The following is a 115343-nucleotide window of genomic DNA, read 5'->3' as shown; positions in this document are numbered from 1 at the left end:
CGCCGAGCAGCACCACCAACGTGACCCCGCCCGCCAGCAGGACCCCGATCGGGTTGATCTCACCGGTTCCGAGACGAGGCAGCTTCGCAGCGACGTGTGAACGCAACGGCAACCCTCGGCCTCGCACCACGACGACCCCGATGATGACGATGAACGCTGCGAGCCGGTTCAGCCCGGTGATCGTTTCCTGGTGCAACAGGTCCTTGATGTCGGCGCCGTAGAGCGTGGCCATCGACTCACCGACGCCGATGACCAGCCCGCCGACCAGCGTGAGCGGGAACGAGTGGAACCCGCCGAGCAGCGCGGCGCCGAGGCCGGCGAGGGTGACCACGATGGTGAAGGTGATGGCCGACAGCCCGGTGAGCGGCGCGGCCAGCACTGCTGCGAGCCCACCGACCATGCCGCCGATCGTCCAGGTGATCGCACCGAGGCGCGCCGGGGACCAGCCGAGGGTCTGCACGAGTCGTTCGTTCTCGGCGCTTGCGCTGATCGCCAGGCCGGTTCGGGTGTAGCGGGTCCATGCCCACAGTCCGAAGGTCACGACGATGGTGATGGCGACGATGTAGACGCGCTCTTCCTGGATGACGAGGTCGCCCACCCGGAACACGTCGTGGGGAAGGAACGCCTCGACGGGCCGGTTTCCGCTTCCGTATCGCTTGGCGACGATCGCTTGAAGCAGTCCGAGCATGCCGATCGTGGAGATCACCCGCACGATGGGCGCCGCATCACGTAGCGCCCGCAGGACGATGGCGTGAAATGCGAACGAGACCAGGCCGGCGACGGCGATGGCGACGAGGATCGCCGGTAGCACCGGCCAGGCGCTTTCGGCTTGAAGGTCGACGAACGCGACGTACGCGGCGAGGGTGCCCACCGCCCCCTGCGCGAAGTTCACCAGACCCGAACCTCGGTAGATCACCACCGCGCCCTGAGCGAAGAGCGCGTAGGTCGCCCCCGAGCCCAGGCCGATGATCAGAAACTGTAGGAACGAACGCACATTTTCCCCCTGTTTGCGTCCCGATCGACGATCGAACGTCACGCTGTTGCCTGGCCGCCGCGCGCACCCCACGCGGTAAACGCTCACTTAGTTATGCTGCAGCGTAATGGGCGCACCTGCCGCAACGTCGGCATGATTGTAGTCTTCGCGAAAAAAGAGAACCTGGATTACGTTTTCGCCAACACCGCCTCGCGAAATGCGGTAGACCTAGTGCGACACTTGTCACACGATCGGTCGAGACCCCGGCCGATCGCAACGAAGGAAGGGTTCGCATGACACGACGACTCCGAAGCGGAATCGCGCTCGGCCTGGCCGCATCGCTGATACTGAGCGCCTGTGGCGGCGATGACAACGCAGACAACGACACCGGGGGAACCACCGGCGGAGGCAGCTCCACCGACACGCCCGCCGACCTCGACTACGCCGCGCTCGGCCTCTGGGACGACGGTGCGTGCGACGAATCCAAGCCCCCACTTATCGTCGGGACCCAGACGGTGTTCGAATCGCCGGTCATCTCCCTCGGCGACGTCGCCGTTGCGCTCGAAGCCGCTGGTGAGGCGTTCAACAAGCGCGGCGGTGTCAACGGCTCGTGCATTCAGGTCATCACCTGCGACGACAAGGCGAACCTCGACGCCGCGGTGAACTGTGCACGCGACCTCGACGACAAGGGCGTTCAGGTCGTGGTCAACGACCTGGTGACCGCCGGGGCCTCCGAGGTCGCCGGTGTCTTGTCCGGCGCCGGCATTCCACGTGTCGCCACCAACCTCACCCCCGGCAACTACGACGACGACATGGCCTTCCCGCTGAACGCGTCGAGTTCCGGTGCGGTGTTCCTGCTGCCGAAGGGTCTGGTCGAGTCGGGCATCAACAAGATCGGCATCCTGCGCCCGGATCTGTCGGAATCGGCGATCATGCAGTCGCTGTTCGAGCAGGTCTACGGCGCAGATGGTGCGGAGTTCGTTTCGGATGCTCCGGTCGCCTCCGGCACCACCGACTACACCCAGTACATCCTGTCGGCCTCCGATGCCGGCGCCGAAGGCGTGGTCATCGCAACCGGCGAGCAGGAAGCGGTGCAGTTGGTGAAGGCCGGCCAGCAGTTGGCGACCGACCTCAAGTTCGGCATCAGCCTCGGCACGTTCTCCCACAAGAACGTCACCGACCTCGGCGACACCGCCGAACAGATGGTCTTCGTCGGGGCCTTCCCGCCCGCCACGATGGACGTGCCGGTCTACGAGGTTCTTCGCGCCGATCTTGCGGCCTCTGGCGACGACCGCCTGCAACCCGACACCCTCAAGACGTCTGCCCAGCAGTCATGGATCGGGTTGTATGCGACCATCAAGATGCTTCGCGACGCCAACGTCACCGACTCCTCCCGGGAGAACGTGACCGCCGCGATCCGTGCAGCGAAGGACGTTCCGATGCTCGGCATTTTCGGTGACGAGACCTGGACCCCGGATGTGCAGATCGAGGGCCTCTTCGCCCGACCCGGCATTCCGACCTGGGGCATCTACAGCTGGAACCCCGACGCCGAAGCGCCCGACGGACTCTCAGGCAACTTCGAAGAGACCACCACGGTCGACTTCGTCGACATCTTGTGTGGCACCCCGCTGGGGGCTCCTGCAGAAACCTGCTGAGCCAGCCTCCCGACTCGTTCTGAGTCAGCCACCCGGCTCGTTCTCCGATAACCAGTGGTCGTGATCACGACCACTGGTTATCGGAGAACGGCCTTTTTGGCAGGGTCCTCAGCGTCGGCACCGGCATCGGCATCGGCGGTAACGGCGGGCTTGTCCTCGTCGCGCAACTGCTCGTAGACCGACTCATAGGCCGCATCGGGCCAGGTCAGCAGAGCGTCCACGAACACCGACTTGGCGATGTCGCGGGCGGTCACCACGAAATAGGTCGCCCAAGCCGACACGCCGAGGAATTTGGCGCCGTCTTCGACCACGTTCATCGCGTCGCCCGGAAGGGGCGCCCAGATCGCATCGACCGCGTAGCTCATCGCCATGCCCGCAGCGGCAGCGACCAGAAGGTGCGTGTGCGTACGGCGAATTTCGGTGCGCCCGGCCCACGCCCAACCCAGCAACGCCAGCCCGATGAGGGCCTGACCGACCGGCTTCGGGATCGCAAACTCTGACGGCAACAGCACGGCGTGCAGCATGAACAGGTCGTCGAACAACAACACCGCCCCGACGACTCCGCCGCGTCGCAGGAACCGTCCGGCACTATGGCGGCCACCGAGTTCACAGATCCAGGAACCTGCGAACGCCGCCACCACCGCCACCGTCCACGCCAACACGCCCAGGTTCGACACGAGGCCCGTGTACCACTTGGCCCCGATGGTGAACGCCGGATCCATGAGGAGTTCCGAGGCGCGAGCGGACGGTTGACTGGCGACGGCGGCAATCACCAACACCCCGACGCTCCAAGCGATGAGCAACGGAACCGCGACGTTCGCGCGTTCCTTCAGGGATCGTTGTTGACGACGTTCATGGGTGGCCATGAGGTCCCATCGGCAGATCCACCCGCGAAATCAAGGGGTTCCGCGAGATTTTCTGGGCCGAATGGCCCGCTGGCGCCAGCGGCCGCGCCGAGTCTCAGTCTTCGCCGGGTCGACGGTCGCTCTCGTGCTCAAGATCGTCGTCGAGGGAACCCGATTTCGAAGCTCGCCGAATCTCCTCCGGGGTCGGCTCGCGCCATTCTCGGGCCGCCGCCGGCAACTGCCGCATGATCGCAGCCATGATGCGTTCGGTGTCGTCTTCGAGCGACTTGTGGGCCAGTTCCACCGGCGGGCCAACGCGGATCGACACGGTCGGCGGATGCAGAACGTTGGTGACGTTGGGCAGCTTCGACGACCGCGGCCACACCTGTTCTGTGCCCCACAGCCCGACGGGGATGACCGGAACCCCCGTCGCCTGGGCGAGTCGAGCGGCCCCGTATCGCCCTTTGAGGACCGGGTCGAAGAACGCTCGGCCCCGCGGAATGGTTCCCTGTGGCATCAGGGCCACGAGATCGCCGGCCTCGAGCGCCTCCTCGGCGGCGCGCAGCGGTGCATCCGAGCCGGTGCCCCGATCGACTCGAATCCCACCCATCGCCCGAGCGACGTCGCCGACGAGGGGGGCGTCGAACACCTCCTTCTTGCCGAGGAACCGCACCTGGCGCCCACGTTTCGACAACACGACGGCGATCGCCAACGGGTCGAAGTAGCTGCGGTGGTTCCCGACGATGATCGCCGGGCCCGCCTCGGGGATCCGTCGGGTGCCATAGGTGCGAAACGACACGAACGGCAACAACTCCGGTCGGGCCAGCTGCAAGGCGAGCTGTTGGGGTTCGTACCCGGCGAAACTCGGCACCCCGGGTGGGGTGGCCAGCGACCGTATCGGCCAGCGCCGCAACAGCGCCACCGCCGCGAGGCGGGCGTCGGGGTTGACCGCATGGGGGTGGCCGACCATCGACAACAACGGCAGGTCGAAGTAGCTGTCGCTGTAGGCATAGGAGTCGGCGAGGTCGATTCCGGCCTCATGCGCCCAGGCATGGACAACCTCAGCCTTACCCTTGCCCCACACGTAGGTCCCCTCGACGGTGCCGTCGAACACGACCATGCCGTCGTCGCGGGCCTCGTCTCCGTAGCGGGTGGCGAGCACGACGTCGACGCCGAGACGCTCCGCGAGCGGCGCCACAAGGTGATGCGGGGTGGTGGTCGCCATCACGATCGCTCGGCCGGCGGCTCGGTGTTGGGCGATTTCGGTGATGGCGTAGGGCAGGATCTTCGACATCAACTCGTCGGTCGCATCGAGTGCTGCCGCTTCGACCGCGGCGCGGTTCCATCCCTTGGCGAGGCGCACTCCCTGTTTGGTCAGCAGCATCGTCGGGCGGTTCTCGCCGAACAGGTCGAACATTTTGAACAGCGCCGGCTCGATCGGAAGTTTCGGCGAATTGATGACCCCGTGGCGTCGAAGGGCGTCGCTGAACACCGGACCGCTTGCTCCTGCAAGCAACGTTCGGTCGAGGTCGAAGATCGCTGCGCTGGAGAACTTCGGAGTCCGTGCCCGGCGTGGCGGGCGCTTCTTCGCTGGACGTGATGCTGATGCTGAGTCGGCCACGCCCCGACGCTATCCGTTGAACCCCGCCTCCACACGGGGTTCTTCGCGCAATATGCGAGGACCCGACCCATCCGGGCAAAACAGCCGAAGGACCGGAGGGGGGATCCGGTCCTTCGGGGTTGGTCTTCCGCAGAGGGGGGATTCTGTCGGAGACCGGCGGCCCGGCTCGGAGGGGGGTCCGTTCGCCTTGGCCGCTCTTGTGAGGTTCAGTATAAACAGCTGCAAGCAATCTTTCCAGCAGTTGTTGTCGATAGTTGTGATCGCTTTTAGAGATATTGCGGGGTACGATCGGCACCATGGACCAACGACAGCTCCGAGCATTGCTCGCTGTCGGGGAACACCGCAGCTTCTCCGCCGCAGCGAAGGCCCTCAACACCGTTCAATCCAACGTGAGCACCCACGTCGCCCGGCTCGAACGAGAACTCGGTGTGACGCTGATCGATCGGGCGGTCAACGAACTCACCGCCGAGGGTCGGGTCGTGGCCGAACGCGCCCGCCGCATCGACCACGAATACGAGGCGCTCGCCTCCGACGTCGCGGCGATGCGAGACGTGGTGACCGGATCCGTGCGCATCGGAATCATCGGAACGACGGCCCGATGGATCGTGCCCGGGTTTCTGACCCGGCTGAAAGCGCACTACCCCCAGGTTCGCGTCGTCATTCTCGATGCGACCACCTCCTCGCTGGTGTTGCATCTCGCCGGCGGGCAACTCGACCTCGCCATCGTGAACACCCCGGTCGAAGACCCCGAACTCAGCTCCGAGGACCTCTTTGTCGAACAACGCATTCTGGTGGTGCCACTCGAACATCCGCTCGCGGACCGCGACAGCGTCACCCTCGCCGAGGTCGCCAAACACGAGGTGTTGATCTCCGCGGTCGGAACGAGCTTTCGTAGCGAACTCGACGAGGCGGCCGAACGGGTCGGCGTGCGATTCATCTCGAAGGCGGAGATCGACGGGATGCGACTGCTGGCATCGCTGGCGTTCAGCGGCTACGGCGCCGCGGTGCTTCCCGCGTCGGCGGTGCCGGGAACACTCGATGGCGCCTGGCGTCGAGTGATGATCTCCGACATCAGCACCCGTTCGGTCGGGTTGGCGCGGCGCCGTCGGGGACTGCTGAGCCCGGCCGAACGCGCCGTTGCCGAGGTGATCCGCGAGGTGGTTGCCGACGAGGTACCCCAGCAACCGGGTCTCGCCCTCACCGGCACCCCCTGACCTGCCTGTTCTCCGATAACCAGTGGTCGTGATCACGACCACTGGTTATCGGAGAACGGCAGGTGGGGATCGCCCACGAATGCGGCGGGCGCGAGGTCACGAGCAGATGAACACTTCGTGCGCTGCACGCAGGTGGCCCCGAGGCCGCCGCCCGGGACGTAAGATGAGGCACGTGTCAGATTCCATAACGATCACCGACAACCGCACTGGGGAACAGGTCGAGGTCCCCATCGTCAACGGAGCCGTCGACGCGAAGGCCTGGGCGAAGCTTCTTCCGGGGATCTGGTTCCTCGACCCGTCCTTCGGAGCGACGGCGGCCACCGAGAGTGCAGTCACCGAACTCGACGGCGAGGCGGGCATCCTCCGCTACCGGGGCTACCCGATCGAACAGCTCGCCGAACATTCGAGCTATCTCGAGGTCGCCTACCTGTTGATCTACGGCGAACTGCCCACCGCAGAGCAGTTCGAGAAGTGGCGCTACGACATCGTGCACCACACCTACATCCACGAAAATGTGCGCAAGCGGTTCATGGAGGGCTTCCACTACGACGCCCACCCGATGGGCATGTTGGTGTCCTCGGCCGCAGCGCTGTCGACCTTTTATCCAGAGGCGAAGAACATCGAAGACCCGGCGAATCTCGATCGCCAGATCGTGCGACTCATCGCCAAGATGCCGACCCTGGCCGCCGGCGCCTACCGGTTCTCGGTCGGGATGCCGTTCGTCTACCCCGACAACAGCCTCGATTTCACGTCGAACTTCCTGTCAATGATGTGGAAGATCGCCGAACCCCGCTTCGATGCCCACCCGGTGCTCAGCCGTGCGCTCGACATCTTGTTCATCCTCCACGCCGACCACGAGCAGAACTGTTCGACCACGGCGATGCGCACGGTCGGCTCGTCCCACGCCGATCCCTACTCCTCCACCGCAGCCGCCGCGGCCGCGCTCTACGGCCCCCGCCACGGCGGAGCCAACGAGGCCGTGCTGCGCATGCTCAACGAGATCGGCTCGGTCGACAACGTCGCTTCGTTCATCGAGGCGGTCAAGCAGGGCAAGGGCCGGCTTCAGGGCTTCGGGCACCGCGTCTACAAGAACTTCGATCCCCGCGCCACGATCATCAAGAAGACGGCCTATGAGGTCTTCGAGGTGACCGGCAAGAACCCGTTGCTCGACATCGCGCTCAAGCTCGAAGAGGTGGCGCTCGGCGACGACTACTTCGTGAGCCGCAAGCTGTACCCGAACGTCGATTTCTACTCTGGCCTCATCTACCAGGCGATGGGTTTCCCGCTCGACATGTTCACCGTGTTGTTCGCCATCCCCCGCACCTCGGGCTGGCTGGCGCACTACAAGGAGAGCCTCGAGCAGAACAGCCGAATCTCTCGCCCGCGTCAGGCCTACATCGGCTCCGAGGTGCGCGACTACGTCCCGATGACGCAGCGCTGATCGAGCCCGCCGTCAATCCGGCGTGCGCTGCGTCAAACCGGCGTGCGCTGCGTCAAACCGGCGTGCGCTGCGTCAAACCGGCGTGCGCAATGCCAGCAGGTCATAGTCGTCGGACGCGTCGGTCACCTCGATGAGGACGTGGTCGCCGATGGTGACCGCCGCGTACCACTCGTCGGGAGATAAGCCCGGCACAGGAACCGGTCCGGTCGGGGTCACGAGGTTCCATCCCGCCGTCACGTTCCCGGGCAGCGTTTTCATCTCGGACGGATCGACCGGCGGGTCACCCGGAATCGTCGTCATCATCGACCCGAGGTCTGGCATCTGCAGGGAGAGCCCCACGAGCACGTCGGAGCCGAACTGTCGGATCCCTATGCGCCACCCGGCGAGACCGTTCACGAACCGCCCGACCTCGGTGAACGTTGCGTGTTTCGCCGCCTCGGCCGACTCGGTCCACCGGAGGTCTGACCAGAACGACTCCGAGGTCGGAACCACCGAGTAGTACCCCTGCGGAGTACACAACGCCTCCGACGGGGTGAACTGGGTCGGGACGTCACCCCACGACGGCAGCTCCTGCCAGGCCGCGCCGTCGAATGCCCAACTCGATACCTTCATGTCGGAGACGAAGGTGGTCGCTGGGGTCACGAACGCGAGCAGATCGGAACCGATGAGGCAGATGCCGGCTTGCTCCGCCGGGCCGTCGATCACCTCGGAGAACGACCCGGTCGACGGATCGAAGGACGCGATCCGTGGGACGCGGCCGGTGGTCTCGCTCGCCAGCCATACGAGTCCGCCGTCGACACCGATGACCGACGGACTCGCGGGCGAAAAGTCCTCGAGTTTCTTGGGTAGCTCGTGGCGCGTCCACGACCCCTCGCCGGTGTTCCAGGACAACACGACCTTCGCCCCGGAGCCACCCCAGCTGCAGAACTCGATGCCGACGGCGGAAACCTCGGGACCGGGCGGGCAATCCTGTCCGACGACGACCACGGTCTCCTCGTCCGGTCCGCCGACCACTGCGCCGCTGCCCGCGCCGAGCCCGGCTTTCACCGGCAACTCGGGCAGCAGTTCATAGGCGCCGGTGGAGAAGCGAAACAGCGCCGCCTCGAGGTTGTGCGGGCGCGGCCGCTCATATCCGTCGACGCTGTTCCCACCCCCGGCCACGAGGAATCCGCGGCCATCGACGAGCGGAACGATGTTGTAGCGATCCCACTGGCCGACCGGCGGGTCGGGCAACTCGACGACCGCGAGCGGCACACTCAGGTCGACCGCGTCGGGGATGGCGGGGCGCTCGCTGCGTCGAACGAGGACGAGTGCCCCCGAGAACAGCGCCACGACCGCAGCGATCCCGACTCCGACCAATATCTTGCGGCGCCACATGGTGGGTCACATTACGGCTCGATCGACGTCGCCCCATCAAAACCGACGGCGATCCGGCAAACTTTTTGCCGGAAGCGACATCTGGTGTCGCTTCCGGCACAAAGTTTGAGACGGCCGGCGGGAAGCTCGTCGTCAGCGCCGGCGGCGCTAGGTTTCCGCCATGGACTTCTCGATGTCGCCCGCGCTGCTCGAACTGGCCGACGAGGCCCGTACGGTTGCCCGCGAGTTCACCGCCGATCTCGACATCACTGAGGATTCCTGGCTTCGCGGCGTCGATGTCAAGTTCCCCCGGGTCATGGCCGAACACGGCTGGTTGGGTATGACCTGGCCGACCGAGTGGGGTGGCGGTGGGCGCAGTGCGCTCGAACGATTCGTCGTCGTCGAGGCGCTCATCTCCGAAGGCGCTCCCCTCGCCACCGCCTGGTTCGCCGATCGCCAGATCGGCCCGACGCTGTTGCAGTTCGGCACCGACGCCCAGCGTCGCGAATTCCTCCCCGACCTCGTCGCCGGCAGCTCGAAGTGGTGCGTGGGCATGAGCGAGCCCGATGCCGGTTCCGACGTTGCCTCGCTACGGACCCGAGCCGATCGCGACGGCGACGATTGGATCGTGAACGGCTCGAAGGTGTGGACCTCGGGGGCCGCGGAGTCGGACTGGTGCTACCTGATCGCCCGCACCGACCAGAACGCGAAGCCGCACGCCGGGCTGTCGGAGTTCATCGTCGATCTGCGCTCCCCCGGCGTGGAGATCCGCACGATCCACGACATGAGCGACGACCACCACTTCTGTGAGGTCATCTTCGACGACGTGCGCATCGGGGGCGACCGCCTTGTCGGCACCGAGAACGCCGCGTTCAAGCAGATCATGCGTCAGATGGAACACGAGCGCGGCGGCATCGATCGGCTGGTGTCGAACCGTCGCCTCTACCTCGACGCCCGCGACCGGGCCGACATCTCCGACCCGCGGGTTCGCAACGAGATCGGACGGCTCGAGGGTGGCTATCGCATCGGACGCCACCTCGTGTTGCGCGAGGTCATGGGCCAGGCACCGCAGGGGTTCTCGGCGGTGACCAAGACCTGGTGCACCGAGTTCGAACAGCGCGTGGCGGAGTTCTGCGTTGCGTCGTTCGGGGCCGAGGCCATGTTATGGAACCGCGCCAGCCGCAACATCTGTTACGCACCCGGCTACACGATCATGGGCGGCACGACGCAGATTCTGCGCAACATCATCGCTGAACGAATCCTCGGCCTCCCCCGCTGACCGCGGTCACCGACCGCGGTCAGCGATCGCGGCCGCCGACCGAGCCCGTCACCACCCGCTCACCGGGTGCACCAGAGCCGGTAACCGAGCACGGTGTGGCCCGGTTCCCACCGCGAGGGCCAGGACCGCTCATATTCGAATCCGACGCGTTCGATCATCGCTCGGGAGCGTTCGTTCCACCCCAGGACGTCGACGGTGACACTCCTCGCCCCGAGGCTGGCGGCGAGTGCGACCCGGTGCCGCAGCAACGACGAACCAAGCCCCATCCCGGCGTCCTCGACGAAGGTGCCGTACGCATGCGCCAGACGACCGACGACGCGATGACCGGGGCCTGCGACAGGTCACCCAGCGATGACGCCGAGGACGCCGAGGACGGCGATGGCGATGGCGACGGCGATGGCGATGGACATAGCGTCAGCACACCCCGAAGCAAACAGCCCGCCGCACGCTTCCACCACCAACGACGAGTAAACGTTCAGCGAACAGCTAGAGCCGTGGCGGGAGCAGCGGAACCAACAGCTCCGCGAGGCGCAGCGGATCGTCCCCCTGCACCGAATGTCCGGCCCCCTCGACGACGACCACCCGGGCGTCGGGCTGACGGCGCAACAGCTCGGCCACGTCCTCGTCGTCGACCACCGGCGAGGTCGACCCGCGTACCAGCAGATACGGAGCGGCGACCGCGCCCACGTGGTCCCACAGGTCGTCCATCGGAGGCATCTGGTCGATGTCGAGCTTGCGGCGGTCGTAGTTCCACTCCCAGCTACCGGCGTGTTTCCCCTCGACGACCCGATGCGCGTTGTGCAGGATGCCGCGGCGCAGCGACTCGGGGGTGCGGGTGGGGTTGAACTCGACGGTGCGGTCGAAGATCTCGCCGAAGGTGGCGAAGTGTTGTGGCCCGGCGATGAAGGCGTGGATTGCGCTCGCCTTGTCGGGGTTCACCCCCGGGGTCACGTCGACGATGACGAGGTTCGATACGAGATCGGGACGCGTCGCGGCGACGACGTTCGCGCTCAACCCGCCGAGCGACATCCCCACCAACACGACGTCGCGCACCCCGAGGGTGTCCATCGCTTCGGCGACCGCTGCGGCGTTGCTGGTCGGGTCGTACCATCCGTCGTCTCGACGAGAGGAGTGGCCGTGGCCGGGCAGGTCGAAACACAGCGCCGAGCGTGCCGACAACTCCTGGTCGAGTGCCAACAGCACCGTGTCCCAGGTGTGTGCGTTCTGTGCCCCGCCGTGCAGGAAGACCGCAGCACAGTCGTCGAGCGGACCGGTCCCCCAGCGAAGCCCGCTCAGAACCCCACCGCCGCTGAGGCCGACCTCGATGCGCTCGACGGGAACCGGGGCCGGCAATTCGAGGCCGTACTCGGTGCAGTTCTCGGCGAAGTAGGCCATTTCGTCGTAGACGAACTCCGCGTCATCCGGTGTGGGTTGGGCCGCTGACATCGGCCCATCATGGCACCGCGACGGTGCCCCGGACCCACGTCGTGCCCGAGTAGTGTCGCCTGCGGCCGCCGGAGACACCTCCGAGCGCAGTCCGATCTCGAGGGGGAGAGCCGATGGGCGTGATGAGTCTGAGGTCGACGCGGACGGCGACGGTCGCCATGGCGGTGGCGGCGCTGTTGATGACCGGAGCGTGCACCAACACCGACGAGGGTGGAACCGACTCGGACACCGAACGCATCGAGCTCATCGACTCGGCGACGGCCTCGTTCGTCGTGACGGGTTCGGTGAACCAGGTCTTCGTCAGTGACGCCAAGCCCGAGGAGGAACTACTTCTCGTCGATGCCGACGGCGCGGTCGTCGACACCGCCACCACCGACGACCAGGGATCGCTGATCTATCGACTCGTCGACGAAGGCGACAACATGCGGGTCGTCAGTGCGCAGGACAACACCGTGCAATCCGAAACGGTCGACGTGCTCGACGCGGACGAATCGCAGCCCGATCAGAGTTTCTACGACAACCAGACCCTTACCGAGGGGTTCCACTACATCACCACCCGCGACGGTACGACCCTGTCCGCCGCGGTGTATCTGCCCCCCGGCGATGGCCCCTTCCCCACCGTCGTGGAGTATTCCGGCTACGACCCGAGCGACCCGACCCAGAACCTGCGCGGCACCGTGGAGGACCTCGGCCTCAACCCCGACGACCTCTGTTCCACGATCAAGATCATCTGCGCGAAGCCCGCCCAGCCGAGTTCGTTGCTCGCTGCGGCCGCCGGTTACGCAGTGGTTGCGGTCAACGTGCGCGGCACCGGATGTTCGGGCGGGGCCTACGACTTCTTCGAACCGCTGCAACTCCTCGACGGCTACGACGTGATCGAGACCGTCGCCGCCCAGGAGTGGGTGCGCGGCAAGGTCGGCATGGTGGGGCTCAGCTACCCGGGCATCTCGCAGCTTTTCGTCGCGTCCACCAATCCGCCGAACCTCGCGGCGATCACCCCGATGTCGGTCTTTCACGACACCGCCCGCGGCGTGTTGTCGCCCGGGGGCATCTACAACGAAGGGTTCGCGCTGTCGTGGGCGGACAACGTGTTGGACGACGCCGTTGCGTTCGGCCAGGGCTGGACCGAGACGGTGACCGAAGGTGGCGACACCACGTGTGCCGCCAACCAGCGGTTCCGCGGCCAGAACGTCGATGCCACCAAGAAGGCGCTCGCCAACCAGTACTACACCGACGACGTGGCCATGCCGCTCGACCCGTCGACCTTCGTCGATCGGATCGATGTGCCGGTGTTCATGACCGGGTCGTGGCAGGACGAACAGACCGGCCCGAGTTTCTCGCGGCTGTGGGACCGATTCACCAAAGCGCCGGTCACGAAGTTCATGGCGATGAACGGGGCTCATGGTGACGGTTACTCCCCCGAGACCTATGCGGAACTCAAGATGTTCCTCGATTTCTACGTCGCTGGGCAGCGCACGCCGTTGCCCGACTTCCTGCGCTCCCTCGGGCCCTCGCTGCTGGCCGACACCTTCGGGGTGACGGTTCAGTACCCGCCGGAGCGTCTGATCGACGGGGAGTTCGACGACCTGCGCGCGCAATACGAGGCCGAGCCCGATGTGACGGTGCTGTGGGACCGCGGCGGCGACCCGTCCAACCTTGGCGCCCCCGAATCGTTGGGCCGAACCCAGTTCGACACGTGGGCGGATCGAGACGTCGCTGCGCAACGCTGGTTCCTCGGCCCGGGCGGCCGACTCGACGACGCGACGCCGACGGCGTCCGGCGGCTTCACCTCCTTCAATACCGACCTCGCGCGCGCCCAGCGAACCACCCTGCCCGGCGACCGGATCGACGAGGCCTTCGACGCGCTGCCGACCTACGACTGGGTCCAGGACAGCGAGGGGGCCGCGGCGGCGTTCCAAACCGAACCGCTCGAGCGCGACACGGTGATTCTCGGCGGAGGCTCCGCGGATCTGTGGATCCGGGCCGATGGCGAGGAGGCGCACGTGGGCGTCACGCTCAGTGAGGTTCGCCCCGACGGCACCGAGGTGTTCATCCAGGTCGGCCAGCTGAAGGCCTCGCGGCGAGCACCCGGGCCGAATGCCACCGAATTCGATCCCGACCACACGCTTCGCCGTGAGGACGTCGAGGCGCTGAAACCCGGCGAGTGGACCGAGGCGAGGGTGGAGATTTTCCCGGTCGGCCATGTGCTGCGCGCCGGCGCCCGCCTGAAGCTGAGCGTCCACACCCCCGGCGGCGATCAGGCGCGTTGGGCCTGGATCATCGATGACACCGAACCTGCGAGCATCGATATCGGCACCGACGCGGCGCATCCCTCCTCGATCGTGTTGCCGATCGGAAATGCGGTCACCGGGTATCGCCCCGAGTTCCCGGCGTGTCCCGGATTGCGGGCACAGCCGTGCCGCGCTGCCCAGGCGTTCACCAACACCGATCGAAACGGCGACTGATCAACGCGGCCCGAGCGGGCCGCGGGCAACGCTACTCACACCGCCATCGGCCGACGGCCAAGAAACGCCCGCAGTCCGCCGGCGCCGTTTCGGCCGCGTTCGCCCCAGCGTTCCAGGAGTTCCTCGAGGTCGTCGCGGTCGAGCATCGCACGGTTCATCATCGTCGAGGTCAGCTCGACCGCATCGTCGCTCGACAGCGAACCGAAGGCCTGCATGGCCAGCAGCGCCGGCGACACGATCGGCACGCCGCCGAGCAGTCGCTGTTGTTCGAGCGGCACCTCGTCGACCCGGTGCAGGCGGGCGACCCCTCCGTGTTGGCGGCGTTTGGAGGTGGTGGTGACGTGCACGAGTTGGTCGTCGCGTTCGTACAGCCCGTACAACATGGCGGCGCTTCGGTGCGACACCAGGGTGCATCCTCCGAGTTCGAGCACCGCGATGACACAGCGCTGTTCCAGGGTCGACTCGGAGTCGACTCGCCGGTGGAGCCGGCTCGACACCTGCTCCCAGCGCGGGTCGGAACGGAACCGCAGTTCCGCCGAGGCCGAGCCGAGAAGTTGGCGGACCTGTTGCACCGTCACCACGCCGCGTTGGGCCTCGGCAACGGATTCGAGCAGGTGTTGTTGAAGGTCATCCACGCGTTGCATGGCGCCCATGAAAGGCGACCCGATGCGGCGTGCCTATGGGGGACGTCCCCCTCCCAGACCCGAGGACCGCGGGCGGGTCAGCGAGCGGGCAGGAGCTCGCCGTTACAGCGGCAGGTCGCCGGTGGCGCGGCGGGTGGAACCCTCGTCGCGGTACGCGGCGATCGTGCGCTGGGCGATGCGCATCTGATGCACCTCATCGGCACCGTCGGCGAACCGTGCCCAACGGGCGTGCTGATACATGTGGGCCAGCGGCGTGTCGGTCGAGTAGCCGAGGGCGCCGTGCACCTGGATCGATCGGTCGATCACCCGGTTCAACATGTTGGCGACGAAGTGCTTGGCCATCGACACCTCGCTTTTGAACTCCAGGCCGTTGTCGATGCGATAGGCGGCGTGCAGCACCATCAACTTGGACTGATACAGCTCCATCGTCGAATCCGCGATCATCCACTGGATCCCCTGCTTCTCGGCGAGGATCGAACCGTGGGCGTAGCGGTTCAGCGACCGATCGACCATCATGTCGAGCGCGGTTTCGGCCTGGGCGATCCAACGCATGCAGTGTGCGAGACGGGCCGGGCCGAGGCGGTATTGACCGAGCAGATGCCCCTGGCCGCGGCCGCCCAACATGTTCGCGGCGGGCACTCGGAGATCTTCGATGACGATTTCGGAGTGTCCCGATCCGCCGTGCATCGTTTCCACCTCGCGCACCCGGTTCCAGCCCTCCGACGGGATGTCGACGAGAAACGCCGTGTTGGCCGCCTGCGGGAGATCGGGGTTGTCCTCGGTTCGGCACACCAGGATGGCGAACTGTGCCCGGCGGGCATTCGAGATGAACCACTTGTGCCCGTTGATAACCCATTCGTCGCCGTCCTGGACCGCGGTCGTCCGGATCAGCGTGGGGTCGGATCCGGCCACCTCCGGTTCGGTCATGGCGAAGCAACTCATCGCCATGCCCTCGCACAACGGCTGCAGGTACTTCTCCTTCTGAGCGTCGGTGGCCCAGTGCAACAACGTGTGCATATTGCCCTCGTCGGGGGCCATGCAGTTCAACACGAATGGGCCGTAGTACGTCTTGGCCGCCTCGGCCTGAACCATCGCCAGCTCCACGTGGCCGAGGCCCATGCCACCCCATTCGACAGGCATGTGCGGCAACCACAACCCCGCAGCGCGAGCCTGATCGCGCATGGAGAACAGCAGGCGCACGTACTCGTCACGTTCGATGTCGTCGGGGTTGCCGATCCGCGCCTCGCCGGGCTTGACGACCTCGTCGATGAACGCTCGCACCCGCAGCCGGAGGTCGTCGAGTTCGGGGGTGAGGGTGAAGTCGATGGACATGTGGCCTCCGCAGGTCGAGTGGCGTTGGGTTCGTGCCACCGTAGGCCACGAGCGGTGCCGGACCGCTACCGTCGCGTGCATGGCCGATTCCGCTGTTCTCGATTCCGTTCGGGTGGACTCCTTCTTGTGGGCGATCCGGCTGTACAAGACCCGTTCCAGCGCGACCGACGCGGTGAAGGGAGGCCACGTCCGGGTCAACGGTCACCCGGCGAAGCCGGCGACGAAGCTGAAGGTGGGCGACCGCATCGAATGTCGGGCACAGGGCCGAACGTTTGTGGTCGAGGCGGTCCGTCTGCTCGACAAGCGGGTCGGCGCCCCGGTGGCCCAGAGCGCCTATGTAGATCACAGTCCGCCGCCGCCTCCGCGCGAGTTCGTCGCTCCGCCGGCGGTGCGCGACCGTGGCACGGGTCGGCCCACGAAGAAGGAACGTCGCGAGATGGACAGATTCCGTGGAACGGGCAGGGACCGCTAGGCTCGGTCGTCCCCCAGATTTGAAAAACCGGTTCATGAACGACACCACCTCTGCCGCTTCCGGCAGCGACGACGATGCCCCCGATACGCCCGATGCGACCTCCGATGACGCCGGTATCGATGACCTTGAGTTGAGCGACCCCGTGCTGGCCGCGCCGCGTGACCGCGGCCGCGCCGCGTTCGAAGAAGACGACGAGTCCGACGACAACGACTCCGACGACGAAGACGACGACTCCGACGAGTCCGACGAGTCCGAAGGCGACGACGATGACGACGACGATGCGTCCGACGAAGATGACGAGCCCGAGCCCGACGACGACGAAGACGACGAAGAAGACCAGCCGCAGCCGCCGGCCGCCCGCGGATTTGCCGCACTCGGCCTGAACTCCAAGCTCCTCGAAGCGCTCAGCGACCTCGGCTACGACGAACCGACCCCGATCCAGCGCGAGGCTATTCCGCCGGTGCTCGCCGGCAACGATCTGCTCGGCCAGGCGGCGACCGGCACCGGAAAGACCGCAGCGTTCGCCCTCCCCGTGCTCGAACAGCTGGCGCAGCGCAACCAGGGCCGCAACCGCGGCGACACGGCGATGGCGCTGATCCTCACGCCGACCCGCGAGCTGGCGATGCAGGTGTCGGAGGCCATCGAGTCGTACGGCAGCCGTTTCGGTGCCCGGGTCGTGCCGGTGTACGGCGGCCAGCCCATCGGCAAGCAGCTCGGCGCACTGCGCCACGGCGTCGACGTCGTCGTGGCGACTCCCGGCCGCGCCATCGACCACATCAACCGTCGATCGCTCGTTCTCGACGACGTGTCGATCGTGGTGATGGACGAGGCCGACGAGATGCTCGACATGGGATTCGCCGAGGACCTTGAGGCCATCCTTGAGGCGGTGCCCGACCCGCACCAGACGCTGTTGTTCTCCGCCACCATGCCCCCGCGTATCGCTGGGCTGGCGAAGCGTCACCTCAACGACCCGACCCACATCACGATCGCCCGCGAGGTCGTCGCCGAGGGCGAGGCGCCACGGGTCAGCCAGACCGTTTACTACGTGCGTCGCAACGACAAGGCCGCAGCACTCGCCCGCATTCTCGACGTCGAGGTTCCCGAGGCGGCGATCGTGTTCTGCCGCACCCGAACCGAGGTCGACGAACTCACCGAGGCGCTCAACGGCCGCGGGTATCGCGCCGAGGGCCTGCACGGCGGCATGAGTCAGGAACAACGCGACCGCGTCATGGGTCGGGTTCGCGCCACGACTGCCGATCTGTTGATCGCCACCGACGTCGCTGCTCGCGGCCTCGACATCGATCACCTCACCCACGTGGTGAACTTCGACGTGCCGGCCGCTCCCGAACAGTACGTGCACCGGATCGGCCGCGTCGGTCGTGCCGGGCGCGAGGGGACCGCGATCACGATCGCCGAGCCGCGCCAGCAGCGGTTCATCAAGAACATCGAGCGCGTGACCAAACAGCACGTCACGATCGGCCAGATTCCGACCGTTGCCCAGCTGCGAACCCGCCGCAAGGAACTCACGATCGATAAGATTCGCGCCGAGCTCGTCGAACACCTCTACGAGGACTACCGCTCGATCGTCGATTCGCTGAGCGACGAGTTCGACGTTGCCGACATCGCAGCGGCTGCGGTGCGCGCCGCTCACGAGGCACTCGGGTCGACCCACCCGGAAAACGAAGAGGAAATCCACAACGTCGAAATGCGTTCGGAACGCCGTCCGGCGGGCAACGATCGTTTCCGCAAGGGAACCGATCGGACCCTGCGCGGCCCGGGCGAACGCCGTGGGTTCGACTCGAAACGTGGCGACCGAAGGGGCTTCGATCGCGACGGGGAACGGCCGGGAGATCGCCCGGTCCAGCCCGGATACAGCCGCATCTGGGTGAGCGCCGGACGCCGCAACGGTGTGCGGCCGGGCGACCTGGTGGGGGCGATCTGCGGGGAAACCTCGCTGCGCGGCAACCAGATTGGGGCCATCCGGATCACCGAGAACTTCTCCCTCGTCGAGGTTCCTTCCGGCAACGCGGATGAGGTGATCCGCAAGCTCGGCGACACGACGATCAAGGGCCGCAGAACGAGCGTGCGTCGCGATAAGGGTCCGCGTCGAGACTGACGCGGCCATCGCACGGATCGGCGCCGCGGGCGGCACATGGTGACCTCGACGAAGCCGCTCCATCGGCGCCGATTCCCGAGTTTCAGCACATTTCGCGTCACCTCAAAACCCTTGACGTGGCGACGTCGGCTCCGTAACACTTCCATCGCGGGCGCCTTTTTGAGACCGCCATCCCAGCGGTTGGGTTATTTCACCCACCTGAAGCCGATCCGCATCAAACGGAGGCGACCCGGGTAGGATGGGTCGCACGCCTCAGTATCTGAGCCGAGTGGCCCAGAGTCGTTCGACCCAGAAAAATGAGTTCGTCCGGATCCCCCCTCCGGACCTTGAATTTCTCATCACCGTTCTGTCACGGTGACCGAGAGCTACATGGGAGTTGCAGCAGTGAATCACAACCCAAGTCAGACCAAGTCAAAGCGAGTGCGGCTCGCAGCGGCATCGATCATCCTCGGTTCGACGATGATCGGCGCCCCTTTGGTCGCCGGTGCACAGTCGGAGGATCTCGTTCCGGCCACCACCGATACTTCGGCCCCGGTCGCTGCCGCCGTCGACGATGCTCTCGTGCCGGCCGATGTGGCATCGGAGAACATCAAGTTCACCTACGTGCCCACCGAGTCCACCGCATCGTGCATCTCCCGTTCGCAGGCGTTCGGCACCTTCCCACGGATTCTCGATCCCCAGTGGTCCAACCGTGCGATCCCGACCGACGCCACCTGGACCCTCGAGATCAACGCACCCGCGCCGCTGTGTTCGCCGGTTGCGGCCACCGCGGTCATCTACGACATGAAGACGACCAACCAGTGGCCCCAGACCCTGTCTGAGACCCTCGACGTCGTGTTCAAGGGCGCCGGCACATACACGATCGAGTTCACCAAGGTGTGCCGTCGGGTGCAGTTCGACCTCACCGACGGACGCAACCCCGAGCAGTTGAACACCGGCTTCGACCACACGCTGTTGTTCCCTGGCGACCTCGGCACTGCGCATCAGCACCTCGGTCGTGCCGCAGACTGTGAAGAGCCAACCACCACGACCTCCACCACGGCCGTCGCGCCCACCAGTGCCGCCCCGACGACAACCGTCGCCGTGGTCGACAGCGCAACCACGATTCCGAACGACGTCCGGGCAGCAACCACGGTGGCGCCGGGCAGCAACGGCAAGGTCGGAGCAGAATTGGCAGCGACGGGTAGCGACAACGTGTGGCTCGCCGTGTTCGGCGCCGGGCTCATCTTCCTCGGTGCTGCGCTGACCATGGGTCGCCGCCGGGTCGGCGACGCCTGATCGTCGTTCACAACTGAGTGAACCCGCTCAGCGGGGTGGAGCCGGCCACTGGTCGATTCCACCCCGCTTTGTCGTGTGGGCACCGTCGACATGTGTGCGCCGTCGTGCCGTCGAGTGCCGTCGAGTGCCGTCGTGCCGTCGAGTGCAGTGCCCGCCCACGCCTGAAAACGACGAAACCCCCCGATCGGTCGGGGGGTTTCGCTCTTGTGGGCCGTAAGGGATTCGAACCCCTGACCCCCTGCGCGTCATGCAGGTGCGCTAGCCAACTGCGCCAACGGCCCGTTTGGTGAGCGACACCTTAGCACCGCACCGATCGGTTGACACCAATCGCCACGGCGGTGTCGCCCGACACCTTCGCCCTCCGCACCACACGGATGCTTCGGGCGCCCTGGGAGGCGACGACCGGATTCGAACCGGTGTACAAGGCTTTGCAGGCCTCTGCCTAACCACTCGGCCACGTCGCCAGGGGCCATCACCCTAGCGCGCCCCGGGGCCGGATCGGCACTTCATTATCTCGAGGAGCTCCTGAGCATGGTCACATCCCCGCAGCGTTGCGGTCGGTACGATGTCGTCCACTGCGATCGGCGACGATCGTTTCGGACCCGAGCCAGAGGCACACGTGAGCGACGCTCCCACCGACAACGATGCGCATGAGTCGTTCGCGTCATCGGACGGCTCCTTCGGTGTACCCAACGTTGGGGTGCCGACGATTGACGTTCCGACCGTCGTTGTTCCGACCGTCGACGGGCCGATCTCCTCGGTGCCGATCGAACATGCCCCGTCCCCGAACTGGCCGGCCTCGGCGAGGGTCGACGAGACCCCATGGCCTCCTCCCGCACCGCGGTCGCGCCTTCGGCGCCGCACTGCACCGCCACCGCCACCGCCGTTACCCGCCGCCCGCCGGACTCAGGCACCGATCGATCCGCTGAGCGCTCCCCCTCCGTCGCCGAGCACCGCGCCGGTGCCCTTGCCTCCACCCGACGCCGCGCCGCTCGCCTCGGCCAGCGCCTCGCCCAGCGCATCGCCGCGGCAGGCGCCCGGCTCAGCGCTCGTGCCGGTTCCGCTGCCCACAATTGCTGCGAAACCCAGGAATGCCACTGAGCCGACCGTCGATGCCGAGCCGACCGTCGATGCCGCCGTCGATCGCGCTGCGAGCGGACCGGCTGGCGCACCTGTCGGCGCTGCGTTCCGCAGCGACCCCTCGTCACGCCCAGCTCACGAACGCCCGCGTTTCGGCGACGGCGAGCGGCTCTTCCGCACGGCTCCCCCGCGCCAGAGCGCCACTACCGGACCGAACTCCCGCGGGACCCGCGCCGCGCTCAAGACGCTGCTGCGCGAACGTCGCCGCATCGCGCTGTCGATCGTCGCCATCGCCCTCGGCGTCGGGTATCTCGCCGGGGCGTTGTCGCTACTTCACCGGGTCGGCAACGGACTCGCAATCCAGGCCGGGTCCACCGACGAACGCGCCGACATCGTCGTGCAGGGCGGCGTCGCCGCGAGCAACTCGCTCCAGGAGGTGCGACGTCTCGTGTCGGCGAGCCTCGTGCCGCTCATCGAGGAACTCGACCGGGTGGACGCCGTGGAGGAGCGCCTCGAGAGCCGCTCGACGGTCATTCTCGGCGCCAATGGAGAGCGCGTCGTCGGGCTGGGGCTCACCGAACGCCCGATGGGCGCGAATTTCCCGACCGATTCCGAGTTGAATCCGTTCCGGTTCGTCGGCGCGGGTGCTCCGCCGATCGCCGACGACGAGGTGGTGATCGATTCGGCCAGCGCGACCACGGGGCGACTGACGGTGGGCGACTCGGTGCAGATCGCCACGAAATCGTCGATTTCCACCTTCACGGTGACCGGGATCGTGGAGCCCACCTCGGGTGCCCTGCCCGCGGGAAGCTCGCTGGCCCTGTTCAACTCCGAGGTGGCGCGTCGGCTCTTCGATCTCGGACCCGACGTCAACGCGATCGCTGTCCGGCTCACGCCTGGCACCGACGTCGAAGACTCCATCCGGCTGATTCAGAACCTGGTCGGCCCGGCTGCCGAGGTCGTGACCGGCGAGGAGTACGCTGCCAATCGCGCCGAATCCTTCGAACGCAGTTTCGTGCTGATCCGCGCCCTACTGGTCGGATTCGCCGGGCTGGCGATCGTGGTCGGCTCGTTCACCGTGGCCAACTCGATGTCGTTGCTGTTCGATCATCGTCGCCGCGGCTTCGCCATGCTGCGCCTTCTGGGTGCGTCGCCCCAACAACTCACCCGGGCGGCCGTCGGCGAGGCGCTGATCGGCGGAGCGACCGCAGGCGCTCTGGGCGTGATCGTGGGTGTCGGCCTGGGCGTGGCCATCGAGGCGGTCATTTCCGCGACGGGCACACCGATTCCGGTCTCGGGCCCACTGTTGACCTGGTGGATTCCGATCATCGCCATCGTGGTGGGCATGGCGGTCGCGGTCGGAACGTCGCTGCGTCCGGCGCGCGAGGCGTCCAAGACGCCGCCGGTGGTGGCGGTGACGGGCGCCGACGTAGCGTCGCCCCAGGGCAGCGTGGGTTCGGCCATGGCGCTGATTCGAACCTTGGCCATCGTCGCGTTCGGGGCCTTCGTGAGCGGAGCGGTGGTCGGCGGTCGCACCATCGGTCTGGCCACCGCAGGTGCCGCCGTGGCGTTGGCGCTGGTATTGATCGCGCTGCCCCGCCTGCTGGGGCGCCTCGTCGGCCTCGCCACCTCGGGTCTGCTGGGCGACTCGGTGGCGCTTCAGCGGTTGAGCGCCTTGAGGTCTCGCCAGGCCCGAACTCGTGCGGCATCGACCACCGGGGCACTGTTGCTGGCCACCGCTGTCGTGTCGGGCCTCGCCATCATCGCGTCGAGTTTCATGCAGTCGATCGAGGGGGAGATTCGCGACACGATCACCGCAGATGTCGTGATCGATTCCCAGACCTTCACCTATGGCGGACTCGCGGCCGACCTCATCCCCACGGTTCGCACGATCCCCGGGGTGAAGTCGGCGACGCCATGGTCGGTGGGCCAGACCAGGATCGGTTCGACCAGCTACAAGATCGGCGGGGTGACCGGTTCGGCGCTACTCGACTCGGTCAACCCGGGTTGGATCGGACCGGAACCGATCTCCTTCGGCCCCGAGGACATCGCCGTCAGCAGCGCCGTCGCCGCCAACGAGGGGCTGCAGGTCGGCGACTCGACCGTCATCGAGTTTCTGAACGCGAGTCCGGCGACCTTGCAGGTGGTCGGCATCTACGACACCCCGCTGTCGTTGGTGCTCGGCGATGCGCTCATCGATCACGATCTGTTGAGCGAACGGGTGCCGCTCACCCAGAACGTGTTGGCGCTGGTGAAGTTCGATCCTGCGGCGAGCGACGACGCACGGGCCGAGACCCGCGCCGAGGTGGAACGGGTCGCGAAGCACTTCGATGCTGCCTCGGTCGTCGACCCGGATCAACTGGTGAGCGCCCGTTCGGCCTACTTCACGGGGTTCGCGAAGGTCATCCAGTGGATGTTGGCGTTCTCGGTGGTGCTCGCACTGATCGGGGTGGCGAACACGCTGCAGCTCGGGGTCAACGAGCGGCGCCGGGAACTCGGCCTTCTTCGGTCTGTCGGCGGAACCCGTGGGCAGGTGCTTCGTCTGGTGTTGACCGAGGCGGCCGCGTTGTCGCTCGTCGGATCGGTCGTGGGGACGGCGCTCGGCACGGCGATCGCCATCGGCGCGGTGCGGGTGCTTCGCGACTACGGGATGACAGCATTGTCCCTGCCCTGGCCGGTGCTGATCGCACTCGGACTGGGGGCGCTGGTGTTGAGCGTGTCGTGCGCGGTGGCGCCGGCGCTCGCCGCGGTGCGTATCGCTCCACTCGATGCCATCGCCGATCACGAGTCGCGGTCGTTGCGTCGCCGGTTGCGAGGCCCTCGCCGAGCCGAGCCGATCTCACGATCTGCGAAGGACGCGGATACGGTTGCATTCGGTGACGTTGAGGCGCGAGTTCCCCGAGCGCAGGAGTCTGGAGTCGATCAAGTGCGGTGCTTTGCATGCGGTAGTGAGCCCGGCGATCGGGATCACTGTGTGGTCTGTGGCGCCGACCTGACGCCTGCCGGTGCCGGTGCGGGATTTGGTGCCGTTAGTGCGGCTGCTGGTGCGGCTGGTGCGGCGGCCGGGGCACCACTTGCTCCCCCGGTATTCGGCATGGCGACGCCCGGGCCGGCACCGGTGGACGCCGTGGTCGTTACCCCACCCGCCCCAGCCGCTGGTGATGTTTCACCACCGTTGGTGGGCGCTCAGGCATCCACGCCGACGGACCCCGATCCAGCCGCTTTCGATCCCGAGTCCGCAGCGGCGCCCGAGTCCGCGGCGACGCCCACAGCGCCGGACACGGCGGATGCCGGACGAGTGCCTCGCGGCGCTTCGAAATTCGGCTCGAGGGTGAACGATCCCGCTGCGAGCCGCTCGCATCTGTTCGAACCCGGCGAACCGGAGGATCTGAGCGCTGCCGCCGACCCCGGCGCCACCGGACACGACGCCGAGGCGGACGAGTTCATCACCTCCCGTCGCGGCGTGTTTTCCGCGGGCGAGTCGACCGAGGTTGTGCCCGAAGCGACGATTCCGACCCCGTCGCGCTCGACCGGGGCTGGCACCAGCGCCGCCCCGCCGGCCTACGGGCGTCGTCGCGATACGGTTCGGCCGGTCTCGCAGTCGCCTCAGGACCGCACGTCGGCGTTCCACCGCGACTCGGGTCGCCGCGACGACGAGGTCACCGCGGTCGACGAACCCCTTCACGACGAACCCCTTCACGACGACGCCCATGGAATGGCCGGCGCGGTTCGGCGGCTGCGGGGCGAGAGCCGCATCGCCGGTTCGGTTCCGTTCGCGGTGACCGGGGCGTTGCTCGAGCCGGGCGAGATCGTGGAGGGAGTGCTCATCGGGCGCACGCTCGGCATGGTGACGGCGTTCGTCGTGACCCGCCAGCGGGTGCTGGTCGTGTCCGAGCGCGGATACACCCCCGACGTCGAGCACTTCGAGTTGTCGCCGAGGCTGCAACTCGTCGGTCGCCATGCCAACGGACTTGCCTCGATCACGGTGATCGACGGAACCCAGGTCGCGACCGTCGACCAGATTCCCGACGTCGACCTCGCCATCGAGATCGTCGAGACCCTGCGCGCTCGTCTACGCCCGCAGTGATCCCACCGGCCACCGACGCCCGAGTTGGCGCGCGCGGAGGTGGGGTCGGCTATAGTGTCAACGCTCTTGCGGACGTAGCTCAGCTGGTAGAGCATCACCTTGCCAAGGTGAGGGTCGCGGGTTCGAATCTCGTCGTCCGCTCCACAGAAACCCCCGACTCGTCGGGGGTTTCGTTGGTTCACGGCACAAGTGGCCCTTCCGCGCTCTACTAACTCGCTCTACTATCCCGTTCATGAGCGGCGCTTCAACGGCCGCACGGCGGGTGGCGCCGAGCGGTACCCGACGGAGAAAACGAGGCAGCGGAGGCGTGACGTTCGTCCGCGAGGGCGTCTGGCGTATCGACGTCGAGATCGGGCGGGACCCGGTCACCGGCGCCCGACGCCGGGTCTCACGCACGGTCGAAGGAACGGCAAGAGATGCCGAGGTTGCGTTGGCCCGCCTCAAAGTCGCGGACCACGAGCGTCGGCTTCCGTCCGGGGGCACCCGCGCTCATTCGGTCGGCGCCGCACTCGACCAATACTTGGAGTCGATCGATCAGGGCTTGATCGAACTCGCGCCCAGCACGATCCTGACGTCTCGTTCGGCGATCAGAACGATGAAGGCGATCGAGATGCCGGACGGACGCCCGTTCGGCAACGTCCGCCTCTCGAAGCTGGGGTGGCAGGAGATCGAGCACCTCTACGCTGGCATGCGCACCTCAGGCAGAGGGAACGACTGGATCCGACGATGCGCGACGGTTCTCGCGAGAGCCCTCGAGCTTGCCCGCAAGCGGGGTCTGCTCGATTCCAACCCTTCGAAGGACGCAACCCGCCCGAAGACGACCAGGACGAAGCCGTACTCCCCTACTCTCGACGACGTCCGCCATCTGCTGTTGGATGTTGCTGAGGTCGATCCGGAGCTGGCCGACGCCGCGATGATCCTCGCTAGCACTGGGATGAGGCGAGGTGAGCTCCTTGGCTTGCAGTGGAAGGACGTCGATCTAACGACCGGCGAGATCCATGTGGCAGCTGCCATCACCGATGGCGGTCCCGGCGTGGGCCTGGTGCGCAAGGCAACGAAGCAGTCCGACTGGCGCGATGTGCCGCTGACGACTCGAGCGGTAATTGCGTTCGAGGCGCAGCGAAACCGTCTGGGCACACGGCTCGGTAGGCCGACGAAGGTGACCGACTTCGTATTCCCGTCGGCCGGCTCGGCGCATCTTCCCCTGCGGCCCGAGTCGTTGACCGGGCGGTGGGCTGCCAGTCGAGGGACCTCGCCTATCACGCTCCTCCATCTGCGCCATTTCGCCGCAACCTCGATGCTCGATGCCGGCGAGTCCTACCGCACCGTCGCGGACATACTCGGCAACAGTGAGTCGACCCTGCGCCTGCATTACGACGGACGAACCGACGCCGGGAAACGTAAGGCGATCGCGGCGCTGGAACTCGGTTGAGACGGGCATCGTTCGTCGATCTGCGAGGACTCGCAGCCGCGTGGTTACGAGTCGGTCAGATGACTCGAACTCCGGCGGAAGGTGCGTGCAGCGGGTGTCAGCCAATGCCGGCGGCCCTCAGAATGCCCACGAATTGGGCGTTTCGAGGACTGGCGAGTTCGGCCGCTGTCGACCGCTGTTGGCGAGTTTCGGGAAGTGTGTGACCAAATTGTGACCACGCCTACTCCCGCTCGCACGACCGGTATTCTGACTTGCCGACCGGCCGACGACCGACCGCAGCCTTCGGACGTGTTCACCGTCGCCTGCCCTTCTGCGTAGTCGTCCGTGACTCCTATCCTGCCGGTGGTGATCGCTGCGTCGAGTCTGCTGGGGCTGCATCTCGACGTTTTTGTGAGCGATCCGTGGGACCTCACGGCCGACGGGCACGACGACACGCGTTCTCAGGCCACGGTCGTCGCTGCTGGGAGTGAGATGGGCAACGAATGCCTCCTCCTGGAGTTCGAACCTGCGGCGACCTGGCGTGGGTCCGACCACAAGCATTTCGTCGCTACCCCTCACAATGGGTCAGCGATGTTCGAGTCGCTCGTCACCGACCTGGCCGTGGAGTGCGGTCTCGTGGCGGTGCCTGAAGCCCAGATCGCGAGTTCCTCCCCGATGGATACGACATGGTGGCGAGGTGGCCGAGTGAGTCCCATGACGTGGTGTAGGAGGCGGCACCGACGCCGGAGACGGGCCACGGTACGTCGGGGCGCCGGGCAGCGGAGACGACCCCTCGTTGTCGAAGCCCCACTTGTACGGCAGGTTGCGGTTGAGGTCCACGCCGTCGGCATCGGTGATCTGGCCGTCGCCATCGTTGTCCCGCAGGTTCTTCCGCCAGAGCGGTTCCGTGCTGAAGCTGTAGTCGTATCCGTCGGGATTCGCGACCGGAACGAACCACAGGTCGGTGCTGCGGGTTGGCGAGCAAGTGCCCCGTCGGGATCGGTGCCGTCCAGGTAGAGGCGAAGGAGGCGCAGATCGATCTCCGTGCCGATCCACTCCCGCGCGTGCTGGCCGGCGAGGTGGACGACGCTGGGACGCTCCCCGATCGCCGACGACAGGTCCGAGGACACTCGTACGGCCACGATCTCCTGGCCGAGATGCGACGTGCCGATCACCATCGACCGTGCCCGATCCGGGTGCGCTCGCACGATCGCGTCGACCTCGTCGCGTATGCCACCTGGCTCGCTGTAGGACCGCCAGACCGAGTAGCCGTACCTTCCCGTCGTCGGAGGAGGCGATGGGTCGGCGGGCAAGGCCGCACGAACTGCCTCGAGCTCGCGGAGGACGCGTGCATCGTCGCGCTGCTCGGCAGGCTCGACCTGTGCCGGTCGGGTCCCGTCGGCGGAGCTCTCCGGGCCGTCGACCGATCCGTTCGAGCACGCGACTCCGGTCACCACGACCATCACGATCGCTGTCGTCAACGCTGCTTTGCGCATGAGCTGTTCCTTCCGGGCGCACGCCGAACGCGCCGCCTGCTCGATGGACGAAATTGTTCGCCACGGTCGTGTCGACCTCCGCGGGGCCGTCGAACCACTAGCGTCGGAACGTGAGCGACATGGGATCGGCAGTAGCCACGCTGCCGGGAATCACCGATGTCGAGGCGCTCGCCGGGGGGCATCAGAGCACCGTGTGGCGCGCCCGTCACGACGGCGCCGACGTGTGATCAAGGTCGTGTCGGCCGACGCCGTCGATGCCGCGGCGCTGCGGGGACGTCTCGCCGCCGTACGACGCTTGGCCGGCATTGCGCCCGCAGTGTGTGCGCCGCTCGACCTCGACGGAGCGATCATCTCGTCGCTCCCCGGGGTCGACGGCCACCTCGACCATGTGATGCTGTTCGCGTTCGCCGACGGGCGTGCACCGTCGCCGCTCCTGCCGGCCGACACCGAGGCGATCGGTGCCACGCTGGCGCTGATCCACGACGCCGGTCGCTCGATCGCCCATGACGATGTCCCGCGCTTCGCCGTCATCGACGTCGAAGCAGCCGCCCTCGCACCCCCGAGTGCGACGGACGCCCTGCTACGGGTCCTCGAGCGAGTCCGGCGCTTCGACGGGTCGGCGCCTGCCCACGCTCCTCCATGGCGACTACGGCAGCCACAACCTCCGGATGTCCGCTGGCGAGGTGCGAGTCTTCGACTTCGACGAGTGTGGGGTCGGACCGGCCGAGTACGACGTGGCGAACTCGCTCTACCTCGCCCTGTTCGACCTCACCGTCGAGCGAGGTGCCGGCGAGCTGTTCTCAGCGTTCCGCCGGGATTTCCTCTCGTCGTACGACACGGTCGCCGCCACACCACTCGATCGGTCCGCCGTCGACGACCTCGTGATCCTTCGTGCCATGATGCTCAGCCGGTGGCTCGCAGAGCCGTCCATCGCGCCGCGAGGCGTGGCCGCGGCGGACGCGGCCTGGAAGACGCGTCTCGCCGAGTTCGTCACGGACTTCCTCGCCGGACCAGACGCGCCGGCATGACCCCCACATCGTCATCGGCCGCCCCGTCGCTGCTCTGGTCGCTCCCCGGCAGTCCGACCGACGCGGACGTCGCGCTCATCGTGTGCCCGTATGCCGGCGGAACGGCCCAGGCGTTCGCCAACGAGCTGCGCTGGCTCGTCCCGGACCACGACGTGCGGTACCTGGCGCTCCCGGGACGGACCCATCGGATGACGGAGGCGCCCTACGAGGATCTGGCAACCCTCGTGGACGATCTGGAGTGGGAGCTGGCGATGATGGGCAAGCCGTTCATCATCGCCGGGTACAGCATCGGGGCCCGCATCGGCCTCGCTACAGCGGAACGCTGCACCGTGGCCGGATCGGCCCTGATAGGTCTCCTCCCGGCCATGTCGGCCGTCGGGCCGCACGGTGAGCGTCGTTGGGGCACCGACCTCGAATCGGTCGCGAAGGACATCCGTCGATCGCATCCCTCGGGCGACGAGCTCCACCACGCCGGACTGCTCGATCGGGTCGCCGCTCAGACCTCGCGGACATGCACCTGTTCCGAGGCGCCGCCGAGCCCGGCGACGGGATCCTGGACGTTCCGGTGTGTGCCATCAGTGCCCGATCGGATCGCACCACCTCGCCGTCGGCCGAGGCGTGGCGGCAGGTCACCAGCGGCCGGTTCCGACACCGTGAGATCGAGGGCGACCACTTCGCCATCCACACGAACCCGGCCGACCGGCGAGGTCCAAGCGCACCTCGCCGAGGTGTACGGCACCGACATGAGCCCGAGAGCAGGTCTCCAAGATCACCGACGCCGTTCTGGGGGAGATGGCCGAGTGGATGACCCGCCCCCTCGAACGGGTGTACCCGGTCGTGTTCATCGACGCCATGGTCGTCAAGATCCGTGACGGCCAAGTCGCGAACCGGCCGATCTACACAGCGATCGGCGTCACTGTGGACGGCAAACGCGACGTTCTCGGCCTGTGGGCGGGCACCGGCGGCGAGGGCGCCAAGTTCTGGCTGCAGGTCCTGACCGAGATCAAGAACCGTGGCGTCGACGACGTGTGTATCGTGTGCTGCGACGGGTTGAAAGGGCTGCCCGACTCGATCGCGGTGACGTTGCCGCTGGCGGTCGTGCAGACGTGCGTGTTGCACCTGATCCGCAACACGTTCCGCCTCGCCAGTCGCGCCGACTGGGACCGCATGGCCAAAGACCTCCGGCCGGTCTACACCGCCGTCAACGAGGAGCAGGCCCAGGCGAAGCTCGCTGAGTTCCACGACGCGTGGGGCGACCGCTACCCCGCCATCAAGGGACTATGGGACAACGCGTGGGGCGAGTTCATCCCGTTCGTGGACTACTCCGTGGAGATCCGCCGGGTCATCTACAGCACCAACGCCATCGAGTCGCTGAACGCCCGGATGCGGCGGGCGACCAGGGCCCGCGGGCACTTCCCCAACGAGCAGGCGGCGCTCAAGTGCCTTTACCTGACGATCGCCTCGACCCCACCGGACGCGGAGCGCACCGCTGGATGAACCGCTGGAGGCCCGCCCTCAACGCCTTCCCCATCGCGTTCAGCGACCGACTCTTCACCACCAACAACTAACAACCGCCGCGACCAGTTACACCGTCTTCTTGACATTCCCGACCGGAGCGGGTCGCCCGCCTGGGGGTCGGCCTTCGGTGCGGGGGTAGTCAGCTCGGCGAGTACTCCGGCGAAGCGAGCCTTCGCACGTGCCCATTCCTCGGCCAGGCGCCTTAATCGCTCATGAGTGTCTCCGCCACCGCCCAATCGGGCCCTGTGAGGAGCGTGCGCCTCGCTGTTGCACAATCGTCGCTACTCGGACCGCTGGCCCCACGACCTCGCGGGCTCTGTCGCTCAACTGCTCCCGACCTTGGCCGATAGGCTGATATGGCACTCAGTTGTTCTTTGGTCCGTTGGATTCGCCGAGCCTCGCCGCGAGCCCTCGTCACGCTGGCGATGGTCGCGGCACTGCTGCCGCTGTCATTCGGTGTCGCACCAACGCGCGGCGCTGGAGCGTCTGGCACTCCCGACATCACGGTCTCCGCTGATGGGCCCGCGCGAGTACTCATCGGAACCAGCGCTAGCTACACGTTCCGAGCCTGCAATCCGACCGCCACCGACGGCTACAACCTGTCCTACCGGACCGTGCTGCCAGCGGGCGTCGGGTTCGATTCGGCAACACCAGCGGCCACCACCGTGCTCGCGAACAAGCCGAGCGCCGGCCTGACCACGGTGATCTGGGAGAACACGAGCGATCTCCTGTCCGGCGCCTGCACGTCGATCAGCCTCGCCGTATCCACCGATGCCGACAACGACGTCGCGACCCTGCCGGTCGGCACGAACTACAACATCACGCCCGAGGCGTACGTGAATTCCGACGCCTTCTACATCCCCGACTTCGATGCCAATGGCGTACCCGTGAGCGGCGCGACTTCCTACACCGGGTCCGCCGTATCGACGCCGAGGACCTCACACGTCGCCGCATTCATCCTCGACAAGGTCGCCGGAAACAACGGCGAGGGCGAACTGACGCGTGGCGTCCATGGTGCGGACCCCAAGACCTACACCCTCACAGTGACCAACAACAGTCGGCGCACCACCAACAACTTCAGCGTCGTCGACGTGCTCCCTCCCACGCTCGAGTTCCTCGGATGCACGAACTACCTTCCGGACTCCACCAGCGATGCGCCCACGAACACCGGCTCCACCGAGGAGTACACCGGATCAGGGCCGCTCGCCGGCGGCACCCCCGCAGCGACCTGCCTCACACCGTCCAGCATCGAAACTCTCGCTGCGCCGACCGTGCTCGCCGACGGCAGCACAGCAGTCGCCGGCAGCACACGGGTCACGTGGAATGCCGCCGCACTCGGCGCTGGTGCCAGCCAAGCCGCCAGCGGCGTGCTCACCATCACGTACCTGGCCGGCATTCCGCTTCGCGCCAACACGAACACCTTCACCGGCACGAAACCGAGTGATTCGTCACTGCAGCAGGGTCGAAATCTCGACAACAACAACGGTACGCTCACGACGGAGACCTCGAGCGAAGACGCCATCACCAACCGCGCCGCCGCAACCGGCACCTACCAAGGCCCCTCCACCAGTGGCACCAACCCCACCCTCACGGACACGGACAACGCGACGGTCACCGCCGAGGACCTGCTGATTCGTAAGTCATCTGTGGGCACGGTTGTCCAGGGCACAGTCGTCACCAACACGCTCACCATCGAGACCAGCGAATACCGAGACTCATCGAGTCTCATCGTCACCGACACACTTCCCAACGGCATGTGCCCGCTCGGCAACCTCGCCACCGGCGGACCCGCGGACCCGACCTGTTCGCCTTCCGGGGCCAATCCCACGATCGACATCGGCGCCGGCCCCGTCGCCGCGCCGTACACGTCGGCCACCGAGAACGCTGACGGCACCTGGACCCTCGTCTGGGACTTCGCGGACACCACCGAACTGGCCAATGTCGCCCACGACAACCAGGTGACGATGACCCAGCTGGCACGGGTACGCCCGACCTACCGATCGAACGGGTCGAACACAACGCCGGTACTCATGGGCGACTCGATGACCAACGACGTCTCACTGAGCGGCGACACGTCGCACCGAGGGGCGATCACCGACGACACAACGCCAGACCTGACCGGCGTAGCCGACATCTCCGCTGACACGATTGACGGCGTCCTGCCGACGATCAACAAGCGGGTCTCGGTGCGAACCGGCCCATTCGCAACCGGTGCGGCTCGGACCTCGGCCGGCATCGGGGCGCTCTGCGCCGGGGGTACGGTCACGTGGTCCGAGGGCGACCCGACACCCGAGGCGGGGTACCGCCCCGGCGACTTCGCGTGCTTCGATCTCCAGGCGACCTTCCCGGTCGACGTCGATGCCGCCGGCGTGCGTATCGACGACCTGCTGCCGCCGAGCTACACGTACGTCACCGGCTCAGCCACCCGGGTCACGGCGTTCGACGCCGACACACTCTCCGGCACCACGTTCAGCGAATCAGCCAACCTGGTCACCTTCACCGTCGGTTCCGGCGGTGCCGTCACCAACGCCGGCGAGAAGTTCCACTGGACCATCGCGGCCCGAGTGGGCACACCTCCGCTCGGTGTCGCTGCCGATATCGTCGCCAACCTCCAAAAGATGACCATTCGAAATACCGACAACGAGGTATTTCAGTTCCGCGACCAGGCCGCCGCCGTGTGGACCGAGCCGCAGATTCGGCTCACCAAGGGTGTCCGATCCATCGCCGGGGGCACCTCGACCACCGTCGCCGGACCGCTCGCTGCCAACTCGGACAATCGGGCCGTACAGGCCGGCGATGTGGTGACCTATCGGGTCGACCTCGAGAACACCGGCAATGTCGACTCAGCGAACACCGAGGTTTGGGACGTACTGCCCTCCGGCATCGATTGCACGATGGTGAGCTCGGTCAGCGACGGTGGGTCGTGCCCGGTGTCGCCGGGAACCCGAGTTGTATGGCCGACTTCCGCGGCAATCTCAGTGCTCGCCGGTGCATCCATCGGCTCTGGCAGCCAGCGGACGCTGACGTACGACGTTGCCATTCCGTCGACCGTCGAGCCCGGGCACACGTTCGTCAACACGGCTGGTGTCCGAAGCTACGAAGCGGCAACGAACGCCTCGGATTCGCCGCAGGTGTACTACCCGGCGAGCAACATCGACGGCACGGTCACCGCCAACACCGACGCCGCGTCGGACACGTCGTCGGTGTATACGCCCCAACCCGGGGCCACCAAGGTGCAGCAGTCTGCGCTGAGTGAGACCGGCAATACCGCGAACGGATCGCTGGCATCCACCGCTGAGCAGGCGACCATCGGCGAGGTCATCACGTACAGCACGACCCTCACGATTCCTCAGGGCACGACCACCTACGACGGCGTCTTCTCCGACGCCCTCCCGGCCGGACTGGCGTTCGACGGGAACGCGAGCATCGTCGGGTCGAACGTGACGCTTGACGGCTCGTCGCTGTCCACCCCTTCGGTCGGATCGAACGGCACCGTCTCGGTGACGTTGCCGACGCCGTACGTGAACGCCGTCGACTCCGGTGACGACACCCTCACTCTGCAGTTCGATGTCAAAGTGCTCGACACCGGATCTAATACCCGAAACGCCACCAAGTCGAACCGTTCGACGATCAACTGGAAGAGCGCAACTGGAACCTCGGCAACTGCGATCAACTCCAACGCGGTCGTCACCACGATCGTCGAACCCCGCCTGTCCATCGCGAAGTCCAACAACACCTCGGGCAACTTCGCGTCGCCCGGCCAGACGGTTGGCTACACCCTCACCGTCACCAATCCGACCGCATCGGACGTGTCCACCAGCCACGAGCTCTCGATCGTCGACACGGTGCCCGTCGGCATCGAACCCACCAACAGCGGAACTCCGGTTGCCGACGGCGGGTCGGTCGATCCCGACGGCGGAACCTGGGACGCCACCGCCCGAACGATCACGTGGAACGCAACCACGACGTCGGCGAAACTCACATCGCTGGCCCCGGCCGGATCGACCTCGCTCACGTACTCGGCAACCGTCGACAACCCCGCCGTCGCTTCGAACACGTTGGTGAACAACGTCTCCGGATCCACCAGCTCGATGCCCGCAACGGTGACCGGCGAACGGTCCTACACCGCAACCGCCACCAACACCATCAGCATCACCAATCCCACGATCGCGAAGACCGTGAGCCCCTCCACCGGGACCGTTGGCACGAAGGCCACCTACTCCGTGCGGGTGACCGTTCCGGCATCGACCCGGTTGTACGACGCGACCGTGATCGACACCATGCCCGACGGGATGGTGTTCGATGCCTACAACTCGATCTCCCTCGAGAGCGGACCGGGCAGTTGTCCGGATCCGTCAGGATTCTCGGGCATCACTCCCCCGACGGCGAACGGCAACGGCACGACCTCGATCGGGTGGTGGTTCGGCGATGTCACCATGCCGGCGGCCGGAGCCTGCCAATACCTCCTGACGTTCGATGCCCATGTCGCCGCCAACCGGACATCGGGCGGCGCAGCAGTCGTCGCCGGCAACACGCTGGTGAACTCGGTGCAGCTCGCCTGGAACAACACCGACGTCGCCGGACCGACGGCGCCGAGCTCCGTCCCCTCCACCTCCAGCTACACATCGACCCTGCCGGTCGCCACCGCCACCTTCACGGTGCAGGAGCCGACACTCCGCATCGACAAGGACGTGTCCCAGACCGGGTGTGACCAGACTGCCGGCAACATCGGAGACACCGATACCTGTGCCACGTCCCCCGGGTCGAGCTACACGTACACCCTGACGATCACGAACAGCGGTTCCAGCGCAGCATACGACGCAACCGTGTCCGACCAGCCGAGCGCCAACCTCACCAATGTTGTCGCCACAGGGTCGAGCGGCATCACCGTCACCGACGGTTGGACGGGTGGTGATCCCGACATCACGTGGGTGATCGACGGTCCGATCGCCGCCGGTGGCACCGTGACCATCACCTACACGGCTGACCTCGTCGGCAGCGGATCGCTCTCCGACGCGGCAAGCGTCCAGAACACCGCGGATATCCCCACCTACTACGGCATCGGAGTCACCGAACGCACGGCAAACCCATCGATCACCTACCGCACGTATGGCAATGATCCCAGCGGGCCCGGCGGCAACGTGACCGCCGACACGGTGAACATGACCGTCAAGTTCCCGTCCCTGAGCGTGGACAAGACCGTCGTGAGCGACGCCACCGATGCACGGGTCGGCCAGAACTTCACCTGGCAGATCGTGGTGACGAATGCCTCCGGGGCGACGATCGACAACGCGTTCAATGTGGACGTGAGCGACGTGCTGCCTGCCGACTGGGACTACGTGAACGGATCTGCGAGAGTCACCACTCCCTACGTGACCAACGCTGCGGTCGAGCCGGGCTGTGCGCCGAGTTGCGCCACCGGCGGCACAGTCTCGTGGGCAAATCTCGTCTCTGGTGTCGGCCAACCACTGGCGCCGGGAGCGACGATCACGGTACGGCTCGCAACGACACCGACCTCGGCGGTGCTGACCGTCCCGAAGACCGGCACGTTCGATCACACAAACACGGCGTCGGTCGCTGGCGAGGACCGCACTGGCGCATCGAGCAATGCCGATGGCAGCTTCGCCGGGCCGAACGACACCGCCACCGCGCGGGTGCGCCGAGCGGATCTTCGTGTCGCCAAGACGGTCACTGCGGGCCCCTACTACTACGGGTCCGACGTGGACTACACGGTCCGGGTCACCAATGACGGCCCCGATACCGCTACCACCGTTCGGGTGGATGATCTCCTGCCCGCCACGATGGCGTACCGCAGCACGGTCAGCGCCTCGCAGGGGAGCTACGTGTCCAGCACAGGACGTTGGTCCGTGGGCACCCTCACCAATGGCGGCTTCGCGACGCTGGTCATCCGTGCCCGAATCGCTTCGATCGGCACGATCGTCAACACGGCCGAAGTCGGTACCAGCGACCAGTGGGATCCCGACTCCACGCCCGGCAACGCATCCTCCGCACCTTCGGAGGACGACTCCGCGGCCGCGTCGATCACCACGGCGCCCACCTCGCTGGGCGACCTTGTCTGGTTCGATGCCGACGGCGACGATTCCCGCGACTCGAATGAACCGGGAATCCCCAACGTCACCGTGACCTTGGAGGCCGCCGGCAACGACAACACGTTCGGGACCGCCGATGATTTCTGGGGTCCCGACGGGATTGCGTCAACGAGTGACGACATCACCACCACGTCCACCACCACCAACTCGATGGGCTCCTACTCGTTCGTCGACCTGCCGGTGGGCGACTACCGGGTGCTGGTGGATCAGTCCTCGCTTCCCGGTGGCCTGACCCAGACCTACGACGACGACGCCAGCTCGGGCGGCTCACTCGACCATCGTTCCGGGGTGATCACGCTCACCAGCACCACTCCCTACCTCGATGCCGATTTCGGGTACACGGGCACTGGGTCACTTGGTGACACCGTCTGGGTGGATGCCAACGCCAACGGGTTACTCGATGGCACAGAATCGGGTATCTCAGGCGCATCGGTCACTGTGGTGTGGGCTGGCTTCGACGGCACCGCCGGAACGGCTGACGACATGACCTTCACGACCACGACCGCGAGCGACGGGACATACATCGTGAACGATCTCCCCGCGGGTTGGTACCGCGTGACGATCGATCCGTCATCGCTCCCGTCCGGCCTGGTCAACGTGTTCGATCCCGATGGAACCCTCGACGGCCAGTCAGTGACCACCCTCACCAGTGGCCAGGACCGCACCGACATGGACTTCGGGTACCGCTACCAGGCGGACCTGGCCGTGACCAAGACCCATATCGGCGACTTCGCCGTAGGTTCGAACGGCACGTACACCGTGACGGTCACCAACAATGGACCGTCAGCAGCGAACCCGGTCACTGTGGTCGATACCCTGCCGACCGGATTGTCGTTCGTCAGCATGGCCGGCACCGGATTCACCTGCGCCGCAGTGGCCCAGGTCGTGACCTGCACGTCAGGGGGTTCCTTGGCGGCGGGCGCATCAGTGACGTTCGTACTGGTCGTGTCGGTTGCGAAGGATGCCGCCCCATCGACCATCAACTCCGTCACCGTGTCGAGTCCGGTCTTCGACCCCGTGCCCGGCAACAACACCGCCACCGACCCGACGTCGGTCCCCTACGCCGATGTCTCGCTGGTCAAGACCCTGGTCGGCGCCATCCAGGCCGGCAAGAACGCCACCTACACGCTGGCGGTGAACAACAAGGGTCCCTCCGTCGCTCCCACGGGAATCGTGATGACCGATGACCTTCCCGACGGGCTCACGTATGTTTCGGCAACCGGTTCGGGATGGTCGTGCGCCGCAGCCGCCAACGTGGTGAGTTGCACGAGTGCTTCAACATTGGCCGTGAACGCGACGAGCACGATCGACCTCACGGTCGCCGTATCGTCCGCTGCTTCGGGGTCGATCATCAACTCTGCGATGGTCACGGGCGAGAACGTAGGCAACGGCGGCTTCGTCGACCCTGATAGCACCAACAACGATTCCTCTGCAGCGGCCCCGGTTCTCGCTGCGGACACGTTCCGGTCGCCGCTAGCATTCACCGGTGCGCCTGCGTTCCTATTGACAGCGGTTGGCCTCGCGTTGATCGCGATCGGGATGTTGGTACTGCGCAAGCGCTGACGCCCGAGGGAGTGTCAAGAGAACGGTGTAACTGGTCGTGGCGGTTGTTAGTTGTTGGTGGGGAAGAGTCGGTCGCCGAACGTGATGGCGAAGGCGTTGAGGGCTGGCTTCCAGCGGTTCATCCAGCGGTGCGCTCCGCGTCCGGTGGGGTCGAGGCTTCGGATCGTCAGGTAAAGGCATTTGAGCGCGGCCTGCTCGTTGGGGAAATGCCCCCGTGCTCTGGTTGCCCGTCGCATCCTGGCGTTCAGCGACTCGATGGCGTTGGTCGAGTAGATGACCCGGCGGATCTCCACGCTGTAGTCCAGGAACGGGATGAACTCGCCCCACGCGTTATCCCACAGGCCCTTGATCGCGGGGTAGCGGTCGCCCCAGGTGTCGTGGAACTCCGCGAGCTTCGCTTGGGCCTGCTCCTCGTTGACGGCGGTGTAGACCGGCCGGAGGTCTTTGGCCATGCGGTCCCAGTCGGCGCGGCTGGCGAGGCTGATGACGCTCAGGTGAAGTTCCCCGGAGTTGCTCACTGAAATTCCCCACCTGTGGGTCCCACTTTGAGGGTGGGGCTCCCTCGATGCTGACGGTCTCTGACCACCACCAGCACAACGAGGGAGCCCGGTTCTCATGCTCACACAGGAGGACGATGTGGACGCGCACGCGCTCGCAGCGAAGGGGTGGACGATCTCCGCGATCGCCCGCCATCTCGGACATGACCGAAAGACGATCCGCGCGTATCTGACTGGCGGACGCACTGCCGGTGTACGCGCACCAGCGGGCGGCGACGCGTTCGAACGGTTCGTTGACTACACCCGCGAGCGGTTGCGCGAAGACCCGCACCTGTGGGCCACCACGCTCTACGACGAGCTGGTCGGTCTCGGGTTCGAGCAGAGCTACCAGACGTTGACCCGCCAGATCCGCGAGCGCGGGTTGCGGCCGCCGTGTGAGACGTGTCGCCCGGCGAAGCAGCGGCCGGTCGCGATTATCGAGCATCCGCCTGGGGGGGGTGTGTCAAGAGAACGGTGTAACTGGTCGTGGCGGTTGTTAGTTGTTGGTGGTGAAGAGTCGGTCGCCGAACGTGATGGCGAAGGCGTTGAGGGCGGGCCTCCAGCGGTTCATCCAGCGGTGCGCTCCGCGTCCGGTGGGGTCGAGGCGATCGTCAGGTAAAGGCACTTGAGCGCCGCCTGCTCGTTGGGGAAGTGCCCGCGGGCCCTGGTCGCCCGCCGCATCCGGGCGTTCAGCGACTCGATGGCGTTGGTGCTGTAGATGACCCGGCGGATCTCCACGGAGTAGTCCACGAACGGGATGAACTCGCCCCACGCGTTGTCCCACAGCCCCTTGATCGCGGGGTAGCGGTCGCCCCACGCGTCGTGGAACTCAGCGAGCTTCGCCTGGGCCTGCTCCTCGTTGACGGCGGTGTAGACCGGCCGGAGGTCTTTGGCCATGCGGTCCCAGTCGGCGCGACTGGCGAGGCGGAACGTGTTGCGGATCAGGTGCAACACGCACGTCTGCACGACCGCCAGCGGCCACGTCGCCGCGATCGAGTCGGGCAGCCCTTTCAACCCGTCGCAGCACACGATACACACGTCGTCGACGCCACGGTTCTTGATCTCGGTCAGGACCTGCAGCCAGAACTTGGCGCCCTCGCCGCCGGTGCCCGCCCACAGGCCGAGAACGTCGCGTTTGCCGTCCACGGTGACGCCGATCGCCGTGTAGATCGGCCGGTTCGCGACCTGGCCGTCACGGATCTTGACGACCATGGCGTCGATGAACACGACCGGGTACACCCGTTCGAGGGGGCGTGTCATCCACTCGGCCATCTCCCCCAAGATCGCGTCGGTGATCTTGGAGACCTGCTCGCGGCTCATGTCGGTGCCGTACACCTCGGCGAGGTGCGCCTGGACCTCACCGGTCGTGAGACCCTTCGCGGTCAACGAGATCACCATCTCGTCCACACCAGCGAGGCGGCGCTGACGCTTCCGCACCAGCTTCGGGTCGAACGTGCCATCGCGATCGCGGGGCACGTCGATCTCGACGGGCCCGACTTCGGTGAGCACCGTTTTCGAACGGGTTCCGTTGCGCGAGTTGGCGCCATTGCGGCCCTCGGGGTCGTGTTTGTCGTAGCCGACATGGTCGGCCATCTCTACTTCGAGGCCGGCCTCGAGGACCCGCTTAGTGAGATCCCCCAAAAGTCCGCCAGGGCCAACCAGGTCGACCCCATCCGCGCGGGCCTGGTCAACGAGCTGGGCGGCGAGCTCATCGCTCACCACCACTCTCCCCGTCGCGGGCGGCGGCAACCGCCACTCCTCTCCGGTCGATTGGGTCGTCGGATCCGTTGTTGTGATGTCAGTCATGATGGTTGCTGCTGTCCTTCCGGCCAAGCAGTCGCTCAGCCTGTCAGGCCAGACCAGTTCCACCGTTTATCTGACACTCCCGGTAGCGGCGCACCGGTAGTGCGGTGGCGCGGTCACCTCTGTCGAGTCGTCCGAGGCCAGCGTGGCGCAAGAGGTGTTTACCGTCGAATGGCGAGCCCGATGTGATGGCTATCCGGTCTGCACCCCAACGGCGCCTCTTACGGAGCTGGATCAACAGGCTGCGTACTCGGCGCGGAGTCCGGTTCAGTGCGCGTTTCGGGCGTGAGGACCGGTCCCGGAGGCCGATTTCGCCTTCGGCGAGGAACGGGACGCGCCACTTCCGGACGGTCGTGGGGTCGACCGGGAACCACTCGGTCGCTTCGATCGACCAGCGGTCGACGAGGCGCAGTCGACCGTGCGGCGGCGCCCGAGCGGGGTCAGAGGCGCGCTCGGGTGACGGCTTCTAGCTTGAGACAGGAGCCCTCCCGGGTAAGGCGGTGAGTTGTGGAAGACCCACATCCTCGTCCGGAGGGGCTCAACTCACGACGAGATCAGCCAACACCGCTACTCCAGGGACAACCTCCCCGGTCGTCACAGCGCCCGCCGATCATCGGCACGGTCGCGATCAGAGATCGATCTCGAAGTCCAGGTCGTCGTCGTGGCTCGCCGGCGTCTGGTCGACCGCCATCGACTGAGCAGCAGTACGGCTGATCGATGACCTCACGCGATCCACGAGCGACGATTCGATCTCGTTCGTGTGGGAGTCGGTGGCTCGGTCACCGTCGTCGACGAGGTACAGCGTGTTGTCGATGCGTCCCCGGGACATGGCGGTGTAGGCGGATTCCTTGGTGAGGTGGTCGCCGGCCAGGATCAGGCACCGGTCGTAGGTTGCGCCTTGGGATTTGTGGATCGTCGTCGCGTACCCGTGGGTGAGGTGCCCGTCGGCGGCGTAGTCGAACGGGATCGTGACCGCCTGGTCGTCGTCAGCGCGACACCGCATGACCTGAGCGTGGGTGTCTATGGCGTCAACGGTCGCTCTTGTGCCGTTCAGTAGGCCGAGTCGGCGATCGTTGCGAAGGGCCACCACGATGTCGCCTTCGGTGTAGCCGTGGCCCGCAATGATGATCTTGTCGGCACCGAGCGCGCCGTCCTTCCGCAGTGCCCTACGCGCGTACCTGTTGAGGGCGTCGACATCGACGCGTCGGCTGGCCAGCATGACGGCCGTCCCGGTTCGGCGTGCGTCGAGCCAATCACCGATCATTCGCGACCGCGCTTCGGCTCCGGTGGGCGCTACCTCGACGCGGCCTCGCTCGATGTAGGTGTCGATGGCTGTGTCGGTGTCGCCGGTCCGGAGTCGGGCCAAGGCGGCGCGCTCCCACGGTTCGCGTTGGCGGCGATTGTCGGCCAGGTATGACGCCGAAAGGCGTTGGCGGAGTCCGACGAAGGCTCCGCCGGCTTCGATCTCGGGGAGTTGGCACGGGTCGCCGACGAGCACGACCTTCGCGTCGGCCTGTCGGGCGTGGTCGAGGAGACGGAGGACCTTGCGGGTACCGACCATGGCGGCTTCGTCGACAACGATCACGGTGTTCGGGGCGAGGCCTCCGCGTTCAGGTCGGTCGAGGTCGATGAGGAGTCGATCGATGGTGCGGGACGGAATGTCGGCGTCGGTCTGGAGTTGACGCGCCGCTTTGGCGGCGAGGGCGCATCCGATCACCGTGTGGCCTGACTCGGTCCAGGCTTGGTTGGCGGCAGCAAGGGCGAACGTCTTGCCTGCGCCGGCGACACCTTCGACGAGGTCGACGCCGCGACCGCTCGTGCAGAGTTGTCTCACCATCTCCACCTGCTCGTCGCTCATCGACGGGCGCTGTCCGATCGCGACATCGACGACCTGTGGGTCGGCGAGGCCGACCCCGGCATCGGCGCAGCCGACGGCCGCGGCGATCAGTCGCCGTTCCGTGGTGAGCATGTCTGGGGTGGAGAAGCGTCTCTCGTCGGTTCGTGCCGACACGGTCCGGCCGTCGCTGGTTCGGATGACCGCCGACTTGGTGCCTGCGAGTCGTGTGCAGTGTTCGGAGTCGATGAACAGATCAGCCCATTCGCAGATGTCGGCGACGGGAGCGCCGATCGGGAGGCGGTCGCAGATCCCCTGGATAACCTCGCGTCGTCCGAACGTCGACCGGGTTTTGGTCAGCCCGTCAGGTCCGGCGAGGTGCTCGAACATCGGGGTGAGATGGACGAGACCCGTCCACCTCAGGGTGAGGGTTCCGGCGTTGAGCCGGTCGCAGACCTGTTCGCAATCGAACCCCAACTCGCTCGCACGTCGCTGCCAGGTGTCGACGAGCGATTCAGGTGTCGCCGTGTGGTCTTTCATGCGCCGGGTGGCATATGCCGCGAGCTGTGCGGAACGGGCGGAGTCGAACCCGTTCTCCGCCAGGTGTGCTTCGATCTCGTGACGGCGGGTAGAGAACTCGTCGACCACCTGCATCGGCACCTCGGCGACATCGGCGATCCCCCGCCGCACCGTCCGCCACTCGACACCGACAGTCCGAGTGAGTTGGTGACGGAGCTCGGCCTCGTACAGGTAGCCGACCGTCTTCGACCAGTGGTAGAGCGGTCGGGCGTCGAGGGCGGTCCACCGCCCGTCGGGCCCGTGGACGAGGTTGGCGATCACCACGTGTGTGTGCAGGTGGGGATCGCCGGCGCGAGAGGTGCGGTGAGCGAACGCAGCGGCGACGAACCCGTCGCCATCGATCACGTCGGCTCCGCCATGGCCTCGCCGGCCTCGCGACGCTGCGGACTCGAACACCGCGAGCGCTTCACGGACGGCGACGTCGTGCGCCTGGCGGACGGCAGCACGGATGTCGGGGGTGCCGAGGCCGTGGAGAATCGACACCGACTTCGGAGCGCAGAACGTCGCGTCGAACCCGGCGACGCTCGGCGCGGACCGAGCCGCTGTGATCCGCACGTTGGTTCCCGGATACTGATGATCGAGGACGGATGCGAAGTCGTCGGGCTGGACGGTGCCGGCGAGTCCCAGCCGTTGGCTGGCTTGACCGACCCAGACGCCGGGGGCCTCGCGGGCCGAGGTGAAGTACTCCTCGGCGCCGTCGGCGACCATGGCGGTGTAGTAGTCGCCGGCCCCGGCGGCGAGCTTGCCGATGCTCAACAAGGCGACCGCCGACCTGAACAGCGGACGTGTCCGACCACAGGGCACCGTGGTGCAAGTGCGTCGAACGAAATGGCACCTGACCAACCAACAGTCCTGCCGACCGCGCGACCGATCACGAATCGAACCGCAACTGATCCACCGACACCAACCGACGACGACTGCCAGACGCAGCACTCGGGTGGTCGACGCGAGCAGGCGTTGGATCGGGGACGACATCGAGCGGCACCACCGTGTCGGGCACCAACGGGACCGTCGGCCCGGTGGTGACCGGTGTCCCGACCGGGGCGCCGATCAGCCGCTCAAGGGCCACCCTGGGGACCCGGAGCTGCCCTCCGACCCGGATCACCCCCAAGCCCTCCCCGCCCCCGGTGGCGAGGTCGCGTCTGGCGAGCTCGTAGGCGGTGGTCCGGCCGATGCGCAGCACGACGGCCGCCTCGGTGACAGTGAACAATTCAGGTAGTGACATCTGCGCTTCTCCAAGGGTTGAGGTGTTTCCCTACCTATGCGCGCGCGGGTCCCGCCGAAGGCGATATCTGTCGAATCCTCCCGAGGGAACGAAACTGTCCAGTCGGCCGTCCACCGGACCGTCGTGTTCACTGTCGCCTCTCCTGTCGCCACGGTGACAGCGTCGGATCCGGCCACTCCGATGGTCATCCTGACCACCGACCTGAACAATCCCGCGTTCAGGGGTGACCATCAACGAGTCCCGACTTTGACGCGTAAGTGTCAACTATTTCGTTGATGACAGCGGGGCGCCGCAAGCGTAGAGTCGGCGACGTGCCCAGCCGCCCGAAGCGCCTCACGCCGAACCAGATCGTTGCGTTCAACCTCACGCGTGCCCGCACCGATCGCGGGTGGAGCCAACCCGAGGCCGCCGCGGCGCTCGAACCGTTCCTCGGAGTGCGCTGGTCGCGAGCGAGCTACTCGGCCGTCGAGCGGTCGGTCGACGGGGTCCGTATCAAACAGTTCTCCGCCGACGAACTCGTCGCAATCGCCCGCTGTTTCGACCGGCCCGTCAGCTGGTTGCTCACCCCACCCGCCGGGACAGTGGCAGCCACGCCCGACCACCTCGACGGCCTCGACGCCAGCGTCCTCCAACGAACACTCCGCTCAACGAGGAAACCGTGACAGAACCGACACCCGAGAGGAACCGGCGCGCACCATCGGTCGCTCCACGCAAGAACCCGACGACTGGGCTATGGGAGTTCATCGTCGACCTCGGTCCCGGCGCCGACCCTGGCGGGGTCTGGCGGGAGCGACGCCAAGCGCGACGACGCGGCTTCGCCACCAAGGCTGCCGCCCAGGAGGCGCTCGACGACCTCCGAGGCAAGGCACGGACCGGGACGTTCACCTACGACAGCAAGCTGACCGTCGCCGGCTACCTCCGAGAGTGGCTGTCCGACACGCTGCCGGCCACCGTCCGGCCGGCGACGCTGTTCAGCTATGAACAGAACCTCGAGCGTCACGTCATGCCGCGCATCGGCGACATGAAGCTCAAGCAGCTCACCGGACCGGCGCTCAATCGGCTCTACGGACAGCTGCTTGCGCCCGGCGCCAACCTTCGCTCCCCCAAACGCGGCCTCTCACCTAGAACTGTCCAGTACATCCACACCGTCCTCCATCGGGCATTGAAGGATGCCGTTCGGCACGGCCTCCTCCAGTCGAACCCGGCAGACCTCGCCGACCCACCTCCGTCGACCGCCGTCCAGAAGGCTGGGCTCAAGGTATGGACCGGCGCCGAACTCGCGGCCTTCCTCCAACAGTCGGAGGCGGAGGGCGACAGAGACCACCCACTCTGGCGACTCATCGCCGCCACGGGCATGCGCCGCGGCGAAGCGCTCGGTCTCCGCTGGGCTGACGTTGACCTCGGCGCCGGAACCGTCACGGTCACCAGGACGTTGATCATCGTCGACCACGTCGCTCAGTTCGGACAACCCAAGACGGCAGCGGGAGCCCGAACCATCGCCCTCGACGAACGAACGACGGCCGCGCTCCGATCGCATCGCGCCCGTCGGGCCGCAGAGCGCCTGTCCCTCGGTCAGGGTCAGGCCTCGTCGGACGAATTGGCGTTCGCAGATACCAGCGGCGACTGGCTGCACCCCGAAGCAGTTTCCAAGCGGTTCGACCGACGGGCGAACCGCTACGGACTCCCCCACATCGGCGTCCACGGCCTTCGGCACACCTGGGCGACGCTCGCACTCCGAGCAGGGGTCCACCCCCGAATCGTTCAGCAGCGCCTGGGACACAGCACCATCGCGGTCACACTCGGCGTGTACAGCCACGTCACCGATGGCATGGATCTCGGCGCAGCACAGCAAGTCGCAGCGCTCTTCGAGCCAACTGTGACCAATCTGTGACCACAGGCCGTCGACGGCACTGAACCGAACACCGCGTTCCCAATGTTCTCGGGGTGATCACTCCATCACAAGCGTGCCCGGGGTGGGACTCGAACTCCGGCGGAAGGTGCGTGCAGCGGGTGTCAGCCAATGCCGGCGGCCCTCAGAATGCCCATGAATTGGGGATTTCGGGGCTGGCGGCGACTACGGCGGCTATCGAGCGCTCCCGGCGAGTTTCGGAGGGTCAGGGCCTGGTCATGTGAACATCCTTCCAGCAGCACCTCTCGGCACCACAGATCAGATGTCACCTACAAGTGCAGCGGTCCCGTTCGATGTCGCCGGCCTGGATCGCCAACAGGCGGGGCCGGTGCCCGTTGCGTTCGGTGACTCGGGTGTCAACGCGTTCGTAACGGCTGGCGCCGATCGCTTCACCGGCCTCCACCTCGATCAGTTCTTGGAGGACGAGGCGAACGGATTCTCGGATCAGGTCGACGCCATCGCCGGCGCGGAACGCGTCGAGGAGGTCGGACAGGGCAGACTCAGAAGGGGCCATCGGTGGGTTCTCCTTGGTGTGCAGTTGGCGCTACACACCGAGGATCACGCCGATGGCCCCACTACGTGGTGGACCCCACCGCCACCCTCAAACCCCACCACCCGAGGAGGCACTGCCCCCTTTCGGTGCTGGAGAACCTCTATCGCGCGACGGGTCTCGCGTTCCCACCGTCGAGGGTCCGGACCGCTAGCGCCTTCTGGGCTTTGTGCTCACGCCCTCTCGATGGCGACCTATCGGTTGGAGCCAGGGTGCGGGGCGAAATGCTCCGGCGAGGGCGTAGCATCCCGGCGGGCGGCGCGGTGTGGAGGAGCGCCAAAGAGACCCTGCACGAGTAGCAGCGTGGACCATCGGCCTTCGAGTCCACGGACCATGTCGAGTTCGTCGCCGACGCCGTGCCGCCATCCCATGTAGGTCGCCCAGTCCGTCACCACTCTCGCCTTCGGCACGGACGACCCGTCCCCGTTGGCTCCCTCAGCACCGTGCAGGCCGACCAGTCGCCCGTCGCGAAAGCGGTAGAGCAGCTCCGCAGCGCCAAGCGGCGTCGAGACGAAGGCCATGTTGAGGTCTACTGACGCTCCGGGCACACCGTGCCAGGCGGTCCAGAAGTCGGGATTGGTGTCGTCCCACGGTGGCAACCCTTGAAGAACGTCGTGGACTCTCATTGAGGTCCGCCGGGCGTCGTCGAACGAAACGACGCTCGACCCGAGGAGTCGCGGTCGGCCACGCTGCACCAGCGCGACCTCCCCCGGTTCAACGGTCCACTTCCATTCACTCACGCGGCCGTCGGCCACGCGTTCGACGTGCGTCGCGACTTCGCCCGAGGGGAGGACTTGCTCGTGGTGGTACTGGCCATCGGGTGCCCAGACAGGCATGCCAATAGCCAGGCGCATCTGCTCCTCGATGGATCGCAGAACTGCGTCGTCGACGGGTGTGGTCATTGCGGCCTCACGGCATCCCAGATCGCCGTCGCCGTCGACGATCGTCGTTCGCCGAGCGCCCGCGTTGGGTCAACGAGCTCCCGCCCGTGTACTGCCACGGCCATCTCGGCGGAGGGGTCGCCAACAACCCAGCACAAGCCTCCTTCGCCGGCCGCACCGACCGACCCCACGCTCGGCCGATCGCCGAATCCGTGCACGTCGAGCTGGGTCATCACGCCCATTCCGTACGCGGCGTCTCGGCCGAGGACGCTGTCGAGGCCTCGGTGCACGGTCGAGCAGATCCTTGATGCTGTCTCGGTAGTCAGCGCGCGGCCGCGCCCGTTCAGGTCACCCACGACGCCGGCCATGACTCGTGCCATCGCCTCAACGGTGCCGTAGGTACCGAACCCGGGGTTCCAATCGCAGACAACTGGAGGACACACCTCGGCCAACATCGGAATCGGCCAGCCTTCGACCATGTCGGTGTTCCAGACCAGCCGACTCGCTATCCCATCGAACTCGCTCGGGGTGACGTGCAGCCAAAGGTCCTGGGGTGCGACGTCGTAGGGCTCGAGGAGGCCGTCGACGAGGAGTCGCTGCATCGGAGTGCCCGTCCGCTCTTCGACGATCCGCCCGACCAGCCACCAGGCCACGAACGTGCTGTACGACGGCCGGTGCGCAGGCGCGGGAGCAGTAAGGATGGTCTCGATCCACTGCATCCGGTGGCTCGAAGGGATACCGCGCGCCACGACTGCATCTGGCTCGAGGATCCCCGATCCGTGCGACAGTAGGTCGGCCAGGGTGGCGTCGCCGAGCCACCCCGCGGCGCCGATGAGGTCATGCAATCGATCGTCGAAGGCGAGCTTGCGCTGGTCAGCCAAGACACCGACCACGATCGAGAGCAAGGGCTTTCCTGCGCAATACCATGCCCGAATTGTGGAATCTGGGTCCCCGAGAAGGACGGCGCCTGACCGCGAGTCCACTGCAACCGCGTCCGTATACGCGAACTTGTCGATCATTTGATGTGCATCGAACCCCAGATCTGGCGATGATCCGAGGCGGAGTAGCTCCACGGGGGCACATTGCCCATCGCGTCCGGTCCGGCCAGGTTCGGCACGTGCGCCCATATGTAGTCGATGTGGTTCGAATTGGTCTCGTAGGTGACGGCAACACCCGAGATCATGTCGGTGTAGTTGGTCATCGCCCCGGTGGCGGCCGATCCGGGGGTGGCGTTGAAGTCCCCGGCGAGCACGTTGTTCGATCGACCGGCCTGGTTGTTGAGCCAGGCATCAAGGCCTCCGCGGATGGCGCTGGCCTGCTGGGCAGCGACTGGCGTAGCGAGGTGGGTGGAGCACGCCCACAGGTCTCCTCCATCACCAGCAGACGGGGCGCAGATACCGCCTCGCACCTCTGTCGAGTTCGGGTCCTGGGGCCCGGCGTTGAAGAAAAATGCACCCGGCCCGCTGCCCTTGAAAAAGACTGCGTTGCCGAAGCTTTGGCATCCGCCCGCCGACGACGTCAGCCCACCCTTCGCCTGATAGAGATAGCCCGAGTAGCCGTAGGGCGCCAAGGTGTTCGCGAGGTTGTTGAATCCGCGAGTGCATACCTCGTTGAGTGAGATGAAGCGGGGGAATCGCTGATAGGCGATCACGGCCCAGATCTCATTGGTCGGGTTGATGCCGAAGTTAGTGTTGGTGCTGTCGGAGTTCTGCCCACCTCCCCCACTCGAGGTCGGCGTGCATTTCCAGGAGCAGATATTGAACTGAACCCCGTAGAACTGGGCCGAGGAGGCACCGGCGGCCGGCGCCAAGGCCATTGTCCCCACGGGCAAGATTGCCGTCGCCATCGTTCCGAGGGCCAGGGTTGACTTCTTCATCACTTCTCTCCGGTGGGGCTGGTGGACACCGACGCTGCGGCCGAGTCGTTGGTCGGGTTGATAACGACGACCGCGCCGCGGGACCGGCTCGACGTTGTGGGCAGGGGCCGGTCGACGCGGTCGTCAGCGGTGAACCTGGCCGACGTCCCGGCGAACAGAAGCGACCCGCTGCCAACGTCGGTCCCGATCACTGCGGTATCGCGACCGAGCCATCCATCGATCGAGATGAAGCCCAGCGCCGGATCGGCGACGTCTGCGTGCCACTCCTTGGCATCGCCCGCAATGCTGATCACCCGGCCGGTCGCCAGCGCGATCCCAGTGCCATCGGGACCACAGGTCGCTCGGGCCGACACGGAGCGATCGCCCGGCGCCAATGGCAACTTCGCACTCGCGACGACGGACCACCCGTCACCGGAGTCGGACCACGCGGTCCACGTGGCAGTCTCACCGCCAGGGGCAACAGGTATCGTCTCGAGGGGCGTCGTCGGCGTCGTCACGACCGCCTGGTCCGAGGTGAGGGCCACCAAGTGGTTTCGCGTCCCACACAGCGCCGAAGTGCTCTTTGGAAGCTCGATCGGTGCCCACTTCTGGTCGTTCGAGAGCGCGAAGGCGGTGACGAGACCTTCGGGACCGGTGATCACGGCAACAGGGCCGATCGTGGTGTCGTCGTCGATGAGGTCCCACACATCGCCGGCCGGCGCGGGGTCGACCGCCGAAACCGAATCGGCCACGGCGTCGTAGCGGATGGTGAGCCGGTCGCCGAGTCCGCACGGAAGCTGCTCCTCGTCGGAGACGGCAGTACACGTTGAACCCACGACCAGGAACTCGTTCGGTCCAGATGCGCCGACCGCGAGACGGAAGGCATCATTCGGAAATGCCTTGCTCCGTTCGAACGTCCGACCGCCGTCAAGGGACATATAGGCGACCGAGTCGCGCTGTTCCTTTCCCTGCCGATCCGCGTTGGCGTACGTCAGCACAAACCTCCCGACAGTGGCGACGCCGTCAAACGACTCTCCTGCTGGAAGGCCGGACGTTTGGGAGGCGGCCGGAGCGGCGCTATCGGTGCCGACGGAGACGGTCGACGTCTCGGGCCGCTGCGACCACCAAATCAGGCCCGCAGCGAGGCACGCCGCTCCGAGTACGGGGGCAATCACCCTGCGATACATCGTTCTCCTTCGGAGGCTGGCCAACAATCTTCATCCTCATGGTGAACCATAGCTTGATTCTCTCCCGTGTTCTCGAAACGTGAAGGTGTGCAAGCAACGGACACCGTGCCCGCCTTCGATCGAGGGCCGCGGCCCCGAGGCTTGCGGCCTGCGGCTCGTCGGGGGCGATAGCACCACGACGCGCAGTAAGCCTGTGCCGGCACGCGTCCAACAAGGTTGGCGAACCGCCGGCTGCGGAACTGCGGGGCTGCATCAGGCGATCAAAGATCCATACCGACATCCGTGTCGACGTCGTCGCCCAGTTCCGCCGTCTGTTCGATCGCCATGGACTGCGCCCCGGTCCGGCTGATCGATGCCCTTACGCGATCGACGAGTGACGGTTCGATCTCGTCGGCGTGGGCTTCGGTTTCCCGTTGGTTGTTGTCGACGAGGTACATCGTGTTGCCGATGCGTCCTCGTGACATCGCGGTGTAGGCGGGTTCTTTGGTGAGCTGATCTCCGGCCAGGATCAGGCACCGGTCATAGGTTGCGCCCTGGGACTTGTGGATCGTCATCGCGTACCCGTGGGCGAGATGTCCATCAGCGACGTAGCCGAACGGGACGTTCACGGCCTGGCCGTCTTCGGCACGGCACCGGATGACCTGGTGGTCGGTGTCGACCTGCTCGACGACTGCTCGTGTGCCATTGAGCAGGCCGAGCCGGCGATCGTTCCGCAGTGCCACCACAACATCGCCGTCGGCGAAGCCTTGCCCAGCGACCAAGATCTGGTCGGGACCGATCGTCCCTTCAGCGCGGAGCACAGTCCGGGCAGCCTTGTTGAGCGCATCAACATCGCCGCGTCGACTTGCCAGCATCACGGCGGACCCGGCCCGGCGGGCATCGAGCCAATCGGTCACCATCCGACTCCGTGCTTTGGCACCGTCGGGTGCGATCACGACTCGTCCTCGTTCGAGGTAGGTGTTCAGGGCCGTGTCGGTGTCGCCGGACCGAAGCCGGGCGAGCGCGGCGAGTTCCCACGGCTCGCGTTGTCGCCGATTCTCGGTGAGGTGTGACGCGGCGAGCCGGTGGCGGAGCCCGACGAACGCTCCGCCAGCTTCGATCTCGGGAAGCTGGCACGGGTCGCCGACCAACACGACCTTCGCGTCGGCCTGTCGGGCGTGGTCGAGAAGGCGGAGGACCTTGCGGGTGCCGACCATTGCGGCCTCGTCCACCACGATCACAGTGTTCGCGGCGAGACCGCCCCGTTCGGGACGGTCGAGGTCGATGAGAAACCGATCGATCGTGGACGACGGAATGTCGGCATCGGTCTGGAGTTGCCGTGCCGCCCTCGCGGCGAGCGCACAGCCGATCACGGTGTGGCCAGAGTCGGTCCATGCCTGGTTGGCGGCAGCGAGTGCGAACGTCTTGCCCGCGCCGGCGACGCCCTCCACGAGGTCGACACCTCGGCCGCTCCCACAGATTCGGGTCAGCATGTCGGCCTGCTCGATACTCATCGAGGGCCGTTGTGCGATCGCGATACCGACGTGGTGTGGGTCGGCGATCCCGACGCCAGCCTCCACGCGGTCGACGGCCGAGGCGATCAGTCGTTGTTCGGTGGCAAGCATGCCGGGCGTGGAGAAGCGAGTCTCGTCGGTTCGTGCCGAGACGGTTCGGCCGTCGTTGGTTCGGATGACGGCGGACTTGGGTCCGGCGAGTCGGGTGCAATGTCCGGACTCGATGAACAGGTCGGCCCACTGGCCGATGTCGGCGACGGGTGCGCCGTTCGGCAGGAGGTCGCAGATGCCCTGGATGACCTCGCGCCGTCCGAACGTCGACCGGTTCCGTGTTAGCCCATCGGGGCCGGCGAGGTGCTCGAACATCCGGAGTGAGGTGGACCAGTCCGGTCGATCGGGGCGTGAGCGTGTCGGCGTTGAGTCGGTCGCACACCTGCTCGCAGTCGAACCCCAACTCGGCGGCCCGTTGCCGCCAGCCCTGTGCGAGTAACTCGGGGGTCGCCGAATGGTCCTTCATCCGTCGGGTGGCGTACGCCGCGAGCTGTGCGGAGCGAGCAGTGTCGAACCCGTTTTCCGCCATGTGAGCTTCGATCTCGTGGCGTCGTGTGGAGAACTCGTCGACGACCTGCATCGGGACCGCCGACAGATCCGCGATCCCGCGTCGCACCGCCCGCCAGTCGACACCCAGCGTGGTGGCGAGTTGGTGGCGGAGCTCGGCCTCGTAGAGGTAGCCGACGGTCTTGGACCAGTGGTACAACGGCCGCGCATCGAGCGCTGTCCACCGGTCGTCGGGCCCATGAACCAGGTTCGCGATCACCACGTGAGTGTGGAGATGCGGGTCACCGGCACGCGACGTGCGATGCCGGAACGCGGCGGCGACGAACCCGTCACCGGCAACTATCTCAGCGCCGCCGTGGCCACGCCGACCCCGTGACGCTTCCGTCTCGAACACCGTGAGCGCTTCACGCACCGCGACATCGTGCGCCAGCCGGACCACAGCTCGGATGTCGGGGGTGCCGAGACCGTGGAGGACCGACACCGACTTCGGTGCGTTGAACGTGGCATCAAACGCCGCCACGGTCGGAGCGGACCGTGACGCGGTGACCCTGACGTCCGTTCCCGGATAGCGGTGCTCGAGCACAGCAGCGAAGTCTTCGGGTCGGACCGTGCCGGCCAATCCCAACCGCTGCGCCGCCGCACCCACCCACTCGCCGGGTGCTTCGCGAGTGGTGGTGTAGTACTCCTCGGCGCCGTCAGCGACCATCGCGGTGTAGTAGTCACCGCCACCGGCAGCGAGCTTGCCGAGACTCAACAAGGCGACCACAAAAGGTGACAACCGGCGTGACCGACGCCAGGGCACCGTGGTGCAAGTGCGTCGAACGAAATGGCACCTGACCAAGGCACCGTCCAGCCGACCGCGCAACTGGTCACGAATCGAACCTCAGCTGATCCATCGACACAAGCCGACGACAGCGGCCGGGGCCATCGCTGGTGTGGTCGACACGAGCTGGTGTCGGGTTCGGTATGGCAGCGGGCAAGACCGCCGCTGCGACGCTCCCAGAGGAGCCGTCGACGGCGCCCGTTTCCACCGACAACACGATCGGGGCGCCGATCAGGCGCTCCAGCGCCACCCGTGGGACCCGCAGCTGCCCTCCGACACGGATCACCCCCAAGCCTTCTCCCCCGCCGGTGGCAAGGTCGCGTCGGGCGAGCTCGTAGGCGGTGGTCCGACCGATGCGCAACACGACGGCCGCCTCCGTGATGGTCAACAGATCAGGTGTACTCATCGGCAAACTCCAAGCGTTGTCGGCTGTTGGTATCGCTAGGCGCATCGAGACCCCGACTCAGCGGATGAAGCACGACCGCGCCGGGGTCCGACAATGGCTGGTCACCCTGGACACACCTCTGAACGCGAGATCGAAATCGGTCAGGAGATCTCGCTGGTCATCCCTGACCAAGGCAGACCGACCGGGACGCCGAGGAGCAGGCCCGAGGGTGGCGGTCAGGATGGAGGTGTCCGGTTCGCCGTCGTCTTCGCCGTCGTGTTCGCTGTCCGCTTCGCCGTCGTTACTCGAGCCGGCGACGTCTGGGAGGATGACGTGCCGCCAACCTCGGGCCCCCTGATTTCCGGTAGAACAGCCCAGGACGGCGCGTGTCGCCGGTCTTGACCGTCAGTGGTCAATCAATCGGAGGCTGGCCCCAGCCACGAAGTAGAGCGTTCGACTACCTTCCGATATTCGATGTCATCCGTCGGCTAGCGAGTGGGACGAAACCCCAGTTTGTAGGGCTTCTCGGCACCGGATGAACGGTGCTTTCGACCTTGCCAAGGTGAGGGTCGCGGGTTCGAATCTCGTCGTCCGCTCAGCACAGGCCCCCTCTTCGGAGGGGGCCTCGTCGTTTTCGAGTGCCCAATTCGCGCGAAGTTTGTGCCGAAAGCGACACGGGGTGTCGGTTTCGGCACAAACTTCGCGCGGTAGCCGCCGCCGGTGTCGCGCCGTCGGCCGGCGCCCGGCACGGCACTAGCCTTGCGCCATGGCGAGACCGCTGTTCACCGTCGCCGGGATCCCGGTACGAATCGACCCCGCGTTCATCTTCGGAGCCCTGCTGATCTACCTGTGGTCGGGCGGCGGAACCCATGGCATCTACGCGGTGGTGGCGCTGGCCATCTTCTTGTTCATCCACGAGATGGGTCACGCGGTGGTCGCCCGCCATTTCGGGGCCAAGGCGGGCATCACCGTCGGGTTTCTCGGCGGCTACACGAGTTATGTGCCGCCCGCGACGATCACCCGCGGTCAACAGATCGCCATCAGCGCGGCGGGATCGGCCACCCAGTTGATCGTGGCGTTGCCGGCGTTGTACGCCACCCTGTTGTGGACTCGGTCGGTCGCACAATCCGCCGATTTCACGTCGGTCGCGACCTTCAGTGCGCTCGAAACGCCGGCCAACGTCTACGCCGCTGTCGCCTGGGCTGGGGTGTTGCTCGCACTGCTGAACCTGATCCCGGCGTTGCCCTTCGATGGTGGCCGAATCGTCGAGCGCCTTTTGCGCGGCCGTTTTGGCGATGCCACCTCCACGATCATGGCTCGGTGGTCCTACGGGGTCGCTGCCGTGCTCGCATTGATGTACGTCATTTCGGGCGGTTCCGAGCGAAACTCCCCGCTGTATCTCACCCCGCCGCAGATGGATCTGTTCGACCCGTCCTTTGTCACGATGATGGCTCGCGAGGGGGTTCGGTTCGTGAACTTCTTGACCTCGGGGTCGTTGTTTGTGCCGTTGATCATCGTGTTGGGTGCGGCGGCGGAGGGGCGTGCTCGTGCGGTCGTGACGCCGAAGATCGGCCGGCCCGGCGAGGCTCCACCGTTGGATGCGCAGTCGTTGCTCGCCGCGGTCGAGTCGGCCGAGCGAAGCGGCTGGGCGACCGGCACGGTGCCACCCTTTCCTGCGGGGTTCGAACCCTCACCGTGGCTCGTGACCTACGCGGCACAGCGTCGCGGCGACACCACCACCGCGCAGCAGGCGCCGCACCTTCTGTCCGATGTCCGGGAACGGCGTTGGGTGAGGCCGCCAGATCCGAATCATCCGGCGATCCTCGACCTGCTCCAGCATTTGCCCCCCGATGTCGCCGACAGCGCCGCGGTGCTCGAGATGCGGGTCCACGCCGGGTCGGTGGACGACTTCGCCTCCGCCATCCAGCGCCGGGTCACCGCGACCGGCGCCCCGAGCGACCTTTATTTGGGGGCGGCGGGATTCGCCACTCGCGGCTACAACGATTCGGCGCTCGCCTGGCTCGAGCGGGCGGTGTCGGCCGAGCCCAGCGCGACCCTCCTGGCCACCGCTCCGGAGTTTGGTTCGCTGCGCGGCGACCCCCGCTTTGAACAACTCCTCGAACGTGCGCAGGTGGCGGAGGGCGTCTGAGGTCGCGCATATATAGCGAATGGTTCTCATTTTAAGTATGGTGGTGGCATGCCTTCCACCGCCCTTCCCCGCCGGCCAGCTCGCGTGGCCGCGGTCGTGCTGCTGGGCACGGCGCTGATCGGTTCAGCGGCCTGCTCCGACACGTCGGCCAACCGGCCGGCCAGCGAGGCCGGTGCCATCGAAGTCGTCGCCGCGTTCTACGCCGCGGAAACCTTGGCCCGTGAGGTGGGCGGCGATCGTGTCAATGTCCGTTTGCTCGGATCCACCGGGGCCGACCCGCACCACATCGAATTGACCCCCGACGATGTCATCGCCGTGGCCGATGCCCAGATTGTGGTGGCGATGCGGGGATTCCAGCCGGCGGTCGACGAGGCGTTGGCCGAGGCGAACGACGATGCCATCGTCGACCTTGCCACCGTGATCGACCTGCGATCCTCCGAGCCGCATGAGGCCCAACATGAGGAGGGCGATCACGAGGCGGCCGATCACGACGAGGCCGAGCACGACGAGGCCGATCAGGACGAGGGCGATCACGACCACGGCCCGATCGATTTCCATTTCTGGCTCGATCCCACGTTGATGAGCGACGGTGCCATCGCGGTCCGCGACGCGCTGGTCGCCGCCAGCCCCGACCATCGCGAGGAGTTCGACACCAACCTGGCGACCTTTCAGTCGGAACTCGGCGAACTCGACACCGGGTATCGCGACGGGCTCGCGACCTGTGAACGCGGCGAGATCGTCACCACCCACCGGGCGTTCGGGTATCTCGCCGATCGTTATGACTTCATCGAAGACTCGATCACCGGGTTGACCCCCGAGGACGAACCCTCCCCCGCTGCGTTGGAGCGCCTCGCCGACCACATCACCGACAGCGGCATCACCACCGTCTTCTTCGAGACCCTGGCCAACCCCGCCATCGCCCGCACCTTGGCCGAGGAGACCGGCGCCACCACCGCAGTACTCGACCCGATCGAGGGGGTGAGCGAGGCATCGCCCGGCACCGACTACGTTTCGATCATGACGGCCAACCTGGCCGCAATCCGCACCGCCAGGGGATGCCAGTGAGCGAGGACGACTGCCGGGAACCGCTCGTGGAGTTACGCCACGTCACGCTCGGCTATGACCGCGAGCCGGTCGTGCGAGGCATCGATCTGTCGATCTGCCGCGGCGATGTGGTGGCGGTGCTCGGTTCCAACGGCTCCGGCAAGTCGACCCTCGTCAAGGGCATGCTCGGATTGAGCGAGCTGCTCGACGGTGAGATTCTGCTCTTCGGCACCCCCGCACGGCGCTTTTCCCAGCGTTGTCGGATCGGCTTTGTGCCCCAGCGAAACCAGGTTGCGTCAAACATCCCGACCACTGCCCTCGAGGTCGTCGAAAGCGGCCGGGTCGCCCGCCGCGGGCTGTGGCGACCCTTCACCCGCGCCGACCGCGATGCCGCCCGCGCTGCGCTGCGCACGGTCGGGCTCGATCACGTCGCGTCCCGACCGGTGCAACACCTGTCGGGTGGACAGCAGCGTCGGGTGGCGATCGCCCGTGCGCTGGCCGGCGAACCCGAGCTACTCATCCTCGACGAGCCCACCGCCGGAGTCGACGCCGAAACCCAGTTGCGCCTCGCCGCCACCTTGCAACAACTCGCCGAGGCGGGCACCACCATCGTGCTCATCGAACACGAACTCGGGGTCGTGGCCGACCTGATCGGCCGGGTCCTCGTCGTGGCCGACGGCTCGATCTCCTACGACGGCGCCCCCGACGCGGCCCACACCCATCACGCCGACCACGAACACCACGATCACACCTCCGAACCCCTTCGCCCGGGCACCGGACTGATCGGATGGTGACTGCGATGGGTGCCGCCATCTGGAGTTACAGCTTCATGCAGCGGGCGATGATCGCCGCGGTTCTCATCGGCTTCGCCGCGCCGTCGGTGGGGATCTACCTGCTGCAACGTCGCCTTGCGCTGATCGGTGACGGTCTCGGCCACGTTGCCCTCGCCGGTGTTGCGCTCGGGCTCATCACCTCCACGTCGCCGGTGTGGATGGCCCTGTTGGTCGCGGTGGTGGGCGCGCTCGCGGTCGAACTCATTCGTACCCGCGGTCGCACCGGCGGCGACACCGCGCTCGCCATCATGTTCTACGGGGGTATCGCTGCAGGCCTCGTGATGGTGTCGCAGGCCCCCGACGCTACGCCGGTGAACCTCAACAGCTACCTGTTCGGCGCGATCACGACGACGTCGTGGGCCGACGTCGTCACCTTCGCGGTGTTGACCCTCGTCGTTCTCGTGGTCACGATCGGGATGCGCCGCGCCCTGTACGCGACCAGCAACGACGAGGAGTTCGCGTTGGCGGCGGGCCTGCCGGTGTTGCGCCTGAACCTGCTGTTGGCGGTGCTGACGGCCGTGACGGTCGTGGTGTCGATGCGCGTCGTGGGCCTTTTGTTGGTGAGCGCACTCATGGTGGTGCCCGTCGCTGCGGCCCAACAGCTCGCCCGCAGCTTCGCCCAGACCATGTCGGCGGCGATCGCCATCGGGGTCATCAGCGCGCTCGGGGGCGTGGCCACCTCCCGCACCACCAACACCCCGTCGGGCCCGACGATCATTCTCGTGGCCATCGGCTTCTTCGTCGTCGCCGCCATTGCCCGTTCTGCGATCACCCGTACCGCCATCGCCCATACCGCCATCGCCCGTTCTCCGATAACCAGTGGTCGTGATCACGACCACTGGTTATCGGAGAACGAGCCGGGGGGTCACGAGCCTGGGGGTCACGAGGCGGGCGGTAGCGAGCCTGAAGGTCGCGGCTAGGCGGTGGCGATGCAGGCGGCGCAGCGGCCGAGCGCATCGAGTCGATGGTCATCGATCGCGAAACCGTGCGCCTCGGCAAGCGCACTGAGGGTCGCCTCGAGCTGACGTTCCAGCGCGTCGGGCACCGTCACGTCGTCGACCTTGCCGCACACGACACACACCAGGTGATGGTGGTGATGTCCGGTGAGGTCCTCGGCGAGTTCGTAGCGGGTGAACTCCGACCCGGTCACCACCCGAAGCACCACTCCGGCCTGTTCGAGCACGACGAGGTTTCGATACACCGAGCTCTGGGCGAGATCGGGGTCGGCGTCGAGCAGCTCGGGCATCGACACCGGCCGGCCGGCGCCGAGCAGCAATGAGACGATGCGACGCCGCTGAGCGGTGAAGCGTTGATCGGCGTCTGCGAGCCGCTCGATGATCTCCACGGTCGACTGGGCCGAGGAGATGAGCTCACGCACAGCAGGGTCGAGGTCGGCCCGATCGAGATGGCTGCGCCCATGAGCGCTCATCTTTTCCAACGTCTTGGCCACCACCTCGGCGGCTTTATCGCCCAGGCGCGCTGCGGTGTCGAGGCCTTGCAGCTCGAAGAACGTGAGACACAAGCAGTCCTCGTGGGTCTGGACCTCCGCCTCCAGCGAGTCCGCCTGAGGCGGGTCGATGTCGACCGAGTGCGGTTCTGACGCGGTTAACTTCAGGCCCGAATCGCCGCGCTCACTGCGCCTGGGCGCTTTGGCGACGATGCGGCCGACCTCGTCGATCACCTCGGCGGGCACCCCGTGGTCGGAGAGCAGCGCCGAAACCTCCTCGGCATGTCGCTGACGCGCCTGTTTGCGCCAGCGCAGGTACCCCGCACGGCCATCGGGAAACTCCGAACGTGGAACGGTCCAACGTCGGAAGTGATGCGCACGTGCGGCGAGGCGTTGCGCCGGGGAGGCGTCGGGGTCGAGTCGGTCGAGCCACGCCGTCATGTGTTCGGCGTGCACGAGTTCCTTGGGCCGGGCGACGCCCGCGTCGTCGACCAGCGTCGGGTCCTGAGCGTTGGCCGCATCGATCGCCTCGATGGCTGCTCCGAGCCACGCCGGTGTGCGCACCTTCACCCTTTAGGTCGAAGGTCGATGCGGAACGTCAACACCCCGTCGACGAGTTCCGCGTCGGAGTTCGCGATGATCGCGAAGTCCTGGTAGTCGAGCTTCGACTGTTCGACGAAGGCACGGCGGGCCTCACCCTCAACGGGTGGGATCTGCCGCTGTTTCACCGATTCGGCTCGGGCTTGGAATCGGGCGAGCATTGCATCGAGATCGAGACCGTCTGCCATGGCTCCACCCTATCGGAGCGCCTCGCCTCGACGGTCGCCTCGACGGTCGCCCGGCCCTGGGTCGGACCCGGACCTACCCGGACGGACCCGGACGGACTCAGCGGTTCCCGTCGGGCGGCTCGAGTCTGACCGTCTCGGTCGGACGATCGAGGATCTCCCCGTCGGCAACGGCCCGGGGCGAGTCTTGACGGCGTCGCCGCGACGGGTCGGGGCGGGGACGATCGGGGTCCGGCTGGGCGGTGCGCAGCGTGCGCGGCGGGCGTTGATCGGCGCGCCGTGCGCTCGCAACCGCCTCGCGGCGAGCGGTGTTGTCCCGCGCTGCCTGCTCGAAATTCGGTGCGCCGGGGGCGGGAAGTTGCCGACCGACACGCTGCACCGGCGGGTCGTCAAAACGGATCATCGTCGGCGTCATGTCCGGGATGGCAGCGAGCGCTGAGGTGAGTGCCGCCGCAGCCGCAGCCGGAGCAGGAGCAAGAGCAGCCGCGCCAGCCGGAGCAGGAGCAGGAGCCGCAGCAGCAGCAGCCGCGCCAGCCGGAGCCGGTGCCGCAGCCGGAACGGCAGCAGGCGGGGGCGTCAGTGCGGCGGGGTTCGGAAGCGGTGCGTCGACGCGGGGGCCCGTCGGCTCGGGCGCCTCGGTGAGGTCGATCGAGGCGCCCTCGGTTGACGAGCCACCCACCACCGGGGCCTGTCCGGCGAGGTCGCCGCTCGTGACCCGCACCGGACGGGTCATGACCCAATAGATGACGGTCATCACGATGATGAGCACCGCCAACCCCACGAGGCTGTAGCTGATGAGCTGCAGTCGTTCCGCCGCAGGGTCGGGGTCGACGGCGGTTGCGTCCGGGGCGCCTCCGTCCTGAAGGGTCGCCGCAACCGTCAGCACGGATGCATGTGCGGCCGTCGCCCACGATCCCGCCGCCACCACAGCGCCGATGGCGGCCACAGCTGCTCGCTTCCCCAAGCCTCGCACGATCCGTCCGATCTACCTTTCGCCGCGAACCGGTGTTCTCGACGCAGCGAATCTTACTGACCTTCGCCATCGAATTCGGTCACCCGGACCTGCGAATCTGCTGCGGCGACGACCATGTGGCCACCGCGGCACCGTCGGGTCAGTGTTGATGGGTCGGGCACCAGTAGGTGGTGCGCCCGGCGACGACCTCCCGGCGAAGCCCGGTGCCGTCCGCCGGACACCTGCCGCCGACATGACGCTGTTCCTGCAGGTCGCCCCGATGCGACCCACCCCGACGCGAGAGCAGCCGAATCGTCGCTCTGGCGGTTCGCCGCAATTCCACGAAGGCCTCCCGGTCGAGCGAGTCGGCGGGACGGGTCGGGGCCAGGGCGCTGCGCCACAAAATCTCGTCGCACAACAGGTTGCCGAGGCCGGCGAGTCGGGCCTGGTCCAACAACACGGCCTTGACCGGACGACGGCCCACCAGCGCGGCTCGCCACTGGGCGACCGTCGCGCTCACGATGTCGGGGCCGAGGGCGTGCAAGTCGGCGTCGAGGCTCACCGAACCGAATCGTCGGGGGTCGTTGAAGCGAACGGCGAATCCGTCGTCGAGGTGGAGGCGCAGGCGATCCCATGCCTCGTCGTCTCGCCGGGGGCCGTATTCGAGCGCGTCGATCGGGGCGTCGCCGTCGACGATCACGCGGCCGGTCATGCCGAAACGCACCGAGAGGTCGTGGCCGGTGTCGGTGCGCATGATGACGACCTTGCCGTGGCGTTCGACGGCCTCGATACGGCTGCCGATCAGCGTGGAGACCGCGGTGTCGTCGCCGAGGTCGCCGCTGTGGAAGAACGACGGAGTCAGGATTTCGACCCCGGCGATGCGCCGCCCGATCGTGGCCGCGAGCGCACCCCGGTAGATCTCCGCCTCGATCAGTTCTGGCACGCCGCCTGCGCCGCCTGCGCCGCCTGTGCCGCGTCGATGGCGTCGGAGATGTCGGCGATCAGGTCGTCGACGTGTTCGAGTCCCACCGACACCCGCACCGTCCCGTCGTGAATACCCGCCGCCTGGGCCTCCGCGGGCAGCAGCGCGGCGTGGGTGGTGGTGCGCGGGTGGGTCACGAGGGTCTCGGGGCCGCCGAGGGAGGTGGCGAGCTGACAGATCCGGGTCGACTCCACGAAGGTCTGTCCGGCCGTGGCGCCGCCGCGAAGGTCGAAGGTCAACAGTCCGCCGAACCAGTTGAGCTGGCGCGAGGCCAGGTCGTGTTGGGGGTGGCTTGCGAGGCCGGGATAGGCGACCGCCTCCACCGCGGGGTGCGCTTCGAGGAACTCGGCGATCGCTTGGGCGGTGGCCGATTGGCGTTGGTGGCGAATCGGCAGGGTCCGCAGTCCGCGCAGGGCGTTCATGGCGTCGAACGGCGAGGCGTTGGCACCGTGCAGCACGGCGAACCCCCAAAGCCAGTCGATGAGTTCGCGTTCACCGGCCACGACCCCGATGGTGGCGTCGTTGTGTCCGCCGATGGATTTGGTCGCCGAGTGCACGACGAGGTTCACCCCGTAGTCGAGGGGGCGCACGCCGATCGGGGTGGCGAAGGTCGAGTCGACGACGGTGATCGGTCCGCCGATGGCGCCGAACCGTTCGAGGTCGACCAGCGCCAGGCGCGGGTTGGCCGGGCTCTCGGCGAAACACATCATGGTCTTGCCGGCGATGATGGCCGCATCCCAGGCGTCGGGGTCGGCCGCGTCGACGAAGGTGACGTCGATGCCAAAGCGCGGGCACACCGCGGTGAAAAACATCTGGGTGCCGCCGTAGAGCTGTCGTTGGGTGACGACGTGGTCGCCGGTGGACAGCAGGCCGAGCAGGATCGCCGAGATCGCCCCCATCCCCGAGGCGAACGAGCGCGCCGCTTCGGCTCCTTCGAGTTCTGCGATGGCCGATTCGAAGGCGTTGATCGTGGGGTTTCCGTGGCGGCTGTAGAACTGTTCGGCGCGGGTGCTCTGAGCGAAACGCTGCGCGGTTTTGGCATCGGGAGTGACGAATGCGGAGCTGGCCCACAGCACCGGGGCGAGGGCGTTGCCGTTGGCCTCACGGCCGGCGCGGATCGCCACGGTGTCGCTTCGAGGGGTCGTTTCGTCGGTCATCGGAGTGCTCCCAACTGTTCGTCGTGCCACGCGGCGTCGAGGAATCCTTCGAGCAGCGGTGCGATCTGGTGCAGTTCGATCAGGAACCCGTCGTGGCCGTCGATACTGCGAATCTCGTAGAACCCGCAGCGCTTGTTCGCTGCGATCAGGATGTCTCTGATCCGTTCTTGCTGATACGGCGGATAGAGCATGTCGCTGGAAATGCTCATGACGAGCGACGGCGCTTTGACCCGGGCGAGCGCGGCCTCGACGCTGCCGCGCTTGCGGGCCAGGTCGTGCAGGTCCATCGCCTTGTTCAGGCGCAGGTAGCTGTTGGCGTCGAATCGGCGCAGCAACTTGTCGCCGTGGTAGTCGAGGTAGCCCTCCACCCCAAAACGACTGTCGAGGGTGAACCCGTCGGGGCCGTCGAGTCGGTCGAGTTCGACCCGTCCGAACTTCTCTGCGAAGGCTTCCTCGGATCGGTAGTGGATCTGCGCGATCTGGCGGGCGAGGCGCAGCCCGCGGTGCGGGCCGTCACCAGGTTCGGCGTCGTAATAGTCGCCGCCACGGAACCTCGGGTCGGACTCGATCGCCCGGCGTCCGACCATCGACCAGGCGATCTGTTGTGCGCTGGCCTGGATCGTCGAGGCGATCGACACCCACGAACCGACGCGGTCGGGAAACATCGTCGCCCATTCGAGCACCTGCATTCCACCCATCGACCCGCCGATCACGCTCGCCCACCGTTGCACTCCGAGCGCGGTGGCCAACAACGCCTGGGCACGGACCATGTCGCGGATGGTGACGACCGGAAAGGCGGCGCCGTAGGGACGGCCGGTGCGGGGGTCGATGCTGGCGGGTCCGGTGGTGCCCTGGCATCCGCCCAACACGTTGGAACACACGACGAAGTAGCGGTTGGTGTCGATGGCGCGGCCGGGGCCGATCAGGCCGTCCCACCATCCCTCGGCCGGATGCCCCTGCGCCGCGCGGCCCGCTGCGTGGGAGTCGCCCGTGAGCGCATGACAGATCAGCACCGCATTGGAGGCCGACTCGTCGAGTTCGCCCCAGGTTTCGTAGGCCACCACGACCTCGGGGAGGTGCCCGCCGCCTTCGAGGGGGAACGGCCGACCGCTCGACACCGTCGCGAACTGGCGACGGCCCGCGGGCAGGCCGGGATGCCACGCACCGGTGACGGGTTCGAGTTGGTTGGGATGGCTCGGTTGGCTCATGACGCTCGATCGGAGGCGGACACCCGCTGACTCGTCGAGTCGCCCGAGGTGGGCCACTCGGACAATTCGTTGCCGGCGAACCGGCCGCATCCTTTCGGTCGGCGACGCCGGTCCGGGTGGGCCGACGACACTGGTCGAAAGAGGCACCTTGGGTGTCCGTCCCAGGTTGCCGGACCCCTCGGGGCCGCTCTAGATGACTCGGCCATGCTACCGGAGGCGGCGCGACCTTCGAGACATTTGCGGCAGGCGCGCCAGCCACCAGTCGACGAGGTCGTCGTCGTCGATGCGCCAGGACTGGTTGAGAAGGCGACCGAGTTCACGCCAGCCCGTGGCGTCGCCGTCCGCCGGCGGGTCGAGCGAGGCCCGCGCCGCCTGTCGCCACAGATCGTGGTCGACGGGCAGGGGGATCTGAAGCACCTGTCTGGCCGAGAGCCGCATGGAATCCTGGGACATTCCACCCCCGCCGAAACGCGTCGCCGCCCAGGCCGACGCTGCGGGCACGCTGAGCGCGGCGGCCAACATGGCCACCGGCGACGGGTCAGCCACCGGCGACGCGTCGTCCGGCTGCGACGGGCAGGCCGCCGGTGCGGCATCCGCGCCGACCGCCATCGGGACCACCGCCATCGGGACCACGGCGAGCACCGGGGTGAGCGGAACCGTGTCGCCGTCGGCGTCAAGGGCCGCCTCGATCACCTTGGTCTGAGTGGCCACGAGCACCTTGGGAACCGCCAGCCTCCCCACCCAGTTGCCCACCCTGGGCGCTGCGTCATCGAGCGCGTCGCGGTCCACCCACGGCGAGGTGCGTTTGCCCCCGCCGATTTTCACCTCGCGGGTCGCCCAACTGGAGGTGAGGGGGTCGATCATGGCGGTGCTGATCACCCGGGCCCCTCGCCCGGGTGCAAGGGGCCCGTCGCTCAGGTGGGCGACGAGTGCGTAGAACTCGTCGCGGAATCCCGCCGTCGCGGTGGCCAGGTCACCGATCGTGCCGTGGTGACCGGCCGGCGGCGCCACCGATGGCACCCCGCGGGCCCGCGCCCACAGCGCCGACCAGGTCGCGGACTCGGCCAGCAGTTCGGCGTCGACCTCACCGTGGGGCATCTCGCCGAGGCGTCCGCCGGTCACCTCGACGGGTCGCGCTGCGGCGCCCAACTGCAGGGTGGTCGCACACACGTCGACCTCGGCGCCGAACACCTTGTCTCTCGGCAGCCACACCGATGCCAACGCGCCCGCCGCCAACATGCGTCGGCGCACCGTCTCGGCGTCGCGGGCCGCGAGAAACGAACGGGGCTGCACCAGGCACACCACGCCGTCGGGGGCGGCCAGTTCGAGTGCCCGCAACTGAAACACCGCGGCGATGTCCACATAGGCGCGCACGTCGGGGCCGAAGCGTTGTGCCATCGCCCGTCGCGCGTCCGCGGTTCGGGCGGTGGACGCGTCGAGTTGGTTCTGGAACGGGGGGTTGCCGATGACCAGGTCGATTGTTGCGTCGGCCGGCAGCCCCGCCGTCGGGCCGTCCTCGAACAGCCCGCCCTGTAGTTGGCCTCCGGCGAACAGCGCATCCGCGCACACGACCCGTGGCGTCACCTCACGGGTCGCGCCAGCCTCGCGCGCCCAGGTCTGCAAGGCCGTCGTGGCCGCCTGCACCGCGTCGGGGTTCAGGTCGATGCCGACGAGGTGGCGGTTGACGATGTCGGCGGGGTCGAGCCCCTCGCGTCGAAGTCGTTGCGCAGCCGCGATGAGAAACACCGCTCCCCCACAGCTCGGATCACACACCACCGGCGTCGGGTGCCGCAGGAATCTCCACGCCTGTTCGACGAGTGCCTCGGCCACATCGGGGGGCGTGTAGTGCGCCCCCTGGCGACGTTGCTGGGTCGACAGGGTCGCCTCGAACTCGAGGCCGATGTCGTAGGCCGTCGACCGCGGCGGCTGCCGTGGCTGCGGGTCGGTCACCGCAGCATCCGCCGGTACGATTCGACGCCATGGCCTGGATCAATCACGGCGAACGCGAGCTGTATTCGAGTCCGTGGGTCACCCTCGGGCTCGCGGATGTCGAGTGGCCCGACGGCACCCGTTTCGACCACCACCTGATCCGTTGCCAGCCCGCCGCCGGATGCATCGTGATCGACCCCGAACGTGGGGTGCTGTTGTTGTGGCGGCATCGATTCATCACCGACACCTGGGGTTGGGAGATCCCGGCCGGGCGGGTCGATGAGGGCGAGTCGATCGTGGATGCCGCACGCCGAGAGACCCTCGAGGAGACCGGGTGGGAGCCCGAGGGCCTCACCCCGCTGGTCGACTTCTATCCGTCGAACGGGTTGAGCGATCAGCACTTCCACGTCTTCGTCGCGACCGGCGCCACCCACCGGGGCGAGCCGAGCGACCCCAACGAGGCCGACCGGGTCGAGTGGGTTTCGGTCGAGGACCTGCGCGAGGCGCTGCGTCGCGGCGAGATGAACGAGGGCCTGTCGGTGACGGCGTGTTGCTACGCGCTCGCGTTCGGAGCATTCGGCGACCTCGACGCCTGAGCCGCAAGCGCCCGCGCCCGAGCCAGCACCGGCGCGCCAGCGCGTACCGGCCCCGATCAGGCCCCTTCTTCGGGGTCCCACGCCACGAGGTCGCGCAGCAACGGGTTGTTCGAGAACACCTCGACGATGGGGATGTTCAACCCGATGCGCTTCTGCAGCCGCTTCACCTCGAGTTCCTGGTTCCACAACGCGAGGGTGACCACCACGCCGGAGGTGCCGGCGCGAGCGGTGCGACCCGATCGGTGCAGATAGGTCTTGTGATCGGTGGCGGGTTCGAGGTGGATCACCACGTCCACATCGTCGACGTGAATGCCTCGCGCCGCCACATCGGTTGCGACGAGGGCCTTGATCTTGCCGGAGGCGAAATCGGCGAGCGTGCGTTCGCGCAGTTGCTGGCGCAGGTCGCCGTGGATCGCCGCGGCGTTCACTCCCTCGCCCTGCAGTTTCACCACGATGCGATCGGCGTCGCGTTTGGTGGCGGTGAACACCATCGTCTTGTTCGAACCTTCGATGATGGAGGCGAGCACCTTCACCCGGTCGAGTTCGTGCACCTTCAGGAATCGGTGGTGCATCTGGTCAACCGTGACGGTCTTCGATTCGACCTCGTGCAGCTTCGGATCGTGCTGGTAGCGCTGCACCAGCCCATCGACGACGCCGTCGAGGGTTGCCGAGAACAGCAGGGTCTGGTGTTCGCCGTCGACCTGTCGAAGGATCCACTCGACCTGTGGCAGGAACCCCATGTCGGCCATGCGGTCGGCCTCGTCGACGACGACGTTGGTGATGTCGCTCACCGACAACGCCTCGCGTTCGATGAGGTCGATGGCCCGACCGGGCGTGCACACCATGAGATCGACGCCGCGGTTGAGCTTGTTGATCTGCTTGTCGATGGGGTCGCCGCCGTAGATCGCCACGACGGTGCGGTCGATGGCGGCGCCGAGCGGGGCGAGCTCATCGCGCACCTGGGTGGCGAGCTCTCGGGTCGGCACCAGAACGATGCCGGTGGGGCGGTTGGGTTTCGCCTTCGGCAGCACCTGCAAGGTGGGGACTCCGAAGGCCAGCGTCTTGCCGGATCCTGTCTTTGCTTTTCCGCACACGTCATGGCCGGCGAGTGCGTCTTCGATCGTGAGCGCCTGAATGGCGAATGGTGAAGTGATTCCACGCTCGGTGAGGGCTGCGGACAGGGGTGCCGACACGCCGAGCGATTCAAACGTTGTTGTCATACATATTCCTCGGCGCCAAGCCTACCGAACCCCCGGCGGGTGTCGGCCATGGTCGGATTGGCGCTCGCTCGCTGGCGCGCTCGTCGGCGCGTCCGCTGGCCGGGTTCGCGGGCCGGGTTCGCGGGCCGGGTTCGCGGGCCCGGTTTGAGGCGAGTGTTGTACATCAGGGGCGCGATATCGCGCCCCTGATGTACAACACCCCGCCTGCGTGGGCGACGGCCGAGGCCATCGAGGAGCTCGTCAGTGCCCCGGCGCAACGCAACGAGCACACGGATTTGTCGCTCGCACAGCATGCAGCGCAATACCTGGCGGCGCGGAAGGTGAAGCCGTACCAGCACGTGATCGTCGACGAGTCCCAGGATCTCCACGAGGCGTAATGGCGACTGCTGCGGGCGGCGGTGCCGGAACAGCCCAACGACATGTTCATCGTCGGCGACCAGCATCAGCGCATCTATGACCGCAGGTCGGCGCTGTCGAAGGTGGGGATCCGCATCACCAGGCGGTCGAAGCGGCTGCGCATCAACTACCGCACGCCCCACGAGATCATGGCGTGGTCGCTGATGTTGCTTGACGGTGCCGATGGTGGTGTTGATGCTGGTGGTGGCGTTGAGGTGGGTGCTGGCGCGGCGGTCGGTGAGGGCGACGATCCGCTGAACTTTGCCGGGTATCACTCGTTCATGCGGGGACCGACGCCGACCATCTATGAGGCGAGGTCACGGGCCGACCAGCGAAAGGCGTTGGTCAAGGTCGTCACCCAGTGGATCGACGACGGCGTGCAATCGGCCGAAATCGGGGTCGCCGCACGCAAGACCGCTGAGGTGAACGCGCTCTACAACGCCCTCGACGCCGCGGGTGTCCCCGTCGAGAAACTGGCGAAGTGCAAGCCTCGCTCCAACGGCGTGCGGGTCGCCACGATGCACCGGACGAAACGGCTCGAGTTCCGCTGCGTCGCCATCGACGACGTCAGCCTGGGTGAGTTGGAAAGGAACTCCGCGCTTGCGGCACCACCATCCTGAACGGATGTGTGCCGCCTTGAAGGTTCAGGGGCAGATCCAACGCGGCGATGACAACACCCTCGACCGACCACGGCTCGGGCCACGCGGTGTAGGAGACGCCACAAGATTCGGCGATCTATCGAGTGAGGGGAGCCTCATCGGTCAGGCACGGCCGACGCGCGTCGCTCACAAGCTGCAGGTCAAGGTGCCCCATGAGCAACGCCGCCATGCTCAGCCTGAAGGTTGAGGAGCCGATCCTGCCCGAAACGTGATCGGCCAACCGACTCGCTACCACTCGGGTACTCGCCGCCGAACTTGGGCTGATCCCGACGTACAAAGGCAGCGCTTCGGATTTGAGCGGGGTCGGGTGGAGGGTCCGCGTGTGTGGGTCAGGGGCTCGAATCGACGATCATGGTCGCGCCTCGACGCGCACCCTCAACACACAACTCGCGGGCCGCCGCGTTGACCGCTGAGACCTCGCGAGTTGCCGCCCCCGCAACCGCGACGAAAAGGTTGTCAACCCTTCGGGGAACTGAATGATCTCACCGATCGTCGATCGGTGAGTGTCGAGCTTGGCCATGTCCCGCAGCGACTGGGCCGATGTGGCACCAAGCAACCGGTGAACCTCCGGCTTGCGGAAGGCGCCGCCGACCACCAGGGTCGGCACACCGACCTCAGCGAGGGACTTCGAAACGAGCGCAGAGGTGGTCGACTTGCCCTCCCCCGGTATCGTCGAGGTGACATCAGGATGAGCGATGTCGGCTACGACCCATCCCTAAGCCTCACGGAACCGCCACCGAATCCGAGTCGATGCGCCTCACGCTCGACGACTACAACGGTCGACGCAGTGGGGTCAGCGACCTACTCATCACCCTGCTCGGGTTTGAGTCCCGTCGAGCGATGAGTCGAAGGTGAGGAGGCTGTCGAGTTCGTCCACCGGCGCCGTCACCCGATGTCGAGGAGCACTGCGATCGTCTCACGCACCTGGGCCAACACCTCAGCGCCCACGTTGCCCCGAACTCCTGCGATCCGACCGGGCGAGACCGAGCGCACATGCTGACATTGGGCCGACGAGGTCGTTGCCAAGCCATTGAACAAGTCCCGCTCGACGACGACCTCTGAATGGAATGCGCGGACGGTGCTCGTCAGCGGGACCACGTGCACGACCGACGGCGCGGAGTCGAGCACGCGTTGCGCCGTCACCAGGACCGCCGGGTGTTGGAAGCCGGCCTCTCGACCTTTCGGTATTCCCAAGTCGAGATCGATGATGTCACCCGAGGTCAGCATCGAGCCACGCCAACTCGTCCTCGCTCAACGGTGCGGCGAGCTCCAAGCCCATCATGTCTTGCCGCAACGCACGCACGGCGAGGGCCACCGTGTTGCCGACCGTCGTGTTCATCTCGTCCGCGAGGCGCTTCAGTTCCTGATGAGTTGCCGTGTCGATGCGGACACTCGTGCTCTGCATGCAATTCAGCATACACGGGTACGACGTCGGTGGGCTTGCCCCCAAGTTATGGACACGCTCACCGGCGCTTGCGCCACACCAGCTGTGCCGGCCGGCCGAAACAAGCCCGATCGAGCAGCTCGACCTGGCGCCGGTCCTTGCTCCAAACCCTCGACCCGCGGCCCTCGCGGAAGGTCGCCCGACTAGGCGATTCGACATGACCCGCACCGGACCAACCATCAGATCTTCCACCCCCTGTTGCCCGCCAGGCTGGGTGAGTATGGCGGCGACACGGTGTGTGGGGATGGATTGGTGGTCGTGGTGTCGTGGTGGTGGTCGTGGTGGCGTGGGATTGTGGTCGGTGTGTCGTTGCTATTCGGCGGTGACTTCGGTGATGGCGGTGCGGGTGGAGGATTCGTCGACGATGTTGCGGCCGGTGGCGTACGCGGCGATGAGTGCTTGAACGGCGAGGTTGTTCACGGCTCGGGGTAGCCCGCGGGCGACTTGGTGGATGAGCTCGATGGCGTCGTCGCTGAAGAGGGTGTCGCTGCGCCCGGCGAGGTTGAGGTGATGCGCGATGTAGGTGCTGGTCTCGTGCGCGTTCATTCCGGCCATGGCGTATCGCAGCGCGATGCGTTGATCGAGAGCGGCGAACATGCCGAGCTTGATGAGTCGCCGCAGGGTGGGTTGGCCGATGAGGAGACACGCGAATGGTGATCGGCTGTCCATGTCGGCGTTGAGAAGTAGGCGGAGTTCTTCGAGTTGGTCGGTGCTGAGGAGGTGGGCTTCGTCGAGGACCACGACGACTTTCTTGCCTCGTTCGTCGCGTTCGGTGGCGAGGGCGTCTTGGGCTTGGGGGATGAGCGCTGCTTTGTGGAACCGGGGTGTGCCGCCGAGGGTGGTGATGATCGTGGTGTAGATGCCTCGGGCGCCGATGGCGGGGTTGCCGATGTAGATGATGGTGTGGCGCGACGTGTCGAGGGTGCCGAGAGCGGCTCGTGCGGCGACGGTCTTTCCGGCGCCGACTTCGCCGGTGATAACTCCGAGGGCGTCTTCGGTGACACACCAGCTGATTCGTGCGACCGCTTCGGCGTATGTGGTGGTCGTGGCGAGCATGGAGGGGGCGAGGTCTTTGTTGAACGGCATGCGGGTAAAGCCCCAGTGGGCTCGGAGACGGTCGATGCTCACGGTTGGTCCTGTTTGTTGGTGGTTCGGGGTTGGACGATGGGTTCTTTGGGTAGGGCGAGTTGGTGAAAGTCGATCCCGCCTGAGGCGGCGAGGTTGCGGTCGCGTTCGGTTTCGATCAGGCGCAGGTAGTCGATCCCGGTCGCAGTGGGCGCTGCGAGTTGGGTTGGGTCTGGGCGAGCGGCGGGGTGAGTGTGGCGGCCGATGTGTTGTGGGACTGCGGTGCCCATGGGCAGGTCGCGCAGGCGGACCTCGATGTGGGTGAGGTCGAAGGGGTCAAAGACCAACTCGACGCGTTGGCCCGCGAGCGCTGCGTCGACTTGGTAGTGGTTGCCGAGCAGCGACACGGTCGCGACTTTGGAAACGACCCGGGTTTCAGACCACAGGAACGCTTCGTGGAGCTCGCCCGCGGTCGGGAACCTCACGATGCTCGTGTCGAAGCGGTCCAAAGGTGCTTCGCCGGTTTCGGAGTGGACTTGACGGTGATAGACGCCCTCAACCCAAGCCGAAAACAGGCGGTTCATTTCGTCGAGGTCCGTGGGGCCGCTCACGGTGATCTCGACGAGGAACTGGTCGCGAACGGTCCGGAAGAACCGTTCGATTTTCCCGCGGCCTTCGGGGCGGCGCGGTGTCGAGTGGGTGAGGCGGACTCCCAACGACGCGCACGCTCGCAACAGAGGTTTCGACGCGAACGCGGAACCGTTATCGACGTAGATCCCCCCGGGAATTCCTCGGCTGGCAAGCCCGGCGCGCAACGCTGCTTCGAGGCGGATGGTGTCTTCGCTGTGACACCACCGATAGCCGACCAATAGCCGACTGTGGTCATCGATGAACGCCAACAGGTAGACCTTGCGGCCACCGATGACGGGGCCGTGCAACGCGTCGCCGGTCCATAACACGTTGGTGGTGTCGGCCTCGAAACGGCCGAATACCTCAAGTGGTTGGCCGTCGGGACGAACGTTGAGACCCCGCCGAGCGAAATGGCGTTGCACCGTCCGCTCCGATGGCGCCCAACCCTTGTCGGCTTCGATGATCCGACATACCTGGGCCGCGGTGCGCGCCGGGACTTCAAGTTTCAACCTAACCGCGAGATCCAACAACGCTGCGGGGGTTTTCGGTTCAGCGGACCGCGCCTGGGGAACCAACGCGTCGAACCCGCCGCCACGCCACGCCCGGATCCAACGATCCAACGTCGAGCGGCCCACCCGGACCCGTTCACCGTGCGGGTCGAGATGGTCGCGAGCAGCGAGATAGCGGACCAAACGGCCGCGTTCGGTCGGCGTCAACGCCGGGTCCGCTGCCTCGCGAATCAACGAGTAACGAAACAACGCGATATCGCGATGCCGATCGTGCATGGAGCCCTCCAAGACTCAACAGGGGTAGAGCCCGTGACAATGCCCGCTCAGCTCGGTGTCAACCAGAGGCAACTCGTGTTGGACAACAAACCCCCACCCGACAACCGGGCCGCCCGACTCCACGCGGAACCCGGACCGAACCTGATGACCGCTGCCCGCGTCGCCATCCCGACGGCCTCAACCGCGTCGCCCGCCTCGCTACCCGTCGACACCGGCGGGTCTGACCCCGGCACTAACGCCAACGCCCAGGTCGTGAAAAACGCTGCGATCACCGTCGCCCGTAACCGGAACCGGCGCAACCAGCCCCGCACCGTCGCCACCGGCACCCCCAACCGCCCGGCGATCGGCCGGTGACCCTCCCCGGCCGCGTGCGCGACCAACGCCGAGCCGATCACCGCGACCTCGTCACGACGCCGTAACAACAAATCGTCACCCAACAACACGTGGGTGCGTCCACAGCCCCGACAACGCGCCCGTCGAGGCCGAACCTGCCTCGACGCGCCACCCGCCCCTCGCACCGTGCGCACCCGTGCCCAACCCCACCGGGCCAAACCCTCACCACAGGCCGGACAAGCCAACCCGCACACCAACTCGATCTCAACCCGCCCAGGATCACCACTTACCATAAGCACCGATGCCTCCGGCATCACTCAGGAAGGGCCCCCTCGAGCAACTGCCAAGAAGAGCGAGGGGGTCCTTGCGCGTACAAGCCATCCCCACGCTGTCGCATCCACCCCGAAACCATCAACACCAGCCACCCCAACCGCGTCCTCACCAACGATGACGCAACCCAACCCCCGCGTCCTCACCCAACGCGACGCTCAACACCCCCGATAACCACGACGCCGGGCAAACCAACGAACAGCGCACACATGCGCGTAGGGTCCATTTTCGCGACGGCTCTCGATTCTGTTGGCGTTAAGAACGGTCGGGTCGCAGAGCCCTCACACCCAACCCGGGATCATCAACTCCCCCACGCAGATCCGAAGTGCCGGCTTGAGGCACCCCACCAACCGTGCGCTCGGTCAACCCACACGAGACGTCCACCGCCAAACGCCCGGATGCGATCACACCCTTCGGCCGAGTGCTGACGACGGCCCCCGCTCACGACGCCACCGCCCATTCCACGTGAGAACCGAGTGGAATGTACTCCGATGACTCGCTCCGGAGCTCGATTGAGGTCGATTCCGGGCGGGCAACGACCACCGTCGCGACTCCCACCGTCCTGAGGTCGATCGCGAGCGGGGTGAAACAACCATCACCGGACGCAATGACTGCGCGATCGTACGAACGAGCCACCTGGTGCGTGTCACGAACCGAGTCCAGCAGCGCCAGGTCCGCCCCGTCCCTGCCATGACGCGGCCGAATCTGTGCCGACGGCCAGAGGTCGTGCATCGCAAACAAGCCCGTCACCAGTGCCGGGTTCGCCGAGACCACGACGTGGTCGGTCCGCTGGAGATCGACCGCCGCAGCCACGCGGCCGAACACGTCGGCGAAGTCATAGGTGTTCGCATCTCTCGCCGATTCAACGATGTTCTCGATATCGATCAGAACAATCTGCCGTTTCTTCGACGTTCCCAGCTGCGTTGCCGTTGTGCACTTCATCTTGTTCCCCCTGGTGTGATTACCATTCGACGTACGGAAAATCCGTCCGTTGAAACTTGCGATTCCAACTTTTCTGTCAGCGTTCACTGCATTTTCGGTGATGAAAAATCACGAATGGCCGAGCAAAAGCTCTGCCATTCAAAGAATTCTCTCCACGAAATCTCTCGCTGAATCCTTCGAAACGACGAATTTTCAATCGTTCGAAAAAGTTATTCCGGAGTTTTATCCAGAGTCTTTTTTCCGCTTCTTTTTGATTTGCGGAAAATTTCTGTAACCGGATCTACTCAGGATCGCGCACCTTTGCCCGCCGACCCCCTGGCGAGCCGGGGTGTTGTACATGGGGGGCGCGAAACTGCGCCCCCCATGTACAACACCCCTTCAACGCTCCGAAGTACCGACGGGCGCCGCCGACGTGTCAGCATCGTGTCATGACCGATGCGTCCCCCACCGGCTCCGACCCCGCCACCAACTCCGGCTCCCCCGCCGATCGCTCGTGGCACGAGATCGCCGCGCAATGGCCGGCCGACAACGTCGCCATCGCCGTCGTCAACTCCGGGGGAATCGTCGAATCGTTCGGCGACCTCGATCGTCGATTCCGTCTCGCCTCGGTGACCAAACCCCTCGTCGCCACCGCCATCTGGCTCGCCGTCGAGGAAGGCGCCCTCACCCTCGACACGCCGGCCGGTCCCCCCGGCTCCACGGTGCGACACCTCCTGTGTCATGCCTCCGGGGTCGGCCCCGACGACGACACCATCCTCGCCGCACCCGGCACCCGCCGCATCTACTCCAATCACGGTTTCGCACTACTGGCGCAGGCGCTCGAAGCCCACGCTGGCATGACCGTCGAGCACTACCTGCACGACGGCGTCCTCGAACCGCTCGCCATGTCGGCCACCTCCCTCGACGGCCCGCCCGGATCCGGGGCCGTCGGCTCGGCCCGCGACCTCGCCACCTGGGTGATGTCGATGTTGAACCCCGGCACGCTGCTCGATTCCTCGACGATCGCCGAGGCCACCACCGTTCAGTTCGCCGACATCGACGGGGTACTGCCCGGCTACGGCACCCAACGACCCAACCCGTGGGGGCTCGGCGTCGAGATCCGCGGCCACAAATCGCCGCACTGGACCGGCTCCCTCAACTCACCCGAGACCTATGGCCACTTCGGCCAGACCGGCACCTTCGTGTGGATCGACCCCGTTCGATCACTCGGGCTTGTCGGCCTCGGGGACCTCGACTTCGGAAACTGGGCCCTGCCTCTGTGGCCCGTCCTCAGCGACGCCGTTATTCGCACCTTCGGCGGGACCTGACCCGACACCGGCTTCGCCTTCGACGCCGGCCTCGCCAGCGGCACCGGCCGCACCGTCGCCCTCAGCGGCACCAGCCACACCCTCAGCCTCGGGCGCCACCTCGGGCTCGGGATCCCAGCCGCGTTCGGCCTCCGGGCGCAACGCCCCACCGAACAGCAACCACCCGAAGCCGATCAGCACCATCGCCCCGGAGGTCCAGGTATTCACCCGCAATCCGAGAATCTCGGTCGCCTGGTCGGACCGCAACAACTCGACCCAGAACCGACCCACGCCATAGCCGATCAGATACAGCGGCAACAGCTTGCCGGGCCGCAAAACCTTGCGACGACCGACCAGGATCAGCGCCGCGCACAACCCGAGGTTCCACAACGCCTCGTACGCGAACGTCGGGTGGAACGTCTCGAACTGCACGTACTGCGCAGGCCGGTGGATCGGGTCGATCTCGATCGCCCACGGCACGTCGGTCGGACGCCCGAACAGCTCCTGGTTGAAGTAATTGCCGAGCCGGCCGATCGCCTGCGCCAGCGGCAGACCCGGGATGCACGCATCGGCCACCCGGTTCACATCGATGCCGTAGTGACGAGCCGCCCAGACACCGGCGATCACCCCGAACAAGATGCCGCCGGGAATCCCCAACCCGCCGTTCCAGATGGCGAAAATCTGGCCGAGGTTGTCGCGGTACTTATCGAAATCGGTGATGACGTGGTACACGCGGGTGCCGATCAGCCCCGCGGGCACCGCCCACACCGCAATGTCGGCGATCTCGTCGGGGTCATGGCCCGCCGCACGCCACCGCGCCCGAGCCAGCATCACCGCTGCGAGCACACCGAGGGCGATCATGACCCCGTAGTAGTGAAGCCCGATCACCGGCATCGTGTTCGAACTCGGACTGGGAATCGACGACAGCAACGGTGGTCTCCTCGGTGAGATGCCGAGCCAGCTTAGGCCCGCGCTCAGTTCGATGTGTCGAGGGGGCCGCCGGGCACGATGCCTCGCAAATCGGGGCCGGTTCCGGGCGACGCCGCGGTGGTTGAGGTCACCTCCTCGGACCGCTCGACCCTCGGAGCATCGGCGGGTGCCGGCGGCGGAAGACTCAGACGTTGGTCCGACAGTGTGCTGGTCGCCAGACATTGGGTAGCGAGCTCGCTCATCCCCTGCCCGAAACGCTGACCGTTCGCCAACGGATCCGGTGCTGCACCGTCGACCAACGATCCTGCGATGTCGCGGTCGATTCCGAGTCTGCGCATCCCCGAACCGACACAGGCCGCCTCGGCCACCGACATCTTCTCGTACGACGACAACAACGACGTGTACCCGGTTTCGAAATCGATACAACCGATCAACACGTTGATCGCGGCCGTGCGGTCCTGCGAAGTGAACTCCAAAACCAGCGTCGCGTCGTTGGGGTCGAAGCCCCGGTCGAGCAACCCGTTCGCGGTGAATTGGCGCACCAGGCGCTCGGCTCCGCACTTCGCCTGATCCTCCGGCGGCGCCCAATGGCTCAGGTCGGAGCCGTCGTTACTCAGTAGATCGCTCAGCGACGCCACGATTCCCTCGACGTCGCGGGAGTAACGCACGGCGGTGGTCGCCGGGCCCTCCGCACCGGAGGGGTCCGGGCGCGAAGCCGTGCACCCACTCATCATCGAACCGGCCGCCAACACCCCCGCCAACACCCATCCACGACCGCGCCGACGGCGTTCATCGACGCGGCGGCCGGGGCGCGATCCGTGATCGGGACGGGAGCCGCGATCGGGACGCGGACCGGAGCCGACGCGGGGACGGCGGCTCAGGTTCAAGACAGCGTGGCCTGAACCCGGTCGAGTGCCTCTTGTTCGGTGACGTCGAGTGCGAAGCTCAACTCCGACACCAGCACTCCACGAGCCTTCACGAACATCGACTTCTCGCCGGCCGACAGCCCCTTGCTCTGGTCGCGAAGCGCAAGGTTCCGCACCACCTCGGCGACCTGATAGACGTCGCCCGACTTCAGCTTCTCCTGGTGGTTCTTGAAGCGGCGGCTCCAGTTGGCCGGCTCGCGGATGTCCTTTTTACCCAGCAGTTCGAACAGATCCTGGACCTCTTCGTTGCCGATGGGCGGACGCATGCCGACTTCGTCCGCCTTGTCGACCGGCACCATCAGCGTCAGATCGCCATGAGCCATCTTCAACACCAGGTAATCGGTGGTCTCTCCCTGGAACTCTCGCGACTCACGGTCGACGATGATTGCAGCGCCGTGGTGGGGATAAACAACGCGATCTCCGACATCAAACACGACTTACTCCTCGAAGCTCTCGGGGCCACATCGGACCCAGCCGGGCCGAGGGTGCCACACATCGGACCACCCAGCCAATCGGACGCACCACCGGGTACGACCCCTCTATTGTGCCGCATTTTTCGAGCGGAATCCGCCCAGACGGTGTATCGGTCGTCACGGCTTGCCCGCGTGCCGTTGGTTCCCGGGTCCTCCCAGCCTCGCCCGCGACACGCCCGCGACCCCACCGCGACCTCAAAGAACCGGCGACGGACCTTTGACAGATCGGATCCGAGGCGGTAACTGAATACCTGGAGCCGGTGCGAGTGGACACAGCGCTTCGCCGATTCGAGAGGCTCATGGACCATCACCAACGACCCCTGCGACAGCGACTCCGTTCCGCCACCCCCGACGACACCGCCGGGATCGTGGCACTGTTGTCGCGGCACTCGCCCGCCGCCCGCGGCCGGGCCGAAACGGTGGTCGGCCGGATTCTGCGAGGCCCCAACGTCGCGCTCGTCGTCGATGACCCCTTTGTCGAAGGTCTCTCGGCCGCACTGTGTTTGCGCCCGGTCGAATCGCCCACCGGCCACTGGGCGGCGGACGTGGTCGACGTTCGTCGCTCCGCGGACGAGGATCACCTCGTTCCACTCCTGCTGAGCGCGGCGGCCGACCGCCTGGTCCGCAACGGGGTGTCCAGCGTGGCCGTGCCCGCCAGCCCCGAACGGCCCGAACGGGCAGCTGCCCTTCGTCGGGCATCGCTCCAACTCGACTGCTGGACGATGATTCGCCGTCGCGGCATCGTGCGGATCAACGACGAGTACGAACAGGGGCTGCCACTGCCCCACCTGCACGGCCATCGTCCCCTTCGGCCCGGACGTGACCTGCGAACCGAAGACGCCGGAGCCTGGCAAACCGCCACGATGATGCCCTTCGACGCTGCGGTTCCCCTCGAGGTCGTGGCCCTGCTCGATCCGGTGATCGCCCCCGACGCTGCCGCACTGACCCGCCTCCTGGTGAAACTCGGCGACCCCGCCCGCACCGACGATGACGACTCACGCATCGCCATCGCAGTCGGCGCCGGCGAAGACCGGCTCGACAAAGCGCTCGACGCCGCCGGATTCCGCCGCTCCGTCGAGTGGTGGCGTCTCGATCTCGTCGGCTAGGTGGCAGCCAGGCGCTTGGCGTCTTTCGTTGCGACACCCGTTCTGTAGGTAAATGCGGTGGCTATAGCAACCGCGATTACCTACAGAACGAGTGGGCGTTCAGCTGCAGCCGCTGGTCTGCCCGCACTCCTGACAGACGTAGCACGACCCTGCACGTTGCATCTTCACACCACACTGCATGCACAACGGCGCATCGGCGCTGGCGACCGGCGTCTCGTCGACCGACCGCAGGTCGACCGACAACCCGAGCTGCGACGAGGGCGGATCGGCCGGCAACTCGTGGCCCTGGTTCGTCTCGGTGACCGCCTCTTCCACTCCGGGAAGCGTGGGTTGGGTGCGCTCGGACACGCTGAACAGCCCAATCGACGCCCGCTCCTCATAGGGCAGGTAATCGAGGGCGATACGCCGGAACAGGTAGTCCATTAGCGACGAAGCCAGGCGAAGGTCGGGATCGTCGGTCATGCCCGCCGGCTCGAAACGCATCCCGACGAACGCGTTGACATAGGCCGACAGCGGCACCCCGTATTGCAGGCCGTGGCTCACCGCGATCGCGAAGGCGTCCATGATGCCCGCAAGGGTTGACCCCTGCTTCGAGACCCTCACGAACAGCTCGCCCGGGCGGCCGTCGGCGTACTCGCCGATGGTGGCGAACCCCTTGCAGTCGGCCACGCGGAACTCGAAGGTCTTCGAGGTGCGGGCCCGTGGCAGACGCTCACGCACCGGTTCGTGTTTGACCACGGTGATCGTCTCGACGGCCTGGGTTGCGGCCTCGACCGCGCCCACCGGCTTCGCCTTGCCGGTCGACAGCGGCTGGCCGACCTTGCAGTTGTCGCGATACACCGCCACCGCTTTGAGGCCGAGCTTCCAGCCATCGATGTAGATCTGTTCGATCTCCTCCACCGTGGTCGACTCGGGGGTGTTCACCGTCTTGGAGATTGCGCCGGACAGGAACGGCTGCGTCGCGGCCATCATCGCCAGGTGCCCCGAGTAGTGCACGACGTTGTCGCCCATCGAACAGGCGAACACCGCGACATGTTCGGCCTTGAGGTGCGGCGCACCCAACACCGAGTGATGCTCCGCGATGTAGGCGACGATCTCGTCGGCCTCGTCTTCGGTGTAGCCGAGGTTCGTGAGCGCACGCGGGATCGTCTGGTTGACGATCTTCATCGTTCCGCCGCCGACGAGCTTCTTGGTCTTGACGAGGCCGAGGTCGGGTTCGATGCCGGTGGTGTCGGCATCCATCATGAACGAGATCGTGCCGGTCGGGGCCAACACGGTCGCCTGGCTGTTGCGCACCCCGACCTCGTTGCCGAGCTCGCATGCGACCGCCCACGAACGCTGCGCGGCTTCGACCAACTCGGCCGGAAGGACGTCGGAGTCGAGGTGCTCGGCCGCCTCACGGTGCATTCCGAGCACCCGAAGCATGGGCTCGCGGTTCTCGTGGAATCCGGCGAATGGCCCCATGCGGGCGGCGAGCTTGCCCGAGGTCGCATAGGCGTGGCCCGACATCAGCGCCGTGACCGCAGCGGCCCAGGCGCGCCCCCCGTCGGAGTCGTAGGGCAACCCGAGGGCCATCAGCAGCGCGCCGAGATTCGTGTAACCCATGCCGAGCTGGCGGAAACGGCGGGTGTTGCGACCGATGGCCTCGGTTGGGTAGTCGGCGTTGCCCACCAGGATTTCCTGGGCGATGAACACGATCTCGATGGCCGCCTCGTAGCGTTCGACGTCGAAGACCCCGTCGGGGCCGAGGAACGACAGCAGGTTCAGACTCGCCAGGTTGCACGCCGAGTTATCGATGTGCATGTACTCCGAACAGGGATTGGAGGCGTTGATCCGCCCCGTCACCGACGCGGTGTGCCAACGGTTGATGGTCGAGTCGTATTGAATGCCGGGGTCGGCGCAGTCCCATGCGGCCAATGCGATGGCACGCATCAGTTCGCGTGCGCTCACGGTACGGTTGGCCGACTCGGTGCGACGCCCGGTCAGGGTCCACTGTTCGTCGGCCTCCACCGCTGCCATGAACTCGTCGCTCACCCGCACCGAGTTGTTCGCGTTCTGGTATTGGATGCTGTAGGAGTCGGCACCGTCGAGGTCCATGTCGAAGCCGGCGTCGCGCAGCACGCGAGCTTTTTCCTCCTCACGCGACTTACACGTGACGAACTCCATGATGTCGGGGTGATCGACGTCAAGGATCACCATCTTGGCCGCCCGCCGCGACTTACCCCCGGACTTGATGGTTCCGGCCGAGGCGTCGGCCCCGCGCATGAAGCTCACCGGACCGGACGGACTGCCTCCTCCGCCCAACAGCTCATTCGAGGCCCGGATGTGCGACAGGTTCACCCCGGCACCCGAACCGCCCTTGAAGATGATGCCCTCTTCCCGATACCAGTTGAGGATGGAATCCATCGAGTCGTCGACCGACAAGATGAAGCACGCGGACGCCTGATTTGGCACGTTCGGAACACCGATGTTGAACCAGACGGGACTGTTGAACGACGCCTTCTGGGTGACGAGCACGTGGGTCAGTTCGTCTCGGAAGATCTCCCGTTCGGCATCGGAACCGAAGTACCCGTCGCGGTCTCCCCAGCCCGTGATCGTGTCGGCTACGCGGTCGATGACCTGGCGAAGGCTCCACTCGCGCTCGGGGGTTCCGGGGGTGCCGCGGAAGTACTTCTGGGCGACGATGTTGGAGGCATTGACCGACCACGACAGCGGAAACTCCACGCCGTTCTGTTCGAAGGCCACCGAACCGTCGCGGTAGTCGAGGATTCGAGCGTCGCGCAGGCCCCACTCGAGGGTGTCGTAGGGGTCGACTCCTTCGGTGGTGAAGACGCGGCGAAGGCCAAGCCCAACGTGTTGTTCGGTCAGCGACATGGTCGGACTCCTTGAATGCGCCCACGTTGCGCACTGATACGAAAGCGGCTCGTCGACGGCGTGGAGGGATTCGGCGACAAGGTTCTGGTCGAAGACATGGGAACGCGGCGTGTGCACCCGGGCAGAGAGGGTGACCAAGGCTCGCCCTTCGGCGTGACCCATCGGTCGAAGTTCTCCAGCACCCGCCTTGATCGCCACCGGCAACAAGACGAAGCCACCAATCCAGGTGCGCACACCACGGTCCGTGCCCAGACCCTAGGAAGGCGGTCCTGTGAGGCAAAAGTGGGACAACGTGTGAATAACTGTGGAAATGGGCGGAACAAACGACATCGCTTGGGGATAGACAGCTCGCTCGACGCACCCTGTGCCTGGGCCCGCGGGCCGACGCCGCCACCCTGACCTACAGTCGAGCCAAGAATCTGGCCCCGCACCGGGGCCACCGATGCACCAGTTTGTTCGTGTCCGTCCCCACCCGCTGTGGATGGAGTTCGGGGACAACTTCTCGGAGAAAAATTCTCATGCACCTGCTGACCCGTCACGGTTCGCCCACACTCACCAGCGACCTCACCGACGACGCGGTGATCGAGTTGGTGATGGCCGAGGCCCGGATCCGCGCCGACGGCCGGCCATGGGTCATGTGCAACATGGTCACCTCCCTCGACGGGGCGGCGGCGGTTCAGGGGCTGTCGGGATCGCTCGGAGGCGCCGGCGACAAGGTGATCTTCGCGGCGCTTCGGGCCAGAAGCGACGTCATCGTCGCCGGTTCGGCCACCGTGTTGGCCGAACGCTACCGACTGCCGCGCGCTCCGCACGGAGTCGCAGGCGACTGGCGTGGAGCTCACGGCAAGGCCCCGCGCCCACGGCTGTGCATCGTCACCTCTCGCGGCGGTGTGCCCGACGCTGACCGCCTGATCGGCGAGCTGCCATCCCCCACGACCGACAACCCGCAGTTTCGTCCGATCATCGCCACCACCGATGCCGCCCCCGACCTCGCTGACGAACGCTTCGATGTGATCCGGTGCGGAGCCGACTCGGTGGACCCGACGATGCTGGTAGATCGACTTGCCGCGCTGGGATGCTCCACCATCTTGTGCGAGGGCGGGCCGAACCTCCTGGGGCAATTCGCCGCCGCCGACCTGATCGACGAGTGGGATTTCACCATCGCTGCCACCATCGTGTCGGGCGACGCCATACGCACGGTGACCGGCCCCGGCGAGTCGCCCACCGCGTTGAGCTTGGATCGTGGCTTCATCCATCACGATGGCACCCTCCTGTTGCGGTATCTGCGCAGCGGGTGACGTCTGCCGGACGGCGACGACGCCCCCTCAGCGTACCGACCCGAGGATGGCCGGCACGGTCAATCGTTGGCCCGCGACGACATCGGTGCTGCCCCCGTTTGCCTCGGCGAGCACCGAGACCGCCTCGCGACGATCGCCCGTGTAGCCGAGTTCGGTGACGATGCTCCACATCGTGTCGCCTGAACGCACGACGTACGACGACGGCGAAGCCGACTCGTCGAGCGTGGCCTCGGCGTTGCCGCCGTTGAGCGCCGCAGCGACGAACAACACCGCCACCAGCGCAAGGACCGCAAGGGTGAGGCGCCGACGCAGGTAGGTGCGACGCAATGCCTCGTCGTTTCGAACGAGCCGGCGTTGGGCCGCATCGTCGGGTGTGAACCGCAACGTCGGGCCCGAGGCGAGCCGGGCCGAGGTGGCGACCACCGGCGACATGACGGCGGAGGCGGAGCGTGCGGAGGAGTTGGTGGTGAAAGAAGCAGCCATGGGAAACAGTCTCCAGTCGACCCCTGACAACGAAGCGCCGACGCCTGGCGTCGACACCGTCTGCGAGAGGCACATCGGTGCGGATACTTCGAAGCCACGAACACTCGTACGTGCTTCGAACGATTGTTCGCAGATTGGCACGAACGATCGTTCGATGTCAAGAACAACTGTTCGTTTTTGAAATATCGAACGCGCGTTTGTGGAAACGTGTTATGCTCGGAACGCCTGTTCGAACCACCGCCCACAGGAGGCCCCAATGGCTACGGCGACCAACCCCCCACCCAGCGATGAGATGCCACCGCTCACCAAGCGGCAGCATTCCATTCTCGAGTACATCGAACGCACCGTTCGCGAGCGTGGCTATCCACCGTCGGTTCGCGAGATCTGCGCGGCGGAGAATCTCAGCTCGCCCTCGACGGTGCACTCCCACCTGTCCTCCCTCGAGCGGCTCGGCTACCTGCGACGCGACGCGACCAAGCCTCGTGCAATTCAGGTCACCGTCGATACGTCCGGCATTGCCGCAGGCATCGTGTCGGTGCCGCTCGTCGGCGATGTCGCTGCAGGCTACGGCGTGATCGCCGAGGAGAACATCGAAGACACCCTCGTTCTGCCGGCGCAGTTCACCGGCTCCGGAGACCTGTTCATGCTGCGGGTCCGCGGCGAATCGATGATCGAAGCCGGCATCTTCGACGGCGACTTCGTCGTGGTGCGCCAGCAGGCCACCGCGGAAAGCGGCGACACGGTGGTCGCCGGGGTCGACGACGAACTGGGCACGGTCAAGAACATCCGATTCGAGGGGTCCGAGGTCGTGTTGTCGCCCGCCAACTCGACCATGGAACCCCGCCGTTTCCCCGCCGATTCGGTGGAGATCTACGGCAAGGTCGTGACCGTCCTGCGCAAGCTGTAACGACGGCTCTCCCCGTCGTCGCGACCGCTCCCGGCCCCGCAAGCGCCGCGGTGCGAGCGGTCGCGGGCACCAGACGCAAGCGCGATGACCGTTCGAGGCCACACCTCGGGCGGTCATCGTCGCGCCGGGCGCTCGTCGCATCGGGAACTCAGGCGCTCGGGTGCACCGGGCGCTCAGACTCGTCGGGCGACCAGGCGAACCGACCGCCCAGAGGCGAACCATGTGCTCAGGCGTTGCTGTGCAGGTCGGTGTTCAACCCGCCCCATTCGGCGGTTTGGGGCAGCATCACGACGGCTCCGCGCCGGCTGTCGCGGCGGAACAACATGTCGCTGCGACCGCTCAGCGCCGCCGCCTTCACCGTCGATCCATCGGGCAGTTCCACCACGGTCCCGGCGGTGACGTAGAGGCCGGCCTCGACCACGCAGTTGTCACCCAGACTGATGCCGATTCCGGCATTGGCGCCAAGCAGGCTGCCCGAACCGATCGATACCACTTCTTTCCCGCCTCCCGACAGGGTGCCCATGATCGACGCGCCTCCACCGATATCGGTATTCGCGCCGACGAAAACCCCCGCCGAGATACGCCCCTCCACCATGGCCGGACCCTCGGTTCCGGCATTGAAGTTCACGAACCCCTCGTGCATCACGGTCGTTCCCTCGCCGAGATAGGCGCCGAGACGAACCCGAGCTCCGTGGGCGATACGCACACCGGCCGGCACGACGTAGTCGACGAGGTTCGGAAACTTGTCGATTCCCAGCACGGTCACGGGCTCGCCGGCCGCGCGCAGCCGGGCGCGGGTGGCTTCGAAGGTGTCAGGGTCGAACGGGCCGCGATCGGTCCACACGACGTTGTTCAACAAGCCGAACTGCCCTTCGAGGCTCAGGCCGTGGGGGCGCACCTTGCAGGTCGACAGCAGGTGCAGGCGCAAGAACACGTCGTGGGTGTCGACCGGCGCCGCGTCGAGGCGCTCGATGACGGTCAGCACCACCTGCTTGCGCACCGCTGCGTGAGCCGGTTGGGCCACGCTACGAAGCGTCCTGGCGGCATCGGCGTTGGGGTGGGTGCCGCCGTCGGAGATGATCGGCTCGAGCGCACCGAGGATCTCATCGATCGCCTCGCCGTTCACCTCATGGGTTCCGGCACCGGCGTCTGCACCCAGAACGTCGAGGGCCAACGCGATGAACCCGGCGTTCTCCCCGCAGTTCGGCGCCGGGAAATAGGTGTCGAGCACCTTCGACCCGTCACCGGCGTTCGACATCGTGGCCACCCCGAGGCCATATGCGGCCGGAGCCCGCCAGCCCGCGGCAGCCTGCAACTCGGCGAGGTGTGCCTTGGCAGCATCGGCGGTTGAGAACGACCTGGTGGACACAGAAAACTCCTTCGACAAGGCGTCGGTGTCGGCGCGTCGAACGCGCGGCGGCACCGACACGGGCCTGATTCACGAACGGCGACAGCCTACGCCAGCACCGACCTGGGCCTCGTCGTGTCGCCCCGACCGCGGGTCAACCCCAGGGTGAAGGTGGAGGTTGCGAGCCGTCGTTCTCGGCTGGCGGTGCGGGCGGATCGAAGGGTGACGCCGGCGGCGCGGGCTGATCGAACGGCGAAGCGACCGGAGCCTCGGGCACCGGCGGTGCCTGCGGGGCGACCGGGGCGACCGGGGCGTCAGCGGCCTCAGACATTGGCGTGTCCATCGACCACGGCGAGGCCTCCGGGTCAGGAGCCGAACCGAACGCCGGGAGCGGATTCTGCGGATCCGCCGCCACGCCGACCGACGGCGCGATCGGGGGCTGAGGTGAGCCCGGATCGACCGGATAGCCGCCGCCAGCAGGGGCGCCGTACGGAGGCTGAGCGCCGAACGCCCCGGGTGCGGGCGGCGCCCCAGGCACGGACGGCGCAGGCGGTGCTCCAGGTGCTGGCGGGGCAGGCGGGTTCCCGTACGGAGATGGGGCCCCGTATCCCGGAGCACCCTGGCCTGGACCGCCGTATCCCGGAGCACCCTGGCCTGGACCGCCGTATCCCGGAGCGGCCTGGCCCGGAACTCCGTAGCCCGCAGCCCCATAACCCGGAGCACCCTGACCCGGGCCGCCGTAGCCTGCGGTCGGCATCGGCCCCGTGTAGGACGGCGCACCCGGTCCGCCGCCTCCGTACCCACTGCGCTTCTTGGCGTTGCTGCGCCGGATGGTGGTGACCACTACCAGGATCGTCCCGATCAGGAACAACAAAATGCCCAGGCCCGCGGAGAGCATCACCGCAGGGACCACGTCCATTCCCAGGATGCTCAAGTCGACATTGGAGATACCCACCTCGAAGCGCGAACTGCCCTCCGAGCGAAGGGTATAGGTCCCGTTCTCCAGTTCGCCGAATGTCGCCAACAATGAATAACTGCGACCGTTGAATTCGGTCGTGAGGTCGGCATTTCCCTGGTAGCTCACCGGAACGATCTCACCGGAGGGGTCGATCAACTCGACATCGACCACCGACGGGTCGCTCCCCGCCGGGCCGATCCCGACGATGAACCCGCCGGAGACATCGGTGAGTTCGACCGAAAACTCCGAGGGCACGTCGGAACGCAGGCTCGACGGGATATCCGACAGTTCTCCGAAGATCTTCACCGCGGCGTAGCCGGCTCCGGATATGCAGCCGACCGGGCCGAGAACGAGCAGGACCAATCCGATCCAGATGCCGGCGGTCGACGGTTTGATTTTCTGCGGTGCTACCACTCGCTGCTCCTTAGGTCTTGTGGCCGAGGCTACCGAACCGTCCCGGCACCGACGTGGATTACCCACGATCGCCAGCACGCATCGCAACGGCTCATCGCAACGGCTCAGCGATCAGCTGACGCGGACGGTGCGATCAGCGGCGCGGCGACAGCGGCGCAGCGTCGCAGCGGCCGGCGGCGACCAGGCTCACTCCGGGTTGTTCACCAAGTCGTCGAGGGCCTCCCAGGTCCGTTCCACCGAGGTTCGGGTCACGTATTCCCCCGCCGTGTGGGCCACCAGCGCAACGCCCGGCCCGAAGTTCGCTGCGGGAACGCCTCGTTCGGCAAAGCGTGCGACGTCGGTCCACCCGAGCTTGGCTCCGACCATCAAATCGTTGCGTTCGATGAGCGTAGCCAGCAGAGAATGATCGGTGGCCGGAGCGGCGGCCGAGGCAGCGTCGACCACCTCAAAGGAATCGCCCTCCTCCAGGAACGGCTCGACGACGCTTCGCACATGCGCCTCGGCCTCGGCGATGGTGCGATCCGGGGCGAAGCGGTGGCCGATCATGATCGTCACCGCGTCGGGAACGACGTTGCCCGACACACCCCCCTCGATCGACAGCGCCAACAACGCCTCGTGAAACTGACAGCCCGACAACATCGGCCGCCGCGGCTCGTAGGCGTCGAGGGCCACGAGCAACGCCCCGGCGCGATGCACAGCGTTTCGGCCCATCCAGGCCCGCGCCGGATGTGCCCGCCTGCCGGCCAACGTCACCGACACCCGCATCGTGCCCTGGCATCCCGCCTCGACCTCGCCGTCGGTGGGTTCGCCGAGCAGGGCGAGGTCGCCTTCGAGCCACTCGGGAATCGCCTCGAACAGTTCGCCGAGGCCGCTGTGCACCGCGGCGACTTCTTCGCGTGCGTAGAACACATAGGTCAGGTCCACGCCGGGATCTCGATGCAGCCGAGCCGAGGCCAACATCACCGCGAGGCCGCCCTTCATGTCGGCGGAACCGACCCCGTGCAGCACGTCATCGCCGGTATCCGGGTCGACGGCGATGTGGCCGGGAAAGTTGTTGTTCGCCGGCACCGTGTCGGTGTGGCCGGCGAGCACCAACCGCTGGGACCGCCCGAAATTCGTGCGGGCCACGACGTTGTCGCCGACCCGGATGACGTCGAGGTGATCGAGCAGCCGCAACTCGGCCTCGATCAGATCGGCGAGATGCGCCTCGTCGAAACTCTCCGACGCGACCGCCACCATCGCCGCGGTCAATCCGAACACGTCGCGAACCTCGACGGCGTCGGTCGACAACGGCGAGGACGAAGACAACGGCGAGGAACCGACGCTCATCGGCCCAGCTCCGAACCGCCCAGCCCCGAACCGCCCAGCGCATCGAGTCGGGCGTCGACGAGATCGAGTCGAGCGTCCGGCTGAACCGCGGCGATGCGCACGAACCCTGCCGCCTGCTCGCCGTAGAACTCCCCCGGACTCGACACGATGCCGACCTCGACCGCCAGGCGCTGGGCCAGCGCCCAGGCGTCGCCGTTCGGGGCCGGCACCCAGAGGTAGAACGCGCCCTCCGGCATCGAAGCATCGACGCCGAGGCGGGCCAGTTGGCCGATCAGTCGCTCGAGGCGCGACCGGTAGATCTGCGCCTGAGCATCGACATGTGCGTCGTCATCCCACGCCGCGATCGCACCCGCCTGCACCGGCCCGGGCACCATCAGGCCCTGGTGTTTGCGGATCTCCGACAGGTACTCCACCAGCTCGGGGTCGCCCGCATAGAACCCGGCACGCGCCCCCGCGAAGTTCGACCGCTTCGACAGCGAATGCACCGCGACCACCCCGTCGAGGCCATGGCTCAGAATCGTGCGCCTCGGCCCGTTCCAGGTGAACTCCACATAACACTCGTCGGAAAACACCGCTACGTCGTGGGCTCGCCCCCACGCCGCGGCCGCGCCCAGATCGTCGAGCCCGCCCGCCGGATTGCCCGGCGTGTTCACCCACAGACACAGCGCTCGCGCCGCGTCCTGCGCGCTGATCGCCGACAGGTCGATTCGCCAGTGCTCATCGACCGGCACGGCCACGGCACGACACCCCGCCAGAATCGCGCCCATCTCATAGGACGGATACGAAACGGCCGGGTACAACACCGTGTCGCGGTCGGGTCGGCGAAGCTTCAACAGGTGTGGCAACCCCGCCACGAACTCCTTGGTGCCCACGCACGCAGCGAGGTGTTCGGGCCCGACCTCGGCGCCGAGTCGGCGCGCCACCCAACGAGACGCCGCCTCGCGGTAGGCCGGCGAGCCGATCGACGCCGGATAGCCACGCTCGGCGTTCGACGATGCCATCGCCTCGAGCACCACCGCCGGCGGCGCATCGCATGGAGTCCCGATCGACAGATCCACCGCTCCCCCGTCGTGGCCCCGGGCGGCATCGATGACGGGAGCGAGCCGGTCATAGGGATAGGGCGGAGGAACAAACCCGGTCATGACACTGCCTTTGTCGCTGCCCCGTTGGCGGCGGCCGCCTCGTCCACGAGGTAGGGGGCGAACCTGGCCACCTCGGAATCGGCCAGCCTGGCGCGTAAACGCATCGAGGTCTCACCCGAAGTGCTCGACAGCACCTCGCCGCTGCGATGCACCGCAGCGATCAGGTCGCCGCGGTCGTAGGGGATCTCCAGCTCGACCGGCGCAGCGAGCGCCCGCAGCCGCTCCCCGATCACCCTCAACAACTCGTCGACCCCCTCACCGGTCACCGCCGAGATGGCGACCGCACCGTCGGCGAGATCGGCGAACTGCCGCGCCTCGGGCGACACGTCGCACTTGTTGAACACCAACAATTCGGGCACGTCGTCGGCGTCGATGTCGCGCAACACCTCGTGAACCGCGTCGATCTGGGCCTGCGGGTCGACCGCAGAACTGTCGACCACGTGCACCAGAAGGTCGGCGTCGTTGGCGACCTCGAGGGTGGATTTGAACGCCTCGACGAGCTGGTGGGGCAACTTGCGAACGAATCCGACGGTGTCGGTGCACAACACCGACTCACCGCCTGGCAACTGCAGCCGTCGCGTCGTCGGATCGAGGGTCGCGAAGAGCCGGTCCTCGACGAGCACTCCCGAGTCGGTGAGCCGGTTGAGCAGGGTCGACTTGCCGGCGTTGGTGTAGCCGACGATGACGATGTTGTGGAGCTGACTGCGCCGCCGGGCCTTGCGTTGGGTCGAGCGCACGTGAGCGATCTCGCGGAGCTGCGCCTCGAGTTTGTGGACCCGACGAACCAGCCGACGACGATCGACCTCGAGCTGGGTTTCGCCGGGGCCACGGGTGCCGATACGGGTGCCGCTCGCTCCGCCGGCACCGCCCGAGGATCCCTGTTGGGACAGCGAGCGACCCTTGCCACGCAGCCGCGGCAGGCGGTACTTCAACAACGCCAACTCGACCTGGGCCTTACCCTCGAGGCTCGACGCGTTCTGGGCGAAGATGTCGAGAATGACCGCGGTGCGATCGATGGCAGTACGACCGAGCAGCCGTTCCAGGTTGTACTGCTGCGCGGGGGTGAGCTCATCGTCGAACACCACGGTGTCGCAGTCGTAATACTCGGCGAGGGCCTTGACCTCCTCGACCTTGCCCGACCCGATGTAGGTCGCCGGGTCGGGGCTGTGGCGCCGCTGCACGATGCGGCCGACCTCGTCGGCACCTGCCGTGTCGACCAGGCGTGCCAGTTCGTCGAGATTCTCCTCGGTGCGCTCGTCGTCGTAGGGCGGAAACGACACGCCGACGAGCACGATGCGCTCGCGAAAGGACCGGTCGATGAACGCGCTGGTCGTGGCGCCGAATTCGCCGAACGCGCCGCGGTGCGAGTCGTTCGGATCGGCGGGATTCGCCGGGTCGGCGGGGTACGCCTGGCCCGGACGCTCCTCGTCGAAGCCGTTCGCGTGAGCGTCTGGACCGGTCTGGTCCTCGGGGCGGGTCTGGTCAGGATGCATTCGCAACCTCGGCGTCGGTGGTCGACGCATCGTTCGCGGCATCGACGAGCGCATCGAGGTCGACCTCGACGGTGGCGACGTGCACCGCCTCGCCGGTGAGATGGATCCGCCCCTCGGCCGCCTCTCGCAGATCGATGGTCGCCTCACCGCCAGGCATACGCACCGACACCTCCGCTCCGACGAGGCCCCACTGATTCGCCAGGAACGCCGACACCGTGGCCCCCGAACCGCAGGCCTCGGTCACCCCGGCGCCGCGCTCCCAGTGCACCAGCCGAATCGTGTCGGGGCCCTCGACGCTTAGGAAGTGAACGTTCACCCCGCCCGCAACGTCGGCTTCGAGGCGCGGCCCCTCCGAGGCGATGTCGATGCCGTCCACCGACTCGACGTGCAAGACGATGTGGGGGTTGCCGACGCTCGCACTCGCGACGTGAATCGCACCCCAACCCGAAGCGCTCGGTGCCAACGGCGGCCCGGCGAGCACCGATCCCATGTCGACGCGCAGGTTGTCGACCGCGAGCCGTTCGGTCGGCGCACTCGACAGGACCCGGCGCCCCGCCGCGGTGTCGATCACCACGTCGCCCTCGCGTCGACCCGAGGCCCGAAGGTACGCCTGGGCCAGGCAGCGGATGCCGTTGCCCGAGATCTCGGCGACCGATCCATCCGCGTTGTGCAGGACCATCTCGAGATCGGCACCCGCGGCTCCGGCGGCACCCGCGGCACCCGCGGCTCCAGCGGCTCCGGTTCGGCCGTACAAGACGCCGTCCGCGCCGATGCCCCGGCGACGGTCGCACAACAACACGGCGATCGACGGGTCGGCCACACAACGGTCGAGCCGCTGAGGGTTGTCCGATTCGAGGGCGACCAGGAAGTCGTTGCCCAGTCCATGGGCCTTGGTCAGGCGAAGCACATCAGTCATGTCGCACCGAGCGTACCGGCGATCCAACGGGCCAACGAAGCGGTTTTCGCCGCATCGCCAAGGGGTGCGGAGTGCCACACGATGCGGGGATCGCGCCGGAACCACCGATGTTGACGAACCGCGAACTGGCGGGTCCGAAGCACCGTTTCAGCGACCGCGTGGTCGAGGGTCCATTCTCCGCGCACGTGGCGCAACAACTCGCGGTAGCCGAGCGCCTGACGCGCCGTCACCCCGATCGGCGGGTCCTCGGCTGCCAGTGCACCGACCTCGTCGAGAAACCCTGCGGCCATCATGGCGTCGACCCGCTTCGACAACAGGTCGAGCATCTCGGCTCTGGGCACCTCGAGGCCGATCATCAGGTCCTCGCTGGGCGGATAGGCCTCCATGCCCGGCCCGTAGGAGGAAAACGGACGGCCGCTGCCGAGGCTGACTTCGAGCGCCCGGATCATGCGCCGGGCGTTGTTGGGCTCGCAGGTCGACGCCGTGAGCGGATCGACCTCGCGAAGTCGTCGCAACAACCCGGCGGTGTGACGTGCCGCCGCCTCGGGGCCCTCCGCGACCGCCGAATCGTTGGCGGCCTCCAGCTCGGCGCGGAGCTCGGGATAGCTTGCCGGCAGCTCCATGTCGTCCACCACGACCCGGTGATACAGCCCCGTGCCGCCCACGAAGATGGGGCGTCGGCCGCGCTGGGCCAAGTCGTCCACGACTCCGCGGGCGAGGCCCTGCACCCACCCGGCCGAGGAATCCTCGCTCGGTTCGAGCACGTCGATGAGGTGATGAGGCACCCGCTGCTGATCGATCGCTGAGGGCTTGGCGGTGCCGATATCCATGCGGCGGTACACCTGCATCGAATCCACCGAGATCAACTCGGCGTCGCCCAACACGTCGGCCACCTCCATCGCCAACGCCGACTTACCCGATGCCGTGCTTCCAACAATCACCAGGCGCCGAGGGCCCGGTACCGGCTCAGCCATCGGTCGCTGAGTCGGCGGCGGCTGCGCCAGTGTTGGTGTCGGTGTCGCCGGTGGCGGTGTCGGCTGCTGTGTCGGCCGCTGTGTCGGCCGCGGCGGCGCCCCGCAGTTGGGTCACGTACACCCAGAACTCGAGGCGAATCGGGTCGATCTCGCCCACATCGAGTCGTTCGAACACCGCAAGGATCGCTCCAGGGCCGAACGCGGCGATGACGTGGCGTGCCAGCAGCGCATAGTCGACGTAGGGATCTCCCACCCGCACCGGAACCTGCCGCCACCCGACGATGCGGCCGTCGTCGATCAGCGTCGTGTCGAGGTCGAAGTCGCCGTGAATCCGCACCGGGGCGACCGCTGGCCGCGTCGAGAGATGCCCGAACATCGAGCGGGCCAACGCCAGTAGCTGTTCGGCACTTTGTGGGCAATAGGACTCGTCGAATCGCGTTGGGTCGACGAGCCCCTTGCCCACGAGCGCCTCCACCTGCGCGAGCGCGTCGGCCGCCTCCCATGTCTGCGACTCGGCGGGTGGCGGCGACCCATGCACCGCGGCGATGAAATCGACGAGCACCTCGACCACCGACTGGGGCCGCACGAGGGCAGCGGGCGAGGACAGCGCAACAGCGTGCGACCCGCCCGACTCTCCGGGAGCGCCCGACTCGCCTGGAGCCATCGCCACCACCGGGTTCGCCAAGATGTCGGTCGCCTCGTCGCCCACCGGGTCGAACGCCAAGCTCAGTTTGCCGACAGCACCGGAATGCGGGTGCGATGGGTCGGAACGTGGGTGATCTCGCGAAACTCGCCGCTGAGGTTGCTCAGGCTGGCGCCGGTCACCTCGACGAGGGCGTAGCTTCCGGGTCGGATCGACTCTGGAGGGGCGAAGTGCACCAGCTTGTTCTGCCGGGTGCGGCCCGTGAGCAGGTCGGGGTTGCGCTTGGACGGCCCCTCGACGATGACCTCCTCGATGCGCCCGACGCGTGCCTCGTTGCGCATTCTCGATGACCGTTCGAGCACGGCACGGAGCCGATCCATTCGCTCGACCGACACGGCGTGGTCGACGAAACGATCGTTCATCTCGGCGGCCTCGGTGCCGGGCCGGGGCGAATAGATGAACGTGTAGGCCGAATCGAAGCCGACCTCGGCAAACACCTCGAGGGTGTCGGCGAAGTCGCGGTCGGTCTCGCCCGGGAACCCGATGATGACGTCGGTGGTGACCGCGAGATCGTCGATTCCGGCGCGGGCGGCGGCGACCTTGGCGAGGTACCGTTCGGCGCTGTAGCCACGGTGCATCGCCGACAGGATCCGATCGCTGCCCGACTGCAGCGGTAGGTGGAGGTGTTCACACACCGCAGCGGTCTGGGCCATGGCGGCGATCGTGTCGTCGCGGAAATCCTTCGGGTGAGGGCTCGTGTACCGCACCCGGCGAATGCCGTCCACGGCGCCCACATCTCGCAACAGGTCGGCGAACAACGACCGGGCCCGACGATCTTCACCCCACCGGATCCCCGCGGCGGCGACCTCGTCGGTGTCGAACCCGTCGCGCAGTTTCATGGCGATGTCGCGCCCGTAGGAGTTCACGTTCTGCCCGAGCAATGTCACCTCGGTGACGCCGGTCGCAGCGAGCGCCCGCACCTCATCGACGATCGTTCCGAACGGCTTGGACACCTCGGTGCCGCGCACCGCCGGAACGATGCAGAACGCGCAGTTGTTGTCGCACCCGATCTGGATCGTGACCCAGGCCAGGTAGTCGACCTCGCGCACCGTCGGGAGCTGAGTCGGAAACAACTCGTGATCTTCGATGACCGCCTCGTCGAGGATCTCGGTGATCGGCCCTGACGTGCGCGAGGTCTCCAACAGGTCGACGGCGCGGTGAACGTTGTGGGTGCCGAACACCACATCGACGTGACCGGCCTTTTGCTGGATCAGGTCGCGGTCCTTCTGGGCAAGGCACCCGCCGACCATGATTTCGAGATCCGGGCGCGACGCCTTCAGCGACTTCAGGTGACCAAGGGTCCCGTACAACTTGTTGTCGGCGTTCTCGCGAATGCAACACGTGTTGAGCACGATGACATCCGCCTCGTCGAGCGAGTCGGTGGCTTCCATGCCGTCGGCTTCGAGCAACCCGGCGATGCGCTCGGAGTCGTGCTCATTCATCTGGCACCCATGGGTGCGGATCACATAGCGCTTCGCCACGGGTTCAACACTAGTGCCGTGCCTGAGGACCCTCGCCCGTCGCGCCAGCCCTCGCCCGCTACGCCAGACCCTCGCCCGTTGCGCCAGCTATTGGTGGCGGCCGGCACCGGCCGACGACGGCACGAACGCTGGTGGCGACGACTCCGCTGCCGTCGTCGCCACCAGGGACGCGCTGACGCTCAGTCGTCGAGGGTGACCGGCATGTCGGCGTTGATCGACAGGTCGATCGGCTCGTCGTCGGCATCGCCTTCGCCGAGGCCAAGCTTGGAGCGGACCTTTTCGGAGACCTCGACCATGATCTCGGGGTTGTCCTTGAGGAAGCCCTTGGCGTTCTCGCGCCCCTGGCCGAGCTGTTCGCCCTCGTAGGTGTACCAAGCTCCGGACTTCTTAATGAAGCCCATTTCAACGCCGATGTCGAGCAGCGACCCTTCGCGGCTGATGCCGGCGCCGTACATGATGTCGAACTCGGCCTGCTTGAACGGCGGGGCCACCTTGTTCTTGACGACCTTCACCCGGGTGCGGTTGCCGACGATCTCGACGCCGTCCTTGATGGACTCGATACGACGAATGTCGAGACGCACCGAGCTGTAGAACTTCAGTGCACGACCGCCCGGGGTGGTCTCTGGCGAGCCGAACATCACGCCGATCTTCTCGCGAAGCTGGTTGATGAAGATGCAGATGGTGTCGGTCTTGTTGAGGTTCGCCGTGACCTTACGAAGGGCCTGGCTCATGAGGCGGGCCTGAAGACCCACATGGCTGTCTCCCATCTCCCCCTCGATCTCGGCCCGAGGCGTGAGCGCGGCCACCGAGTCGATGACGATCACGTCGAGTGCCCCGGAACGAATCAACATGTCGGTGATCTCGAGCGCCTGCTCGCCGGTGTCGGGCTGGGAGATGAGGAGTTGATCGACATCGACGCCGATGCGGGCCGCATATGCCGGATCCATCGCATGCTCGGCGTCGATGTAGGCGCATGTTCCGCCGTTGCGCTGAGCCTCAGCGACCACGTGCATGGCCAAGGTGGACTTGCCGGAGGACTCCGGACCGTAGATTTCGGTGACGCGGCCACGCGGCAGCCCACCGATTCCGAGTGCGATGTCGAGACTCAGAGCGCCGGTCGAGACCGAGCCGACCGCCATCGACGTCTTCTCGCCCATCCGCATGACCGAGCCCTTGCCGAACTGCTTTTCAATTTGTGCCAACGCGCCTTCGAGTGCCTTGTGCTGCTCCACGTCTGTTTCCTTCCAACTGGTTCGTGGTGGGCTGCCGTGTTGGCAGCGATATCGATGCAATGACCGTACCGATGACCCCTGACAGCGAAGCCGGGGAACTCACACGAACGTAGTTTCGAACAGGTGTTCTTGGCAAGCATTTACGCCAACATTTCTTCCCCATGCCATCTCGGGAGCAGCCGCCCGCCCGTTCTCCGATAACCAGTGGTCGTGATCACGACCACTGGTTATCGGAGAACGGGCAAGGGCACGCGAGAACGATCAGGTGTCGGCGGTGGCCAGTCGCGTCCGCAACATGGCGAGCGCGGAGATGCAGGTCAACTCCCGTACCTGCTGACGGCCTCCGGGCAGACGCATCTCCGCGGAGGACACCGCGCCGTTGAGATCGACAGCGATGCACACCGTGCCGGGCCGTCGCCCCTCGGCCGGATCGGGGCCCGCGACTCCGGTGATGCCGACACCCACGGTCGCCCCCAACACCCGGCGCACACCCGTGGCCATCGCCTCGGCAGCCTCCAGGGTCACCACCGGACCTTCCGGAACTCCCAGCACGTCGAATTTCACCTCGGAGGCATACGACACCACCCCGCCGCGAAAGACCGCCGAGGCACCCGGTACGTCGACCAGCCGCGACGACACCAACCCACCGGTCACCGACTCGGCGATCGCCAAGGTGTCGCCGCGCTCGCGCAACAGGTCGAGCACCACCGATTCCATGGTTTGGTCGTCGATGCCGAACACCAACTCGCTGAGGATGCGTCGCAGCCGCGTCTCCTCCTCGTCGAGGATCGCGGTCGCCTCCTGTTCGGTCGGTGCCTTGGCGGTCACCCGCACCTTGAGGCCCTCCGCGCCCGAGGCCAACAGCGCGATCGTCGGGTTGCCGAGCTCGTCGAGTTCGGCGATCCGGTCGGCCAACAACTCGGCGAGCCCCGATTCGGACTGACCCCAGGTTCGCAGGACGCGGCTACCGATCACGAAATGCTCACCACTGCGGCGACGAAGATCGTCGACGATCGTGGCGGCGAGCATCTCCTTCATCTCCCACGGCACGCCGGGCACCGCATAGATGACCTTGTCGACGGTCGGGACGGACTCTGCACCGCCACCGACACCGCCGCCACCCGCGCCGCGGCGAGCACCGTCACGTGGCCAGGCAACCGGACACACCAGACCCGGCGCCGTGCCGGGTTGTTGCTCGATGAACTGCGCCCCGACCGGTTTGTAGGCCTGCAACAGGTTGTTGTCGGGCATGTCGCGTCCGCGTCCACCGAACATCGAACGGATCAGGTCCGCACGATCGGCGTCGAACTCCAACTCGACCCCCATCACCGCGGCGATCGCCGAGCGGGTGAGGTCGTCGTGGGTCGGCCCGAGGCCTCCACAGCAGATGACGGCATCGGAGCGATCCAACGCATCGGAGATCGCCGTGACGATCCTGCCCACGTTGTCGCCCACCTTCACCTGGAAATGGGTGTCGATCCCTGCGAGAGCGAGCTGCTCGCCGATCCAGGATGAGTTCGTGTCGACGATCTGCCCCAACAGGAGCTCGGTGCCGATGGCAACCACCTCTACGCGCATGTGGGGAGGCTACCCCTACACCGTCATGAATCGATCAACCACGCGATCGGGCGGGCCCGGCGCCTCAGTCGAACACGGAGGTGGTCGGCACCGGCTCCCACGCCAACGACACCGGCTTGGGCCCACACGGCGATGCGATCCAGGCCATGAACTCGTTCGCCCATTCGGTTGCCGCCGGGTCATAGGCCGTCGGCAGGATGAGGCGAAGGTACGCCTCGTAGGCGTCGAGTTCGCCGTCGAGCATCAACTGGCCGAGATCCCGTGAGTCTCCACGCAGGGCCTTCAGCTCCGACGCCGCAGCGCGAAGGCTCGCGAGAAAGCTGTTCGCATCGGAACGCAACGATGCCGGGGCCTGTGGCACAACCGAGGCTTCGAAGGCGTCGGCCGACGTCGCCAGCGCATCGCCGAGCGGCCCGGCACCGCCGACCGGGTCGGGGCCCTCCGCCGAAACCCACGCCAGCACGGCGTCGCACAACACCCCACCGTCGTCGTCGGGCACCGGGAGGTTCTGGAGATCCTCCGGCTGAGCAACCGAGGGCATCGGCGCGAACGACGTCGTCGTCGTCAATGCCGACCGGTCGATCTCGCGGTCCTCGCTGCACGCCGCCGCCACGAGCGCGCTCGCACCCATCACCACGACGACGGCGACTCGTCGGGCGAGGATCGGCGTTCCCCTGGGTGCGGCGGCCGTAATCACCCTGCGGGAGTGTTGATCGGGTTCGGCACGGGCTCGGTCGACACCACCGACCACGTGACGAATCCGCGATTGAAAGCTGCAGCGTCGAGCGACCCCGGCTCCTCGGTCGAGGAACAATCCGGCGTTGCGATCACGCCGTCGACCGTCTGATAGTCGGTCTCGACGGTGACCTCGCCACGAATGGTGCCGGTCTGACAGGTCGGAACGTTGAGATTCGTCACCTCGACCGGCGCGGTGCCTGCCACCAACGCCTCACGGTGCTCCTCGACCCAGGCGACCACATAGGTCGCCGCGGTCTTGTAGTCGAACACCTCACCGCCGCTTGCGGAACTGGACAGCGCCGGCACCCCCTGGCGCACCGCGGCGCGCGCCGCCCCCACCGTGCCCGACAACTCGACGAACGCCGCGAGGTTCTGCCCCTCGTTGATCCCGGTGACGACGAGGTGCGGCGCCTCGAACCCCGGTTGAGCGAACGCGTAGTTCACCGAGTCGGCCGGAAACCCGTTCACCGCGGTGCCCGGATCGCCGTTGCGCGTCGTCGCCTCGGTCGAGGTCAGCTCACCGTCGGTCGTGCTCCCGCCGGCCCCGCTCTTTTGGTCGGCCGGAGCAAACACGACCACCTCGGTGTCGGGCAGTGCCTGCAAGGCGTCGACGACCGTGGCGATGCCCTCCGCAGCGATGCCATCGTCGTTGCTGACGAGAATCCGCAGGGTTTCGGCCCGGGCCTCGGTGGTGGTCGTTTCCTCGGCCGATGCGGTCGTCGTGGTGACCTCGCCGGAACCGCCGTCGGAGTCGGATGCCGAGTCGTCGTCTCCCCCACACCCGCCGGCGACGAGCGCGGCGACCAGCGCGGCGGCAAAGGTGACGCGCCTGGTTGAAAAGCGGGTACTTACGGCATTCGTCTCGTCGTTGCGGTGTCGCATCTGGTTCCCCCTGGTTGTTTCGTAGTGCGGCAGCGATACCGCCGAGGCGACAGCGATGCTGTCAACCGGTCAGCGGGCCAACCGGCCAGCCGGTCGGCGCCAATCGGTCAGCGGGCCATCGTGGTGGCGGCCCGACTTCCGTCTCTAAAGTACTGCGCTCCGCTGACAATGCCCGCCGCGATGCCGATCCACAGCGTCACATCGGCGAGCCACAGTTCCTCGTTGGTCCATGGCAACGTCACCCAGCCGACCGCCGCCAACTGCAGGAACGCCTTCCACTTCGCAAGCTTCGACGCGGGAACGGCCAAGCCGCGACGGGCGTAGTACGAACGAAACACGCTCACGGCGAGGTCGCGGCCGACGATGAGCACCCAGGCGATCCACGGGAACCGGCCTTCCAGACACATCACCCCGACCCCGCCCCACACGAGCACCTTGTCGGCGAGCGGATCGAGGAACGCACCAGCGCGGGTCGGGCCGTGCCTACGGGCGAGCGTGCCGTCGAGGTAATCGCTCGACGACAACGCGAACCACACGAACGCAAGCGGCCACGACGAGGAGTTCTCGGTGGCGTGCATCATCCAGAACGCCAGCGGCGCGGCAGCGACCCGCAGGAGCGTGACGATGTTCGCCGGGGTCCACAGGTCGGCCGGGTCGTAGCGATTACCCTTCGGCGGAATGGGTGGAGTCGCAGGCGCCGGCGAGGTCGGAGAACTCGCGGCGCTCACGACGGCACCGACTCGTCGGCCACCAGGTCGGGTCCGGTCGCTCCCACCACGGTGACCTCGTGAAACTCGCCGACTTCGAGGTGGTCCGGCACCTCGACGATGCCGTCGATCTCGGGGGCCTCGCGGAAACTGCGGGCAACGCCGGGTTCGTCGACCAGAACGGTGATCGTCTCGCCGATCAGAGCGTCACGCCTCGCCGCGGTGATGTCGTCCTGCAACTCGCGAAGCTCAGCCAACCGCTCCCCCATCAAGGTCGCGTCGATGTGGCCGTCGAGGTCGTGCGCGTAGGTTCCCTCCTCGTCGGAGAACGCGAAGAACCCACACCAGTCGAGCTGCGCGGCCTCCACGAACTCGAGCAACGCATCGTGGTCGGCCTCGGTCTCGCCTGGATACCCGACGATGAAGTTCGACCGGAACGCCGCGGTGGGGTCGATCGAACGGATGGCCTCGATGCGTTCGAGAAAGGTGTCGCCGTCACCCCAGCGGCGCATGCGGCGAAGCAGTGGCCGACTGACGTGCTGCAGGGACAGGTCGAAATAGGGAACTCTCGCTCCCAACATGGCTTCGATGAGCGCCTCGTTGAGGTCGGAGGGGTACAGATACAACAACCGCACCCAATCGACTCGACGGGCCACCTGGTCGAGTAGCGCCACGATGCTGCGCTCCCCCTTACCCTGGTCACGTCCGTACGCCGCCAGGTCCTGAGCGACCAGCACGACCTCGCGGACATCGAGCTGTTCGACCTCGGCGACGACACTGTCGATCGACCGGCTTCGCTGTGGTCCACGAAAGCTGGGGATCGCACAGAACCCGCAGTTGCGGTCGCATCCCTCGGCGATCTTCACATATGCCCACGGTGCGGAAGCGGCCGGCCGCGGGAGATTCAACAGGTCGAACTCGGGCACCGGTGCTGCCGACACCGGGATGAGTGATCGGCTCGACGAATGGGTCGAAGAGTGGGGCGATGAGGGCGCGCCAGGGCCGGGGGAATCGATGAAATCCTGACCGAACCCGGCGACGGTATCGACCTCGGGCAGCGCGGCCGCAAGCTCGTCGCCGTAGCGCTGGGCCATACACCCGGTGACGACCACTTTGGCGTGCTCGGCACGATCCTCGCTCAACGCCAGCACGGTGTCGATCGACTCCTGTCGTGCTTCCTCGATGAACGCACAGGTGTTGACGACGACGAGATCGGCCTGCGACGCGTCGGAGGCCGCCACGTATCCGTCCGCGACCAGCTTGCCGACGAGTTTGTCGGAATCAACCTGGTTCTTGGGGCAGCCGAGCGTCTCGACCCAGTACGTCTGCGTCACGGTGAGCCAGGGTAGTGGCCGCGCCGCCGCGGCCCTGCCGGTTGCGCTGCGGCCCTGTCCGCCGCACGGCCCGGCCCGCACAACGAGGTGTTGTACCTCAGGGGCGCGATATCGCGCCCCTGATGTACAACACCCGCCCGCAACGCCCTCCTACAACACCCGCCCTCCCGCGCGCTTACGAACGATGAGCGAGGTCGAGTCCGTGTACCGGCCACTCGCAGCGCACAAGGCGACCGGTTGCCGACAGCGTGATGTAGGCGACGTTCGAGTCCGAACCTTCGAAGCAGATGTTCGTCGTCACCGGATCGCCGGTGTACAGGAACTCGACGCCGCCTTCGGGGTGGTGTGCCCCCTGCGCGGACACGACGCTGACGCCGCTCGTCAACAGGGTCGCCACGCACACGTTGCCCTCCCCGTCGATCGCCAGAGAGTCGAACAATGCCCCGCCGGCGGCGCCGTACATTAACGCGCCTCCGCCGTGCAGTCCCTCGGTGTTCGCCACCTCTCCAGGTCCGGTGATCTCCCACGACAGCAACCGACCGCTGTGGGTCTCCGCCGCGTACAGGGTCGAGCCGTCGGGGCTGATGCCGATCCCGTTGGGTGACTCGAGGCCGAACACGACCTCGCGAATCTCCGAACCGTCGGCCATCGCATAGAACAGCCCAGTGATGTCGCTGAAACGATCGCGTCGCACTCCGTGGTCGGTGAACCAAAAACCGCCGTGGGTGTCGAACACGATGTCGTTCGGTGCCCGCAACGGTCGTCCGTCGCAGGAGTCGTACAGGGTCGTGAACTCGCCGGTCTCGAGATCGACTCGCTGCACGCATCCGGCCTCCCACTCCGGCGGTGTCGGACCGGGCACGAGGATGCCACCGACGTCGAGAAACGTGAAACAGCCGCCGTTGTTCACGACGAAGCACGCGCCGTCGGGGCCGATCGCGGCTCCGTTCGGTCCGCCGCCCAACTCCGCGATCACCTCGACTCGCCCGTCGGGAGTGACCCGGCTCAGTCTCGAAGCGTCGATCTCGGTGAGCACGACACTGCCATCCGCCATCGCGACCGGTCCCTCGGGAAACCGCAGCCCACTCGCCACCTCGATGAGTTCGACATCGACGAACCTTCCCGTCGATTCGGTCAGTACCGGTTGTTGCATCGCTTCCCCCTCTGGTCGAGCCCGATCGTGAACAGCGCCGCACCCCACTTGGCACCATGTGACGACCTCGACGTGAGAAGCTAGACCGTTCAGTGCAATCGGGTCTGCCCGAGGCACACACCGACGACGCTCCCAAGGGTTTGGGAGCACGAGGAGACGACCGTGGGTCAACCCATCGACATCGCGCCCGCCACCGGCAAGCTCGGGATTCTCACCCCGGGTATGGGGGCCGTGGCATCGACCGCATTCGCCGGCATCATCGCCGCCCGACAGGGCCTCGCCGCCCCGATTGGCTCGATCACCCAGATGGCGCACATCCGGCTCGGCAACAAGGCCGAGAACCGCAATCCGCTCATCCGCGAGTTCGTGCCGCTCGCAGAGCTCGACGACATCGTGTTTGGCGGGTGGGATCCGATCTCGCCCAACGCACTCGAAGCCGCCGAGACCGCTGGAGTGCTCAGCAAGGAAGACCTCGCTCCCCTGTCGGCCGACCTCGAAGGCGTGGTCGCCATGGATGCCGTGTTCGACCAGCGCTGGGTCAAGCGCCTCGACGGCGTGCGGGTCAAGACCGGGGCCACCAAGTGGGATCTCGTCGAACAGCTCATCGCCGACATCGAGCGCTTCCGCACCGAGAACGGCTGCGATCGCCTCGTCATGATCTGGTGCGGATCGACCGAGGCGTATCAGGAGGCGAGCGACGTTCACGCCTCGATCGAGGCCTTCGAGGAGGGTCTGCGCAACAACGACGAGAACATCTCGCCCTCGCAGATGTACGCGTATGCCTCCATCGTGTCGGGGGTTCCCTTCGGCAACGGTGCACCCAACCTGGCGATCGACATCCCGGTGATGGGTCAACTCGCACAACGTCATCAGGTGCCGCTGACCGGCAAGGACTTCAAGACCGGCCAGACCCTGATGAAGACCATCCTCGCGCCGGGCTTCAAGGCCCGCATGCTCGGCATGCGCGGCTGGTATTCAACCAATATCTTGGGCAACCGCGACGGCGAGGTGCTCGACGACCCGGAGAACTTCAAGACCAAGGAAGTCTCCAAGCTCGGCGTGTTGCACACGATCCTTCAGCCCGAGGTCTACCCCGACCTGTACGGCAACATCGACCACGTCGTGCGGATCAACTACTACCCGCCGCGCGGCGACAACAAAGAGGGTTGGGACGCCATCGACATCTTCGGATGGATGGGCTACCCGATGCAGATCAAGGTCGACTTCCTGTGCCGCGACTCGATCCTCGCCGCGCCGATCGTGTTGGACCTTGCACTGTTCCTCGACCTGGCCCAGCGCGCCGGACAGTCGGGAATCCAGGAGTGGCTGAGCTTCTACTGGAAGGCCCCCCAGGCCGACGGAGACCACGAGCCCGAACACGACATCTTCATCCAGCAGACGAAACTGAAGAACACGCTGCGTGAGTGGATGGGCGAACCCGCGGTCACCCACTCCGAGGCCGGCTGATCCTCGGCCCTTGCATAGGGCGTTCCGCTCCCGATAGGGCGTTCTGTAGGTACTTTCGGTGGCCCTGGCCACCGAAAGTACCTACAGAACGTTTTCAGGGTCGGGTTGTCGTCGTTCGGGGCACCGTGGTCGTGGACCTCGCCACCGACGTGGTGGTGGTCGTGGACGGGGGACCCATCTCGTCGAACCAGCGCAGGATCGCCTCGACCTCCTCGGCCGGATACGACTTGTCGCACGGAATGCCGTTGCCCTCGGGGTCCATGCGCTCGGGTCTGCCGGTACGTTGGAAGTACCTGAACGCATCGCCGAATTCGTAGCCCCGAGCGATGAGTTGGCTGCATCCCAGTCCGGGTTCCTCCGAGTCGATCGGTTCCGGAGCCTCCGTGGTGGTCGTCGGGGCGGCGGTGGTCGTCGTCACCGTGGTCGAGGGCTCACGCTCGGAACCGTCAGCCAGGTCCGTGGACGCATCGCCGTCGACCTCGACGTGCCCATCGTGGCTCGAACGGTCATCGATGCCGAATACAGCGAACGACAACGCCAGTCCCATCGCTGCCAACGCGACGAAGCTCAGTGCATCGCGCTTCCAGCGAACCCTGGGGGCGCGCCCGACCGGGTCGAGGCGAAGCTTGCTGCGGCGCCGATCCGAGGGGCCCACTGGCTCGGCGGGGTCGGCCGGCAAGTCGTCCTCGGCGGCTTCCGCATCAGAGTCCTCGACGACCTCCTCGCCAGAGTCCTCGGTGGCGCCATCGTCCGCCGGCTCGTCGACGCGGTCCTCGCTGCGATCGACGCCCTCCCCCGCCGAGTCCTCGACGACCTCCTCGCCCGCGTCCCCCGCCGGGTCCTCGTGCTCGTCGGTCATTGAACGTCGCTGAAGCTGTCGAGTTCCTCGACCGTCATCAGCACCTCGCGGCTCTTCGACCCCTGCGACGGGCCGACGACGCCCTGGTCTTCGAGCAGATCCATGATGCGTCCCGCCCGGGCGAATCCGACCTTCAGCTTTCGTTGCAGCATCGATGTCGATCCGAGCTGGCTGCGCACCACGAGATCGCGCGCCTGTGCCAACAGCTCATCATCGTCATCGCCCGAACCGCCCGAACCACCGGCGCCTGGCGGCGGAGCCACCGCCGCGAGGTTGGCATCGCCGACGACCTCCTCGACGTAGCTCACCTCGGTGACCTGGTCGCGCCAGACCTTCACCACCGCCTGCACCTCCGCCTCTTCGACGAAGCATCCCTGGATGCGCTCGGCGGATGGCGCCGCAGGGTCGAGGAAGAGCAGGTCGCCCTTGCCGACGAGGCGCTCGGCTCCGCCGTGGTTCATGATGACCTTCGAGTCGGTTGCCGACGCGACGGTGAACGCGAAACGAGCGGGGATGTTTGCCTTGATCACCCCGGTGATGACGTTGACCGAGGGCCGCTGGGTGGCGATCACGAGGTGGAGCCCCACCGCACGGGCCTTGGCCGCGATGCGGTTGATCGACTCCTCCACGTCGCGCGCCGCCACCATCATCAGGTCGGCCAACTCGTCGACCACGATCAAGATGAGGGGTAGGCGTTGATACTCCTTGTCGACCTCACCCAGACCAGGTTGAAGCTCGCCGCGATCGAAGCGCTCGTTGTAGCTCGCGAGGTCTCTGGAGCCGACCTCTTCGAGCAGCTCGTAACGACGCTCCATCTCGGCCACCGCCCACGCCAGCGCGTTGGCGGCCTTCTTCGGATTGGTCACCACCTGGGTCAACAGGTGCGGCACCCGGTTGTACTGGGTGAGTTCGACCCGCTTCGGGTCGACCAGGATCAGGCGAACGTCGTCGGGGGTGGCGCGCATGAGCACCGAGGTCATGATCGAGTTGATGCAACTCGACTTGCCGGCACCCGTCTGACCGGCGATCAGGATGTGGGGCATCTTCGCCAGGTCGACCAACACCGAATTGCCCTCGATGTCGCGACCGACCGCAACCGCCAGCGGAGTCTTCGCCTTCTGCGCCTCCTGGGAGCACAAGATGTCGCCGACCCGCACCAGCTCGCGTTTCTGATTGGGAACCTCAACACCGACGGCATGCTTGCCGGGAATCGGAGCGATGATGCGCACATCGGGGCTCGCCATCGCATACGCGATGTCCTTGGACAGGTTGACGACCTGATTCACCTTCACGCCCTGGCCCAGTTCGAGCTCGTAGCGGGTAATCGTCGGGCCGACCACCATGCCCGACAGTCGTGTCGTGACGCCGTGCTCTGCCAACGCCGCCTCGAGTTGGATGCCCCGTTTTTGAATCGGGCCCGTGTCGGGCGGCTTCGCACTCGTGCGCTTCAGCAGCGACAACGCCGGAAGCTTCCAAATGGAATCGGGACGCAACGGCGACAGTTCGATCTCGAGTTGTTCCACCGTGGTGCCGGCGTTGACGGTGGGCAACACGATCGTCGGTTCCTGCGGTTTGGGCTGTACCGCCGTGCCACCGGCACCGTCGGCCCCCGCCTTGGCCGCGGCCTTCTTTCGCGGCTTCGCTTTGGGCTGCGGTTCGTCCTCGTCGTCGAAGTCGGCCTCGTAATCGAACAGCTCGACGTCGGAGGGCTCGGCACCGATGCGAAACAGGTTGCTGAACGAGCGGCTCCCCCCGGCGACCGCGGGGCTCAACGTGCGCCCGAGTATCGGAAACAGGTCGCGGAAGGGCAATCCGATGCACAACGTCAGCCCCAGAATCACCAACAACGCCAGCACTGCAATCGCACCCGGGGTGCCGATCAGGCGCACGAGGCCGTCGCCCCCGATCGCTCCCACGTATCCGCCGGCGTCCTTGAACGCGTCGGGACTCGTCGACAACGGCGGTGGATCGACCGCAATATGGATGAGGCCGAGAATCGACAACACCAAGATGACGCCGCCGATGGCCCGACGCGCCGCGGTTCTGGTGTGCGCGACCACGAGATCCGGGTCGGCGGCCGCCAACTCCTCGGCGTCGATCGGCCCGCGGATAAGCCAGATGCCCAGCGCTGCGATGGCGGGCGGAGCGATGAACTTCGCCACCCCGACAACCGAGCCGATCGCCGTCGCCACCGCGGACCCGACGATGCCGGCAGAACCCGCGTAGATGCCGATCGCGCTCACGATGGCCAGCGCGATGCACGCCAGCCCCCACATGTCGTGGCCATGACCGTCGAAGGCCAACGACACGCCCTCGGCGACCCGCTGCCCGCGGCTCGGCGCGGCGGCGGTGCGCCCCGAGGAACGCGTGCTACCGGTCGAGCGCGTCGAGCGCGTCGACTTGCGCGCCGGGGCCTTTCGTTTCGAGGTCTGCTTGGTGGCCATGACGTCAGCAAGGCTACCCGTGACCACTGACGGTCTTGGTGACGCCCAGCGAAATCGCCGCTCAGGCCTCGAGGACCACCGGCACGATCATCGGACGACGCCGCGTCTTTTCACCGACATAGGACCCCGCCGCACGGCGCACGGCCTTTTCGATGACCCGCATCGACACCTGATCGCCCTTCAACGCCGCACGCACGGCGCCGTCCACCCGCTCGACGATCCCGTCGAAAAGCTTCGTCGACTCCTCCGGAGCAACCCAACCTCTCGTCGCCAGCGACGGGCCGGCCACCAGTTCGCGGCGTTCGAAATCCACACACACGATCGCCGCGACGACCCCCTCGTTGCCGAGGATCTGGCGTTCACTCAACGTCGAGGAGTCGACGTCGCCGACCCCGTGCACGTAGATGTAATCGGCCGGAACCCGCTCGCCGAACCGCAGGCCGTCGTCGTCGAGAATCAGCGAATCTCCGTCCTCGGCCACCAACACGTGATCCTTCTCAACCCCCATCACCTCGCCGAGGCGGGCGTGGGCCACCAGGTGCCGGTACTCGCCGTGCACCGGCACGAACCACTCCGGCCGGGTCACCGACAAGAACAGCTTCAGCTCCTCGGCCTTGGCGTGGCCGGTGGCATGCACATCGGCGATCCCCGAGTGCACCACCTGAGCGCCGGTTCGAATCAGGTTGTCGATCACCCGCGACACCGCCGACTCGTTGCCGGGAATCGGGTGCGAGGACAGGATCACCGTGTCGTTCGAGGTGACCTTCAGCCAACGGTTGTCGTCGGTGCCCAACAGGGCGAGGGCCGACATCGGCTCGCCCTGGCTGCCGGTGCACACGACACAGACCTTGCCGTCCTCGTAGTCGTTGATGTTTTCGATGTCGCCGAGCGCGTGGTCGGGAATGTTGAGAATGCCGAGTTCCCGTGCCATGGAAATGTTGCGGCGCATCGAACGCCCGAGCGGCACGATGACCCGTCCGAACGACTGTGCCGCGTCGGCGAGCTGTTGCACCCGGTGAATATGCGACGCGAAACACGCCGTGATGATGCGGCGGCCGTGGTGTTGGTGCATCAGGTCATACAGCACCCCACCGACCGCGGTCTCCGAACGCGAATGGCCGTGCTCCTCGGCGTTGGTGGAATCGCTCAGCAACAGCCGGATCCCGTCACCGCTCGCGATGCCACCGATGCGAGCGAGATCTGCGAGCCTGCCGTCGACCGGGGTCAGGTCGATCTTGAAGTCGCCGGAGTGCACGATCGCACCCTGTGGCGTGTGAAACACCGTGGCGAACGCGTGCGGCACCGAGTGAGTCGTCGGAAGGAACTCGCAGTCGAACGGGCCAAACGTTCGCCGCTCGTTGTCGCGCACCACGACGAGATCGGTGCGCTTCAACAGGCCCGCCTCCTCGATTCGGCCACGCGCCAAGCCGAGGGTGAACTCCGAACCGATGATCGGAAAGCTGAACTCGCGCAACGCATAGCTCAACGCTCCGACATGGTCCTCGTGGCCGTGGGTGAGGATGCACCCCTCGATGTCGTCGGCCCGTTCACGCAACCACGTGAAATCGGGCAACACGACGTCGATGCCCAACATGTCGGTGTCGGGAAACATGAGCCCGCAATCGAGCAACATGATGCGAGAGTCGATCTCGATTGCCGCACAGTTGCGACCGATTTCGCCGAGTCCGCCGAGGAACGTAATACGAACGTCCGAAGAAGCCATTGAGTCAGGTTGAGCTTTCGATGGGGTTGGCGCAGGCCAACGAGATGGGAGGTCGGATAGATGGACGCTGCTCAGGCCAACGCTGAGAGCACCTCTCGAGCGCGGGGCTCAAGCCAGTCGGGAGCAAACGACAGCGGCGCACGACAATTGCCGACCTTGATCCCGAGCACCCGCAGGATCGCTTTGGACGGCATCGGATTCGGCGCGTCGTCGGAACCCGCGAACTCGTAACTCTCGATCAGCCCGCCGTTGATGCGGATGGCCTCGCCGTGGTCGCCGCGCAGGAACGCGGCGATCATTTCGCCGATCTGGCGGCCGGCCCAATGGCTCGCAACGCTCACCGCACCGACCGCGCCGATCGCCAGCAACGGCAACGTGAGGGCATCGTCGCCCGAATACAGCTCGAAATCGTCGGGCGCGTCGCGCATCAGGCGAGCCGTCTCGGCCGGGTTTCCCGCCGCGTCTTTGAGCCCGACGATGTTGTCGACCTCGTGGGCGAGACGCAGCATTGTGGCGGTCGCCACCTTTCGGCCCGTGCGCGTCGGAACGTCGTAGAGCAACACCGGCAGATCCGTCGCCGCCGCCACCGACCGGAAATAGTGGTCGAGGCCGGATTGGGGCGGGCGGTTGTAGTAGGGGCTCACGACGAGCACCCCGTCGACGCCCAGACCGGCCGCGCGCCGGGTGGCCTCAACCGCATAATTCGTGTCGTTCGATCCGGTTCCCAACAACAAGGGCACGTCGACCGCGGCACGCACCGCCTTGGCGAGGGCCACCTCCTCGGAATCGCTGAGGACGGGGCTTTCACCGGTCGTTCCGGCGAGGACCAGCCCGTCGCTTCCGTTGTCGACGAGCCACGCAGCCAGGTTGGCCGCAGCATCGAGATCGAGGGCTCCGGAGTCGTCGAACGGTGTGACCATCGCGGTGATGACCCGTCCGAAGCGAGCAGTAGGCAGACTCATGGACGCACAGGCTACCGCTCAGCCGAACGGTCGATCCCCAGAGTTAAAAGCAGGTCCTCGTGCAACTCGAACCAGACGCTGTGATACGAGTCGATCGTCGGCTTGACGAACCAGTCGAGGTTGCCCGCCGAGATCCCTTGCATCGCCCGCTCAAAGCGATGCCGATACGAGCCGAAACGACCCAACGATCCGGAAAGATCCACCGTGATCGCCACCACCTGTCGATGATGGACCTCGAGGCGCTCGAGCACGGCGAGGTCGTGTTCGGCGTCGCTGTGATCGTTCACGCGGGCGGTCCCGGTTCCCGCACCGAGCACCTGCCAGTCGGTGCACACCTCGAGAAACGACCGGTTGATCGTGACGAATCGACGATACGCCGCATCGACGTCGAGCAAGGTGTCGGACTCCTCGATCTCGGCGCGGAGCAACAGTTCGGCATGGGACCGGCCCTCGGAGGTGAGCGACCACCCGGCGAAATACCCGCTGCGATGAGACACCCACCCGCTGCGCTCGGCGCTGATGAGCAGATGCTGCACCCTGTCGACGACGGAATCGGCATCGCGGTCGGCGGTCGCATCGCGGTCGGCGGTCGCGTCGCGGTCGGCGGGTACCGGGTCGGCGGGCGCCGGGTCGGCGAGTCCCGTCAGATCTGCGTATCGCTCGGCGACCCGTTCGCTCGATGCCGTACCGAGCAGGCGCATCGCATGCAGGACCAATCGAAGCTCAACACCCTCGGACACGCGGCCACACTACGCCCCAGCCCACCCCCAAACGCCCCCACCAGCCCCCCAAAACGCCTGTTCTCCGATAACCAGTGGTCGTGATCACGACCACTGGTTATCGGAGAACAGGCTGGGGCAGGCGAGTGCGGACTGTCAGTACTCGTTCCACCAGATGCGACTGGCGTCGCTGTACACGGTCTCGCAGGGAACGCCGTTTCCGTCGGCATCCATGCGGTCCGGGAAACCCTCGTAGATGAAGTAGTCCAACGCGTCGCGCACACTGACCCCGCGATCGCGAAGGTCGCGACACAACAGCCCTGACGGCAACCGCATGTACAGCGGCTCGCTCACCGGCGCCGACGCATACGGGAAAATGGCCGCGATGTCGTCGTATGAGTACACGGTCTCGCACGGGATTCCGTTGCGGTCGGAGTCCATCCGATCCGGCTGGCCCTCGGTGCGCCAATACGTCACCGCCGCCGAGAAGGAATACCCCTGGGCCGCCAGGTCGCGGCAGTAGAGGCCCGCTGGCAGCAGAGCGGGATCGCGATTGGCGCGGGTGGTCTCCGGAACGACCGACTCGGCAACGGTCGGCTCCGGAACCGTCTCGGTGATCGATTCGGGTGTCGTCTCGGCGACCGTGGCAACCGTCGTCTCCACGACCGCCCCGTCGGACTTGTCGGAATCAGCGGCATCGTCACCGCCGCTCGCGACCACGATGCCGACGACGACACCGACCACGATCAGTGCGAGCAGAATCGAGATCACGATGAGGAGCGTGCGGTTCGAATTCGGCGCAGGTGCGGGAGCCGAGGTCGGGACTGCGGCTTGCGGAGTCGCCATCGGCGCCGGTGGCGGAGTCATCGGAGGCGGCGGTGATGGAGGCGGAGGCGGCGCCGCCCACCCGGACTGACTAGTGGTCCGTCGCGGAATTGGTGAGGTGGGTCAGGGTGGCCCGCCCCCGGTTGACTTTCTCGATGATCTCCTCCGCCGTTTTGACCCACACGAGGGGTTCGGGGTCGTCGTTCCAGTGCGAGACCCACACGTCGATGGCTTCGGTTAGAGCGGCGACGCTGTTGAAGGTTCCTGTCTTGAGCCGTTTCTTGGTGAGTTGAGCGAACCAGCCCTCGACCAGGTTCAGCCACGACGCCGAGGTTGGCGTGAAGTGCAGGTGCCACCGCTTTTTCTGCGCTGGCTTGGCCAGCCACGCCTTCACCTCGGCGGACTTGTGCGCCGAGAGGTTGTCCAACACGACATGGATCTCCTGGTCCCGGGGGACGTGGACATCAATCCACCGAAAGAACGCCAACACATCGGCACTGGTGTGGGTCTTGCGGGTGTCATGAAGCACCTCACCGGTCACGACATTCAACGCCGCAAACAGGTCGGTGGTGCCATTGCGTTTGTAGTCATGGGTCATCGTGCGACCCCGACCCCGCTTCATCGGCAGCGACGGCTGGGTGCGATCCAACGCTTGGCACTGGGTCTTTTCATCGAAGCTGAACACCACCGCCCCCTCCGGCGGGTTCAGATACAACCCGACCACGTCGACAAGCTTCGCCTCGAAGTTCGGATCGTTCGACAACTTGAACGTGTCGACCCGCCAGGGACGCAGCTTGCGGTCCTTCCAGATTTTCGCCACGAAGTCCTTACCCACCCCGTGCCGCGCAGCCATCGTCCGTGTCGACCACTGCGTCGACTCGTCATCGGGCACCGAATGCAACGTGTCGTTCACGATCGCCTCGACCACGTCGTGGCTGACCTTGGGTTTGCGACCACGACCTCGAGTGATCTTGCCCACCTCATTGACCCCGCCAGCCTCGAAGCGGGTACGCCACCGCCGTACCGTGTCCGGGGTCGCATCAACGCGCCGGGCGATCTCGTTGTTCGCCACCCCATCGGCCGCCCACAACAATGCCCGCGCCTGGCGCACACAGCGGTACGGCAACACCGACGACCGCGCCATGCGATCCAACTCGGCCCGCTCGGCATCGGACACAGTCAACGGGGCAGCAACAGCGATCGGCATAACCCGACACTAACCCACCTCGCTATTTAACCGACGTACCACTAGGCGCCGCGGGCGGCACCGAACTGGGCGGCGTGAACCGAGACGTCGCGGCAGGATCATATGGCCCCGTGGGCTGGTCTTCGTCACCGCCACTCATGGCAGCCCCCCGATTCCTTGGCGATCGGCCACCCGCGGCAACCGACCGGTCGATGTGGAGATTCAGCGTAGCGACCGGCGCCGCCGATACCTCCTGATCCCCAAACATCGCCAGAAAGTTCGCCCCAAAACCACCGTTCTCCGATAACCAGTGGTCGTGATCACGACCACTGGTTATCGGAGAACGGGCAAGACCGCGTCGGGCGAGGCAGCGACGGGCAAGACCGCGTCGGGCAAGGCGCTCAGGCGATACGCAGTTCCTCGTTCGACAGCGCGAACGCCTCCATCTCGTCGGTGGTGTCGGTCCAGTCCTCAAACTGGATGACGCCGAGTTCCTCGAAACGGCGGCGCAGCCACTGATCGTTGCGGTCGAGTAGGCCGAGCTTGCGGCAGTTCGGCACGATCTTCGAGAACAACATGAGGTTGAACATCTGACGAGCCGGGGTGTTGATCATCGCGGTCACGGCCTCCTTCACCGGCAGCCCCATCCGCTCGTAGACCTCCTGTTGCAGGAACCGGTCGCGCATGCGCACGGCAGCCTCGAAGGCGAACTGCTGGCGCTCGAAGATCTCGGCGTCGCTCAGCTCGGCGTAGTACTCCTTCAACGACAGCACGCCGAAGGCAACGTGGCGGGCCTCGTCGCTCATCACGTAACGCAGAAGCTGCTTGAGCAGCGGCTCGCTGGTGAGCTGATGCATCGCGCCGAACGCGGCCAACGCCAACCCCTCGACCATGATCTGCATGCCCAGGTAGGTCATGTCCCAACGCGAATCGCCCACGATGTCCTCAAGCAGCATGCCGAGGTGATTGTTGAGTGGGTAGTAGCCACCCATCTTCGTGTCGAGGTACTTGGCGAACACCTCGACGTGGCGGGCCTCATCCATCACCTGGGTGGCTGCGTAGTACTTGGCGTCGATCCACGGCACGGTCTCGACGATCTTGGCGGTGCAGATCAGCGCACCCTGTTCGCCGTGCATGAACTGGCTGAGGGTCCACTGATTCGACTCGATGCCGAGCTGGACCCACTCCTTTTCACTGAACTTCTCGAACGGCGTGCCGGTGGCATCGAAGTCGCCCATGCCAAGCCCGTTCTCGTCGTTGATGGCGGCGCTGACCAGCACCACGCTTTCGATGTCGACCTCGGTCTCCCACGGCAGATCGGTTTCACCGTTCCACTGGCTGACCTTGGCCTTTTCGTAGAGCTTCTCGAGCGGAGGACGTTCGCCCTTGTCGTAGTTCCACGTGAAGATCGCCTCGGAGTGATCCGTCACGGCGCGGATCGTCTCGTCGCGATACTCGCCGGTCGCCGACAAGATGGCGTCGAGATCGTTGATCTCCTGGCGTCCGATGAGGTCTTGAAGGTCGGTCATGGCTGGTCCTTTGCTGGCTGGGTCGGTACT

General features: G+C 66.6%; 87 protein-coding genes, 3 tRNA genes, 6 pseudogenes and 1 riboswitch (1 of these 97 only partly in view). Of the genes and pseudogenes, 31 read left to right on the top strand and 65 right to left on the bottom strand.

What is annotated here, in order from left to right; translation table 11 throughout:
- A protein-coding gene (locus M9952_07665) for an ATP-binding cassette domain-containing protein (protein ID MCO5312792.1) crosses the window boundary here: on the bottom strand, nucleotides 1-994 show its 5' end (the start). It extends 1826 nt beyond the left edge of the window; only the first 994 of its 2820 coding nucleotides appear in the window; it begins with the start codon at nucleotides 992-994; its stop codon lies beyond the left edge, outside the window.
- A gap of 272 nt (nucleotides 995-1266) precedes the next feature.
- Here M9952_07665 and M9952_07660 point away from each other — a divergent pair, with 272 nt between their 5' ends.
- Nucleotides 1267-2628, top strand: a complete 1362-nt coding sequence (locus M9952_07660; GenBank protein ID MCO5312791.1) for an ABC transporter substrate-binding protein — start codon at nucleotides 1267-1269, stop codon at nucleotides 2626-2628.
- A gap of 77 nt (nucleotides 2629-2705) precedes the next feature.
- Here the strand turns inward: M9952_07660 and M9952_07655 are convergent, their stop codons facing one another.
- Both M9952_07655 and M9952_07650 read right to left on the bottom strand, forming a co-directional pair.
- Nucleotides 2706-3494 (bottom strand): hypothetical protein, encoded by a 789-nt coding sequence (locus M9952_07655; GenBank protein ID MCO5312790.1) that lies wholly within the window; start codon nucleotides 3492-3494, stop codon nucleotides 2706-2708.
- A 94-nt stretch (nucleotides 3495-3588) separates the two neighbouring features.
- Entirely contained in the window at nucleotides 3589-5094 is a 1506-nt protein-coding gene (locus M9952_07650) for an HAD-IB family hydrolase (protein MCO5312789.1), read from the bottom strand.
- A 296-nt stretch (nucleotides 5095-5390) separates the two neighbouring features.
- Between M9952_07650 and M9952_07645 the strand changes: the two genes are divergently transcribed.
- A complete protein-coding gene (locus M9952_07645) occupies nucleotides 5391-6308 on the top strand; it encodes a LysR family transcriptional regulator (GenBank protein MCO5312788.1) in 918 nt (305 codons plus the stop codon).
- A gap of 163 nt (nucleotides 6309-6471) precedes the next feature.
- Nucleotides 6472-7749 (top strand): citrate synthase, encoded by a 1278-nt coding sequence (locus M9952_07640; protein ID MCO5312787.1) that lies wholly within the window; start codon nucleotides 6472-6474, stop codon nucleotides 7747-7749.
- Between the two features lie 72 nt (nucleotides 7750-7821).
- Here M9952_07640 and M9952_07635 read toward each other — a convergent pair whose 3' ends face one another.
- Nucleotides 7822-9126 (bottom strand): hypothetical protein, encoded by a 1305-nt coding sequence (locus tag M9952_07635; protein ID MCO5312786.1) that lies wholly within the window; start codon nucleotides 9124-9126, stop codon nucleotides 7822-7824.
- A 160-nt stretch (nucleotides 9127-9286) separates the two neighbouring features.
- On the opposite strand from M9952_07635, the gene M9952_07630 reads away from it, so the two are divergent.
- Complete coding sequence (locus M9952_07630; GenBank protein MCO5312785.1) at nucleotides 9287-10384, top strand: acyl-CoA dehydrogenase family protein; 1098 nt, start codon at nucleotides 9287-9289, stop codon at nucleotides 10382-10384.
- Between the two features lie 59 nt (nucleotides 10385-10443).
- Here the strand turns inward: M9952_07630 and M9952_07625 are convergent, their stop codons facing one another.
- Nucleotides 10444-10650 (bottom strand): GNAT family N-acetyltransferase, encoded by a 207-nt coding sequence (locus tag M9952_07625; GenBank protein ID MCO5312784.1) that lies wholly within the window; start codon nucleotides 10648-10650, stop codon nucleotides 10444-10446.
- Nucleotides 10651-10870: 220 nt separating this feature from the next.
- On the bottom strand, nucleotides 10871-11830 hold the full coding sequence (locus M9952_07620) for an alpha/beta hydrolase (protein MCO5312783.1): 960 nt from the start codon (nucleotides 11828-11830) through the stop codon (nucleotides 10871-10873).
- A gap of 113 nt (nucleotides 11831-11943) precedes the next feature.
- Between M9952_07620 and M9952_07615 the strand changes: the two genes are divergently transcribed.
- Entirely contained in the window at nucleotides 11944-14295 is a 2352-nt protein-coding gene (locus tag M9952_07615; protein MCO5312782.1) for a CocE/NonD family hydrolase, read from the top strand.
- Between the two features lie 35 nt (nucleotides 14296-14330).
- Here M9952_07615 and M9952_07610 read toward each other — a convergent pair whose 3' ends face one another.
- Together M9952_07610 and M9952_07605 are read right to left on the bottom strand one after the other, a co-directional pair.
- Nucleotides 14331-14939, bottom strand: a complete 609-nt coding sequence (locus M9952_07610; protein ID MCO5312781.1) for a hypothetical protein — start codon at nucleotides 14937-14939, stop codon at nucleotides 14331-14333.
- A 102-nt stretch (nucleotides 14940-15041) separates the two neighbouring features.
- Nucleotides 15042-16271 carry an acyl-CoA dehydrogenase family protein gene (locus M9952_07605; protein MCO5312780.1) on the bottom strand — a complete coding sequence of 410 codons (1230 nt, stop codon included), beginning with the start codon at nucleotides 16269-16271 and terminating at the stop codon, nucleotides 15042-15044.
- 79 nt (nucleotides 16272-16350) lie between these two features.
- Here M9952_07605 and M9952_07600 point away from each other — a divergent pair, with 79 nt between their 5' ends.
- The 3 genes from M9952_07600 (at nucleotide 16351) to M9952_07590 (ending at nucleotide 20137) form a co-directional block, all read left to right on the top strand.
- On the top strand, nucleotides 16351-16743 hold the full coding sequence (locus M9952_07600; protein MCO5312779.1) for an RNA-binding S4 domain-containing protein: 393 nt from the start codon (nucleotides 16351-16353) through the stop codon (nucleotides 16741-16743).
- Nucleotides 16744-16777: 34 nt separating this feature from the next.
- Complete coding sequence (locus M9952_07595; GenBank protein MCO5312778.1) at nucleotides 16778-18859, top strand: DEAD/DEAH box helicase; 2082 nt, start codon at nucleotides 16778-16780, stop codon at nucleotides 18857-18859.
- Nucleotides 18860-19228: 369 nt separating this feature from the next.
- A complete protein-coding gene (locus M9952_07590; protein ID MCO5312777.1) occupies nucleotides 19229-20137 on the top strand; it encodes an LPXTG cell wall anchor domain-containing protein in 909 nt (302 codons plus the stop codon).
- Nucleotides 20138-20344: 207 nt separating this feature from the next.
- Here M9952_07590 and M9952_07585 read toward each other — a convergent pair.
- Together M9952_07585 and M9952_07580 are read right to left on the bottom strand one after the other, a co-directional pair.
- Nucleotides 20345-20418 (bottom strand) — tRNA-Val (locus M9952_07585).
- A gap of 112 nt (nucleotides 20419-20530) precedes the next feature.
- Nucleotides 20531-20601 (bottom strand) — tRNA-Cys (locus M9952_07580).
- A gap of 101 nt (nucleotides 20602-20702) precedes the next feature.
- On the opposite strand from M9952_07580, the gene M9952_07575 reads away from it, so the two are divergent.
- From M9952_07575 to M9952_07565, 3 genes are all read left to right on the top strand, one after another.
- Nucleotides 20703-25304 (top strand): FtsX-like permease family protein, encoded by a 4602-nt coding sequence (locus M9952_07575; protein ID MCO5312776.1) that lies wholly within the window; start codon nucleotides 20703-20705, stop codon nucleotides 25302-25304.
- A gap of 68 nt (nucleotides 25305-25372) precedes the next feature.
- A tRNA-Gly gene (locus tag M9952_07570) sits at nucleotides 25373-25448 on the top strand.
- Nucleotides 25449-25611: 163 nt separating this feature from the next.
- Complete coding sequence (locus tag M9952_07565) at nucleotides 25612-26736, top strand: tyrosine-type recombinase/integrase (protein ID MCO5312775.1); 1125 nt, start codon at nucleotides 25612-25614, stop codon at nucleotides 26734-26736.
- Nucleotides 26737-28416: 1680 nt separating this feature from the next.
- On the opposite strand, the gene M9952_07560 is transcribed toward M9952_07565, so the two are convergent.
- Nucleotides 28417-28716 carry a hypothetical protein gene (locus M9952_07560; protein ID MCO5312774.1) on the bottom strand — a complete coding sequence of 100 codons (300 nt, stop codon included), beginning with the start codon at nucleotides 28714-28716 and terminating at the stop codon, nucleotides 28417-28419.
- A gap of 163 nt (nucleotides 28717-28879) precedes the next feature.
- Here M9952_07560 and M9952_07555 point away from each other — a divergent pair, with 163 nt between their 5' ends.
- The 4 genes and pseudogenes from M9952_07555 (at nucleotide 28880) to M9952_07540 (ending at nucleotide 38430) form a co-directional block, all read left to right on the top strand.
- Nucleotides 28880-29239, top strand: a complete 360-nt coding sequence (locus M9952_07555; protein MCO5312773.1) for a hypothetical protein — start codon at nucleotides 28880-28882, stop codon at nucleotides 29237-29239.
- Nucleotides 29236-29595: pseudogene (locus tag M9952_07550) on the top strand (thioesterase domain-containing protein). Before M9952_07555 ends, M9952_07550 begins: the two are co-directional and overlap by 4 nt.
- A 342-nt stretch (nucleotides 29596-29937) precedes the next feature.
- A pseudogene (locus M9952_07545) lies at nucleotides 29938-30807 on the top strand (IS256 family transposase).
- Nucleotides 30808-31113: 306 nt separating this feature from the next.
- Entirely contained in the window at nucleotides 31114-38430 is a 7317-nt protein-coding gene (locus M9952_07540) for an isopeptide-forming domain-containing fimbrial protein (GenBank protein ID MCO5312772.1), read from the top strand.
- A gap of 47 nt (nucleotides 38431-38477) precedes the next feature.
- Here the strand turns inward: M9952_07540 and M9952_07535 are convergent.
- From M9952_07535 to M9952_07520, 4 genes and pseudogenes are all read right to left on the bottom strand, one after another.
- Nucleotides 38478-38909 (bottom strand): annotated as a pseudogene (locus M9952_07535) (transposase).
- 553 nt (nucleotides 38910-39462) lie between these two features.
- Nucleotides 39463-40691: pseudogene (locus M9952_07530) on the bottom strand (IS256 family transposase).
- A gap of 706 nt (nucleotides 40692-41397) precedes the next feature.
- The gene (locus M9952_07525) at nucleotides 41398-43938 is read right to left on the bottom strand and encodes a relaxase domain-containing protein (GenBank protein MCO5312771.1); all 2541 of its coding nucleotides are present in this window, start codon (nucleotides 43936-43938) and stop codon (nucleotides 41398-41400) included.
- 115 nt (nucleotides 43939-44053) lie between these two features.
- Nucleotides 44054-44407, bottom strand: coding sequence for a helix-turn-helix domain-containing protein (locus M9952_07520; GenBank protein MCO5312770.1), 354 nt, complete (start codon nucleotides 44405-44407; stop codon nucleotides 44054-44056).
- A 311-nt stretch (nucleotides 44408-44718) separates the two neighbouring features.
- Between M9952_07520 and M9952_07515 the strand changes: the two genes are divergently transcribed.
- Both M9952_07515 and M9952_07510 read left to right on the top strand, forming a co-directional pair.
- Nucleotides 44719-45069, top strand: coding sequence for a helix-turn-helix domain-containing protein (locus tag M9952_07515; GenBank protein MCO5312769.1), 351 nt, complete (start codon nucleotides 44719-44721; stop codon nucleotides 45067-45069).
- The gene (locus M9952_07510) at nucleotides 45066-46298 is read left to right on the top strand and encodes a site-specific integrase (protein MCO5312768.1); all 1233 of its coding nucleotides are present in this window, start codon (nucleotides 45066-45068) and stop codon (nucleotides 46296-46298) included. Before M9952_07515 ends, M9952_07510 begins: the two co-directional genes overlap by 4 nt.
- A 307-nt stretch (nucleotides 46299-46605) precedes the next feature.
- On the opposite strand, the pseudogene M9952_07505 reads toward M9952_07510, so the two are convergent.
- The 6 genes and pseudogenes from M9952_07505 to M9952_07480 form a co-directional block, all read right to left on the bottom strand.
- A pseudogene (locus tag M9952_07505) lies at nucleotides 46606-46830 on the bottom strand (transposase).
- A 230-nt stretch (nucleotides 46831-47060) separates the two neighbouring features.
- On the bottom strand, nucleotides 47061-47768 hold the full coding sequence (locus M9952_07500) for a hypothetical protein (GenBank protein MCO5312767.1): 708 nt from the start codon (nucleotides 47766-47768) through the stop codon (nucleotides 47061-47063).
- On the bottom strand, nucleotides 47765-48628 hold the full coding sequence (locus M9952_07495; GenBank protein MCO5312766.1) for a serine hydrolase: 864 nt from the start codon (nucleotides 48626-48628) through the stop codon (nucleotides 47765-47767). The genes M9952_07500 and M9952_07495 overlap by 4 nt, the downstream gene beginning before the upstream one ends.
- Before the next feature lie 134 nt (nucleotides 48629-48762).
- Nucleotides 48763-49623 carry an endonuclease/exonuclease/phosphatase family protein gene (locus M9952_07490; protein MCO5312765.1) on the bottom strand — a complete coding sequence of 287 codons (861 nt, stop codon included), beginning with the start codon at nucleotides 49621-49623 and terminating at the stop codon, nucleotides 48763-48765.
- Nucleotides 49623-50789, bottom strand: a complete 1167-nt coding sequence (locus tag M9952_07485; protein ID MCO5312764.1) for a hypothetical protein — start codon at nucleotides 50787-50789, stop codon at nucleotides 49623-49625. The genes M9952_07490 and M9952_07485 overlap by 1 nt, the downstream gene beginning before the upstream one ends.
- A gap of 260 nt (nucleotides 50790-51049) precedes the next feature.
- On the bottom strand, nucleotides 51050-52648 hold the full coding sequence (locus M9952_07480; GenBank protein ID MCO5312763.1) for an AAA family ATPase: 1599 nt from the start codon (nucleotides 52646-52648) through the stop codon (nucleotides 51050-51052).
- A gap of 139 nt (nucleotides 52649-52787) precedes the next feature.
- Between M9952_07480 and M9952_07475 the strand changes: the two genes are divergently transcribed.
- Nucleotides 52788-53216, top strand: coding sequence for a hypothetical protein (locus tag M9952_07475; protein ID MCO5312762.1), 429 nt, complete (start codon nucleotides 52788-52790; stop codon nucleotides 53214-53216).
- Nucleotides 53217-53709: 493 nt separating this feature from the next.
- Here the strand turns inward: M9952_07475 and M9952_07470 are convergent, their stop codons facing one another.
- Complete coding sequence (locus M9952_07470) at nucleotides 53710-54069, bottom strand: helix-turn-helix domain-containing protein (GenBank protein ID MCO5312761.1); 360 nt, start codon at nucleotides 54067-54069, stop codon at nucleotides 53710-53712.
- A 745-nt stretch (nucleotides 54070-54814) separates the two neighbouring features.
- Here M9952_07470 and M9952_07465 point away from each other — a divergent pair.
- From M9952_07465 to M9952_07450, 4 genes are read left to right on the top strand one after another with little or no spacing between them, the layout of a single operon-like run.
- Nucleotides 54815-56197, top strand: a complete 1383-nt coding sequence (locus M9952_07465; protein ID MCO5312760.1) for a M50 family metallopeptidase — start codon at nucleotides 54815-54817, stop codon at nucleotides 56195-56197.
- A 48-nt stretch (nucleotides 56198-56245) separates the two neighbouring features.
- Nucleotides 56246-57262, top strand: coding sequence for a metal ABC transporter substrate-binding protein (locus M9952_07460; GenBank protein ID MCO5312759.1), 1017 nt, complete (start codon nucleotides 56246-56248; stop codon nucleotides 57260-57262).
- Nucleotides 57259-58035: a metal ABC transporter ATP-binding protein gene (locus M9952_07455; protein MCO5312758.1), complete on the top strand. Its 777-nt coding sequence runs from the start codon at nucleotides 57259-57261 to the stop codon at nucleotides 58033-58035. Before M9952_07460 ends, M9952_07455 begins: the two co-directional genes overlap by 4 nt.
- 5 nt (nucleotides 58036-58040) lie before the next feature.
- A complete protein-coding gene (locus M9952_07450; protein MCO5312757.1) occupies nucleotides 58041-58994 on the top strand; it encodes a metal ABC transporter permease in 954 nt (317 codons plus the stop codon).
- On the opposite strand, the gene M9952_07445 is transcribed toward M9952_07450, so the two are convergent.
- The 7 genes from M9952_07445 to M9952_07415 all read right to left on the bottom strand — a co-directional run bounded on the left by M9952_07445 (nucleotide 58991) and on the right by M9952_07415 (nucleotide 66555).
- Nucleotides 58991-60091, bottom strand: coding sequence for a DUF4202 family protein (locus M9952_07445; GenBank protein MCO5312756.1), 1101 nt, complete (start codon nucleotides 60089-60091; stop codon nucleotides 58991-58993). The genes M9952_07450 and M9952_07445 overlap by 4 nt on opposite strands.
- Entirely contained in the window at nucleotides 60088-60309 is a 222-nt protein-coding gene (locus M9952_07440) for a hypothetical protein (GenBank protein MCO5312755.1), read from the bottom strand. Before M9952_07440 ends, M9952_07445 begins: the two co-directional genes overlap by 4 nt.
- 97 nt (nucleotides 60310-60406) lie before the next feature.
- A complete protein-coding gene (locus M9952_07435) occupies nucleotides 60407-61270 on the bottom strand; it encodes a hypothetical protein (protein ID MCO5312754.1) in 864 nt (287 codons plus the stop codon).
- A gap of 148 nt (nucleotides 61271-61418) precedes the next feature.
- Nucleotides 61419-62201, bottom strand: a complete 783-nt coding sequence (locus M9952_07430; protein MCO5312753.1) for a hypothetical protein — start codon at nucleotides 62199-62201, stop codon at nucleotides 61419-61421.
- Complete coding sequence (locus M9952_07425) at nucleotides 62189-63397, bottom strand: aminotransferase class I/II-fold pyridoxal phosphate-dependent enzyme (GenBank protein ID MCO5312752.1); 1209 nt, start codon at nucleotides 63395-63397, stop codon at nucleotides 62189-62191. The genes M9952_07430 and M9952_07425 overlap by 13 nt, the downstream gene beginning before the upstream one ends.
- Nucleotides 63394-64605 (bottom strand): homoserine O-acetyltransferase, encoded by a 1212-nt coding sequence (locus tag M9952_07420; protein MCO5312751.1) that lies wholly within the window; start codon nucleotides 64603-64605, stop codon nucleotides 63394-63396. Before M9952_07420 ends, M9952_07425 begins: the two co-directional genes overlap by 4 nt.
- 55 nt (nucleotides 64606-64660) lie before the next feature.
- Nucleotides 64661-64807, bottom strand: a riboswitch (SAM-I-IV-variant riboswitch).
- Nucleotides 64808-64812: 5 nt separating this feature from the next.
- Entirely contained in the window at nucleotides 64813-66555 is a 1743-nt protein-coding gene (locus tag M9952_07415; GenBank protein ID MCO5312750.1) for an N-6 DNA methylase, read from the bottom strand.
- Nucleotides 66556-66584: 29 nt separating this feature from the next.
- On the opposite strand from M9952_07415, the gene M9952_07410 reads away from it, so the two are divergent.
- The gene (locus tag M9952_07410) at nucleotides 66585-67130 is read left to right on the top strand and encodes an NUDIX hydrolase (protein MCO5312749.1); all 546 of its coding nucleotides are present in this window, start codon (nucleotides 66585-66587) and stop codon (nucleotides 67128-67130) included.
- A 56-nt stretch (nucleotides 67131-67186) separates the two neighbouring features.
- On the opposite strand, the gene M9952_07405 is transcribed toward M9952_07410, so the two are convergent.
- Complete coding sequence (locus tag M9952_07405; GenBank protein MCO5312748.1) at nucleotides 67187-68350, bottom strand: DEAD/DEAH box helicase; 1164 nt, start codon at nucleotides 68348-68350, stop codon at nucleotides 67187-67189.
- Between the two features lie 188 nt (nucleotides 68351-68538).
- Here M9952_07405 and M9952_07400 point away from each other — a divergent pair, with 188 nt between their 5' ends.
- Nucleotides 68539-68727: a hypothetical protein gene (locus M9952_07400; GenBank protein ID MCO5312747.1), complete on the top strand. Its 189-nt coding sequence runs from the start codon at nucleotides 68539-68541 to the stop codon at nucleotides 68725-68727.
- Nucleotides 68728-68748: 21 nt separating this feature from the next.
- Nucleotides 68749-69366 carry a hypothetical protein gene (locus M9952_07395; GenBank protein MCO5312746.1) on the top strand — a complete coding sequence of 206 codons (618 nt, stop codon included), beginning with the start codon at nucleotides 68749-68751 and terminating at the stop codon, nucleotides 69364-69366.
- Nucleotides 69367-70290: 924 nt separating this feature from the next.
- On the opposite strand, the gene M9952_07390 is transcribed toward M9952_07395, so the two are convergent.
- The 4 genes from M9952_07390 to M9952_07375 form a co-directional block, all read right to left on the bottom strand.
- Nucleotides 70291-70632, bottom strand: coding sequence for a type II toxin-antitoxin system PemK/MazF family toxin (locus tag M9952_07390; GenBank protein ID MCO5312745.1), 342 nt, complete (start codon nucleotides 70630-70632; stop codon nucleotides 70291-70293).
- A complete protein-coding gene (locus M9952_07385) occupies nucleotides 70616-70810 on the bottom strand; it encodes a hypothetical protein (GenBank protein MCO5312744.1) in 195 nt (64 codons plus the stop codon). Before M9952_07385 ends, M9952_07390 begins: the two co-directional genes overlap by 17 nt.
- Nucleotides 70811-71161: 351 nt before the next feature.
- Nucleotides 71162-71977 carry an AAA family ATPase gene (locus tag M9952_07380; protein ID MCO5312743.1) on the bottom strand — a complete coding sequence of 272 codons (816 nt, stop codon included), beginning with the start codon at nucleotides 71975-71977 and terminating at the stop codon, nucleotides 71162-71164.
- Nucleotides 71974-73329 (bottom strand): DDE-type integrase/transposase/recombinase, encoded by a 1356-nt coding sequence (locus M9952_07375; GenBank protein MCO5312742.1) that lies wholly within the window; start codon nucleotides 73327-73329, stop codon nucleotides 71974-71976. Before M9952_07375 ends, M9952_07380 begins: the two co-directional genes overlap by 4 nt.
- Before the next feature lie 33 nt (nucleotides 73330-73362).
- On the opposite strand from M9952_07375, the gene M9952_07370 reads away from it, so the two are divergent.
- Nucleotides 73363-73683, top strand: a complete 321-nt coding sequence (locus tag M9952_07370; protein ID MCO5312741.1) for a hypothetical protein — start codon at nucleotides 73363-73365, stop codon at nucleotides 73681-73683.
- 83 nt (nucleotides 73684-73766) lie between these two features.
- On the opposite strand, the pseudogene M9952_07365 reads toward M9952_07370, so the two are convergent.
- Together M9952_07365 and M9952_07360 are read right to left on the bottom strand one after the other, a co-directional pair.
- Nucleotides 73767-73955: pseudogene (locus tag M9952_07365) on the bottom strand (DUF6431 domain-containing protein).
- Between the two features lie 478 nt (nucleotides 73956-74433).
- On the bottom strand, nucleotides 74434-75021 hold the full coding sequence (locus M9952_07360) for an NYN domain-containing protein (GenBank protein ID MCO5312740.1): 588 nt from the start codon (nucleotides 75019-75021) through the stop codon (nucleotides 74434-74436).
- A 341-nt stretch (nucleotides 75022-75362) separates the two neighbouring features.
- Between M9952_07360 and M9952_07355 the strand changes: the two genes are divergently transcribed.
- Nucleotides 75363-76241 (top strand): beta-lactamase family protein, encoded by an 879-nt coding sequence (locus tag M9952_07355; protein MCO5312739.1) that lies wholly within the window; start codon nucleotides 75363-75365, stop codon nucleotides 76239-76241.
- Here the strand turns inward: M9952_07355 and lgt are convergent.
- From lgt to M9952_07340, 3 genes are all read right to left on the bottom strand, one after another.
- Entirely contained in the window at nucleotides 76137-77150 is a 1014-nt protein-coding gene (gene lgt, locus M9952_07350; GenBank protein ID MCO5312738.1) for a prolipoprotein diacylglyceryl transferase, read from the bottom strand. The two genes, M9952_07355 and lgt, sit on opposite strands and share 105 nt — an antisense overlap.
- Before the next feature lie 44 nt (nucleotides 77151-77194).
- Nucleotides 77195-77914 (bottom strand): hypothetical protein, encoded by a 720-nt coding sequence (locus M9952_07345; GenBank protein ID MCO5312737.1) that lies wholly within the window; start codon nucleotides 77912-77914, stop codon nucleotides 77195-77197.
- A gap of 119 nt (nucleotides 77915-78033) precedes the next feature.
- Nucleotides 78034-78510, bottom strand: a complete 477-nt coding sequence (locus tag M9952_07340) for a CarD family transcriptional regulator (protein ID MCO5312736.1) — start codon at nucleotides 78508-78510, stop codon at nucleotides 78034-78036.
- Nucleotides 78511-78848: 338 nt separating this feature from the next.
- On the opposite strand from M9952_07340, the gene M9952_07335 reads away from it, so the two are divergent.
- A complete protein-coding gene (locus tag M9952_07335) occupies nucleotides 78849-79655 on the top strand; it encodes a hypothetical protein (protein ID MCO5312735.1) in 807 nt (268 codons plus the stop codon).
- 99 nt (nucleotides 79656-79754) lie between these two features.
- Here M9952_07335 and M9952_07330 read toward each other — a convergent pair whose 3' ends face one another.
- Nucleotides 79755-82763 carry a vitamin B12-dependent ribonucleotide reductase gene (locus tag M9952_07330; GenBank protein MCO5312734.1) on the bottom strand — a complete coding sequence of 1003 codons (3009 nt, stop codon included), beginning with the start codon at nucleotides 82761-82763 and terminating at the stop codon, nucleotides 79755-79757.
- Nucleotides 82764-83047: 284 nt separating this feature from the next.
- Between M9952_07330 and M9952_07325 the strand changes: the two genes are divergently transcribed.
- Entirely contained in the window at nucleotides 83048-83827 is a 780-nt protein-coding gene (locus tag M9952_07325) for a dihydrofolate reductase family protein (protein MCO5312733.1), read from the top strand.
- A 27-nt stretch (nucleotides 83828-83854) separates the two neighbouring features.
- Here the strand turns inward: M9952_07325 and M9952_07320 are convergent, their stop codons facing one another.
- Entirely contained in the window at nucleotides 83855-84310 is a 456-nt protein-coding gene (locus M9952_07320) for a LysM peptidoglycan-binding domain-containing protein (GenBank protein ID MCO5312732.1), read from the bottom strand.
- A 256-nt stretch (nucleotides 84311-84566) separates the two neighbouring features.
- On the opposite strand from M9952_07320, the gene lexA reads away from it, so the two are divergent.
- On the top strand, nucleotides 84567-85217 hold the full coding sequence (gene lexA, locus M9952_07315) for a transcriptional repressor LexA (GenBank protein ID MCO5312731.1): 651 nt from the start codon (nucleotides 84567-84569) through the stop codon (nucleotides 85215-85217).
- Nucleotides 85218-85443: 226 nt separating this feature from the next.
- On the opposite strand, the gene M9952_07310 is transcribed toward lexA, so the two are convergent.
- From M9952_07310 to M9952_07235, 16 genes are all read right to left on the bottom strand, one after another.
- A complete protein-coding gene (locus M9952_07310) occupies nucleotides 85444-86586 on the bottom strand; it encodes a tetrahydrodipicolinate N-succinyltransferase N-terminal domain-containing protein (protein ID MCO5312730.1) in 1143 nt (380 codons plus the stop codon).
- Between the two features lie 133 nt (nucleotides 86587-86719).
- Entirely contained in the window at nucleotides 86720-87937 is a 1218-nt protein-coding gene (locus M9952_07305) for a hypothetical protein (GenBank protein ID MCO5312729.1), read from the bottom strand.
- A gap of 186 nt (nucleotides 87938-88123) precedes the next feature.
- Nucleotides 88124-89266, bottom strand: a complete 1143-nt coding sequence (gene dapE, locus M9952_07300; GenBank protein MCO5312728.1) for a succinyl-diaminopimelate desuccinylase — start codon at nucleotides 89264-89266, stop codon at nucleotides 88124-88126.
- Nucleotides 89263-90408, bottom strand: coding sequence for an aminotransferase class I/II-fold pyridoxal phosphate-dependent enzyme (locus M9952_07295; GenBank protein MCO5312727.1), 1146 nt, complete (start codon nucleotides 90406-90408; stop codon nucleotides 89263-89265). Before M9952_07295 ends, dapE begins: the two co-directional genes overlap by 4 nt.
- Nucleotides 90405-91901 carry a GTPase HflX gene (hflX, locus tag M9952_07290; GenBank protein ID MCO5312726.1) on the bottom strand — a complete coding sequence of 499 codons (1497 nt, stop codon included), beginning with the start codon at nucleotides 91899-91901 and terminating at the stop codon, nucleotides 90405-90407. Before hflX ends, M9952_07295 begins: the two co-directional genes overlap by 4 nt.
- Entirely contained in the window at nucleotides 91891-92817 is a 927-nt protein-coding gene (gene dapF / locus M9952_07285) for a diaminopimelate epimerase (protein MCO5312725.1), read from the bottom strand. Before dapF ends, hflX begins: the two co-directional genes overlap by 11 nt.
- Complete coding sequence (gene miaA / locus M9952_07280; protein ID MCO5312724.1) at nucleotides 92814-93791, bottom strand: tRNA (adenosine(37)-N6)-dimethylallyltransferase MiaA; 978 nt, start codon at nucleotides 93789-93791, stop codon at nucleotides 92814-92816. Before miaA ends, dapF begins: the two co-directional genes overlap by 4 nt.
- A complete protein-coding gene (locus M9952_07275; protein ID MCO5312723.1) occupies nucleotides 93784-94515 on the bottom strand; it encodes a phosphotransferase in 732 nt (243 codons plus the stop codon). Before M9952_07275 ends, miaA begins: the two co-directional genes overlap by 8 nt.
- A gap of 2 nt (nucleotides 94516-94517) precedes the next feature.
- Nucleotides 94518-95975 carry a tRNA (N6-isopentenyl adenosine(37)-C2)-methylthiotransferase MiaB gene (miaB, locus tag M9952_07270; protein ID MCO5312722.1) on the bottom strand — a complete coding sequence of 486 codons (1458 nt, stop codon included), beginning with the start codon at nucleotides 95973-95975 and terminating at the stop codon, nucleotides 94518-94520.
- Nucleotides 95976-96154: 179 nt separating this feature from the next.
- Nucleotides 96155-97207: a recombinase RecA gene (gene recA / locus M9952_07265; GenBank protein MCO5312721.1), complete on the bottom strand. Its 1053-nt coding sequence runs from the start codon at nucleotides 97205-97207 to the stop codon at nucleotides 96155-96157.
- Between the two features lie 261 nt (nucleotides 97208-97468).
- Nucleotides 97469-98785, bottom strand: a complete 1317-nt coding sequence (locus M9952_07260; protein MCO5312720.1) for a nicotinamide-nucleotide amidohydrolase family protein — start codon at nucleotides 98783-98785, stop codon at nucleotides 97469-97471.
- Nucleotides 98786-98849: 64 nt separating this feature from the next.
- Nucleotides 98850-99482, bottom strand: coding sequence for a hypothetical protein (locus tag M9952_07255; protein MCO5312719.1), 633 nt, complete (start codon nucleotides 99480-99482; stop codon nucleotides 98850-98852).
- Nucleotides 99479-100405 (bottom strand): 5'/3'-nucleotidase SurE, encoded by a 927-nt coding sequence (locus tag M9952_07250; protein ID MCO5312718.1) that lies wholly within the window; start codon nucleotides 100403-100405, stop codon nucleotides 99479-99481. Before M9952_07250 ends, M9952_07255 begins: the two co-directional genes overlap by 4 nt.
- 107 nt (nucleotides 100406-100512) lie before the next feature.
- A complete protein-coding gene (locus M9952_07245) occupies nucleotides 100513-101133 on the bottom strand; it encodes a CDP-alcohol phosphatidyltransferase family protein (protein MCO5312717.1) in 621 nt (206 codons plus the stop codon).
- Complete coding sequence (rimO, locus tag M9952_07240; GenBank protein ID MCO5312716.1) at nucleotides 101130-102446, bottom strand: 30S ribosomal protein S12 methylthiotransferase RimO; 1317 nt, start codon at nucleotides 102444-102446, stop codon at nucleotides 101130-101132. Before rimO ends, M9952_07245 begins: the two co-directional genes overlap by 4 nt.
- Nucleotides 102447-102621: 175 nt before the next feature.
- Nucleotides 102622-103599 (bottom strand): SMP-30/gluconolactonase/LRE family protein, encoded by a 978-nt coding sequence (locus M9952_07235; GenBank protein MCO5312715.1) that lies wholly within the window; start codon nucleotides 103597-103599, stop codon nucleotides 102622-102624.
- A gap of 162 nt (nucleotides 103600-103761) precedes the next feature.
- Between M9952_07235 and M9952_07230 the strand changes: the two genes are divergently transcribed.
- Complete coding sequence (locus M9952_07230) at nucleotides 103762-105066, top strand: inositol-3-phosphate synthase (protein MCO5312714.1); 1305 nt, start codon at nucleotides 103762-103764, stop codon at nucleotides 105064-105066.
- Between the two features lie 94 nt (nucleotides 105067-105160).
- On the opposite strand, the gene M9952_07225 is transcribed toward M9952_07230, so the two are convergent.
- From M9952_07225 to M9952_07190, 8 genes are all read right to left on the bottom strand, one after another.
- Nucleotides 105161-105925, bottom strand: a complete 765-nt coding sequence (locus M9952_07225) for a hypothetical protein (protein MCO5312713.1) — start codon at nucleotides 105923-105925, stop codon at nucleotides 105161-105163.
- Complete coding sequence (locus tag M9952_07220; GenBank protein ID MCO5312712.1) at nucleotides 105922-108369, bottom strand: DNA translocase FtsK; 2448 nt, start codon at nucleotides 108367-108369, stop codon at nucleotides 105922-105924. The genes M9952_07225 and M9952_07220 overlap by 4 nt, the downstream gene beginning before the upstream one ends.
- Before the next feature lie 61 nt (nucleotides 108370-108430).
- A complete protein-coding gene (locus tag M9952_07215; protein MCO5312711.1) occupies nucleotides 108431-110092 on the bottom strand; it encodes a ribonuclease J in 1662 nt (553 codons plus the stop codon).
- A gap of 71 nt (nucleotides 110093-110163) precedes the next feature.
- On the bottom strand, nucleotides 110164-111054 hold the full coding sequence (gene dapA / locus M9952_07210; GenBank protein MCO5312710.1) for a 4-hydroxy-tetrahydrodipicolinate synthase: 891 nt from the start codon (nucleotides 111052-111054) through the stop codon (nucleotides 110164-110166).
- 11 nt (nucleotides 111055-111065) lie between these two features.
- On the bottom strand, nucleotides 111066-111794 hold the full coding sequence (locus M9952_07205; GenBank protein ID MCO5312709.1) for a hypothetical protein: 729 nt from the start codon (nucleotides 111792-111794) through the stop codon (nucleotides 111066-111068).
- A gap of 135 nt (nucleotides 111795-111929) precedes the next feature.
- Entirely contained in the window at nucleotides 111930-112544 is a 615-nt protein-coding gene (locus M9952_07200) for an excalibur calcium-binding domain-containing protein (GenBank protein ID MCO5312708.1), read from the bottom strand.
- A 145-nt stretch (nucleotides 112545-112689) separates the two neighbouring features.
- On the bottom strand, nucleotides 112690-113805 hold the full coding sequence (locus M9952_07195) for an IS630 family transposase (GenBank protein MCO5312707.1): 1116 nt from the start codon (nucleotides 113803-113805) through the stop codon (nucleotides 112690-112692).
- Between the two features lie 380 nt (nucleotides 113806-114185).
- Nucleotides 114186-115313 (bottom strand): ferritin-like domain-containing protein, encoded by a 1128-nt coding sequence (locus M9952_07190; GenBank protein MCO5312706.1) that lies wholly within the window; start codon nucleotides 115311-115313, stop codon nucleotides 114186-114188.
- Between the last annotated feature and the right edge of the window lie 30 nt (nucleotides 115314-115343).

The sequence above is a fragment of the Microthrixaceae bacterium genome (assembly GCA_023957975.1).
Classification (GTDB): Bacteria; Actinomycetota; Acidimicrobiia; order Acidimicrobiales; family Microtrichaceae; genus JAMLGM01.
This window is presented reverse-complemented; position numbering and strand designations above follow the sequence as displayed.

What these genes read in the sequence shown, in the direction of transcription:
- M9952_07660 (MCO5312791.1), top strand. Translation starts at nt 1,267, where the DNA reads ATGACACGACGACTCCGAAGCGGAATCGCGCTCGGCCTGGCCGCATCG.
- M9952_07655 (MCO5312790.1), bottom strand. Translation starts at nt 3,494, where the DNA reads ATGGCCACCCATGAACGTCGTCAACAACGATCCCTGAAGGAACGCGCG.
- M9952_07645 (MCO5312788.1), top strand. Translation starts at nt 5,391, where the DNA reads ATGGACCAACGACAGCTCCGAGCATTGCTCGCTGTCGGGGAACACCGC.
- M9952_07640 (MCO5312787.1), top strand. Translation starts at nt 6,472, where the DNA reads ATGAGGCACGTGTCAGATTCCATAACGATCACCGACAACCGCACTGGG.
- M9952_07635 (MCO5312786.1), bottom strand. Translation starts at nt 9,126, where the DNA reads ATGTGGCGCCGCAAGATATTGGTCGGAGTCGGGATCGCTGCGGTCGTG.
- M9952_07630 (MCO5312785.1), top strand. Translation starts at nt 9,287, where the DNA reads ATGGACTTCTCGATGTCGCCCGCGCTGCTCGAACTGGCCGACGAGGCC.
- M9952_07625 (MCO5312784.1), bottom strand. Translation starts at nt 10,650, where the DNA reads ATGGGGCTTGGTTCGTCGTTGCTGCGGCACCGGGTCGCACTCGCCGCC.
- M9952_07620 (MCO5312783.1), bottom strand. Translation starts at nt 11,830, where the DNA reads ATGTCAGCGGCCCAACCCACACCGGATGACGCGGAGTTCGTCTACGAC.
- M9952_07615 (MCO5312782.1), top strand. Translation starts at nt 11,944, where the DNA reads ATGGGCGTGATGAGTCTGAGGTCGACGCGGACGGCGACGGTCGCCATG.
- M9952_07610 (MCO5312781.1), bottom strand. Translation starts at nt 14,939, where the DNA reads ATGCAACGCGTGGATGACCTTCAACAACACCTGCTCGAATCCGTTGCC.
- M9952_07605 (MCO5312780.1), bottom strand. Translation starts at nt 16,271, where the DNA reads ATGTCCATCGACTTCACCCTCACCCCCGAACTCGACGACCTCCGGCTG.
- M9952_07600 (MCO5312779.1), top strand. Translation starts at nt 16,351, where the DNA reads ATGGCCGATTCCGCTGTTCTCGATTCCGTTCGGGTGGACTCCTTCTTG.
- M9952_07595 (MCO5312778.1), top strand. Translation starts at nt 16,778, where the DNA reads ATGAACGACACCACCTCTGCCGCTTCCGGCAGCGACGACGATGCCCCC.
- M9952_07590 (MCO5312777.1), top strand. Translation starts at nt 19,229, where the DNA reads ATGGGAGTTGCAGCAGTGAATCACAACCCAAGTCAGACCAAGTCAAAG.
- M9952_07575 (MCO5312776.1), top strand. Translation starts at nt 20,703, where the DNA reads ATGTCGTCCACTGCGATCGGCGACGATCGTTTCGGACCCGAGCCAGAG.
- M9952_07560 (MCO5312774.1), bottom strand. Translation starts at nt 28,716, where the DNA reads ATGGGCGATCGAGCGACCGGCGTCGTGGATCAGCGCCAGCGTGGCACC.
- M9952_07555 (MCO5312773.1), top strand. Translation starts at nt 28,880, where the DNA reads ATGTCCGCTGGCGAGGTGCGAGTCTTCGACTTCGACGAGTGTGGGGTC.
- M9952_07540 (MCO5312772.1), top strand. Translation starts at nt 31,114, where the DNA reads ATGGCACTCAGTTGTTCTTTGGTCCGTTGGATTCGCCGAGCCTCGCCG.
- M9952_07520 (MCO5312770.1), bottom strand. Translation starts at nt 44,407, where the DNA reads ATGTCACTACCTGAATTGTTCACTGTCACCGAGGCGGCCGTCGTGCTG.
- M9952_07500 (MCO5312767.1), bottom strand. Translation starts at nt 47,768, where the DNA reads ATGACCACACCCGTCGACGACGCAGTTCTGCGATCCATCGAGGAGCAG.
- M9952_07490 (MCO5312765.1), bottom strand. Translation starts at nt 49,623, where the DNA reads ATGAAGAAGTCAACCCTGGCCCTCGGAACGATGGCGACGGCAATCTTG.
- M9952_07485 (MCO5312764.1), bottom strand. Translation starts at nt 50,789, where the DNA reads ATGTATCGCAGGGTGATTGCCCCCGTACTCGGAGCGGCGTGCCTCGCT.
- M9952_07480 (MCO5312763.1), bottom strand. Translation starts at nt 52,648, where the DNA reads ATGTTCGAGCACCTCGCCGGCCCCGATGGGCTAACACGGAACCGGTCG.
- M9952_07475 (MCO5312762.1), top strand. Translation starts at nt 52,788, where the DNA reads ATGGTCCTTCATCCGTCGGGTGGCGTACGCCGCGAGCTGTGCGGAGCG.
- M9952_07470 (MCO5312761.1), bottom strand. Translation starts at nt 54,069, where the DNA reads ATGAGTACACCTGATCTGTTGACCATCACGGAGGCGGCCGTCGTGTTG.
- M9952_07465 (MCO5312760.1), top strand. Translation starts at nt 54,815, where the DNA reads ATGGCGAGACCGCTGTTCACCGTCGCCGGGATCCCGGTACGAATCGAC.
- M9952_07460 (MCO5312759.1), top strand. Translation starts at nt 56,246, where the DNA reads ATGCCTTCCACCGCCCTTCCCCGCCGGCCAGCTCGCGTGGCCGCGGTC.
- M9952_07450 (MCO5312757.1), top strand. Translation starts at nt 58,041, where the DNA reads ATGGGTGCCGCCATCTGGAGTTACAGCTTCATGCAGCGGGCGATGATC.
- M9952_07440 (MCO5312755.1), bottom strand. Translation starts at nt 60,309, where the DNA reads ATGGCAGACGGTCTCGATCTCGATGCAATGCTCGCCCGATTCCAAGCC.
- M9952_07425 (MCO5312752.1), bottom strand. Translation starts at nt 63,397, where the DNA reads ATGACCGACGAAACGACCCCTCGAAGCGACACCGTGGCGATCCGCGCC.
- M9952_07420 (MCO5312751.1), bottom strand. Translation starts at nt 64,605, where the DNA reads ATGAGCCAACCGAGCCATCCCAACCAACTCGAACCCGTCACCGGTGCG.
- M9952_07410 (MCO5312749.1), top strand. Translation starts at nt 66,585, where the DNA reads ATGGCCTGGATCAATCACGGCGAACGCGAGCTGTATTCGAGTCCGTGG.
- M9952_07405 (MCO5312748.1), bottom strand. Translation starts at nt 68,350, where the DNA reads ATGACAACAACGTTTGAATCGCTCGGCGTGTCGGCACCCCTGTCCGCA.
- M9952_07400 (MCO5312747.1), top strand. Translation starts at nt 68,539, where the DNA reads ATGTACAACACCCCGCCTGCGTGGGCGACGGCCGAGGCCATCGAGGAG.
- M9952_07390 (MCO5312745.1), bottom strand. Translation starts at nt 70,632, where the DNA reads ATGCTGACCTCGGGTGACATCATCGATCTCGACTTGGGAATACCGAAA.
- M9952_07385 (MCO5312744.1), bottom strand. Translation starts at nt 70,810, where the DNA reads ATGCAGAGCACGAGTGTCCGCATCGACACGGCAACTCATCAGGAACTG.
- M9952_07375 (MCO5312742.1), bottom strand. Translation starts at nt 73,329, where the DNA reads ATGCACGATCGGCATCGCGATATCGCGTTGTTTCGTTACTCGTTGATT.
- M9952_07355 (MCO5312739.1), top strand. Translation starts at nt 75,363, where the DNA reads ATGACCGATGCGTCCCCCACCGGCTCCGACCCCGCCACCAACTCCGGC.
- M9952_07335 (MCO5312735.1), top strand. Translation starts at nt 78,849, where the DNA reads ATGGACCATCACCAACGACCCCTGCGACAGCGACTCCGTTCCGCCACC.
- M9952_07325 (MCO5312733.1), top strand. Translation starts at nt 83,048, where the DNA reads ATGCACCTGCTGACCCGTCACGGTTCGCCCACACTCACCAGCGACCTC.
- M9952_07320 (MCO5312732.1), bottom strand. Translation starts at nt 84,310, where the DNA reads ATGGCTGCTTCTTTCACCACCAACTCCTCCGCACGCTCCGCCTCCGCC.
- lexA (MCO5312731.1), top strand. Translation starts at nt 84,567, where the DNA reads ATGGCTACGGCGACCAACCCCCCACCCAGCGATGAGATGCCACCGCTC.
- dapE (MCO5312728.1), bottom strand. Translation starts at nt 89,266, where the DNA reads ATGAGCGTCGGTTCCTCGCCGTTGTCTTCGTCCTCGCCGTTGTCGACC.
- M9952_07295 (MCO5312727.1), bottom strand. Translation starts at nt 90,408, where the DNA reads ATGACCGGGTTTGTTCCTCCGCCCTATCCCTATGACCGGCTCGCTCCC.
- hflX (MCO5312726.1), bottom strand. Translation starts at nt 91,901, where the DNA reads ATGCATCCTGACCAGACCCGCCCCGAGGACCAGACCGGTCCAGACGCT.
- dapF (MCO5312725.1), bottom strand. Translation starts at nt 92,817, where the DNA reads ATGACTGATGTGCTTCGCCTGACCAAGGCCCATGGACTGGGCAACGAC.
- miaA (MCO5312724.1), bottom strand. Translation starts at nt 93,791, where the DNA reads ATGGCTGAGCCGGTACCGGGCCCTCGGCGCCTGGTGATTGTTGGAAGC.
- M9952_07260 (MCO5312720.1), bottom strand. Translation starts at nt 98,785, where the DNA reads ATGCGCGTAGAGGTGGTTGCCATCGGCACCGAGCTCCTGTTGGGGCAG.
- M9952_07250 (MCO5312718.1), bottom strand. Translation starts at nt 100,405, where the DNA reads ATGCGACACCGCAACGACGAGACGAATGCCGTAAGTACCCGCTTTTCA.
- M9952_07235 (MCO5312715.1), bottom strand. Translation starts at nt 103,599, where the DNA reads ATGCAACAACCGGTACTGACCGAATCGACGGGAAGGTTCGTCGATGTC.
- M9952_07225 (MCO5312713.1), bottom strand. Translation starts at nt 105,925, where the DNA reads ATGACCGACGAGCACGAGGACCCGGCGGGGGACGCGGGCGAGGAGGTC.
- M9952_07220 (MCO5312712.1), bottom strand. Translation starts at nt 108,369, where the DNA reads ATGGCCACCAAGCAGACCTCGAAACGAAAGGCCCCGGCGCGCAAGTCG.
- M9952_07215 (MCO5312711.1), bottom strand. Translation starts at nt 110,092, where the DNA reads ATGGCTTCTTCGGACGTTCGTATTACGTTCCTCGGCGGACTCGGCGAA.
- dapA (MCO5312710.1), bottom strand. Translation starts at nt 111,054, where the DNA reads ATGAGTCTGCCTACTGCTCGCTTCGGACGGGTCATCACCGCGATGGTC.
- M9952_07195 (MCO5312707.1), bottom strand. Translation starts at nt 113,805, where the DNA reads ATGCCGATCGCTGTTGCTGCCCCGTTGACTGTGTCCGATGCCGAGCGG.
- M9952_07190 (MCO5312706.1), bottom strand. Translation starts at nt 115,313, where the DNA reads ATGACCGACCTTCAAGACCTCATCGGACGCCAGGAGATCAACGATCTC.